The following is a 115,343-nucleotide window of genomic DNA, read 5'->3' as shown; positions in this document are numbered from 1 at the left end:
CTCCTGCTCTAGGTGACGTCGATGGTGATGGTGTGCGTGATATCGTGATAGGAACTTGGCAGGGGCCTCAAGCAGGAAAAATATGGGCCATCAAAGGCAACGGTGCAATGGTGCCTGGTTTTCCACGATCGAGTGCTGGTGGTATAGTGCTAGGACAAGTCAGTTTGGCAGACCTAAATAACGATGGCCGACAGGATATACTCGTGCCAACCGGGGGTGGTGTGTTTGCCTATAGCGGTAACGGCGGTGGACTGCTCTGGGGTATACGACAAGGCGTGGCATCGTATCAGAATAGCCCGTATATAGGTGATATTGATGGCAACGGGAAGCTAGATATAGTGATAGCTGGAACCCGACCAAATGGTACCGGTATAGTTGATCGATATGAGTTTTCTACAGCTGTTGAGGCGCGACTTGGTAACGCTGGTTGGCCGATGTTTCATGGCGACGATAGGCTAACTGGTAACGTAACACCACCACCACTAAGGCAGAATATTCATATTCCACCTGGAGCAAAGGGTCGGGGATATATGATGGCGTCTAAAACCGGTCAAGTCTACTGCTTTGGGTCAGCAGTATGCAAGGGTTCGGTGACTAGCCCGCTTACCCGACCGATTGTTGATATAGCCTCAGTTCCAAACAAGAACGGTTACTGGATGGTAGCAAGCGACGGCGGTATATTCTCCTTCGGTGATGCTGGCTTCCATGGTTCGACGGGAAATATCACACTCAACAAACCAATCGTCGGCATGGCGGCAACGCCAAGTGGTAACGGTTACTGGATGGTAGCAAGCGACGGCGGTATATTCTCCTTCGGTGATGCTGGCTTCCATGGTTCGACGGGAAATATCACACTCAACAAACCAATCGTCGGCATGGCGGCAACGCCAAGTGGTAACGGTTACTGGATGGTAGCAAGCGACGGCGGTATATTCTCCTTCGGTGATGCTGGCTTCCATGGTTCGACGGGAAATATCACACTCAACAAACCAATCGTCGGCATGGCGGCAACGCCAAGTGGTAACGGTTACTGGATGGTAGCAAGCGACGGCGGTATATTCTCCTTCGGTGATGCTGGCTTCCATGGTTCGACTGGGAATATCAAATTAAATAAGCCGATTGTAAGTATTATTAAAACCTCGACCGGTAACGGCTACTGGATGGTAGCAAGCGACGGAGGTATATTCTCCTTCGGTGACGCTGGCTTCCATGGCAGTGTAAATGTAGGTGGTGGTGTTGTCTCGGGTACTGGTCAGGCTGGTGATTAGGTCCTCGATATCGTATAATAGACAGAGATTATGGGAACGAAACTACGAAGTAAATCCTCGCTTAGTCATTCTACTATCCTACTTCGCGAGCTAGTGTTAACCGATTTTAAACTACGTTATCAAGGATCTGTGCTAGGGTATGTGTGGTCGCTGCTCAGGCCACTTGCACTGTTTGTTATTTTGTACTTTATCTTTGTTAAGTTTTTGAAAATTGGTCATGACATTGATCATATGCCGGTTTATCTCTTGCTCGGAATCGTTCTATGGAACTATTTTGCCGAGGTGACCAACGGTGGAGTCGCTGCTATCGTCAGCAAGGGTGATCTGATCCGAAAGATAAACTTTCCGAAATACGTGATCGTGCTGGCTGGTTCGCTCTCGGCGCTAATAAACTTGTTCATAAACCTTTTGGTTGTTGGCTTGTTTATGGTTATCAATAAGGTGCCACTGACTCTACCGATTGTCTGGCTACCTCTTTTGATCATCGAGCTGTTCATTCTCTCGATTGGAGTTGCCTTCCTGTTGAGCGCAGTATTTGTGAGGCTGCGTGATATGAATTATATCTGGGAAGTGTTTATGCAAGGATTCTTTTATGCCACGCCGATTCTGTATCCGATTACACTTTTGCCAGCGGGGGCTGCGAAGATACTACTGCTTAGCCCGGTTGCTCAGATTATTCAGGACATACGCTACGTTATGATAACGCCTCAAACCCAAACTGTAGGGACCGTTTATGGTAATGAATTGATGAGGCTAGTACCGGTTGGTTTGGTGATTGTGATTGCGATTGGTGCGTGGAAGTTCTTTACTGCGCGACAAGATAGGTTTGCGGAGGATATCTAGATGGCTGAGCGAAAAAAGCATGAAAGCACGGCGGTAGTTTCGGTAAAAAATGTCAGTAAATCATTTGTATTGCCTCACGAGAAAAAAACCTCAATCAAACAAGCGTTTACAGGCATGTTGCGCTCACACCGACGAGGCTTTGAGCATCAGCAGGCGCTCAAAAACATATCACTTGAGATAAAAAAAGGTGAGTTTTTCGGGATTTTGGGGCGAAACGGAAGTGGTAAAAGTACTTTGCTCAAAATTCTAGCTGGAATCTACCAGCCAACTAGCGGTAGTGTCAGGATTGAGGGTAAGCTTGTGCCATTTATCGAACTGGGTGTTGGGTTTAATCCAGAGTTGACGGGTCGAGAAAATGTTTATCTAAACGGTGCGCTACTCGGATTTACTAGGGCTGAGATAGCTGATATGTATGACGATATTGTGGCGTTCGCAGAGCTTGAGCGTTTCATGGACCAAAAGCTCAAGAACTACTCAAGCGGTATGCAGGTACGATTGGCGTTTTCGGTGGCAACTCGTGCGCAAGCAGATGTACTTTTGATTGACGAGGTGCTTGCGGTTGGTGACGCCGACTTCCAGAAGAAGTGTTTTGATTATTTCCGCAAACTAAAGGCAAGCAATACGACAGTCGTTTTTGTCACGCATGATATGAATGCGGTACGTGAATACTGTGACCGTGCGGTTTTGATTGAGGATAGCGAAGTTGTCGAGATTGGTCGCGCCTCAAAAATTGCTTCGATGTATACAAAAATGTTCATTAATCAAGACTCTGATGATGAGGAGCAAACCAAAAACTCACGCTGGGGAACCAAAGTGGTTACGATGGACAATATCAAAACAAGTGCCAAGCGCTACACCGACACTCACCCAACGGTTAGCTTCAGTTATACGCTGATTGCTCACGAAGACGTTCCTGATGCAGTGCCGGGTTTTATGATTAAATCTACTGCTGAGCAACACATCCTAGGAACAAATAGCGTCATATTAAAGCATGAGCCACTCAAGATGAAGGCTGGCGACAAGATAACAGTTAGCTTCGAGGTTCCAAATGTATTTAACACTGGTACTTATGTTATTGAGCCAGCTGTTATCTACAAGAATGGTACAGAAGTCGCTGAGTGGTGGGAAGAGGCCAAGACGTTTGATGTGTTTAAGGAGATGAAAACGCCATATCTGATTAACCCGCCTGTTACGTTTTCTGTCAAAGAGTGATTATGAGAAATATACGACCGATTAATGCCTATACCATATCTTATGCTCCCAACAGAGAGGACATAATACTAGACTCTTTGCTGGGGGATAAAAATAACGGAGTTTATGTAGATGTTGGAGCTGGTCATCCAGCATATTCTTCGGCAACACGATTCTTTTACGACCGTGGCTGGAGTGGGATTGATGTTACTCCTAGTGGACGACTTGAGGGGTTGCTGAAAAAATACCGAAGTCGCGACTTAATCATACATGGTTTTTTGAGCGATAAGTCGTCTGGTGAAATTATTTACCGTGAGCGCTTGGGTGAAGGAGACTTAGCTAACTATACTACAGAATATAAAGTTAAGGTTACGACACTCGGTGAGATTATCACATCTCACGACCTAGGCGAAATAGACTTCCTCAAGGTAAATGCAGGCAAAAAAGAACTTGAAGTATTGAGAGGCTGTGATTGGGACAAGATTCGACCACATATTATTTGTGTCGCGACCGACGGTGTGGCTAGTATTGATGACTATGCTAAATCGATTCAGTACGAACTCGTATACTCCGATGGCAAGAACCACTATTATGCTGATAAGAATTATTATGGCGATAAACTACCCCAAGTTGGTCGGGTGGTGTATGGTCCGTATGTAGTGACATTGAATGTCTGGGAAGAGCTTAATTTCTTGCATCAGCGCGTCACCTTTTTGAAAGATAAAATCCGCGATCTTGAGGAGACGCTTGAGGAAAGACCAGCTAACGAGGTTGATTCGATTAGGATGAGACAAATGGCGAAGATAGTTGCAAAAAAGGTTGATTTATTTACACAAGGCAAGCTTCTGCCAGCGACTGACTATGAGAACATCCGTCCTCAGCTAGACGGCGAGGAGGACGAAGGTTACGATTCACGAGTATGGTTTAGTTTGGCACAAAGATACACTAACGCTGGCAAGCTAAACAGATGGCACCCACGCCGGGTTGGTTTTGCTGTATATCGAAGGTTGAAGCGTGTCATAAAGAAAGTGGTAAAACGATGAGCAGTTCGGAACGCGAAGTCTTTATTATTGATTGTCAACTTTTGCAGACAAAGGCGTGGCATCGTGGTATGGGCAAGTATACGGCGCGAACGCTAGAGGCGTGGTGTGGTTCAGATAAGCTCATGACGAATACACCAGATATCAAGCTGTTATTTAATAGCCGGTTACCATATAGCGATGAGTTGAAAGATTTTGTAGAAGGCCTAAAAAGAGTCGAGGCTACTTTTCTTGCTCTTGATGTCCCTAACTATGAAGATTTGAGTTCAATAACCAAGGGTCAGAAGCGGAACCAGGCCATTATCGACGAGTATCTAAACAGAGGATTTCCCGGCGCAAAAGTGTCTTTTATGATTACTTCGCTGTTTCTCGATGAAGCTTGCCCAGTATTTCCGACTACTGCGCACAAGTCGCTGATCTACTATGATCTTATTCCGCTGATGTACGTCAGGAAGTATCTTGGCTATGGAGCGTCGGAACAGTTCTTCACGAGGTTTTCGGTACTATATCAGGCCGATATGGTGTTTGCGATCTCTGAGACAGTGGCAAACGACCTAACTAATTTCCTAGGTTTTTCTGCGGACAAAATAGTCAATATCCTCGGTGCATCTAATCAAAGCGTTGAAACTCGCCATGAGTCAAAACCCACTTTACCGATTGACCGACCGTTTATTATCATGCCGACGGGTGGTGATCCACGAAAGAATAATGAATTTGGTGTTAAAGCATTTAATAAATTTAATGTTGAGCACGATCACGCTTACCAACTGGTAATAACCTCGTATTTTAACGATGAACAAAAGAAGTCCCTGCGCAGTATCTGTGATGACATTATATTTACCGACAATGTCAGCGATGATGAACTGTGGTGGCTATACACCCACTCCGAAGGGGTGCTGTTCCCGAGCGAATATGAGGGATTGGGCATGCCGGTGCTTGAGGCGATGGATGCGGACAAACTTGTTGCCTGCTCTGATATTGCCGTGTTTAGGGAAATATCGGAGGATGCCTACTTCATGTTCTCACCATACTCAATCGATGAGGCGGTAGAGGCAATATATAGTATGGTGCACGCAGACGAAAAGGTCTGTAAGAAAAAGAAGAGTTACTACAAGGCAATCCAGGAGCGCTACACGTGGGAAAATACGGCGACGATTATCCGTGATCATATGCTAAACGGGCAAGTGTCTAGCCAGATTGACGATGAATCTAAGCCAAGCATTGCAATCGTTGCGCCGCACATTTGCGGTACGAGTGAGGCTGGACTATGGGCTACAAACCAGTATCTAAAGCTTGCTGAGAACTATCAGGTAGACTATTACTACGAAATGACCTCCTGGGATAAGATAGTTCGTCCTAGCACGATATCGTTTGTCACGAGGACATACAACATCTTAGAGCTCGATCAAGAGAAATATGATAAATACGATGCGGTTATTTATATTTATGACGGAGCAGATCGTTCACGGCTCACTGTGCTGGCGTCTCTGGGCGCGCCTGGTTTGTTCCTATGTGGAAAAAACGATATCGATGTCGCCCTCGATAAATTAGCCGAAGAGGGTTACATGACGCGCAGTCATCGCAGTAATTTATCAGCTGGTGATGTTGTCGATCGCTCAATTGGCTTTGTCGACATATATAAACACGACTCTAGCTTTTCTACTGATGTTCCACAACTTCCATACCGTCAAAGTCGTCGCATGTCGGCTAGTAGCCGGATAACACTTTCTATGGATGGCAGTGATCGCGACAAAGAAGGCGCCCTATACCTAAAGACGCTAACCAACGAGATTGATATGTCTCGTGTAGAGGTAAAGGTCATTTCAAGAAGCGCTATCAATGAAACAGCAAGATCAATAATTGATGATTGTCCGATTGACATAGCCGAGAAACTAACTGACCACGAGTATGCTTCGGTGCTCATGCGCTCAGACCTATATGTAGATTGTGATGGTCAGGAGTCGCTTGAAAGGTCGTTACGAATAGACACAGTTTCAACATTATCTATTCCGGTGCTATGTATCACTGAGAACTGTAAAACAACCGATGAGTTGCTGGCTGAGACATATCGCTGGTTGGCTGGTGGTTGTCTGGAGTCTGAAAAAGACGATTTATCACAAAAGGATAAAAAGACGCTAGCTGATTTAATTAAGGGAGTTGAAGGAAAGTCCGATAGAAAGGAGAAGTAGCGCGGTGAGGAGAGTGGTAGATGTTACCGACCTGACGGTCTGGCGAGGGAACCTTAGCGGAATTCAGCGGGTTGTGTATGAGATGGCGGTGCGATACGCTGATCGGTCTGATACGGTATTTTGCTATTTTAGTGAACAAGATAGGCGGTTTTATCAGCTGACTAGTATAGGCGACCTGCTTTATCCAGATCATACAGAAGATGGCGAAACCGGCGGTGCTTCTGGTCCTAGAGGGGCATCTCGAGCGCTTCATCATGCAAAGCGGGCAACAAAAGCTCTCGTACCACCGATCGTATCAAAGGTTGCGCGTCACGGGGTTTCACGTCTAAAGGGTATCCGAAGCCAGAGTGAACAGAGCAAGATGCACACATTTCAGCCCGAGGATGTGCCGTTTGATTTTCAATCTGACGATGTTCTGCTGGTTTATGGTGCGCACTGGGATAAGCCACATTACGTAAGCACAGTATCAGAAGCCAAAGAGCGAGTTGGTATCAAGATAGTTCACAACATAAATGATTTTATTCCTGTTTATGATCGTGCACATACCGCAGAAGTTGAGCATGAGCGATTCCCACGCTATGTTCGTGCGATTTGTGAGCTAAGCGATGCTCTATTATTTATATCGGAGGCGACCCGACGAGACTACGAGAGGTTTGTAAAAGACTTTAACATAAAGAATTGCGCCAAGACTGGAGTTATGATTCTCGGCGAGGATATTAATGAAAAAGAACTAGTTAGGCCAGATGGAATTGTCGATGAACCGTACATCCTAAATGTTGGGACGCTCGAGGTACGCAAGAATCCGGTTTTGCTCTACCAGGTGTATTGTCTCGCCCATGAGCGTGGAATTGATTTACCCCATCTATATATTGTCGGACGAATCGGTTGGCTGACTGGAGATATCTATTATCAATTAGTCCATGACGATCGTGTTAACAAAAAAATTACCATTCGAAACGATATAGACGACAAAGGGCTGGCTTGGATGTATAAAAACTGTAAGTTTTTTGTCTTTCCTTCATATTATGAGGGTTGGGGCCTGCCTGTAGCCGAAGCGGCTCATCACTGCAAAGCAACTGTGGCATCGCACTCCTCGTCGATACCTGAGGTGGTTGGTGAGTACGCTGATTATTTCTCGCCATATAGTGCCGACGAGTGTCTCGAGGCAATTGTCAAAATGATGGATGACAAATATCGCACCAGTCGTGAGAAAAAGCTTCATGACCGCACGCCACTTACTTGGGACGACACTTATCGTTCGGCTGAATCAATCGTTGAAAGTATAATCAAATAGTAATCGTTTACTAGCGACCACTAGTATTAGTTGACCATCTAGGTATATTTCCGCTGGCGTACATAACTAGGTTACCGTCCTCCTGAAGCTGGAGCATCGAGTGTTGTCCTGTAACGGTCTGAGAGTTCCAGACTGGTTTTGTGCCGGTTGCATAGAGAACTAGGTTGCCGTCTGACTGCATAACGAGGGTAGGGCCGGCCGCACCTGCTGTGTGAGTGTGCCATATAGGGTTTGAGTTGCTATAAAGAACCATATTGCCGTCGGGCTGAATAATCAGGCGATATTTGAGGTTTTTGCTCATAATTTGTGTTCCGGTTGCGATTGCTTGGCCAGATATCATATTTGAACTGTAGTTTGGTGTTACTTCCATCCTGTATGACATGCTTGTACTTGGCATCCAAGTTATGCCTTCTGCGACCAGAGCAAAAGTCTCGTTGTACCAGCCTGGTGCCGGTGCAGTAAATGAGAAACGCATATGACCGATTTCGGTTGGCTTAACAGACGACTCAATCAAACTGGCGATTCGAGTTGACGATAACCATAATTCGCTTCGAAAGGCGCTTGGTCGGTCGACGGGCGAGAATGTACCGAGCTTAACAACTGAGTTTGTCATGGTTGCGCCACCAGTATTTTGGAATACGAGCTCTCCATAGATTGTCTGGCCAGTTCGAACGCGACCGTCTGCAAAGCCGAGTGGTTTTGTCAGGGCAGGGTCGTGGTATAACTTGTTGGATATGATGCGGGCGTTATATGAATTATCCTTTGGCGTGGTGACTGATATGTCAAAGTAAAGTCCGATATCATTTTCCCAGGCTATGCCTTCGTGAACAATGTTAAAATACTCACGCGACTTAGTGAAGTTGTTTGGGGCAGTTATCGAGAACATAAACGTCCCGGTCTCTCCAGGCTTAACGCGTGGTTCTAGTAACTGGGCTGGTCGATTCGTGCCAGGCCAAGATGTGTTGGCATAGGCGCTCGGTCGATTTTCTGGACGCGACGTCGCAAGGGTCGTGTTGCCGTTATACCAGACTTGGTTTCCAGTGTTCTTCGCCTTGATATATAGCGTGGTAGTGCTTCCAGGTGTCATTGTAATTGTATTTGTCCTGTTATTAGAACCAGAGATAGCCTGTCCTTGATCAAGCATCGACCAGGTGCGCGATGGCGGTGATTGTGTTGAGCCAAACCAATCATTGAAATACAGATAAAAGTTTCTATTGCCATAGGCGCCGCAGGCGTCACCTTGGCCATACTGAGCATTGAGAGCCGATTGATTTGGCTGATATGGCGTGTAGGAATAAAGAGCCGCAGTCGCACCGTTTTGAATAAACACATTGCTTGAGCCACAGCTGGCATTTGGGTTATAGAGAATTGTATTGTTGCCAACAACATAAGGTACGTACCATCCCTGCTGCCGCTCCATATAACCCCTAAAATGTCGCGCAGCTTGGTATAGCTGGTTTGAGAGGCTGTTGTATTTAGGGTCGCACGCTGGCTGTCCAGGCGCGACATGATCGGGACATCCAAATCCCATCGCTTGCTGGTACTGGCGAGGAACAGGGATATTGTCGGTAATCATACCATTTTCTTTTTGGAGAGTGACAATAAGTACTTGAGGGTTGATACCAAACCTGAGTGAGTACATATGAATCAACTCGGCGGCACTCAAGGCTCCTGCTGGTGTGTTAATCTTGCCGTAGTTATTTTGGCTAGTTTCTGGATTTTCTCGATAATCACGCAAACATCGGTAGGGTGGTCCGATCCCGTAGCGCCGTTCTATCCATTGGCGATTAGTCAAAGAGGACGAGCCGCCGCCAGCTTTTTCGACACCGTTGATATCACAGTTGGGCATTTTACTCTCGAGAAACGACTGTATCTGCCCAACGGTCATGGTATTCGTATTAGTAAAGTTCACGTCATCAATAATGTTACCGGGATTGAAAGTACGAGCGTCGATAGCCGTTACAATTGGCACTGCACAAAAAATGCTAGTTATAAATGTAGTGACCAGCAAAGAGGTGATTTTTAAGCCGTGTTTCATGGGAGAGTTACCGTTTTTTCTGCGGAGCCTGATTGACCAGCCGACCCTGTGTATGTAATTGAAACCTTCCATTCACCACGCGCTAGACTGGCTGTTTCGATGTCAAATCCTTGACACACCGAATAGGAGGCTTGAGTTTGTGTCCCGGCTGATAATTCGATTGGTTTTTGACCTGGTTTTGTTAGAGCAAATTTACATGTTCCATTAGCATCTATTGCTTGGATGATTGTCCGCGCTGATAGGCTAGACCCATTCAGATTGAGAGACGATATGAGAACAGACGTATTGGTCTTGGCGGGTTGTTTGGTTTCTGTCCCCGTCGCTTTGGCCTGCTGTTTTGAGGCCTCAGTTTCTTTTTCGAGGAACTGATCCTTGGTCTGGTTTCCAGCTTTTATTTGCTCGGTAGTTGGTTTTTTGTAATCGATCTTCGACTCTGTGTCTTTAGTATCCTGGGTGTTTGAAGTGAGCAGGAATGGCCAATATCCTCGAGCGTAGGCGACTGCGCTATATGCAGCGATTCCGAGCAGTAAAATGACCGCAAAAATTATGATAATGTTACGTTTCTTGTGGTTTGGCTTAGTGATGTTCATGAGTATCTGTGTCAACTATTTAGTTTTCTTATCTATATAAACATAAACGTAATATATAGTCAACGACTATAGTGGTATATTAGCTTTTTTACAAAAATCACGATAAGATTTTTCGAACGTAAACTCCTTACTCCATATCCAGGCGGTTTGGCGGATTTTTTTGTAGGCGGTTTTATCTGCCAAAATATCAACTGTTGCTCGTCCAAGAGCTAATGGGTCGTTATTGGCCGATACTATACCAGTTTTTTTGTGTCTGACGCTATCGCGCAGTCCATCAACGTCATAAACAACAGCAGGGGTTCCTTGACTATTTGCCTCGGTAACGATTAGTCCCCAGCCTTCTTTTATTGACGTGACGAGTATGACGCCAGCCTCACGCATCAACTTTAGTCGCTTTTCAGATGATACGCGACCGAGGATCTCAATATTCGCTTTAGAACGAGATTTTGCAACATAGTCTTTTAGGCTATCGCCGTATCCCCCAGAGATGTCTCCGGCGATAATCATTTTTAGGTCGGGGTTTATGGAGTGCGCCTCTTCAAAGGCCTTTACTGCATCGATCGTGCGTTTCATAGGGCGTACGGCGCCGAGCGATAAGACGACGGGACTGGCTGGTTTTGTTTTTAGAGTTTTTAAGGGTTCAAGTGCCATGCCTATCGAAAAAGTTTTGATATTTTTCAGACCGTATTTTTCCATGTCTCTTTTTGAGCTTAATGATTCGGTGAGAACTGTAGGATAGAGTTTTGCAACTAGTGCTAGATATAGTGGCTCGATAACAAAGCCGATATGGGAGAGAACGGGTAACATCTGATAAAACCAGACTTCGCGAGCTAGCTGGTATGACAGGAGTACTTTTTGAGATGCCTTGACGTATGCGCCAGCAAAAAACGGGATAGTATTCATCTCATCGATAACCAAACTTGGTTTTTCGTGAGTTTTTTGATAGCGCCTATAAGAAAACAGAGCTTTTAGATAAACCGTAAATCGATTTCCAGAGCGATAGATAGAGACGTCTCTCTTTTGCTCGTATTGCGAGGCGCCTGGATACATGGCAGTAAAGAGCGTAATCGTATGACCATCTCTAGCTAGCCGATCCATAATCTCTCCGGACACCGTTTCTGCCCCTCCTGCCTGTGGGTGCCAGCGGTCTTTCCAGGAAAACCACACGATATGCATGGATGAGATCTACCCCTCTTCCTCAATGATATATATAGGACGGTTCTGGGTTTCGTAGTAGACGTTTTCTAAATATAGAGCCAGTAGACCCTGACAAAATAGGACAATTCCTACCATAAAACTTAAGAACACGGCGAGAAGTGAGGTGCCAGTAAACGATAGGTTCAGAGCATCCTTTAGCAGGTATTTTTCGATAACCATAAATATGCCGAGTAGCCCCGCAACTAGAGCGACTAGAAATCCAGCGATACCGATAAATTTTAGTGGCCTTGTCGAGTGTTTAACTATACCGTTAATGGCGAGTTTGGTTAGCTTTCTGAATGAGTATGATGCATCACCGGCGTGGCGTTCGTTGGCTTCAAACTGAATAAGCTTACGAGAGTAGCCTAGCCAGTCGAGGAGGTTTCGGGTTACGCGATCATGTTCGGTAAGCTTGTTGTATTGATCAATAATTTTTCGGTCGATTAATCTGAAATCGGTTAGCCCGTGCTGGCTACTGTTGTCGGCGCCAAGTAGTTGAAGGATAAAGTAAAAACCACGTGAGCCTAGGCTCTTCATAAACCCGGCCCCGCCATCAGTTGTACGAACCCCGATAACAGTTGCGTAGCCAGCTTGCCACTCGCGAATGAATGTTTCAATCATCTCGGCGGGGTGTTGGCCGTCGGCGTCAATCATAATTGCTGCGTCACCTTTTGCTTTGGCGAGTCCAGCTGTAGTTGCTGCCTCTTTGCCAAAGTTGCGTGAGAACGAGATGTAGCGCGCTAGCTTATCTTTTTTCACGATATCTTTTAGTATGGTTAGCGATCCGTCGCTACTGCCGTCGTTAATATAGATAATTTCAAATGATTGAGGGAGTTTCTTTAGATAATCTCTGAGGAGGTCATGATGCCATTTCAGATTAGCCTCCTCGTTGTAGACGGGGATTATGATACTGACGAGAGGTTGTTTGCTCATACTAAGATTGTACCATATTAACAGGGGTGTATGGGGTGGATTTATTGCTTGGCGCAATTACGCTGAATAATATCAACTAGCTGCTGGGCGTGGATTTTCCAAGAATAGTGAGCCTTGACTTCTTTGAGGGCTTTTTTGCCCATCTCGCCAGCCATTTTAGGGTCAGAGATAAGTGTCTGGAGTTTTTTTACTATAGTTTTTGTATCTTTTTCTTTGGTGTAGAAGCCGTGAACGCCGTCGGTGAAGAGGTCGCACACCCCTTGTCCTTTCGGTATGATGAAAGTTGTTCCTTGGGCGGCGGCTTCAAGTGCTGGCATGCCAAAGCCTCGATCATCGTTGGTTTGTAGGACGACGAGAGCCTTGCGGTATAGTCTGGCTAGCTCTTGCTCATCAAGACTACCAAGCACCTCAATAGACGAGGTGACTTTAGCCTCTTTTAGCATGGTTTCAAACCTAGCACGATAATCAGGATCAATCCACTTACCGCCCATTTTAATTTTTAAGTTAGGCAGAGCCTTTGCTAGCTCTATGAGATATTCGGGGTGTTTGCCCTCTTTCCAGGCTGTCATAACAAATACATATTCATCCTTATTGGCGGGGCGTTGCGTAGGGTGAACCGATGGATAGACGACGTCAATTTTTGCATCGGGATCAGCCTGCTTGATGAAACTATTATGGGCCGTCCCGCCAACAAGGACGCTATTCATCGCCCTGATGACGTGCTTATCAAGTGTACGCGCTATCGGTAACAGTAGAGCGTGTATTAGATGTGGAATCTTGGGCCTATAGACGCGTTGCATCAGGTATGACGCAGGATCCCAGACAAAGCCTGAAAATGGAATTTGTCGGCGTTTTTTTAGCTGGATAGCTGTAAATATCGTATAGGTACCGTGAACTATTAAATAGTCAAACTCATTTCTTTTGACCTTGAAGGGAAGTAATAGCGGGTAGGTCAGATGAAATAGCGAAAAGAAAAAGAACAGCGGAAAGCCAAAAGAAAACCTAAAAATAGACGGGAGTCGATCGTCTAGATAGATGACCGGTACGTCTTTTAAGAGGTCAGGAAAGGCGTTTTCGACAACAGCTTTCCTGCGGAGTACCACTAGATAGGCATCGTGTCCGGCTTCTATTAGGGCGCGAACCTCCTCGATAGCGATTTTCTCGACGCCTCCGACATTGAGTCGATCAATCAGTACCCCGATTTTCATGCTTGCTATTTCGCAAAGATATCAAGTATCTTTGATATCTCTTCTCTGGTTAGTTCTGGGTTGTTGCCAAAATAAAGACCCTGCTCGTGGATTAGGCCTGCATTTGAATTCTCGAGTACGGTCGAGCTCTCGTATTTTGCAAAGAAAGGCTGTTTTGTCATGTCGCCGCCAACGATTGGGCGAAGTTCGACGATCCCGTCACATTCCGCGACCAGACGATCTCGGATTTCTTGGGATTTACATATGACTGGAACGGCGAAGTTCGACGCTACATCGAGATGATCATGTTTGATTGGATAGAAAAGGTCGCTCCGTTTATAGATTTCTTCTGCAAAGTGAAGGAATGTTTCTTGCCGGATACGGACAATCTCATCTAGATATGGTATTTGCGTGTTGCCGATGAAGCCATTTATCTCGGTAGGTCGTAGGTTGTAGCCTAGGTCATAGAAAGTGTAACGTGAATAGAATGAACTGTTGACGTTGTGCTTGGTGCGAATTTCTTGCTGGTGTTTTTCGGCAAGGTTTCGGTCCCAGCCATGAGCGCGAACTAGGCGTACCATGGTCGCTAGCTCTTCGTCATCAGTACAAATCGCACCGCCTTCGATCGTCGACATATGGTGGCCTACATAGAAGGAGAAGGTGCTAGCTAGTCCATAGTTACCAAGCTTTTTGCCCTTGTAGACAGTGCCTAGTGACTCACAGTTGTCCTCGACCAAAATAATATTCTTTTCGTCGCAAATACGCTTGATTTCGTCGATATCATCGCAAAACCCGAGTAGGTTGGTGATGAACATCATTTTGATATCGGTTTTTTCGAGAACTTTTTTGAGGGTTGAGCTAGAGACGTTTAGTGTGTTTAATTCGACGTCGACAGGTACTACTTCTAGTCCTAGCTCAATAAGCGGCATAGCGTTTGTTGACCAAGTGAGAGCCGAGAAGCCGACCTTGTCGCCGCGCTTGATACGGCCCAAGTTTAGTAAGGCCTGGATAATAGCGAGGTTAGCAGAGCTTCCGCTATTGACAAACATACAATGCTCTCTGCCTTGCCAGTTAGCAAATGCTTCTTCAAATTTTATACACTCTTGTCCAAAGCTTAGGATCTCTGCTTTTTGTACGAAATCTACCAGCTTGTTTTTGGTGTCCTGCTCGTTGTAGAAAGTTGATTTAATAAGTCTGATCATCAAACATAATTGTATCATAGATTACGACGATAAACGCCGTAGGATCTAGGGGTAATTTGGCAATGTCAGAGAAACCCTCAAGACCTGAGCTATTCCGACAACAGTTGCTACACTAGCGATAAGGTTTAAAATCAGCAGAAGCTGAGCGATAGACGTCGACGAGGGGACTATCCAAGACGCAATAAACAGGCTGGCGCTAACGATAACCGACAGCCACACAGCTGATACGTTTCTGATAACGATAAAATACAAAATAATAACCGTTAAGATAAGTAGTAGTACCTTGTAAATCATAGACAAAAAGACGATTGCACCGACCGAATCAAAGGTGTAGGCAACGCCGAACATAACCTGGGTTAGCGGCTCGCTGGCTACCCAGAGTAGCCCAATCATAGCTATCAGTAGCGAAACAAAAAAAGCAGTGAGTTTAAGTAGGGGCTTGAGATTGGCGTGCAGTTGCTTGATGTTAATACCGCCTAAAAACGGCCACACCAACATCATGCCAGCAAAAAATATCACACGTCCGAGGATGTATAGGTCCGTGTACTGCTTGATATTTACTTCAGCGAGTCGTTGTGCGGTGACTAGGTCGAGTAGTTGCACTAGACTAATCGCTAGGACTGCGACACCAGATGCTACTGTATAGCGAATTAGTCGGTAGGTCTCGGGAGAGCGAATTTTGATGTCGAGAACTGCTTTTGGTGATGTTTTCGGGAGCTGAGAGTTGCGAAATACTAGATGTATGGTGGCGAGGGTAACGATCTGGGCAATTGACATCGACACCATAGTTATAAAACCGTTATGGAAAAGTAGAGCAGCGAATAGAGCAAACCCAAACTGTAGTACAGCCGACAAAGCGGTAACAAAACCTAGCTGAATGATTAGATTCTTGCCGTTAAAATAGCCAGAAATAATCGTTACGGGGATAGAGAATAGCATCATGCTTGTGATCGGGACGGCGAACCATGCAGGTGTATTTGCCCATTGCATCACGAACGGAGACGCCAGCAAAAAACCTGTTGCTAGAAATAAAAACACCTTTAAGATTACCGCCTGTAGCGTAGCAATTCGTCGGTGTGCGGTTGACTCTTTGTCGAATTTTGCTAGGCTTATCGATACGGCAATAACAGATGATAGAAACGTTGACATCTGAGTGAATAATGATAGCGAAACGGTGATGTCAACATATTCTGCTGATGGCAATATTCTGCTTAGGATCGGATAAAGTAAATAATTGATTGCGGCAGCAAGTATGTTGAGGGCAATAAATATCGATGTAGATCGACGCACGGTTAACCTCGTTTAGTGCGGCGTGCTAATAAGTAACCAATTCCACCAAAACCAAATTCACAAGTTTTCATAAACAGCATACCTAGACCTAGTATTGGGTTACGAAATAGCTTTTTCGGGTGTGAGAAAAATAACTTATATCTACCAAAAATACTGGTCTGTTGGCTGACTTTTTTTTGGTCGTTGGAGTTACTTGTGTATGAGGCGAAGCATTTTGCGTAGTAAAGTTTTTTTTGAATTGTTCTCAGGAGGGAAATCTTTCCTTCGTCGTGGTGAATGTAGGCTTTGGTGTGTGTAAACTTGCCTTTTGCTTCAATTCTTTGCGACAGATCCCAGTCCTCGCCGCTCACCATCTTGACGTCATACCCACCGATCTCGTTGAAATCCTTTCGATAAAAGAACCGAGCGGCCTCCATATAAGGTATACCAACATAAAAACTACGCTCTAGTTTTTTGCACTGCGCCCAAAAACCAGTACCAAACGATTCCTCGGGTATGATGACGCCGACAATATCTTTTGCAGATTTGATTTGCTCGACACACTGTTTGATGACGTCTGGCTCTAGGTTCATGTCGCTATCAATAATGCAGACATATTCACCACGCGCCTTTGTCATGGCATAGTTACGCTGATAACTTCGCTCGGGTCCCTTTGTGTATACGTGAGGGGTGTAGTGTCTGGCAATTTCTTTTGTGCCATCAGTTGAATGGTTATCGACTAGAATTATCTCGATATTTTTATAGGTCTGCTTAGACAGGGAGGATAGGCAGTTGTCGAGGGTTCGAGCAGAGTTTTTTGTCGGTACGACGATAGAGACGAGCTTAGAATTCATGGTAACACCAGTATAACATTTACTTTGTCGAGGGGTGTCTATGAACTATAATGATATTGCTAATGAAAAAGACTTGGCAAAAGAAGTTTCGCGAAACACTTACTGGCCACCGCGCATTCTTAAACGGATCTATCCTGGAATACGTCGTGGTTATGGTGTTTTTTACTTTTTTGTCACTATGCTATATGAATTTTAGTGTCATCGGGGGCGACACTAAACTCTTTATATCTGAGCCGGGTGATGCAACGGCTGGCACGACCTGGAATATGGGTGCGGATAAGGATATGAATCCTCTACTTGGACATACTGATGCGGTTAATTATCCAGACGGTGCTAATCTAGGCGATCCATCTCAGATAACTAGCGCGCTGATATCGTTTCCTTTGTGGTTATTGACGAGATTTGTCTCTCCGTTTATGGGGACAAATATCATGCAGATTATCGCATTTTTGCTGGTCAGTATGAGCATTTATGGGCTGGTTAAGCGACTTACGGGTAAGTGGTATATTGCATTGTTTGCAGGCTTCTCGGCGACATTTTTCCCATATCATCTGTTCAAGACGGTGAACCATATCGGCAATATATTTAGCTGGGTGTTTGTGTTTGAGCTAGGGGCATTTTTGTACCTCTGGAAGCGACCGTCTTGGCGATCAAGTCTCGCTGTAGCACTGTCGATCGTTGCCGGATATTTTACGGATGGCTATTACTTGCTTTTGAGTACGGTGTTTGCCACGACACTTGCTATAGGCATAATTATAGCGAGTGCAGTGCTGAGGCAGGGTCAAAGAAAGATCGTCGGCGTAGTTAAGTCTCTTTTGGTCGCTGTGGTGATGTTGGTAGTGCTTGCTGCCCCGATCGGTTATGTACAGTTGACATCTGGTAACCAGATCTCAAAGACGCTCGATCGTTCTACGAGTACCATAAAAACCGAGCTGAAGGTCTACGCGTCTACGAAGCTTGACTTCTTGGCGCCACCTCCATATAATCCATTTTTTCACGGGCAGGAATGGTATTACAGCATGCTTCGCCAAAAAGCTCAGCACTCAAATAAGGTTGAGAGCACGCTTTATATCGGCTATGTTATCCTGGGCTTATCTGTCTTGGGTGTAGTGCTATTTGTCTGGCGAATATTTTGGCATAAGAGCTTTAGGGACAAAATAAAACTCTCGGATCGAAGTGATCGATGGTTTGTTGTGCTGAGCTGTATTGTGCTGGTGTCAATGCCAGTTATGCTTTCGTTTATGGGGCCGGACAAGATTTATAAGTTTGGCCTGACTATCCCAACACTTGCTGGAATCCTGACAGATCATATTGCTCTGTGGCGAGTGTTGGCTCGTTTTATACTACCGATGCATGCGATGCTTGTGCTGTATGCATCGTTTACACTTTATATACTACTAGGTCGTTTTGCCATAAATAGTAAAAAGAACGTTGCTCAGATTGCTATTGTAGCCACGCTAGGTCTAGTGTGTGCGGCTGAATATGCAACGACTATAAATACGCCGCTATTTGATCTAGCAAAAATGCCAAAGCTGTATAGCTATCTCAAACAGAGAGGTGATATTTTGGCTATAGGTGAGCTTCCTCTTCAGGATAGCCCGATTGAGGTAAACGGGTATTATGCGACCGCACAATACGTTCACGGCAAGAAATTAATCAATAATCACGTGAGTAAATATAATATTGGACAGTTTAGTGCGCTTGGTACAGAGGAGAATCCGGAGACGATTGACTTCTTGAGGGCGCGTGGGGCGGATGCGGTGATTACGCGCAACAAACAATGTAATAATCAACCTTGGGGCAAGCTACTTTATTCCGAAAAAATTGACCTAAAGTCAACCTACGAGGCTCCACCATTTAGGCAGGCGTCCACGGATGATCATATTTGTCTATATAAACTAAATAAGCAAGCGCCTATAGACGACAGTTTCATCACGACCTCGGCAAATTACGCGCGCGAAGACACAGGGAGCTACAGCACTAGCCTGGGCCAACCTAGGGTGACGATGAAAATTACTGATAGCCGACAGCGTCCGATAATAGGACGCAGGTCGTCGGTGTCGGTTGAAGCGTTTTCCACTGGTAAGCTAGGCTACGCCTGGGTTGCCCTGCAAAATGGTGAGCAGATTGCTAAGGGCGAGTTAGAAAAGTCTAGTGGTCAGCCGGCGACAATCACGTTTGTTGCAAAAACCGACGATCCGATAACGATTCAATTTACATTGACCGATGGCACTGTCTATGTACCAGAAGATGTTCGCTTAAAGAATTATCGATCAACTCTCATTAGTGATTGATAGGCTGTATTTTTGATTTTGACAATATACCGTTGATAAGGAACGGGTGAAGTATATAATGGGTGTATGATTACCGTGATTATTGCAGGGGGGTCGGGTACACGTTTGTGGCCGCTCTCGACATCAGCCAAACCAAAGCAACTTCTAAAGCTCGTCAACGATTACACGATGGTGCAAAACACCTATAACCGTGCGACGACATTCTCAAAAGAGATCTATGTTGTCCCAGACGAAAGTCTCGTAAAACTACTGAAACAGCAGCTCCCAGTACTTGACGACGAGCATATCATTTCTGAACCTGGTCGACGCGGTACGGCTAACTGTATCATCGCAGCGCTTGCGCACATCGCAAAAAACCACCCAGATCATGATGAGCCTATTGCGTTTATTTCTGCTGATCATCAAGTCCGAGATGTAGAAGGATTTGGGCGCTCATTTATAAAAGCGGGTGAAGCTTCAAAGGCGCTCAAAGAAATTGCCCTCATTGGTATAGAGCCAACATTTCCTGCAACTGGGTTTGGCTATATCGAGCGCGGTGCGGAAACTAGCCAAGAAAGTGTTTACGAAGTAAAGAGCTTTAAGGAAAAGCCAGATTTTGATACGGCACGAAAGTATATGCACGCTGGTAATTACCTCTGGAACTGTGGCTATTTTGTTGGTTCGGTCAATACTTTCCTTCAGGCTATGAAATCTTCGTCTCCAGCTCTTCTCGAGCGTTACGAAGCCCTCATGGGTCTAGACGACGGTACGAAAGAGTATATCGATACATACCAATCATTCGAGAGTGATTCTATCGACTATGCATTGATCGAAAAAGCAAAGAAGCTTGTTGTCACGCCAGCTACGTTTGACTGGATGGATGTCGGTAACTTCAAGGATTTACACGACGTAAATGAGCAAGACGAAATTGGTAACTATATCTGCGGCGACAAAGTTCACACGATTGAAGTCGAAAACGCTTATGTACGAAACGAAGAGGAAAAAGACATCGCGATCATCGGCCTAGACAATGTTGTCGTCGTCAATACACCAGATGGGCTGTTAGTTGCTCGTAAGGACCTGGCTCCAAAAGTTGGTGATATCGCCAAAAAGATTCAGTCTTAGTTTTCCTAAAAAAGACGAAAAGAGATGCTAAAACCTATACGATTCGTTTAGTTTGGCTCGCGCTCGGTCTGTATTGATTCTACTGAGTTTCTCTGTAGGGTATATATAGATATGGTAGGGTCGTAGTCCAGACTGAGGTGCTGGGTCGACGATAATTTGCTTGAGTGGTTGACCAAACTGCGCTACGGCATCTTTGTGCGTGCAGGCTGTACTCATCGGGTCATTGTAGTCATAGTCGTCTCCAACTGGCTGGGTATAGGCGATTACGGCAAAATATGGACCAATATTCTTATAAGACATCCAGCGTGCATCGATAAAATAAGCCTGAAGTGATGCGCATCGCTGAGAGAGTGGTAGTAGGCGCAGGTCTTGGTCTGAATTAGATCTTGCTCGTGCTGAAATAGGATATATATGCCAGTAGTCCCCAGCAATAGTATTTATATTATATTCTTTGAGTCTTTTGGCGATGTTGTCGTGGAGTGAGCCAGTAGTACGTTCGGTAAATGACGCGTAGTGATAGGCTCGTGATATTCCTGAGAGGCTACATACAGTAAAAGCTAGGATAAAAGCCATCATAACAATACCTTTGACTTGAGGTTTCAAAACAGTTAATCCGTAGGAGGCGATAATCGATAGCGAAAACAGTGCTATATGGAAGAAGCGGACATTCCCCCATCTGCGACATGTTGAGTGAGTGTGTAGGGAACGATTGTAGCGATGACAGTGACGATCGCGAGTATCACGTACTGCTCGCGCCAGCTGTAGGTGTCGGTGGACTGTTTAAGGGTTTTTCGTAGCGCTATTATGCCCATAATAGATACGGTAGATACGACCATGATAGCGATAATAGTTTCGGGACGGTAAATCGGTGCTCTGGCGACGTCAATTCCGAGCGATACCAGGATAGATTTTAGCGCATCGACAAAGAATTCAAATGCTCTTGCGACCGATTCTACTGGTTGTTTGATAAACATAGCGCCAGACTCTTTGCCGACAACCACTAAGCCGACAGCAGAGGCTAAGCGCAATAATATCATCCCGAGAGCGCTAGATAGCACACTGATGCCGAATGTATAAATAGAGCGCATTTTAATGGGTCTTGTAACATTTCGAAAGTTAGTGAAAATGGCGACAAGTAAAGATGCGCCGATTGCATACGGTGCAAACATTGGATCAGAGGCGACCAGTAGGACCAGAAATAGCAGGCCAATACATCTGCGAGACCGACGATTGTCTCTGTAGAGCCAATAAAATGCCAAGAAAAACATACCGTACTCGATATTGCGCATACTAGGCATGGTCATATTATTTAGGGTGTAGTGTGGCGGAATGAGCAAAAATAGCATCATTAGACCGGCAAGTAAGAGTGCGGTGTAGCGGTACCGTTTGGTAATTTTGTAGAATATGTAGCCAAAACACCCAAACATCGGAACGGTAAACATCAGCGAAAGGATGGTGTGGCTAATTATAGAGAGGCCGATTTTTTGCTCAATATAAAAGAAGGGTAGCTTGAATAGAAAAGTATGATAATCCATCGCAAAAACACTGTGTAGCTGAAACGGCTCACGAAACATCATCGTTACTGACAGACTGTCGGAGAGGTAAAAGTCATCAATTGTCTGAAAAATAGTGAATACGACTAGTAGGATAGCTAGTGGAATTAGTGATATCAGAAATTTTTTGCCAGCAGATAGATCGTGTAGTTTTTTTACTACCTCATAGATAGACGACATACTCCCTATCATATCGTGCGAGACGTCCAATAGCTAATAGTTGACTTTTTGATTATATAATGATATCATATACATTAGCCCACAAAAGTGGGCGTACCTTTCGTGAGAGGAACCGTAGATGCACCATAATAATAAGCGTGCTTGGATCGTGTCTGCTGCCATAGCAGGCCTTGTAATTGTGGTCGCCGTCGTCGTATTTTTGGCGACTTGGAGACCATTTGCATCGGAGGCGAGAGTCTCCGGCTATAGGCTATCTCTACCCGAAGGAACCCAACTCATGGGCTCCTACAATGGGAGGCACGGAGAGTCTAGGGCCCTCTACAGGGTGCCCGACAAGGGCTACCTTGAGACGGTCGAGCTGTCTGACCACTACGGGTATAGCGACTTCTATCACGAAGTCGCCGAGGGCAACCCAGAAATGATATCAGGTAACCTGCACAGCGGTTTCCGCTGGGCGGGTTCTTCTGCCGGGTATGGCGAAGCATTGTCAAACCTGAGCACTTTCGGTATAGGCGGGAGTAGGTATAAACATTGTTATACCTACCATACAGAAAGTGACTTCGACGGAGTCCTCATCATTAGGTACGGCGAAGTCCACCCAGAAAAATGGCTTATAAGGTCCATTGAATTGGCGGACTGGGAGGAGTGATTCTTTTTCGCCCCTTGCGCTCTACTAGGTAGGGCGTAAGGGGCGTTTTCTTTATGAAATATGATCGTTAACGATTTTTTTAATCTTTGTCAGAAATAGTGACTTATCGAAACGACGTGCAGTTCGATTTAGTTTCGACGGAAAGAACCTGCGGGACTCAGTCTGTTGGATGGCAGTTACGACGTCATCGATTGTCTGACGTTCGAATAACTCACCCACTTCAGGAGAAGTAATGATGTCGAGTGTGCCAGCCCGGCCGTAGCCAATAACTGGTGCGCCAGCTGCGAGTGCCTCGACGCTGACAATCCCAAAATCCTCCTCGGCAGGATAAATAAAACCTTTTGCTGTGTTTAGGGCATTATTTACCGCTTTATCGGACGCGTCGCCAAATCGATCGGTGTGAAAGTGAATAGTTGGTCCAGCAATCGAGACCAGCTTGTCATGAGCTGGTCCGTTGCCAAATACGTGGAGTTCGGCGCCAAGCTTTGTGCAGGCCTTGACTGCGAGGTCGTAGCGCTTATAGGGTAGTTGACGCCCAATGGTTACGTAGTGATTGCCACGCTCGCGTGCAGGAGCAAAACGTGAAACATCAACTGGTGGGTGAACTACCGTACTACTGCGTCCATAAAACTTTTTGATACGCTTTTGGGTTTCGGTTGAATTGGCGATAAATACGTCGACCTGTTTAGCGGCCTCGAGGTCAAGTTTGCGCTGACGTGGAACTAGCAGTGGCATGAGAGTGCGGATGATCGGGTTTAGCTTGCCGTAGCCTGGGTCGCGACGATATTCCTTGTAATGACTCCAGTAGTATCGCGGTGGAGTGTGGCAATAATTTATGATCACTTGATCAGGGCGAGATTTTGTGACTTGATGGCCATGAAGGTATGAGCTGGTCAAGATAATGTCGTAGCCTGAGAGGTCAAGCTGGCGCATTGCTTTTACCGCCATGGTCGGAAATAGCTTGTGATAAGTTCGGAGTTTTTTTGGAAGTCTCTGGAGCTTACTTGTGCGGACGTCGAGCTTGGCAAATGCAGGCATTTTTTCTGGGTTGTATATTGCGGTATATATTGGCGCCTCGGGAAAGGCTTCGTGCATCGCGAGGACGACATTTTCCGCCCCGCCCATAGTGGTCAAAAAATCACAGACAATAGCAATACGTGGATGTCTCATAGGGTCTATTATAGGACATCGTTACGCTTTCGGAATTTATTCTATGTGCTATTGGAGTGTATTTGATTATCGATGTGCTTAAGGCTACAATAAAGATACTATGCCGATACCGAGGATTGCTCTAGTGTCGTCGATAATTGTAGCTAGCATCATATGCATGTTTGTGGGTGCCAACGTGAAGGCAGAGGGAGGCGGTTGGTATAGTGGAGCGGAGGTTTCGGGTGAGCCTATTGATAAGCTTGAAGATAAAAATAACTGTATAGTTCGTAAGGTCAAAATTTATAGCACGATAGAGAGCGCCTGCGTTTATATAGGGAAGACTATTGAAATTGCTAAATATGGCGCATACACCTACGCAGCTAAAAAAGACGAAGGTGTGTTTCGTCGAATAGAGCATAAATTCGAGTCCATAAAATTAGTAGCAGGTACTGATATACTGTTTGGTCAAGATTATCGAGGCTCTTATCTAACCGCCTACACGCTTTTTCGATCAGGTCCGGGTGCACTATTACCAAAGGGGCCAGATGTAGGTCGAATGTACCAGTATTATTTACTTGATAAAACAAAGGGTGTTCAGCTTTTTCCAGATAGTGGTTATCCTGGGGAGCTGCGCGCCATACTAAACGCAGCTGTGTCACCAAATGGTCGGTTTATGTTTGTGTATGTTGATTGGTTTAGTTTTATTAAGGTGGACTTGGAGACGCTCGATACAGTGCTGATTGGCACCAACGCTAGTCAACTATATTCTGGATCTGTTTCGAGTGCTATTGCAATTTCAGATGATGGCAGGTATGTAGCAACGAGCTCACCGATGCGAGTTTATGATACGTTAGGATGTGGTGTTAATTTGGGTACGAATTATAATACAACGAAAGGCTCAGGAGGATACTGTTCGTACGCTGAATTTGACCAGACGATTAGGCAAAAGTTCGGCTCAGCTAAATGGACACGGATGAATGGTCGGTTTATGGACAATAACGAAAGGCTTGTATTTGATCAGGGTTCATATAATATCAAGCATCGTATTACAATAGGTAAAAAACCAACCTATCTTGCTCTCGGCGACTCATACACCAGTGGAGAGGGTGATGTAGAAAGAGAAGGTCATAAGAGCTATTATCTGCCATTTACTGACCACGGACTAGACATGTGCCATATTAGTTCGCGCTCATACCCATTTTTGCTGCGTAGTATTTGGGCTATAAGGGAGGGCGACGTACACTCGGTTGCCTGTTCTGGTGCGCGCATGGTTTATGACTATAATCGTCCGCTTGCTGGATATATGGGACAGGGTGGAAGGCTAAAGGGTCAAAATGAAATATCTCGTATTCAGCAGGATGCGCTAGATCGTTATATTCCTGGACGAGTCCCGCAGCTGGAATTCGTCAAGAAATATAAACCAGATATAATTACTTTTACTGGTGGGGGTAATGATATTGGTTTTGGAGAGATTTTAAAGTACTGTGCCTTGAGTATTGATACTTGCGGTTATGTAAAGGGTGGATACGGGACTATGCACGATGACCTGATGGCGTCTATTGATGACCAGTATGTTCATATAAAGAGTTTTATAAAAAGTGTGAAAACTGCTTCGCCACACTCAAAGATATACGCTATTGGTTACCCGAGCTTTATATACAACGATGGCCTTTGTTATCTCAATGGTGGTCTTTTGAATAGACCCGAACGAGAATTGATTAACGAGGCGGTTGATCGTCTGAATGCTGCTATTGCCCGTGCCGCAAAAGATATGAATATCAAATACCTCAGTATTACTGATGCCCTTGTTGGGGGTCGTATTTGCGAAGGTGGAAAATACATGACAGGCGTTGTGAGAACCATTCTTCGCAAAGATGGCTTTAATAACATGTTTCACCCAAATGCAAAAGGTCATGCAAAAATGGCATATGCTATCGAAAAAGCAAAACATCGAGTAGAAGCGAATACAAGTGAAACTACCTCAAACCTAAGCCCGGTCAATAAACAACATACTCTAATCCGAGAACGTATATTTGACGATATGCTGACAAGAGACTCTAAGGCTACTCTATCCTTGCCTCCAGGTAGATTTGCTCCGGCGACAAAGGTTGAGGTATTGATACACTCCAAGCCGACTCGTATTGCCACACTGATAACAGATCAAACTGGTGGTGCAAGTTGGAGCGGTTTACTGCCTAGAGATATCTCACCGGGTGTACATTTAATTACAGCAACCGGTAGAGGCTTGGATGGACGCCCTGTTCAAGTTCAGCAATTCGTGTCGGTATTTTCATCTCGTGAAGCGCTAGATTCTCGAGACGTGTGTGATGTTGCTGGCGGATGGTATGACGATAGGGGAGCTAATGTATGTGCCCATCCTGGCCCATCATCTGGTCCGATATCGAGTGAATTGACAGTCCAGTACAAGCGCCTGGTATCTCAATGGTTACAAAATATGGGTGTGCATCCGGTTGTATACAGTGATAACAGGGGTGTGTTCTCGGAAGGCGCTATACATATTGAGGCACCGCGTCTGAGTATGGGTGTTCCATCGGAGACGACAGGTGTAGATGATCAGCATGACTCTATTTGGTGGGTTTTTGCTCCGTATGCCTTTGGATGTATTACATTTACGGCAATTGGAGCATTCTATTTCAGGCGTAAAAGGCGCCTTTGTAAATAGGTGATTACGCAGCTAATTGGCTATTTTGCGCCAGTTTTTCGTAGAACTACACCGATTGTTTTGAATAGGATGCGTAGATCGAGCCAGAAACTCCAGTTTTGGGCGTAGTAGAGCTCGAGTTCGATTCGCTCTTCGAAACTAAGTTCAGAGCGGCCGGAGACTTGCCATAGTCCAGTAACGCCCGATTTGACGCTGTGAAGTAGAGCGGTACGTGTACGGTTGAATTTGACCTCTTGGGGTAGGATTGGTCGCGGGCCAACAAGACTTAGGTCGCCACGGAGGACATTTATAAACTGAGGTAATTCATCTAGTGAGGTGTCGCGCAGGAACTTGCCGAAACGAGTGATGCGCGGGTCGTTGTTGACTTTGTGGTTTTTGCGGTACTCATCTGCTAGGTCGGGTCGTCCCATGTCCTCAAACTCTAGACTGGCATCTTTTTTGCCGTATTGTGCGCCCATGCTACGGAACTTAAATAGCTCAATTGGCTTGGAAAATTGACTCAGACGCTTTGAGCGGTAAAAAATTGGTCCTGGATTGAATATTTTTTGCAGCAGGCTGATTAATAGGAGAATTAGACCCCAGAGTGGTAGGGTGATGACGACAAGGACGAAGTCAAATAGACGCTTGATGATGGCGCCCCAACCAACGAGTGGCGTTTGACTGACGGTTATCATTGGGTAGCCAAGAAATACGTCTACGGTATTTTTGCCAGTATAAAACTCTGGCTCACCAGGTATAAAGTTGTATTGAATATGATTGACCTGCGCCGCACCGAGAATTTGATGATTACGATCTTCGCTGTCGTACAGGTCTGTCTGGATAATTGTTGTGATGTGAAGCTTATTGATATCTTTGAGAGCCTGCTCAACCCGGCTGTAGTGAGTAATCCCTAAGTGAGGTGAAATAAGTTTTGACGGCCCAGCAAAGGCGACAACTTGATAACCGGATTTGTGGGTGCTTTGTAGAGCCTCGATGATATCAGCGGTGGCGGGAGAGTTGCCGATAATCAGGACTCGACTAACTCCTCGTCCGTATCGATAAAGCTCATTTCTTACATCGCGGATAATTTCGCGAACTAATATTATAGCAACGGTCGAGCCGATAAAGACATAGAGTGCGACCAAGCGAGCCGGAAAAATATGAATATTAGTGACGTACTCCCAGCCGATAACGAGTAGGATACCGATGAATGTTCCGAGTATCACTCGACTCCACTCGACCAAGCGTCGTCCATATACACCACTCGAATATAGTCCAAGTGACGCAAATATCAGAATCCAAACAGGGGCGATAGCAAGAAAGCCAAAAATATACTCTGAAGCATAGACAGAGTGAAGGAGTGTTCTGGTGTCAATTTGTGTACGCACATAATAAGCAACAGCAAAAACGATCGCAAGCACGATTGCATCGGCGGCCATCAGCATGAGACTGTAGAACTTTGTATTTCGCGACGGCATAATGTGCCATTAGTATATCATTTTCGGTACAATAGGGATAATGAAACGTCTTCGTTTACAGCATATTATCGCTTGGATACTTTTGGTGATAATGGGTTTGGTTGTCTTTCACGCTCCACTAACGGTATTTATAGAGAGTCGGTGGCCATTTGCTGGTGATGGGATAAAGGCTTGGAAAGAGTTGATGCTTGCTGTAGCGCTGATACTGCTGGTTATAGATTACTACCGTCGACGAGCCTTGGCTACACTTCGTAACGATTGGGTTGTATGGTTGGTCGGGGTCTATGCGTTACTTCATATTGCCACCTCCTTACTTTCACCGGTGACGCAGGGTCAGGCTATTGCTGGACTGATGATAGATCTTCGATACGTGGCGTACTTTATAGCTATATACCTGTTTTTGAAGGCCTATCCAGTTTATCGACAGTCATTTTTCAAGGTTTTACTAATTGGCTCAGGTATAGTTTTGGGGTTTGCGGTGTTACAACTCGTATTGCCACATGATTTCTTGAAATATGTTGGATATAGTAGCGAGACAATTCAACCGTACTTAACGGTAGACAACAATCCAGATTATGTTCGTTTGCAGAGCACTTTACGTGGCCCTAATCCACTAGGCGCTTATGCTTTAACGGCTTTGATTGGAGTGGTGGCTTATCTAAATGACAAAGAAAGATTTAAATCTATACTGAGTCACAAGAAAGCCGTATTCATTGGCATAGCGGCAATTATCGCCCTGTGGTTTAGCTATTCACGAAGTGCGATACTTGGCGGCTTGGTGGTACTTGTCGTGGTGGCCTTGATGGTGAGGCGTCGATTCTCATTAAAGAAACAATTAATAACGATTGGCGGGGTTATTTTAGCTGGTATTGTCGCAATTGGTCTCCTGCGAGGTACGTCATTTTGGCACAATGCTGTTGTCCACGATAATCCTTCGACCGGCGCCTCAACCGATTCGAATCGAGGTCACGCCGAGTCTCTGTATGATGGATTTTCTCGCATGATGAATCAGCCATTTGGAGGTGGTGTGGGCAGTACTGGCTCCGCTTCGCTCTATGGAGATAAACCGCTTATTATCGAAAACCAATATCTATTTGTTGCTCATGAGGCGGGTTGGCTGGGCCTTGCACTATTTATCGTCTTGTTTGTAAATGTATTGGTAACTTCATGGCGATCTCGTCATGATTGGCGTCATCTCGCACTTTTGTTAAGCGGGATAGGTCTCGCGGTAATTGGTCTCATGCAACCAGTTTGGGCGGATGATACTGTTGCAATGGTTTGGTGGGGTGTTGCCGGTGTCTTGTATGGTGCGAAAGGAAGTGGGTATGGAAAACCGACCAACAAAAAAACAGCGTGAGCTATTGAATTTTATCGATGGCTTTATCAAGGGTAACGGCTATGGGCCGAGCTACCGAGAGATTATGAGAGCGCTCGACTACAGGAGTGTGTCGACTGTCGCAACTCACGTTAATGGCCTGATCGCGCGTGGCTGGCTCGTCAAAAAAGATAATTCTGCTCGCACTCTAGAGGTGGTTATGAATAAAGAGTCGGGTGGCCTGTCGCAAGAGGGCGCCGTAGTGTCTACGGCTAGTCAGGAGATTGCGAAGAAAATTCAAGCTCTAAAATCTGAAGACAAAGAGGCGAACGCCGATGATATCGCAACCCTTGAGAAGGCGCTTGATATCCTAGGCATAACGTCACCTGGCGATGGTAAATAACCAACCTGTATAATAAATAATATGAAGCGGGCACGGAAGGCGATGTATCGAGTGCTTCGAAGCAAGTTGCGTTGTGGACAGATCAGTAAGCGTCGACTGTCTTGCGTCGTGGGAGGTATTGCTCTTGGATTTGTATTACTGATTCAGCTTTTATATCCTGCTGGTCGTTTATTGCCGTTTGTACAAATTGACGGCATGTCACTTGGTGGCATGGATCGCAGTGAAGCGGCTTCAAAACTCAATGCCGCATACGCTAATCATAAAATCAACATATATATGGGGACGAGCTCTAAGCCAGTGGTCTCGTCGAAGTTATCATCTGCTGACATAAAAGTCGATAACACGGCACGGCTAGAAAAGCTTGATTATCCGTGGTACTTGCGTCTTTTGCCGACGTCAATACTTTGGGCGGGGTCGAAATCAACATCCACCCCCGTCCCCATATATGGATCATCGTTTGATAGTTATGCTGAAAAACACCTAATGCCGAGCTGCCGTCAGGATCCAATTGATGCCACTCTCAAAGCGCAGGGTGATAGGCTTGTCATGGTTTCTGCAAAAAAGGGCGGTCAATGTGAGGCTGGTGATGTGATAAAAAGTGTCAAATCGGCTCGTCCGACCATCCAGAAACAGACAGAAATTCGAGTTGATCGTAAAGAGATTGAGGCTCGTATCAAAGATGATGTGGCAAAGAGGCTTGCTGAGACTCTGAACTCACGTCTCAATAAGGGCATCAATCTTACGGTGGGTGGTGAATCGGTTGTGATTCCAGGAAACGAAGTTATGTCTTGGCTAGATTTTTCATCAAGTAACGACAAGATTATTGCAACAGTAAATACCGAACGGTCGGCAAAGTGGCTAAATAGCGTCGTGGCCTATAGGGTGGCTATAAAGCCAGGAGTCTCGCATATTACAACCAATGACTTCACGGTTGTGTCGCAGACGACGGGTGACAGTGGTCGTGCAATTGATGTCGCGGAAACGGTAAAAAGCCTCCAGTCAGTAGTTGACGGTCAGGCTGCATCTGCGACGGTAATCGCAAAAGTTGTGCCACCGACCGAGCAATACACACGGACTTATAGTGCGAGTGATACTGGGCTTTCAGCATTGATGGCTAATTATGCTAAGGATCATTCGGGTGTGTTTGGCATATCGATGATCGAGCTAGATGGCAAAAAGCGTCGAGCGGATTATCGTGGCAATGAGCAATTTGTAACTGCCAGTACCTATAAATTATTTGTTGCCTACAGTCTTATGAAGCAAATTGATTCGGGGAAGCGAGATTGGTCGAGTAGTGTGGCGTGCTTCAACAAAATGATAAGTCACAGCGACAATGCGTGTGCCGAGAGCTTCCTCGGTTCTATCGGTCTCAAGAATGTTACGGCTGACATTCAGGCGATTGGACTTGCGAATTCAACATTCATGAAAGAGGGTGGACCGTATACGACGGCCAATGACCTGACGCTTTTGCTCGGGATGATCGCAACTAGGCAAAATTTCTCTAGTGAAAATCAACAACGTCTCATTTCTGCGATGACAGGTAATGTTTTCCGGAAAGGAATTCCAGCTGGTGTAGGTGGCAAAGTTGCAAACAAAGTAGGGTTTATGAATGGATTGCTTCATGACGCGGCTATTGTCTATGGATCAAGTGGTACATATGTTTTAGCTATTATGACGGATGGCTCGTCGTGGGAGACAATTGCCGATCTCGCTAAAAACATAGACAAACTCCATGCTCAGTAGTATTTACAGGGGCAGGAAATTGGTATACAATAACTTCTGTATCTGCGCGTTTCGGCGCGCAGAAGCACCTAGATCAATAGTATTCCGGCATAGCTCAGCGGTAGAGCGGTTGGCTGTTAACCAATAGGTCGCTGGTTCGAGCCCAGCTGCCGGAGCCAAGAAAAGACACTTCTAAGGAGGTGTTTTTTCTTTGTTTTAGCTTAAAGTATTTTTATAGACCCCTCATCTATATTTTCCCTCATGAGAGTAGCAACTATAACTCAACCAATTGCCAGAAACCAGCGAGCCATCATGTCTAAAAACCAACCGTCATTTCGGGCGATTGCCCGTCCACTCATTGACATTGTCGTGCCGGTGCTCAATGAGGAAAAGATTCTTCAAAAGAGCATCACGACGCTTGATGAGTATATGGCAATTAAATATTATCAAGCTGTACTTTGGAAAAATTAGTCTATAAACAACTCGTTTGAGGTTGCTCGTAATCTGTTAAAATAGAAAGGTAATTACTTACGCATTGAGGTAAGAGCATGAAATTGAATTTTGACTGGGATAAAGACGGCAAGTACCATCAGTACTGCATAAAGTGTCACTCAGAAACGGTTCATAGGGAGTATATTGATGGAAAAACTTTCTATCGCTGCGAAACATGTAACGCCCTTGAAAAAAGATCTATAGTGATAGACCCAGCTGTAAATTGGTGGATAGCGGATGATGGAGAATACTGGCACGAGAGTGTGGGAGTTTTTGTTAAGGCGCCTGATAATACATATCTCTTCTTCAAAAGAACGATATTCCCATTCGTTCTCACGGTCCCATCGGGACACGTCGATACCGGGGAAAACCCTGAGGTGGCGGCACGCAGAGAACTTTTAGAGGAGGTTGGTCTTATAGCGGACGTCAAACATATTTCGTCCGATGATATAATCGGTGACTCATGTCGAAGAGGGTGCGATGCGCATAAATGGCATGCGTATTTAGTAGAGCTAGATGAAAAGCCTGAAATCAAGGTGAAAGAAGAGGGTGGAAATCCTGTTTGGCTGACATTCGAAGAAGTGTTGTCAAAGGAATTGTCTTTTCCCGTAACATATGTCATAAACAACCATAAAGATGAGTTCGACAAGCGATAGATTTTTTCAACCAAACTGCTCCGTCAGGTCAATCTGACTCAATACCACAAATACCCAACAACGCTTCACCACAAGTAAATTAGCTCGTGGCATATAGCCAAAATAGCGCTTACCTCCTCGGGCGCTATTTTTGGTAAATGTTTGCCAAAAATACCAGAAGTAAACGTATAATAAAGAGGTGAAAAAACGTAAAACAGAAATTAAGCGCTGGCTTTTGGCGGCAACGACGATTTTAGTTTTTGCACTAATAAAGATTTTTGGATATTTTTTGCCCATCGATTTGCCAAAGCAAGTACAAGATTTTATAACCCTAAGCCTGGGTGTCATTATCGAGGCGCTACCTTTCGTTATGCTTGGGTTATTTTTTTCTATCATTGTTCGTTTGTGGCTGCCTCATGACTGGTTGCTAAAGTACTTGCCGAAGCAACCATTCCTGCGCCGTGCTCTCATCTCACTGCTCGGGGTGTTTATGCCGGTTTGTGAGTGCGGCAACGTGCCATTAGCACGTGGGCTGCTTGCCAAAGGTTTAACGCCAGCAGAATCTCTCACATTTCTTTTGGCAGCACCAATACTAAATCCTGTGACTATCATCACAACTCAGCAGGCATTCTCTGACGATAACACTGTACTGATCACCAGAATTCTGGGTGGTTTTTTGATCGCCAATCTCATTGGCTGGATATATAGCTCAACACGGCAAGATGCTATGTTGCGCCCAGAATTTATTGCTATTTGCAAAGAGAAAAAAGACAATTCAAATAAGCTCGTTGACGCGCTACATTTTTTCAAGCATGAAACGCGCAGTATGATGCCCGCGTTGGTGATTGGTGCAATGGTAGCTGGTTTTATCCAGGTTGTAGTACCGCGCGAAACGATATTGCTGCTTGGGAATAGTCCGGCATGGTCTGTTTTGGTTATGGCGGTCCTGGCTTTTGTTGTGTCTATTTGTTCTAGCGTTGATGCGTTTTTTGCTTTGGCATTCCGTGGTTCTTTTACGTCCGGTTCACTGGTTAGTTTCTTGACGTTCGGTCCGATGATTGATGTCAAAATGCTGAGCTTGATGCGTACGACGTATCGTCGAAATATACTTTTACAGGTCTCTGTGTTGGTGTTTTTGATGTCTATGTTGATTGGACTGGTGGTAAATTATGTATTCTAAGTTTATACGGCGACTTAACAAACTGGACGAATGGAGTGGCGTCTTGCTTGTCCTGATTGCTAGCGTTGCTACAATTTGGTTATTTTTTGAAGAAAAGCTCAGATGGTATATTCACCCGAGGTACGAGATCTTTTCACTAATATTAGCAGTAGCTGGGGCTGTACTAGCTGTCATTGCTATAATTGTTATCTCTAGGGATTATCACAAAAAAACCCAAAAAAAGAGTCGAATCTATGTGTCAACGGTAATAGTTGTCACATCGACATTTATTTTGTTAGTGATAAAACCAGCTGCGTTAACCAGCTTGACAGTGGGTCAACGTGTTATGAATAGTGGCGCAAATGCGACAAACGACGCCACGGAGTCTGCAATTCTCAAGGAAAGGGGAGGTTATGCAAACTTCACTGTCAAGGATTGGGCGCTACTATTGTCTCAATCTAGCGATCCGAAACAATACCAAAACAAGCCAGTCAAAGTTAGTGGATTCATTACATCGAGTGGTGATGAAAACGTCTTTTTTGTTTCGCGTTTTGTAGTGACCTGTTGCGTGATGGATGCTCGTCCCGTCGGCGTGCCAGTTTATAGCCCTGGTTGGCGAAAGACACTATCGATAGATCAGTGGGTGGAGGTCAGTGGAGTATTTATCGCCAATCCAGGCAATAGCTCTTCTGATCATACCGTATTGTCGCCTGATTATATTCGTCCGATTGACAAGGAGAAAAACCAATATGTCTATTAATTATTGGCACAAAATTCAACGCTGGCAGTGGTTAGTTTTGTTGGTGACTATACTTGTCGTGTTCATGTTTATTTTAGTCGACAGTCAGGGCCCGAGGTTGCGACGTGTTGAGTATATTCCTGCGGAAAATTCTGGAGATGTTGTGAGATGGCGTTTATATTTCAATCAGCCAGTAAAAGACCCGTCACCAGAAAACATTAGTCTATCTTCTGGTAGTTTACATAAAGTTGTGGCAACAAATGACATGATAACCATTCAGGTATATAAAAATGACCTAAAACCAGCAGAGCAACAAATTGATATTGTCGACCTACAAAGTAAATACAGCAATCGTAAAAGCAACATAACGTATATATCTCGTAGGTCAGAAGCATTATTTTATGACTCTAGAGACTAATAGACTTTTACAGCGTTTTTAAAGATCGTCAGCGTATTATCAAAATATCGCTAAAAGAAAGGGTTATTATGAGCAAAACGCAAGTAAAAGAGATTAACCTAACAACCAACGAAGCGCTGGTATTGCAGCAGGTGTACGAAGATGGTGGCGATGGAGCAGACTCACTGGCGGCGCAGATGGGAATGCCGCGCAGGACGGTGATGAACGTGTTGACAGACTTACGCCGAAAAGGACTGATGGCAATCGACCAAGCCTATGGTGACGCTTGGGTGCGACTAACCATGCGCGGCAAGCGGCTGGTACAGCGAATTTGGCCGGAAGCTCAGGCGATAGCTGTCTAAGTATCACCTATCGGCAACTCATACAGTCATATTGACTACTTCAACCCCCGAAAAGTACTTGATTTGACGTTATCATGCATAGCGTTGTCTCCAAGGAGTTTCTTCATCGTTTTCACATCGTCGGGCTGTCCTGCCACGAGATATTGAGCCTTGTTGCCATATCTATCAATCGCCTGCTTGAAGCGTTCTTGGCTTTGAGAAAGGCTAGCACTGGTCTCATAAGTCATATTGGCTGTTTTGTTTGCTAGCTCTGAGAGTTCCTTGTCAAAGACCTTTACTCCCTTGTCTAGGTGATAGAGAATGACAGGGCGTTTACCGGCCCACTGCCTGACAATTGGTCGTATTGCTGAGATACCGACATCAGACGCGAAGCAAACCAGTGGCTCGTTACCGTCTGTAACTGACAAAGAAGGTTCCAGCCAACTCATCTTGACCTGACTACCTGCTGGTAGGCTAGTCAAAGCTTTTTTATAAGGACTACCGCTATTGTGGGTTAGGATAATAATTTCATTATCCTCAGGACTAGAGGCGATACTCAGCCAACGGCTTGTCTGTTCGCCCTTATGATCACTCTTTCCACCACCAGATGCCGTACTGGGTAGCGTGATCTTGGCATAAGAGCCCGCCTTCCATGTCATAGTATCAGGCTTTGCTAGGCGAATGACATGAAGGTCTCCGCTAGGGTTTTCGATAGATTTGACCGATAACGTTTGGCCTTTCCCTAAGTAGGCGATGACACCCCAAGTGGCAAGGCCTATAACTGTAAGAATAGATATAACGATGATTACCATTTTTTTACTCCTTTTCATGATGTAAAAATACCTTTAACAAAGTTAGTGGCAAGTATTTCCAGCGTCCTACTGATACCTGGAAAATCGCCTTCAGTGATATGTATATCCATGTAGTAAAACAAATTATAAACCTGTAAAATATTCTGAATCTTTTCCTCTGAATATCCTTCTGCTACCATGCGACCAGTAAAGGTCTCGACCAAAAATTGATGGAAGGTGTTCGTAGCTTTACCCTTACCTGAAGAATAATAACCACGTAGTGTGCGAGAGACGGCTGGATTATGCCATTCCGCCAGAATTTTGTTGGACGAAACGAGGCTTCGTGACTGTTCAAAAATCTGCCTCACAAGCTCAACCAAATCCTGCTGCCAATCAATGTCGTCCATCATCGCTTGGCGAATGCGATTGTTTTCTTCAACGTACACATCCAGAAAGATAGTTTCTTTGCCGTCGTAGTAGTTGTAAAAAGAACCGACTGCTAACCCAGCACGTTTAGCAATTTCTGAGATACCGGCCTTCTTATATCCCTTTTTTGAGAAGACATCATAGGCAGCTGTTTTTAATGCTTGTCTTTTGTCCAACGCTGGTGACCTCCTTCATGTTAGTGATATGAATGAATAACTTTTTATATTCATTCATATCGTATCGAATTATGATTATTGTGTCAATAGAAGAGTGGCTGAGTGGCTGTTGGTAGATTCGTGATGTCTAAGGACTGATGGCAATCAACCGGGTGTACGGTGACGCTTGGGTGCGCCTAACTACGCGCGGCGCTAGTGCAGCGCATTTGGCCGGAAGCGCAGGCGATAGTATACTAAAGAGTATGAGATATATCCTGTTGCTCCGGGGTATCAATGTTGGCGGTAAAAATAAAGTCTCGATGAACGACCTTACGGCAAGCCTCGAAGGGTTGGGGTATCAGGATGTTGTTACGTATATCAATAGCGGTAATGTCATATTTGATACTGATGATGGCCTGACGACAATCAAAGAGAATGTTGCTGGCATATTGGAGCGTTTTCCGTTTACCATCAAACACGTCATTTTGACGAAAGAAGAGTATTTAGGTGAAGTGTCTGGTCTACCAGAGTGGTGGTACCAGCCTCTGGCGCGGAAAGATGTATTATTCTATACCGATGATGTTGACCCTGAGAATATGAAAGATAGGATTAGCCAAATGCCGCTTCATGATGAGGTTGTTCATTTTGGCAAAAAGGCAGTCTTTTGGGGTAAGTATACGGAGAAAGAATTTTTGCGTACCTCATACCATAAGTTACTAATGAAAGAAAAGTTTTACCCACTGATCACTATTCGCAATGGGCGAACATTCGACAGATTAGGCGAGATGCTGGGGTAGGTTATGCGAATTTTACAGATTGAACAGCATGAATAAAAATAACACAAAAGCAGTAATTTTTGATGGTGACGGTACGCTTTGGCGGCCTACTGGCGCGGATAAAAATTCCCGGCCAGATAGTATCTATAAAGGTGATCAGGTTGAGAAACATAGCCATAACAACTTAAGCTTAGTCGATGGCGTGTATGATTTCCTGAAAAATCTTCGGGCTTGCGGATATAAAATATTTATTGTTTCAGCCCACCCTGTCCCAGGACCAGAAGCACTTGAAGAGTTGAAAGCCAAGATCGTTAATCTTAATATCAAGAGGTTTGTTGATGGATTTTTCTGTTCGGACGGTAGCGATAGAAATGGCAAAACGTATGTGATACGAGATATCGTACGAGATTTTAATCTTGATGCTAGAAATGTATATATGGTCGGCGACAGCTACTATTATGATTACGAAGCTGGCATTAACGCTGGGGTAAACAGTTTTTTCATAAAAAACGACTATTGCAAGCAGTCTGTACCATTACCAGACGATGTGCAGGTTATTGATAATGTTACGGATCTGTCTTATCGTTAAATTAACTTTGGTATAATATCTTATATGACGAAATTATTTTCACAACATCACCATCATCTCCACGTGTAAGCAGGAGGTGTTTTGTTGCTGTTTTATGCCTCCTGCGGGAGGTTTTTTGATTGATTAATTTTAGGAAAGGAAATGTATGATACCAGATAAATTAAAGCCAGGTGATGAAGTGAGAATAGTTGCGCCGGCGCGTTCGGCGAGTGATATTGACGAAAGAGTTTTAGATCGGGCGAAAGCGGCGTTAGAATCACTTGGACTAAAAGTTTCGTTTAGTAAAAATGCTTTTTCTCGGAGTCAGCGAGGTTGTCCGACGGACGACGAGAAGGTTGAGGATTTGCACGAAGCATTTATGGACGAAAACGTGAAGTGTGTTTTGGCGGCGATTGGCAGATTTAATTCCAACCAGTTGCTTGGTAGAATTGACTGGCAAATTATTAAAGATAATCCGAAGATCTTTGGTGGCTTTTCTGATATTACCGTTCTTAATCACGCGATTTTGGCAAAAACTGGGTTGGTGACTTATGCGATGCCGAATTTCTATTGTTTTGGTTTGCCGTCAGAAGCTAATTATTCGTTGGAATATTTTCGGCGGTGTTTGTTTGCAGATCAGCCGGCAGAGTTTGTCGTTCAGCAATCGGAAACATTTTATGATTTTCCGTGGAATTATGACGAAGTTTCGCCGCGTCAAGCTTTGGAAAATAATGGACCGCGAGTCGTGCAGAGCGGGTCGGCTGAAGGCGTAATGATTGGCGGCAATTTGTGTAGTCTAAACTTGTTGAATGGTACGGAATATTTTCCGAAAATTGAAGGCGATATTATTTTGTGTATTGAAGACGATAGCTATGATTCAATTCCCGAAACGTTTGAGCGTCACGTGCAGGCATTGATGCAGCAGCCATTTTTTTGTCGGGTGAAAGCAATTCTAGTGGGGCGTTTTCAGGGCGAATCTCGGGCGACTGACGATATGGTTAGCGATATCATCCTTTCGAAAAATATCGATCCCACGATTCCAGTGGTGGTCAATCTGGATTTTGGTCACACTGACCCGAAGTTTACGTATCCTGTCGGCGGCAAGTGCCGGGTTGTAGCGGGAGATAACTCTAAAATTATCATTCGTTGTGACGACTAAGCGGCTTTTGATCAGGGTGCTTTTAAGCAATTTTTCAGATGCCTGTGCTAAAGTTGAAAAAAGAGGATAATTAGCTAATGAGAATTTTACTAGTAGAAGATGACGTGGCGATTGCCCAGTCGCTGAAGGAAGGCTTGGAAGATGAAGCCTATGCGGTTGATGTGGCACATGATGGCGACGAGGGGTATCGAACGGCGACGGCGGACGACTATGATGTAATTATTCTTGATGTGATGCTGCCGGAAATGAATGGCTATGAAGTGTGCCGGGTACTGCGTAAAGACGGTAATCAGACGCCGATTTTAATGTTGACAGCACGCGATGCCGAGCGGGATATTGTCGAAGGCTTGGACGTGGGCGCTGATGATTATTTGGCGAAGCCGTTTAGTTTTGAGGTGTTATTGGCGCGTCTTCGTGCGTTGCTGCGCCGTCCAAACGAGAAGTTGGAAGAAATTTTGCGGGTTGGTGATTTGATGCTTGATCCGAGTTTGAAAAAGGTGATGCGTGCCTCAGAGGAAATTAGCCTAACCGCCAAAGAATATGCTGTCTTGGAATATCTGATGCGTAACGCCGGCAAGGTCCTGTCCAAAGAGCAGATTATCTCGCACGTGTGGGATTTTGATGCAGATGTCTTGCCTAACAATGTTGAATTATTCGTTATGTTTTTGCGCCGAAAAATCGATAAACCATTCGGCTCAAAATTGATCCACACCGTCCCAGGCTTTGGCTACAAGCTGGAGGATAAATCATGAAACAGCAGCGCGTCAGACGGTTGGCGTTGAGTTATTTGACGGTGATCATGACGTTGTCGCTGGTGTTTAGTGTGATTATTTATGCTATCACTTCCGTACAATTAGATCGTCCGTTGCCGCCAGGTGAAAATAATCAGCAGTCGTTGATACTTTTTGAGGATCAGTTTACCCATCGTTTAGAGCGACGCAATAGTGAAACACGCTGGTCGGTCATTGTGTCACTCGTAACACTAAATCTTGCGTTATTACTGATCGGCTATTGGTTGAGTCTGCTATTGGCACGGAAAACTCTAGTGCCGATCGAGCGGTCAATCGAGCAGCAAGCACAATTTGTGTCTGATGCTAGTCATGAATTGAGAACTCCACTATCAGCTCTACTGCTCAACAACGAAGTAGCACTTAGAAAGCCAACCCTAACTGACAAAAAAGCACGTCAGGTTTTGGGTCAAAACGTTGCAGAAATAAAGAAGTTGACTGAGCTCAGTAATTCACTGCTTGATTTGGCGAAGTCGGAGAGTGTCACGCAAGACCTAGAGTTTTCCAATCCCTCCGTACTTGTTGAGGAGGTGGTTGCTCGGTTTACGCCTGTTGCACAGGCAAAAAAAGTGAAATTAATATATGATGAACAGCGATCCAGTCAGGAGATTGCGCTTCAGACAGATACGGTTCGCCAAATTCTAGCGATCTTAGTAGACAATGCCGTAAAGTATGTACCATCAAAGGTTGGTAAAATTAACCTCTGCGTGAGGTCTCGCAAAAATACACTTGAATTCATCGTTAAAGATAACGGTCCAGGTATCGCGCCGGCTGATCAAAAGCATATTTTTGAGCGATTTTACCAGGCAGACACGGCGCGGACGCGGACTGGCGTGTCGGGTCACGGTTTGGGGTTGGCGATTGCTAAGTCGTTAGCGGATCGCTGCGGCTACACGATTCACGTCAAAAGCCGCTTGTCGGCTGGTGCGGAGTTTGTGTTGATTGTCCCATTTACTGAAAGTCGCTCATCTTAGAACTGGTAATAAATATTCTGTAACAAATAGCTGATTAGTTTTGGATCGCCTAAATGTGGTGTCGTAGGGCCCTTATTATTCTAAATCTTGTGTATAATCCTATCTTTATTTTTTGATTCTAGGTATTGTCCTTTTGGTATACTTTGATCATGAGGTTGTCTGATCGTCATCCCAACGACCGTCCCCGCGAGAAACTAGCGCGTTATGGCGCGGCGCGGCTGAGCGACTTGGAGCTGTTGATGGCGGTTATTGGCAGCGGCAATGCTCGGGCCGATGTTGGTAAGATTGCGCTCGAAGTGCTGAAAATTGTGCGTCAAAAAGGCGGTGATGTTTTGTATGATGATCTGCGTGGCGTGGTTGGTTTGGGTGAAGCAAAAATCCCAGTGATTTTGGCGAGCTTGGAACTGGCGCGGCGGTATTTGCTGGATAGCGACCAGCCGATCATTGATAGCCCAGAAAAAGCCGTTGAGCTACTGGCCGACATTCGCGACAAAAAGCAGGAATACTTTGTCTGCCTGACGCTGGATGGTGCGAATCGTTTGATCGCCAAGCGGGTGGTGACTATCGGCACGCTGACCGCCAGCCTGGTGCACCCGCGCGAGGTCTTCGCCGACGCCATCGCCGACCGTGCTGCCAACATTGTCGTGGCGCATAATCATCCGAGTGGGAGTTTGGAGGCCAGTCAGGCTGATAAAGATGTTACCAGCAGGCTAATGGAAGCGGGAAAACTGCTTGGCATTACGCTTAATGATCATATTATTGTTACGAAAACTGACTACAAAAGTCTGCTGCACCCAGAGTAGATGACCCCCAAATCTGATATAATCTATCTATGAATACGAGGGAACTTGAAAAGCAGTTGTGGGCTGCGGCAGATAAATTACGGGGTAATATCAACTCGTCGGATTATAAATATGTGGTGCTTGGGCTAATTTTTCTGAAATATGTTTCAGATGCATTTTCGGCGCAGTACCAGGCGGCGGTTGATGACAATTATGATCCAGAAGACCGGGATTGGTATCTGGCGGAGAATGTTTTTTGGATTCCCAAAGAGGCTCGCTGGGAGTACCTCGTGGCGAGTGCCAAGCAGCCAGAAATTGGCGTGCTAGTTGACAGTGCCATGGAGGCAATTGAACGCGACAATCAAAGTTTGAAGGGTGTTTTGCCGAAAAATTATGCTCGCGAAGCTCTGGATAAACGCCGCTTGGGCGAGCTCATCGATTTATTTACAAATATTAAATTTGATACTGCCAGTTCCAAAGATTTACTTGGTCAAGTCTACGAATATTTTATGGGTATGTTTGCTGACAGTGAGGGTAAGCACGGCGGTGAATTCTACACGCCGCGTTCCATCGTGAAGTTGCTGGTAGAAATGCTTGAGCCGTACAGCGGGCGTGTGTATGACCCATGTTGCGGTAGTGGCGGTATGTTCGTCTGGAGCGAGAAATTTGTCGAGGAGCATGCAGGCCGCGTTAGCGATATCGCGGTGTATGGTCAGGAATTGAACGAAACCACTTGGCGACTCGCTAAAATGAACATGGCAATTCGGGGAATTGACGCGAATATCAAACGCGGCGACACTCTGATGGACGATCAGCTTCCCGACTTAAAAGCTGATTATATCTTGGCTAATCCGCCGTTTAATATTAGCGACTGGGGTCAAGAACATTTGCAGGCTGACCCGCGCTGGAAGTATGGTCTGCCGCCAAAGGGTAACGCCAACTTTGCTTGGATTCAACATATGATTCACCATTTGAGCCCGTGCGGTACGGCGGGCTTTGTGCTGGCAAACGGCAGTATGAGCAGCCAAACTGGCGGTGAAGGTGATATCCGCAAGCAGCTAGTACTCAATGATATGGTTGACGCTATCGTCACGCTGCCGAGCCAACTGTTTTTCAACGTAGCCATACCGTGCTGCTTGTGGTTTGTGTCGCGTGATCGTACCAATCGTCACGGCAAAGTGCTGTTCATCGATGGGCGAAATTTGGGCAAAATGGTCACCCGCCGCAACCGCGAGCTGACCGAAGAAGACATTGCTCGGGTGGTGAAGACATATCATGATTATAAAACTGCTAGTGCGGATTACACTGATCAGCCAGGTTTCTGTAAAGTCGCTGATCTAGAAGAAATCAAGCAGCATGATTACGTACTGACACCCGGTCGTTACGTTGGTGTCGAAGAGGCCGAGGAAGACGATGAGCCGTTCGCCGAGAAATTTGCCAGACTGACGGCTGAGCTGGAAGAGCAATTTGCGAAAAGTCGCGAGCTAGAAGTGAAGATAAAAGAAAACCTTACCAAGATAGAGAAAGAAATCAAATGATGAGTGGCGACAACCCGAATGGCGAGATGGTGGTGTATGTTGGCGATGATGGTAAGCCGCAGATTCAAGCTAGATTGCAGGATGAAAATATGTGGCTCACTCAAGTGCAGTTGGCCCAGGTATTTCAGACTACAAGGCAAAATATAGGTCAACATATTAAGAATATCTACGAAGAGAAAGAGCTCGACCCTTCGGCAACTATAAAGAAATTCTTTATAGTTCAAATTGAAGGTGATCGTGAGGTCTCGAGAACTATAGAGCATTATAGTCTAGACATGGTACTTGCGCTTGGTTACCGCGTGAAATCAAATATAGCAACGAATTTTCGTATCTGGGCTACCGAAAGACTGCGTGAATATATTACTAAGGGCTTTGTCATGGACGATGAGCGCCTTAAGGAAAATAGCGGCGGAAACTACTGGAAAGAGCTACTTGAGCGCATTCGAGATATTCGCAGTAGTGAAAAAATATTGTATCGGCAAGTGTTAGATTTATTCGCCACCAGTCAAGATTACAATCCGAGCTCCAAAGAGCAAATAGAGTTTTTCCAGATAGTTCAGAATAAGCTGCACTACGCTGTTAATATGTTGACTGCCGCTGAGGTTATTTATTCCAGGGTTGATTCTGACAAGCCATTCTTAGGGCTCACGACGTTTCGCGGTCAGCAACCTACCAAAAGTGAAGCGCAAATTGCTAAAAACTATTTAATGGCTGATGAACTTGGCATACTCAACCGCCTCGTGAGTGCCTTTTTTGATCTCGCTGAGCTCAAGGCTATCAATCATGAACCAATGCGCATGGCTGATTGGGTGCGTGAAGTTGACAAATTTGCGGCTACCTACGGCAAGGGCGTCCTTGATAACCCGGGCAAAATATCACACAAAGCAATGCTCACTAAGGTCGCCAAAGAGTATGAATCATACAAAGAGCGTATGCGTAATCAAGAGCTGAATAGTATAGAGCAGCAATATCTTGAGGAGTTGAAGGCTGTACAGAAGAATATTGAGAGTAGTAGTGCCAAGAGGACTAATTGATGACTGGTACAAATAAAAACGATAAACAATTGCTTCTGTCTTCTGACAACCCGATAACCTCAGTCGAAGAAGATACTGTAGGTCGGCTTTCTATGGCAGATAGTTTTATTGATTCAATTCTAAACTACGATACGAGCAGAGGGCTAGTTGTAGGACTAATGGGGCCTTGGGGCTCTGGGAAAAGCTCGTTCATAAATCTATCACGGGTTTGTCTTAAAGAACGCTTAATTGATGTGATAGATTTTAACCCTTGGTTTTTTTCTAACACAAACCAGCTTGCTGAATACTTTTTTAAGGAATTATCTTCACAATTACGACTGAAGGGTAAAAATTTTGAAAAAATTGCAGGTATTGTTGAAAAATATAGTGGTCTATTAAGCCCAATAGCTATACTCCCAGGCATGGGATGGTGGGAACGACTGCTGAAGATTACCGGAAAATTTACAAAATTACGCTATGATGGGGTTGAAAAGCGTAGAGCTGAAGTTACAAAAGCCCTCAAAAAATTAAACAGTCCTATAGTAGTTATAGTCGATGATATTGATCGGTTATCTACTACAGAGATTGGGGAAGTTTTTAAGCTGGTTCGTTTAACAGCAAACTTTCCAAACATTATTTACCTGTTAGCTTTCGATAGACAAAGGGTCGAGTGCGCACTGGATGAAAGCGGCGTTCCAGGTAGGGCATATATCGAGAAAATTTTACAGGTAATGTACGATTTACCAGAGATGCCAAAGAGTGTGTCGAGAGATCAAACCTTTAAAGAACTTAATAAGATAATGAATGATATTCCTGAGTCCGCTTTCGATCAGGATCGGTGGGCTGACGTATACTTTGAAATAATTGAGCCAAACATAACAACAATACGAGATGTAAAAAGATATGCTCTTTCAGCAAATATTACCATTAACATGCTGAAATCAGATGTTGATATCGTAGACGTGTTGGCGCTTGAGGCAATTAGAATATTTCAGCCAAGTTTATACTTTAAAATCAAGCAATCTGTGAATGTGTTGGCAGAAAGATCAGGTTCGGTGTTGGATGACGATGATAAGAATCAGAGGATGATAGATAATCTAATAGCTGGTGATGATGAAGAATATATAAAATGTGTCATAAGGAGAATTTTTCCTGTAGCAAGAAAGTATGTTGATAGTACGCGTTATGACTATAGTTATGTCAATGAATGGCGTCGTGGGGGGCGAGTTGCCCACGAAGATAATTTAAATACTTATTTAGAACATTTGCCGACCGAAGGTCTAAGAATAGTTAAAATGGCAAATACTGCATATGACATAATGGATGACTTAACTAAATTTAGTAAATTTGTAGAGGATATTAGTCCAAGTGATTTAGAGGGTTTTATCCAGTCGCTTGAGGCTTATGAAGGAGAATATAAAAAAGAACAAGTTACGCCAGCAAGTATCGTATTGATGAATAATATTTATCGTATACCCGAGAAAAAGCATCGTAGCATGTTTGATATCACTCGGCTAGATATCATAGCTGGGCGCGTAGTACTTCGAATGCTAAGGAGTATAAAAGATGGCGACGAGCGAGAATCTGTAGCGAAAAATATTCTTCCGCAACTTGAGTCGTATTCGACTCAGCTTGATTTTATTGAATTAATTGGCCACAAGGAAGGTCTCGGACATAAGCTCGTAAGCAAGGATTTAGCAGAAAGTTTACATAGTGATCTAATTAAGAAGGTATATTCTCAACGACCGATAAGATTCGAAAAAGAATGGCAACTACTTAGATTATACTATATTGTAGCAAGTGAAAAAGGTGATGAATATATACCCTTTAAAATATCTAAATTATCAGAGGGGCGCAAATTACTCCAAAATGCATACGCCGAAACCAGATCTCAGCCTTCAGGAAGTAGGGTAGTAAAAATTACACCAGAGTTACAGTGGAATGCACTTGTAAAGATTATTGGGTCTGAAAAAGTGCTAAGGACTATCGTGACTAAGCTGAAGAAGAAAGACGGAGATACGCCTCTTATTACTCTTGCTGAAAAATATTTAGACGGTTGGAGGCCAAGTTATGATAACGAATGAAATGATGCGGATAGTTTCACTGAGTGATATATGCAGTTATGTAAATAGCAAAATACCAGTAGAGCAAGTACAACTAGCCAATTACGTATCTACTGAAAACTTATTGCAAAACAAGGGAGGATTATCAGTTGCTAACAAATTGCCCTCTGGAAAAGTAACTGCATTCCAAGCTGGGGATGTGCTGGTATCAAATATTCGTCCTTATTTCAGAAAGATTTGGTTGGCTGATAGATCTGGTGGTGCTTCAAATGATGTGCTGGTTTTTCGAAAACTAAACGATAATGTTTGTGAAAAGTATTTGTACTATATTTTGGCTGATGACAGATTTTTTGCGTTTTCAACGGCATCTGCGAGCGGATCAAAAATGCCACGCGGTGATAAATCTCAGATAATGAATTATCCTGTGAAGCTACCGCCGCTTGAGGTTCAAAAGAAAATTGCCGATATTCTCAGCAGCCTTGATGAAAAAATCGAGCTCAATCGCCGTATGAATGAAACTCTAGAGCAGCTCGGTCAAACTCTCTTTCGCTATTATTTTGTTGATAATCCTGAGGCGAGGAGCTGGGATAAAAAACCACTTGATGAAATAGCTAATTTCTTGAATGGTTTAGCTATGCAAAAATATCCAAAAATCAATGGACAACCAACTCTTCCTGTAATAAAAATTCGAGAGATGTCCAGTGGAATAACGGACTCTACTGATATCGCCAGTGCTAATATTCCGGAATAGTATATCATACGCGATGGTGATTTGTTGTTCTCGTGGTCTGGTACGTTGATGGTTAGGTTTTGGAGTGGTGGAGATGGTGCACTTAATCAACACCTGTTTAAAGTCACCTCAGATAAATATCCTGAATGGCTATATTACTATTGGGCAAAACATCATTTGGACGAGTTTGTGCGCATCGCAAAATCAAAAGCCACCACAATGGGGCATATTCAACGCAGGCACCTAAAAGAGTCGAAAGTTTTGATACCACCGAATATAGATGAATTGACGGGTGTCCTTAAGCCAATCGTTGGTCAGATTAAAAATAATAACAAACAAATTCAAACCCTTGCTACTCTTCGTGACATCCTCCTCTCACAACTGGTGCGGGGGCGTATATTGAAGGAGATATTACTTCAGATAAGATAGATAGATAAAGTTCTTGACAATAAATTTTGGATGAGATATACTAAATACAATAATAAACTAATTACCAAGGGAGGTATAATGTGGCTGATAATCTCGGCAGTGGAACGGCGGCGGGGCTAGTAGAATACCTAGACTCTCTAGTTGCAAAGGGTAGGTCTAGGGATGGCGTAGTTACACCCTTAAAAACGGCAATCGTAAAAGTGTTAGAAAAAACTGAATCGGAAGACTGGGGTGCGGTTGACATCACTCATATAGATGTAGAAGATGTAATGGCTCGGTTCAAAAACTTTACAATGGGCGACTACACCGATGCCAGTTATCGTGCTTATGAATTGCGTATCAAGCGTGCAATCAGCTGGTATAAGAACTTCTTGAGTAATCCTGGGTGGTATCCTAAGGAAAGACAGCGCACTTCAAAGGTTTCTAATGGTGGCAAAACTCCCAATAGTGATAGTAACAGGTTATGTAGGGGTGAAAAAAAGAGGTTGGGTGTTCCTGGGGCTGCCGGGAAAGACTCAATAAGAGTAGAGGAGCAGGGGCACGATACTCCTATAATTGACGCTATTGCATACCCTTTCCCCTTAATGAATGGGAAGACTGCACGTATTTATATGCCCCGGGGTGTTACCAAGTCTGATGTTCAGCGGCTGGCCATATTTCTTGAGGCTCTAGTTATTGAGCAGGATAAGGACCGGTAGCAAGTATGGAGCATCTGCCAACCAAACATTTGATAGCGAAATATCGTAGCGAATATACCAAACTGCGACCTATCTACTCAGAGGCAATTGGCGAAAAGGTGCACTTTAATGTGTCGGGCTTTAAACACCTAATTTTTAAGGGGAAGCATCGTCGTGAGACTAAGGCAATTTTTAATCGTCTAGTACTTGTGCCTCTTATTGCTCCTGTTATTAACAATTGTATTGAAGAGGTCGAAATTCGCACGCGCCGGGAGATGATGAACGGTAAAAAAGTAAAAGTAACGTACTATGCGCTCGAAGCACGCGTCGGAAAGGATAGTGTACGAGTGCGTGTTGTGACGCGGAAGATTGGCGAAAAGGGCAAGCATTACTTTATGAGTATAATGAAGTACTAAAAAACGCCCCTGAGGACGTTCTTTGGTGTGTTCGCTTCCAGACTTAGGAGATTTCACCTTGGTCGGTTCTAGGGCAAGCCCCACGAACACGCTTCCAGTATATCATAAACTAATACAATATGTCAATGTCTATGTCAACACGTGAGAATAATGGTGTTTTTTCTATCTTTTGTCGAGACTAAGTAATAGTTAGACGTATCTCCTAGACTAGACTATGACAAGTGAGTGGGGTGTTTACAATATGAAAGGTGTAATAGTATTAGGGGTCGAGATTGTATCCGTGGTCAAGGTGTTATCATTTTATGATAGAATAACTCCAGGAGATCTGCGTGTTAGCGGCTCAGAACTTTATTCATAACATAGAATTATTTTTGGAAAAGTACCGATGACCGAAGATAAAATCGAACAATACACGCTTGATATCCTGTCTAATCTCGGCTGGCAAATTTTGCATGGGCCGGATATTGGTCCGGATGGTGTTGCGGTTGAGCGTGAGTTACGGCAGGTGGTGTTGCCGGAGCGGTTGCGTAGTGCTTTGGCGCGGCTCAATCCGCATATTCCAGAGCTAGCCTTGAAGGAAGCGATGCGGCGGTTAACGCAGATTAGCAAACCGAGCTTGATCGAGAATAACCACGAGTTTCATCAACTGCTGATGGCTGGTGTGCCAGTAGAGTATCGCGCACCAAGTAGTGAAGTGAAACACGATATCGTGCGGGTGGTTGATTTTACCTCGCCAAAAAACAACGATTTTGCGGCGGTGAATCAGCTGACGGTTCTGCAAGGTGATTATAATCGCCGGCCGGATATTGTGCTGTTTGTAAATGGACTACCCCTGGTGGTGATTGAACTAAAAAATGCGGCCGATACGAAGGCGGATTTAGTAGCGGCGTATCAGCAAATCCAGACGTATAAGCGCGAGATTAGCGACTTGTTTCGGTCCAATGAACTGTGTGTCACCAGTGATGGACTAGAAGCGGAAATGGGCACGATCACCAGCCCACTGGAACGAATGATGCCGTGGAAGACGATTGATGGCGAGAAGGAGGTTGGCAATGTGCCAATGCTGGAAGTGCTGCTGCGTGGTGCGTGCACGCCTGAGCGCTTGCTGGATATGGTGCAGAATTTTATCGTATTTGAGCGTGGTGATGGTGACAAATTGATCAAGAAAGTTGCTGCTTACCATCAATATTGGGTGGTGAATAAGGCATTGGATAGGACTCTAGTAGCCAGCGGTGAACGCGGTGACCAACGGGCTGGTGTGGTTTGGCATACGCAAGGGTCGGGCAAGAGCTTGAGTATGGTGTTTTATACTGGCAAGCTGATGAAGTCGCGCGATTTGCATAACCCAACCATCGTGGTGGTGACGGATCGTAATGATCTTGATGGTCAATTATTCGGTACGTTTAGCGCCTGTCGCGAACTACTGGGGGAAGATCCAAAGCAAGCTGATTCACGCAGTGAGCTCAGGAAGCTGTTGCAGCGCGAAGCAGGCGGAATTATCTTCACGACAATCCAAAAATTCTCGCCTGAGGATGACGAGGATAAATTACCAGTTTTGACCGATCGACGCAATGTCATCGTGATGGCGGATGAGGCGCACCGTAGCCAGTATGGCTTGAAGGCGCATGTCCGAGCCAGTGATGCTCAGCTGGTGTATGGTTACGCCAAGTATATGCGCGATGCCTTGCCGGGCGCGAGCTACATTGGCTTTACGGGTACGCCGATTGAAACGGACGATAAGTCAACGCCAGCAGTGTTTGGCGACTATATCGATATTTATGACGTCGAGCAGGCGGTGAAAGATGGTGCAACGGTGCCGATTTATTATGAGAGTCGGCTGGTTGATTTGAATATGGATGAGGCGACACGGCAGTGGCTAGATAAGGAAGTTGATGATTTGCTGGAAGGCGAAGAATTGAGCCGTCAGGATGCGCTGAAGGCCGAGTATGCACAAAAAGAAGCCATCGTCGGTAATAGTGAGCGGCTGAATACTATCGCCTTGGATATCATTGAGCACTTTGAAGCTCGTCAAGATGTGCTGAGTGGCAAGGGCATGATTGTAACGATGAGTCGCGGTATCGCGGCTGATTTGTATGAAAGAATCGTGGCGTATCGCCCCGATTGGCATAGTGACGATGACGCATGCGGTGTGATAAAGGTGATTATTACCGGTAGTGCTAGCGACCCCGACTACCTGCAGCCGCATATTCGTAACAAGCAGCGAGTAAAGGCGATCGAAAAGCGCATCAAGGACCCGAATGATCCGCTTGAGCTCGTGATTGTGTGCGACATGTGGCTGACGGGATTTGATGTGCCGAATATGCACACCATGTATCTGGATAAACCGCTCAAAGGGCATAATTTGATGCAGGCAATTGCACGAGTCAACCGAGTGTTTCCGGGTAAAACTGGTGGCTTGGTAGTTGACTATCTGGGTGTGGCAGGGGCGCTACGCGATGCTATTTCTGACTATACGCGAAGTGGTGGGCAGGGCGCACCGCAGCTTGATATTGCTGAAGCGGTGGCGCAGATGCAGATGCGTTATGAAGTGGTGTGCGATTTATTTGGTAACTTTGATTATCAGCGATATTTTACCGCACCAACTAGCCATCAACTGCAAATTATTTTGGATGCCGAGGAATATATTTTAGGGTTGGAAGATGGTGAGAAGCGGTTGAAGCAGCACGTTTTGGAACTGAGTAAAGCATTCGCGCTGGCGATGCCGAGGCCTGAGGCGCTGAAAATTCGCGAAGAAGTGGCGCTGTTTCAGGCGGTGAAAGCCCGGCTGGAGAAAGTGTCGAGCTCAGCGGTGGTGACTGATGCTGAGTACCGCAGTGCGCTAAAACAAATTGTTGATAAAGCAATTGCGCCAGTGGGTGTGGTTGATGTATTTGAGGCGGCGGGATTAGAAAAGCCGGAACTGTCAATTTTAAGCGATGAGTTTTTGGCGGAAATTCGTAACATGGAGCGCAAGAATTTGGCGGTGGAAGCCCTGCAAAAGCTGCTCGCTGATGAAATTAAACTACGATTTTCGCGAAACTATGCCAAGGACACCAAGTTCTCTGACTTGCTTAATCAAGCCTTGACCCGCTATAGAAACGGGACGATTGAGGCGGCGCAGGTAATTGAGGAGCTAATCAATATCGGACAGCAAGTGCGCCAAACTGTTGAGAATGGTGTAGTTGATGGCCTAAGCGAGGATGAGGCTATCTTCTATGATGCGCTGGTTGAAAATGGCAGTGCCCGCGAAGTACTGGGTGATGCGCAGCTGCGTGATATTGCAAAAGTATTATTAGAGCAAGTGCGTCGTGATGCTACGATTGACTGGGCGGAGCGTAAAAATGTTCAGGCAAAACTGAAAGTTAACGTCAAAAAGACGTTGGCAAAATATGGCTACCCGCCAGATCAACAGGTATTGGCAACTGACATGGTATTGGAGCAAGCTAAGCGTTATGGTAACGAGTGGAGTCAGAAGCGTGCCGTATATGATGCTGGCGGAGCGAGTTTGCTCGATTAATTTATTACTTTCTCTTTGGGTTTACAACAAACCCGCTTCGCCGATACATATAATCACCAACCACTAATTCTTTGCGAGGGAAGGCCTCGGCTAGTTCACGTCGTTCAATGTATGTCTTTGTAACTTCGACGATCCATGAGCGACCAGATTTTTCAACCAGATAATAGCGTCTGTCGCCTTTAAGTTGTCCAATGGCTTCGCCGGAAAAAGCCACATCAAGCGTTCCAGCTCCTACGAAAAAGTCGATGATTTTTTGCCACCACGTTAGTCGTCTGTGACGATTTAGCGATTCAATTTTGTCGGCGTCGGCAAATTTGTCTGCAACTGCCAGGTCGGATGCTGAATATCCTTTCGTATCTGTCGGGTAGGCGTCAAGATCAAGAGGTTCGCGCATAGCCGAAGCCAGTCCTGCTCGTGTGTAGTCAAGTAGCTCGTCCACACTAGTGTTAAATAATTTTGCTAGCACTTGCACGTTGTCTATATCTGGAAAGCCAGCACCTCGTTCCCATTTAGCAACTGCTTGTCGCGTAACGTTGAGTCGATCGGCTAGTTGCTCTTGTGACCAACCAGCTTGTTGACGTAATTGTTTAAGTTTTTTTGCAAAAATCATTTGGCGCCCTTTCATTTATTTTCTAATAGCATAGCGTAATTTTAGTGTCTTGGCGAGCAACTTTACGTTGCCTATTTGCAATACGTAAGGCTCGGCTTAAGGGGGTATAATAGGTCTAAAGGAAAGGTAATAGATAATTCCTACAGGATATTAATCATGAAAATCTCCGTCCATCTCAAGCCCAACTCCCGCCATCGTGAAGAGGTGATAGCAAACGATGATGGTTCGCTGACGGTATACGCCAAGGCTCCGGCCATTGAAGGGCGAGCGAATGTGGTGGCGGCAAAGCTATTGGCAAAATACTTTGGTGTGGCACCGTCAAAGGTAAAATTGGTGCGCGGCGCGACCTCAAAACATAAAGTATTTGAGGTAGATAATACAATGGTAGCTTCATCGACTGCCTGATGGGGTCTTGTAAGTTCGTCAATATGCTTTATGAGAAGCATGATTTGAATAATGGTAAGGTATAGTTAAGCTATGAGTCTACAATATAAATGTACAAAAACAGATGAGCTTCTCCAGAAGTATCCAATTATTTCTGATCAAGTCGATGCGGGAGAGCTTCGAACCATCCTTTTGCTACTTGAGGAGCAATTGCAAAAAGGCGTTGTTGGATCTGTAGTTGAGCTAGGTTGTTACGTTGGCACGACGTCATTGTTTATTCGACGCCTGCTTGATGCTTATAATGCGGATGTTGAGTTTCATGTATATGACTCGTTTGCTGGTCTTCCGCCAAAAGTGGCTCAAGATGAAAGTCCGCTTGGCGTGCAGTTTGTTGAGGGTGAGTTATGTGCGACAAAAAGACAATTCTATGATAATTTCAAAAAAGCAGGTTTGCCGACGCCGACCGTACATAAGGCTTGGTTTCGTGACTTAACTGTTGACGACATCCCAGAACGGGTGATGTTTGCGTTTTTGGATGGTGATTATTATCAGTCAATTAGAGATTCTCTGCGAGTTATTACGCCACACCTAACCAAAGACGCGATTATCGTCGTTGATGATTACGCCAATGAAGCTTTGCCAGGTACCGCCTGTGCGGTTGATGAGTGGCTAGCCGCTAACTCTCGATCGTTGCGTATACAAAAGAGTCTTGCAGTGATAAGATAAGACTATGAAACGTAATATTACAGCACTTGCAATTATCGCCTTAGGGGTCGCTCTTTTCATCGGTAACACTAATGCGTTTGGCGCCAGGGAGTTGTTAAGCGCTTGGTGGCCAGTAGGACTTATCATCGCAGCCGGACTTATATTGATGAATAATCCTCGTAACTACGTGTGGACCATATTTATAGCTCTGATGGGCGTAGTGATTCTTATGAATAATCTAAACCTGACAGACATAAAGGTAGGTCAGATGATACTCCCTGCGATTGTTGTGGTACTTGGCCTCAGTATGCTCCTGAGCGGGTCGCGAAATAGGAGAAATACAGACAAGTCAGATGAGGACGTTTCGGCTTTTTGGTCTGGTACGTCTATACACAATAATTCCAGTGACTATACCAGCTCTCGAGTTACCTCAGTAATGGGCGGCGTAGAGTTAGATCTATCCCGAGCGACCATCAAAAAAGAGGCATCGATCAATGTATTTGTAATGATGGGCGGCGTAGAGGTACGCGTTCCAGACAATGTGATTGTTAAGAATCGAGCAACATTATTCTTAGGCGGTATCGAAGACAACACACGACCAGAAGAAGGAAAGAATAACCCAATCCTATATATTGATGGCTCTATTGTCATGGGCGGAGTTGAAATTAAACGCTAGCGTTGACTTAGATTTATTTATAAAAGTGCAATAAATGAGGTTAGATAAATATTTATTAACCTCATTTATTTTTGGTGTGTAAAAAAATTAATAAAAAGATCTTGACTTTATATAGTACCTTGTATAACATAGTACTAGATCACATAATAAGGAGTAAATAATACATGAGAAGAATCGATATTATCAAGCGTGCAGGTCGCAACTTGCAGCACGCCAAGGGTCGCACCCTACTAACTGCCCTGGCTATATCGGTCGGTTCGCTGACTATTAGTCTTGCGATGATGGCTGGCGAAGGCGGTCGACTTTATACAAATAGCATGATCGACGCAGCTGGTGATAAAAAAGTGGTTATGGTAAATAAAAAAGTTGAATCAGGAAAGAGCGAGAAGCTACCGGAATACGGCAAGTCGGAAGACACCGCTGACGAAAAGAAAAATGCGAGTACACGAAGTAAGTATTTAATGGGTGACTCTGATCTAGATAAGTTGAGAAAGGTTCCTCACGTAAAAACTGCAACTCCGGCTTATTCGACCGCCGGCGTAGCTTATGCTCAGAGTTCTGGCAATGGTAAGAAATTTGCGCTCGAGATAGCGATAAAGGCCGATAAAACTAGAGCAGAGTTGGCGGCTGGTAAGTTGCAGGATTTTATGCCAAAATCGGGCGAGATTATCATACCAGAAGAGTACGCTACACAACTAGGTTTTAAGGACGCACAGTCGGCAATAGGTCAGACGATAACATTAGGTTTACGCAGTGTCGAGCGAGGCGGAGAGGTCGCCAAGGAGATGCCATTGAAGATCGTGGCGGTTGACAAGCCATCAGATACTATCGTATATTACTCGCCTGCTTTGAGAATTTCGATCGCTGATGCGAAAGAGATTTACGAATTTAGTCACGACAAGAATATGCCAAACGAGTACTACTCGGTCATGCTGACAGTCGATGATGAAAAAAATATTGATGCCGTTAAGGATGAGGTCAACAAGGACTACAGGTCGTACTCGATTCAAGATGTTCGCAAAACGTTGCTCACAATGGTGAATGTCGCACAGACTGCATTAGCAGGTTTTGGTGGACTGGCACTACTAGCTAGTGTGTTTGGAATCATCAATACGATGTATATCTCAGTGCTGGAGCGCACTAGCCAGATAGGGTTGATGAAGGCTCTAGGTATGAGGGCTCGCGATATTGGTAAGATGTTCCGCTATGAGGCGGCGTGGGTTGGTCTATTAGGTGGTCTAATTGGTGTAGGTATAGCAAGTTTGATTACACTACTGAACCCAACAATTGCGTCCTTTCTGAAACTGAGTGCGGGTACAAATATACTCATTATCGATCCGATACAAATTGGGTTATTGATCCTTGGTCTAGTTCTGCTAGCAACACTGTCGGGTTGGCTACCGAGCCGCAAGGCCACTAAACTTGATCCAATTGAAGCATTGAGGACAGAGTAGGAGAAAAATAATGATTGAGATTAAAAATATCACTAAAGTATACGGTAAAAAACATAATATATTTACGGCACTAAAAGACGTGTCTCTGACGATTCCGACGGGAGCAAGCGTAGCGATTCTAGGAAAGTCTGGTAGCGGTAAGTCTACATTAATGCATGCAATATCCGGACTAGATAAGCCCCAAAAAGGACAGGTGCTGATTGATGGAGAGGATATTCTCCAGATGAAGACCAAGGCGGTTGATGAATTCCGCACGCAAAAGATTGGCTTTATCTTTCAGAGCTTTTTTGTCCAGGGTAATGAAGGGGTGATCGAGAATGTTAGCTTGCCGTTAGAGATCGCAAGAGTGCCCCAGCGCCGGCGCGCATCAAAAATCAAGGCAGCTCTGCAGGCAGTTGAGCTATATGATAAGCGCAAAAGTAAGGCAAAAGACTTGAGTGGTGGACAAAAACAACGTCTAGCGATTGCCCGAGCGATTGTTGGCGAGCCAGATATACTGTTTGCCGATGAACCTACGGGAAACTTGGATAGCGAAACTGGCGCCAAGGTTGAAGAGCTACTGTTTGGCTACAATAAAGAACGAGGCACGACGCTGATCGTTGTGACACATGATGCAGATCTCGCAAAGAAATGCGATTATCAGATACTGATTAAAGACGGACGGATCGAAAAATCGACAGTTCCAAAGGAGGCTTAAATGGATGTTAGTTCATATGCCGAGAGTCTGGCGATTCAGCTACGTAAAGGATTCTTGGTATACTGTGTGTTGCTGGTCTGTGCTAAGCGTGCGCAATACACTAGCGATATAGTTAAACAATTGAGCGGATCAGACCTTATGGTTGTTGAAGGTACGATCTACCCGCTACTTAGCCGATTGCAGAAATATGGTTACCTACAGCATGAGTGGCAGGAAAGCGAGCAGGGTCCACCGCGCAAATATTACTCACTGACTGATGATGGGGTGCGGTTAGTTGATGAGCTAAAAGAGCGTATAGAAAAGCTAAATACTTCGCTGAAAAATCTCGAGAAAGGAGCTAAGCGATGAAAGAAATAACTAGAATTCACTTGGCAAAAATGCCGTTTAGCGTTGAGGTTGACGCTAAGAAGTCATTGGATAAGTACCTTAGCTCAATTCAAAAAAATATGAACGCCGAGTCGGAGGCTATGCGAGAAATAGAAGCTCGTATGGTGGAGTTGCTGGAAGAGCGTGGCGTGACTGGTGAGCGAGTTGTTACCGCAGAAGATGTTGACGCACTGAAGCAACAACTTGGTGATCCCACGTCATTTATTGACGAGGATAAGGTGGCTGACGACGAGCAGGGTCCAACAGTCCCGATGCGTGAGCGCAAATTGTTTCGCGATACAAACAATCAGATTATCGGAGGTGTTTGTTCTGGATTGGCAGCATATGTGAACATTGACACTGTGTGGGTCCGTCTCGGGTTTATTGTCCTCACTATTGTCAGTTTTGGTGCAATGATTTTGCTATACATTGCTATGTGGCTAATTACTCCTCCAGCAAGGACTGCCGCTGAGCGAGTGCAGATGAAGGGTGTGCCAGTTACGCTTGAAGCGATCAAAGCGGAGTCTGCAAACACCGCAGTATACCAGAGCCATCGTGATAAAGCAGTTCTTGCAGTCCTGCGTGTTATCGGCGGAATGTTGGCGATCTCAGCTGCCGTACTAGCGACTGTTGGTATGATTGTGGCTGGATATCAGATACTGCTATATTCGGGGGTATTGAACCTATATGAAAAAATCTCTATTGGCGCAATATTTTTTGCGGGAATATGCTTTGTCGTATTTTGTCTAATGGTACTACGGCTAATATTTGCTGGACGAGTCACAAAGCGCTCATGGGCAAAACTAGGGATCATAGTGGCAGTTGGTCTCAGTACGTTTATCGCAGGTGTCACAGGCTATGGAATGAGTTTCCGTCTATTTGGGAACTACGAAAAATCTACGGTCACAACAAAACAAGACGCCTCGCTGGTGAAGGGTGTGACTGATCTGACTGTTAACGGCAAGAACACCAATCTCAATTATATCGTTGCGCCAGGGGAGCCTCGGGCTGAGCTAAAATATAATACTAGCCTGACAAAGGGCGTTCCGCGCGTACAGATAACTCGTAATGGAAACAATCTAAATGTTAATGTATCTGCTGAAAAATCAGAGATGTGTTTTGGCTATTGTCCAGAACAAACAACTCTAACGGTTTACGGCCCAGAGCTACATTCACTAACAGCAGAATCTGGCTCCTTGGTTTATCGCACATTGGGGCAAAAAGCACTTAATATCACAGCCAAGGATCAGTCAGAGGTTTTGCTTGAGGGTAGTCAGGTTATCGAAGACTTGGTGGCCAAGGCGGAGTCAGCTTTTGTCAGGACATCAGAAGCAAACGTAAAAAATGTAGAGTTAACTGCCGATAATCAGTCTAGGGTATCGCTAGGAAAGATTGGTAGGCTAAATCTAACAGCACCAACAACTTGCGCTAACTCTGGTAAGTTGGACGTTTCGGTCGCAGCTGCACAGACGATACTAATTAACGGTGCTGAGTGGAAGGGTGAAAGTCAAAATACACCGTGCATGAACTTTGTCAGAAAATCGTCTGATAACTAAACAAGAAAGTAAAAATATGCGGTCAACCAAAACCGCATATTTTTTGACTCTGAAAATTTATTTCTGTGATGATTTCTGCAGAGACAATCTACTCTCCAGGATGCTGCTTATAATCGCTGTGGCAATAAATATCAGGCCAACCGAACCAGTGAACCACTCAGGTGGCTCTACGTGGTATAACTTTACAAGCATAATAATTCCTAGTGCGAGTATAGCCCAGTGTGCACCGTGTTCTAGGTATTGGTATTTTCCGAGAGTCTTCGCACGAACAAGATAGACGGTTAGAGAGCGTACCCAAAGCGCACCAGCACCCAAGCCGGCCATAATTAGCAATACATTAGTGCTGATTGCAAATGCTCCGATGACGCCATCCAGGGAAAAAGATGCGTCCAGTACATCTAGATATACAAATGACGCAAAAGCTGCCATTCCTACAAGTTGTTTCTTGCCAGATTGCTTACTGCCAAAATATTTACCAAAAAGGTCGAGACTAATATGCAAAATAGCGCCAATAATCGATGCGGCAAGAACTGTAGAGTGATAGCGTTCTTCGACGGTCATGTATAGAATCATCGCAACACATAGCATGACGAGAATTTTGAAACTTTCATACTGTCCAAATTTTGATAACCATCTTTCGAGCCTACCGAGCCAATGGAGGTCTTTTTGCCGATCTAGGAAATAATTAAGCCCAATCATCACTAGAAATGTGCCACCAAAGGCATTTATCATTGGAGCGGCTTTGTGGAGTACTTCAGCGTATGTCTTTGAATCGTTGAGTGCCATGTCTATAACTCCGGTAAAGCCAAGGCCTGAAGATATCATGACGATTACGATTGGCAAAATAAACCGAATGATAAATACTGCAAAAATAATACCAACCGTAAGGAATAGTCTTTGCCAAAATGGCGACATTCTTTCAAGGATTTTGCTGTTGATGACTGCGTTATCGAAGCTGAATGTTACCTCTAGGATAAGCAAAACTATAAACACCCACAACCCGGCTATACCCATCTGATGTGTCGTGTATGCGCCAATTAATATTGTCAGAAGTGCTGATATCCAGAAAATACGAAGTGGATGTGCTGAGTGAATTTTTTTCATACTTCTTATTACTATAGCAAAACATACTTAATTCGAGGTAAGATGTAATTATGATTACGTATTATCGAAGTAGCGAGGATACGCGCAAGATTGAGGAGGTGGCAACCGCGAAAGAGAGTGACTGGGTCCGTTCTGAACGGCCTGGCGCGAGTGATCTCGATGCCTTGCATGCACTTGGGATTGATGCTGGTATTTTGACTGACGCCCTTGACCCGCACGAAGTGCCACGTATCGAGCATGACGATGGTTGGACGTACTTTATTACGCGTGTGCCAGATGTTGGCGACGATTTTAATGACTATACGACGCCTATCATGTTTGCACTTGGGAAAAGTCAAATGGCGACAATTAGTCGTGATCTACTTGGGAGGTTGTGGCAACCGTTTATTGATACGACGACTATACCGACGGCGCGACAATCCCAGCTATTTCTCAGTATGATCGAGATGTTGATGCAGTCATATCAAACACGTGTCGCCGCGATCAATCGTCAGATGCGAGCAGCAACAAGCGATATTAGCGTTCTCAGCCCTCGCGATATAGCGACATTTGTTGAGTATGAGCGGAAGCTAAATGATTATCTCGACGCCCTTATTCCGACCAATGTTGCGCTTGAGAAAACGCTAAATCCACGGACAAAGCTGATTCGGCTAGGTGAAGACGACCAGGAGATAGTTGAGAATCTTTCTGTGGATATAGAGCAGGTGATCGCTAGGTGTAAGTCGCTGCTTCGAACTATCACAAATGTTCGCGATAGCTATCGTGCCGTGATGGACACTCGTCTAAACGAGACTATGCGTATCTTGACAGTTGCAACATTGGCGCTCACGATTCCAACCATGCTTGCAGGGCTATTTGGTATGAATGTTGACTTTCCGTTTAATACGCATGGCACACTGGCGTTTTGGATTGTAGTTGGGACGAGTATCGTTGCGGCAGTCGGCGTTAATTATTATTTTTTGAGAAAACGATAAAAGTATTTGAGCGACTCGGGTATGAAATAGATTAAGTTTGACAGTAGAGTTATACTTGTATAACATATATAACTATGTCATATCATGAAAATATTCAACTCGCAGGTACGGTGACGGTCGGCCCCAAGGGCCAGGTGGTCATCCCGGCGGAGGTTCGCGATTCAATGAAAATTAAGCCTGGCGATAAGCTGGTGGTGCTGTATCTGGAGGAGAAAAAGTCAGTTGCTTTTATCACAGAGCGTCATGCACGAGCGCATATCGTAAAAATGGGTGAGGAATTCACCAGTTTTAAGGTGAAAGAATCGTAAATGTTGCGTCATTTTTCTACACGACAAAAAATTATTGTCATGCTTGCGGTGATGAGCGCGCTGTTTTTGGTGGCGCTTGATCAGACGATCACCTCAACGTCACTCGGTGCAATTGTCAAAGAGTTCAATAGTTTTTCTAGCCTTGGATTTGTTATCACTGCGTATATGCTAACGACAACAGTTACTGTTCCGCTAGCGGGGAAGCTCTCAGATATGTACGGTCGTCGGCCTATCCTAATAACTGGTGTGGCGATTTTTACACTTGGATCGTTGCTGTCGGGAATGTCGCCAACTATCGAGTGGCTTATTGCCTGGCGAGCACTTCAGGGCGTCGGTGGCGGTATTATCACTTCTAATGCCTTCACAATTGTTGGTGATCTATTTTCGCCACGAGAGCGTGGTAAGTGGCAGGGGATAGTTGGAGCTGTTTTTGGTATGAGTTCAGTGGTGGGTCCATTGCTAGGAGGTTGGCTGACCGATGGGCAGTCGATATTTGGCCTAACGACTGATTGGCGTTGGACATTTTTGATCAATGTGCCGATTGGTGTCTTGGCGGCGATTGTTATCATGATGCAACTGCCAAACATCAAGCACGACAAAGAGCATCACCTGGACGTTAAGGGTGCGTTGCTATTGTCGATAGCACTTGCTTCGGTGGTTTTGGCGGTCGATAATACTGAGATATTCTTTGCGGGATTGATTGATGCAGGCATATCCCTTGGATTTATCAAGGGTACACTTTGGGCTATCGCGATGGCTACAACAAGTTTATTCATTGTGGTTGAGCGTCGTGCAAAACAACCTATTTTGTCTCTAAACTTCTTTCGCAATCAAACCTACACCCTCATGCTGATTGTCTCTGTTTTGTTCGGTGCTGGATTTCTCGGGTCTATCCTCTACCTAACGCAATTTAATCAGCAGGTTTATGGTGCAACTGCGTCACAGGCAGGCTTAATGCTTCTGCCTATGATTGGCGGTATGACCATCTCGTCAATTATAGTCGGACAGCTTATATCTAGAGTTGGAAAATACAAGAAATTTATAGTGATAGGTCTTGGAGTCACGACGCTTAGTATTTTGTCGCTGGTTACACTACGTCCTGATACGGTGTACTGGTATGAGGCAGTGATTATGGCCATTTGCGGACTTGGACTTGGGATGGCGATGCCGGTTTTGAGCCTAGCGGTTCAGAACGAATTCGAACAAAAAGATCTCGGGGCGGCTACCTCAAGCGTACAGTTGTTCCGTGGTCTTGGCTCGACAGTTGGCACAGCGCTCCTGAGCGGACTGTTGACTGCTGGAATACTTGTTTCAGTCGGTGATCCACAAAAGATTCCCTACATCCAAACGCTTAAGTCGTCACCAGCCGCTTCGGAGATGTTGAAGAATGGCATTGACGCAGATACTCTACTTCAAATAAACTCCCAAGAGTCCTCAATCAAACAGTCGGCAGAGGGCGGGTTCAAGGGCATTCCAGATCCTCGCGTCCGTAAAGCAGCGACAGAAAAGTTTATAACTCAACAAAGGGATTTTCATAGCGCAATTATCAATGCGTTTACAGATTCGCTTCATAATATATTTATGGTTAGCTCTGGTTTGATGGCGCTGGCGTTTTGTGTCGTGCTCTTTATCAAAGAGCGTCCACTTCGAAAAAATACAAACAGCCGGACGCCAGGTGAATAGCGTAGTTTGCGGGAACGCTATATCGCCCATGCTTGCGTCAAAAAGCTTCGATTTGCTACTCTTGTTCATGGTTCAAAGAAGCGTTACGAGAAATAAACACGCTACGTGAGCTTTAAAAGGTCGACCGACGCTTCCACTAAAGCGAACCAGGAATTAACACATGCCAATAGCAATCAAATTTGCCCCAAGTCGGAGTAAAAAGATCGCGGTGGATGTGGTGCCTGCCAAATGGCAGCTGTATATTGCACACTAAATAGCATATACGCTACAACTCTCGGTTTTAGAGATGATAAAACACCCCAGGCACCCGGGGTGTTTTCGTATATTTTTTGAATACAGACTAAATATTGATACCCGCCTCTTTTAGTGCCGGTATGATAACCAGCTTTTCAAAGGCCTCGGCACTACTCCATACTACAGCAGCGCCTTGGGTATTTTTGCTAACAATTTTACCGTCCTTGAAATATTGATCGCTAACATTTCTACCGTTGATATAGAATCCGGGAGTACCAGTAACCTTATCTTTCTCACCTAGTATCTTGTCAAAATCAATCTTTCGCTTGATATTCGGGTTATCGAGCTCTGACTGGAGCTTGTCTCCATCAATACCGATTGATTTTGCAACAGACACAAAGTACTCGGTCCGTGAAGTGCCAGTTAGTTGATTCCAAGCGCTTTGGTCGCTATACAGCTTATTGTGCATTTCCCAGAATTTACCCTGTAGGCCGGCGGCTTCAGCGGCCGCGGCAGCTGCAAAAGCATTTGGGTGGCTAGTGTAGAGCGGGTAACTGCGAAAGATAAAGCCCATCTTGTCTTTGTACTTATCGACAACTTGTTTGATCGCTAGGTATGAAGATGCGCACCCAGGACACTGGTAATCGCCGTACTCAATGAGAACGACCTTACTTGAGGTGTTGCCGTAGGTGTGGTCTCCTATGTTACCGCTTTGTTCAGAGGCGCTCTGAGCTACTTTGGTGTCAACGTTTGAGACGTCGATACGATTACCTCGTGACGCGTAGATTAGTCCACCCAGCAGCGCGATGCATATTGCCCCAAAAATAAGCCATGTTTTTTTTGTCATACCAAACTCCCTTATTCTAACTAGCTATAGTATACCGCCCATCTCCATAGTGAATCAAGCTATATGGGTTACAATAGAGCTATGCAGACAGTGTGGATTATCTTGTGGAGTATTAGTTCATTTTTGCTAGTCCTTGTTGCCAGTATCACGCCTCGACGTTCGATTTTGTCGCTTTTTGAACTGGAGCGTCGCCGTAAGCAGGGCAATTCATTCGCTGCGGAAGAATTGCGTCGCGAGGTTATGGCAGATGACGTTATTGCCCTTCGGCGCGTAGTCGAAGCGCTGTTGTTGGTAATTTCGGTTGTAACGGCAGTTGGTGGGTTTGGTGTACCAGTTGGTATAGCGATCAGTGTTGTTTTGGCGTTATTTTACGGTAGAGTTGCAAAAGCTGATGTTGTCCATCACGTTGCAGAACGGCTGTTTGAACATTTTGAACCAGCTATTTTACACTTTATCGATAAGAACGATCGGATCATGAAGTTTATTCGGGTGGTTCCGCTCTCAAAAGGGTCTACTGAGGTTTGCTCTCGAGAAGAGCTAGAGCATATTATTGATACGTCGCGGGCAGCTATCACAACCAATGAGCGAAAGTTTATCAAAAACGGTTTACATTTTAATGAAAAAACCGTTGAGAGCGTTATGACGCCGAGGAATGTACTCGAGACGATCGGCAAAGACGAGGTAATCGGCCCGCTGATGCTCGATGAACTACACCGGACCGGACATAGCCGATTTCCGGTGATTGATGGGGATATCGATCATGTGATAGGTGTACTTCATATCAAAGAACTGCTGACGCTCCGAGAAAAAACTACCCAAACAGCTGGTCAAGCTATGGAAAAGAAAGTCTATTATATAAACCAAGACCAGACTCTTGACCACGCTTTAGCTGCATTTCTCAAAACGAGGCACCATCTATTTATCGTCGTCAATGGCTATCGCGAAACGGCAGGGATTGTGACTCTAGAAGACGTGATAGAGGCGTTGTTGGGACGTGAGATTGTTGATGAATTTGATCTACATGACGATCTGAGGGTTGTCGCTGCTCGTAACGCGAAGCACAACAATAATTCAACGCACGGTGCCAATGTCTAAAATAGACAACTTACCGTAATAGTGGTAAAGTATAGCGTAAATGATATACATAGCAGGCGTCAGTAATAGTAATTAACGGGTCGGCATTTTTGCGTAGAGCGACGCAGAAATGTGTATGCGACCCATGACTAGCTAACTAGCGACTAATCTAAACAAGGAATTTTTATGAAACGAACCTACACTAAGCTAACGCCAGCTATGGTCAACCAGCGCGTTATGGTGAGCGGCTGGGTGCACTCCCGGCGAGATCATGGTGGGCTGATTTTTATTGACTTACGTGACCATACTGGTATTGTCCAGCTCGTAGCCAATCCAGATACTCCAGATGCGTTTGCTCACGCCGAGGAACTACGCGATGAATATGTAATCTGTGCCGAAGGTCAGGTGAGGGAGCGCGCTAGTGATCTTCAGAACGACAAGATTCCAACTGGAGCAATTGAGATTGCCGTAGACTCTATTGTAATTTTGAACCGGGCTGAAACTCTGCCAATCCAGCCGTTTGCTGAGGAAAACCAGGCGGGCGAGGACTTGCGCTTTAAGTATCGCTATCTCGACCTGCGCCGTCCGAAGATGCAACAGATGCTGAAAAAACGCGCCGAAATGTACCGACGGATGCATCAGTACATGGATGACCGTGATTTCATTGAGATTCAGACGCCGATTTTGGCAAATTCCAGCCCCGAAGGTGCGCGCGATTTTCTGATCCCAAGTCGTTTGCAGGAAAATAAGTTTTACGCGCTGCCGCAAGCACCGCAGCAGTTCAAGCAATTGCTGATGGTTGGCGGTGTGCCGCGATATTACCAGTTGGCGGCGTGTTTTCGCGATGAAGATCCGCGGGCCGATCGATTGTACGGCGAGTTTTATCAGCTGGATCTCGAGATGAGCTTCGTTGAGGATGGAGAGGAGGTTCGCCGTGAGGTCGAACCGTTGATGCGGCAGCTCGCGACTGAGTTTGCGGGCAAGAAGTTGCTGGACTTGAGCGGTCTCGCGGTCGGTGACGGCAGTCCAATTCCGCGTATTTCCTATCGCGACGCCATGGAGACGTATGGCTCGGACAAGCCGGACCTACGTTTTGGCATGGAGCTGATTGAGCTGACCGATGTATTCGCCAACACTGAATTTGGCGTGTTAAAAAACGCCGAATGTATCAAGGCGATTTGCGTTAAAAATGGCGCCAGTCTCAGCCGTAAGCAAATCGACCAATTCACTGACATTGCTAAGAGTGAAGGGGCAGGCGGCTTAGCTTACATCACCTACCAAGATGGCGAGGCAAAATCACCAATTGCCAAGTTCTTGAGCGAAACAGAGCTCACGGGGATTCAGCAAAAAACTGGTGCGGCTGATGGCGACGCAGTTTTCTTTGGTGCCGACACTCGCCCGGTCGTCAACGCCGTGCTTGGTCGCTTGCGAAACGAATTTGCTACTCATTTCAACCTGAAAGACCCGAGCGTGGTGGCCTTTGCCTGGATTATCGATTTTCCGTTCTACGAATGGGACGACCACGGCAAGAAGCTTGACTTTGGTCACAACCCATTTGGCATGCCAAAGGGTGGGCTGCAAGCACTGGAATCGGCGACGACTGACGCTGACAAGCTCGCTATCGTGGCTGACCAGTTCGACATGGTGATGAATGGCTACGAAATTTGCTCCGGTGGCGTGCGCAACCACAACCCAGCAGTGCTATACAAAGTGTTTGACCTACTTGGCTTTAGCGAAAGCTACGTCGAGGAAAAGTTTGGCGCCATGCTAAACGCCTTCAAATACGGCGCACCACCACACGCTGGCTGTGCCTTTGGTGTTGACCGAATTCTCATGGAACTCATTGACGAAACTAATGTCCGCGAGACCTTGGCCTTTCCAAAGAACGGTTCGGGTGTCGATGTAATGATGGACTCGCCGTCAACAGTCGACCCAATGCAACTTAACGAGCTTGGACTTTAGATACTTAAAGAGTCTCCTAGGTTGGCGCCATGTTTGACCAAGTGGCTTGGCTGAGAGATAATGAAGCAAGATGCTAAAACGTGTATTGATTGCTAGCGCCATACTTACCCTCGTGATTGGGCCTGTTACATATGCCGAGGATCTAGAGAGTGTACTGATGCTTAACGCTAGCCAAATTGCGATGATCCGTACAAATTGCCAGAGCGTACAGGCGACATTGACTGGAATTCACTCGAGCGATGCGCTCTCGCGGGTTCACCTTGGCCAGGAGCATGAAACGATTTCAACTAAGTACATGGCGCCAATGAATAGCCGAGTAGCGTTAGCAAAACTTGACGGTGTTGCACTCACAAAAACTACGGTTGAGTACAATAAGCAGATTGATGAGTTTCGTAGTCTTTATCAGCAATACGAACAGACTATGCTAAGGGCCATGCAGATGAAGTGTAGCGATCAACCAGTTACGTTTTACGATACGATTATCCTTGCACGTTCACAGAGGGCGGCAGTTAGAGAGAAAGTTCTTTCGCTTGCAGGGCTCGTAAAAACGTACCGTGATGGAGTCGAAACGATACGCATGCAGGTTCAAGCAAAGACAGGGAGTTACGCTAGATGACTACAGTTGAATCTCTGAAGCAAGAGGCGGTAACTATGACGCAGTGGCAGCGCCACAGATTTTTTATGCTTATTGCGATGGTTATCATTATTGCGTCTGTATTAGTTGGGGTTGGGCTGAGTCTATATAAACTTAGTGGAGCTGAACAAGTCGATCTCAGTCGTCCAGGCTATCAGTCAATTCGCAAAGATGCCCAGCGTGGCGAGGACGCAAATGATACTTTCCCGGCGACTGGTGCACTTGATGAGTCGGCGTTTAAGTCGTTTTATGGTCGCTACGATAAGCGTGCCACGCGTGTTACTAATGTTGAAAGTTTCGACAAAAAAGCCCTCAGCGATACGTCACTTCAGCTATTGGCTCCCAATGATACTGAAGTAGAGCAATAGTTTAGTTATTTTTTCTTTGGGGTAGTCGGAATTACTGGTATGGTACCGATCTCAATTCCCTCTTGGTCGAATTTCTCTAGGATCCTACGGCGCATTTCTGCGGTAACGCTCCATTGGTCAGAAGGTTGGGTTTTGCCTGAGACGATTAGATTGATGGCGGTTGCAGTAAATTCACCCATCATCACATAACGAGGCGCCTCAAGGACTTTATCTTTCCATTTTTCTTCTGAGGCAAGTTTAAGTCCAATTTTGTCAATAATCTTTGCGACTTTATCGATGTCGGTGTCTGGCGCTACTGCTAGAGTGAATCGCGCCATACTGTAGCCCATGGTTTTGTTAATAATATGCTGTACCATGCCGTTGGGGAAGAAATGAACGTTGCCGTCAACATCACGTATAACTGTCGACCTTACACCTATGCGCTCAACGGTACCGCCAAAACCTTCGATTTCGATAACATCACCGACACGATATTGATTTTCGCTAATTATAAAAATACCCGAGATAAAGTCCTTGACGAGAGACTGAGCGCCAAAACCGAGAGCGACGCCAATGATGCCGGCACTAGCGAACAGTGGCGCAAGAAGCGTGAATGCTTGCTCCTTACCAATGACAGCCTGCAGAATAAAATACAAGGCTATAACTACGACGATGATACGCCAAACATTCGTAAACATACCGCCCAGGGTACGCTGGCGCTTCTCGAGGTCTTTTTTGTGTAAAGTTCGCTGGTAATGAGTAACAAATATGTGGGTCATTAGCCAGTTGATGATAAGTGGCCCAAGCCAATAACAGGCAAGACCGATTAGAATTGTGGTTGCGCATTGGGTTAGTGTTTCAAGCATATGCCTATAGTATACCACTAGTCGCTATAGGTATGATCGTGCTGTTACTTATATGGTTTTTTTCGGTCGATAAGTCACGCTATAATTAAGTGAATGAGTGAATTATTAGACCCAAACGACTTCATAATCACCCGCAAGCGTAAAAAATATAAATTTGCAAAATTTCACAATGCCAAGAACTGTTTTGAGTTTGAGGAGTGGCAACGACAGGCCGTCGATATAGTTGAGGTTGGGGCGGGAACTGGCTTATTTTCGCTAGAGCTTGCAAAACGTCACCCTGAAAAGCGAGTTGTAGCTGTTGACGTAAAGGCGGATAGGCTTCAATTTGGAGCTTATCGGGCACTCGAGGAGGGTGTGGAGAATATTTCGTTTATAAGAGCGCGCGCTGATCAGATCGGTGAGCTGTTTCCTGCCCATCAGGTAAGTAAAATTTGGCTAACGTTTTCTGATCCGTTTCCTCGTCAACGCAGTGCTGGGAGGCGTATGACGCACCCGACATTTCTCCGGCGATATCATGATATTTTGCGACCAGATGGAGGGCTTTATATCAAGCACGACTCCCCGGATTTTTTTGCATGGACGCTAGAACAATTGGTCGGAGAGGGGTGGCTAATTGATGAGTTGGCGTTTAATCTTCATGAGAGTGACCTGTCGGACGACTACAAGATACTGACCAGCTACGAGACACGCTGGCTCGACGACGGTCGAACTACCTCATTCGTACGTGCACGTCCACCGATTGGACAATCTTTAGACCATTTGTCATAATAAAAGTATATACTTTTAACATAAAAATCAATGGAAGATATAGCCTTACTCGTACTGTCGCTTTACGTTGTTGCTCAAGGGGCGGGCTTTGCAACAAAATATTCCGAGAAGGTAGCGGAGGGGTTTCGTGTGCCACGCTATCTTGTCGGGTTTTTTGTGGTGTCGTTTATTTCAATTTTGCCAGAGACATTTATTGCCGTTTCCTCTAGTCTGCAGGGTAATCCGTCGTTTGGTGTGGGTACTTTGCTTGGGTCAAATGTTACTGATTTGACGATTGTTTTTGTAATTTTGGCGTTTGTGGCTGGCAAGTCTGGGCTTCGGATTGAAAAGGGTCTTTATCGAAAAGTTGCCATATATCCATTATTTCTCACAATCCCGATACTACTCGGACTAGACGGAGAGTTCTCGCGCGCAGAGGGGCGGTACTGCTTGTTGTCGGACTGATATTTAGCTTCTTTGTATTTAAGCGTAGTGTTGATGTAAAAACCAGGGAGCGCGGGCTAAAGCACCATGCGCTGAACATGACACTGCTTATTGGTAGTATGGCGATGCTACTGGCGGGGGCACATTTTACAGTCCAGTCCGCCCATCAACTTGCGACTACGCTTGGGATTGCACCAATACTAGTTGGTATCCTGATTGTTAGTCTGGGCACGACCGTTCCAGAGGTGTTTTTTGGTATAAAAGCGATAAAGTCTCATAATCACGGATTAGCAGTTGGTGATGTTCTCGGTTCGGTACTTGCCGATGCGACAACGGTTATAGGTATCGTCGCTCTTATGTCACCATTTACATTCCCACAACGCATCGCCTATGTAGCTGGTGGCTCTATGGTTATAGCGTCAATTATATTGATTATACTGTTTCGGTCAAACTATCGTTTACATCGACGTGAGTCACTAATACTTGTTGGGCTGTGGTTGGCGTATATTATTGCAGAAGTTTTGGTTGCGAATCACTTCTCGGTTTCATAACTACCCATAGCAGGTATCTAGTTTTTCATGTTATCTTTAGTCAAAATATTTTTCGCTATACGACTACTTAATAGGTAGGTGTGTAATATATGATGCAAATTGTAACACCAAGCCTTTTAGTGATAATTTCTTTTTATGGGTCCTTACTAGAAACCATGAGGGTTGAGCATTTTGCGCACCCATCCGTCAATCGTGCCCGCACCCATGCAGAGGACAAGCTTACCGTTGTTGCGTGCTTGCTCGATATGCGACCATAGTTCATCATTCATGTCGGCGTATACAACTATATTTCGATTCGAAAGTTGGCTAGTGAGTTCTTGTGGTTCAAGTGTCGGGAGGTTAGGGTCCTCTCGAGAGCAATAAGTGGGAAGCCAAAATATCTCCTCAGCAAGCTCCATACATGTCGTATAACTCGATCGTACCTGGTGCTGACGAGTGTTTTGGTGTGGTTGGTAGACGAGCACAACGTGATCTGATATCTCGCGAGCCATTTGTAGTGTAGCAGCGATTTCTTTCGGATGATGGCCGTAGTCTGTGTAGAGATTTGGTGCAAGACGCTCGAAACGGCGTGAGGCACCTGGAAATAATTCTAGAGCGGTCCTGGTGCGAGCGGGATTGCCAAGTTTTAGATATTCACATGCTTTTGCTACAAGGGTTGCGTTAGCGCGGTTATGAGCACCTGGCATCTTAAAGTCCATCACCTCTGAATCTTTGAGTTGCCATGTTGTGCGGGGCGGAATAACATTCATGAGCGTATCATGTTTCCACATGATAGCCTGGTTTGACTGGTTGATAAACTCAGTAAATGCATTGACGTAATCTTCCTCAGTCGGATATGTATCAGGGTGATCATAGTCGATCGCAGTAATTAGTGAAAGATGAGGCGTAAAGTGGAGAAAGTTTCGGTCAAATTCATCACACTCGTATATAAAGTACTCTGACTTTGGGTCGAGGTGTCCGCTCGGGGCAAAACTCATGGTTGAGCCAACTGAAAAACTAACAGGAATCCCTAACTGTCGGAATGTCCATACGACCATTGCTGTAGTAGTTGTTTTGCCGTGAGTACCAGCAACGGCGATGAGCTTTAGGTTTTTCTCATTGATAATATAATTAATTAGTTCATCACGCTTGGCGGTGTATATTCCAAGCTCTTTAGCTCGTAGCAATTCTGGGTGGTCTGGAGAGATCGCTGATGTATAGACAAACCAGTCAATCTTTTGCTGACTATGGCAGTAGGCGAGATAGTCGCCAGATTGATCGGTGCTTACACTGATGCCTCGACTCTGTAGTTCTTGGGTCGTCAGACTGTCATGAAGATCGCTGCCACGCACCACGTGACCTGCGTCGCGAGCAATTTCTGCTAGCGGACCAAGACCCACTCCGCCAATTCCACAGAAGTAAATGTTCATGTAAGCTAGTATAGCACGAGCAGGAGTTTATATATGTTTAACCTAAATGCACAAAAATGGCTACTTTTGACCTAGAGATACTATAAGCAAAATGGTATACTGTCTCGACAAGTATTACACATAAGGTAGATATGATAGGGCGAATTATTAGTAGACTTTTGCGACGTCGCCATTATTGGCGGAGTGTTTCATTTGACCAAATAGCAGAACTTTATACGTCGCGCCTAATCACCGTATTTGCCGCTAATATCGTCAATCTTTTTGCAGCTGTTTATCTGTACAAATTAGGTTATAGTCTGATTTTTATTACCCTCTTTTATGCGGTGTGGTACTTGATGAAGATACCGTTTTCGTATCTGGCAGCGAAATATGCGGCCTATTATGGTCCAAAGCACGGTATACTGCTTGCCAACTTACTGCGTATTCCTTCGCTCGTTGCTTTTGCGCTTGTGGGAGTGATAAATGATCATGTGATGATTGCAATAGCTATCTTCGGCCTATTTCAGCAGATGTCGACTACCTTATACAACATGTGTCACATGATCAACTTTAGCAAAGTAAAGCACATTGATCGTGCCGGCAAAGAGATAGGCAGGATGCAGCAGGTTGAAAAAATAGCACGAGTGATTAGTCCGCTTGTAGGTGGAGCGATTGCGTCGATATGGTCTCCAGAGGCGACGATTATTCTTGCATCGATTTTATTTGTATTTTCGGCTGTGCCGTTGTTTCGTACTGTAGAGCCTACAGTAACACGTGCAAAGTTGCGCTTTAGGGGTTTTCCTTGGCGCCTGGCTATTCCGAGTCTCGTGGCAGAAACTGTTGTGGGATTTGATTTTGTAGCTAGCGGTATGGGCTGGGCGCTGTTCGCAACGCTATTTGTGTTTAGTGGACTTGGAGAGGGGTGTATGCGGCGCTCGGTAGTATCGCCTCTCTCGGTGTTTTGGTGTCGATGGTGGCTGCCTGGGTGTTTGGTCGTGTGATAGATAAACGAAAGGGTGATGTGTTGCTAGTCTTTGGTACGGTGGTAAACTCAATACTTCACGTATTTCGACCCTTTGTCCAGACACCTCCGGCAGTGATTGCAACGAACATTACTAGCGAAACAGCGACGAGCGCTTATGCTATGCCGTTTACCAGGGTGTTGTTTGATGTTGCTGATACGTCTGGTTTCCGCATTAGTTATATGATGATGGTTGAGATGATGCTGAATCTCGGTGCAGCGCTCGGTTGTTGTGTGCTTGCTGTCGCGCTGATGACAATTGACCAAAAAAATGCGTTTATGGTGCTATTTTTCGTGGCCGCCGCATACGAGCTGATAATGCTCATAGTCAGTCGCGCGGCACGCTAAAAAAGTGTATACTAAAGACACTAGCAATATGAGGTGGGATTAATTAGTGGCCGATAATCGACAACTTCGAAAAAGCATCAAGCATATTCGAGCTATCAAGACATGGCAACTGATCATTGTCTTAGTATTGATGCTGTTCCTAACAGCGACATTTCTACGCCTCAACAATACTGGCATGATTGCTCGCCGTAACGCTGTTACGTCAGCCGACAAGGCAGGGGATGCACAAGAAACCTCAGCTCGACTTTATGACTTGCAGCGGTTCTCATCTAGCCATATGAACGCTAGCTCGGGTACGCTTTATTTACAGGAACAGTACAATCGAGACGTCAAAAAAGCGATGACAGGCAACAGCCCAGGGGGTGCAGACTCTCCTCAGGCGCGAGCTGATGCCGTCTGTAACCCAAATCTCTCGATTCGGGGCTACAGCAAGGCCTATCAGGACTGTATGTTGGCGGAGCTAACCAAAGAGGGGCAGGTTACTGATCCATCTACTATCAAGCTTCCGAATCCAGCCCTCTATCGCTATGAGTTTAATGCACCCATCTGGTCGCCTGATTTCGCAGGTTGGTCAATCGTTGCTACTTTCTTTGTAATGATAATTACAGTGGTTAGATTGATCGCTCTTGGCGTGTTGAGATTACTGCTTCGGCGTCACTATCGCCAGCTGTAGAGATTGTCTAGCCTTGCTATAGAGGAAGAATAGAGGTGAAAAGTGTTGACAGCCTCAACCCCCTGGGGTAAGCTATCTCTTGTAATAGCTAATAGGAGGTATGACTACAATGGCCTACAAGCACACTAACTCAAAGGGTGTTACCTACTACCTGCACAAGACCGAAGTGACACTTCGTGGCGGTAAACCACAGACTATCTACTTCTTTGCAAAGGTAGAGAAGAACGCAAAAGGTACTCCAGTTGATTTGCCAGCAGATCGCGTTGTCAAAGAAAATCCACGTAATGGATTCCTGACAGTTTCAAAGAAAAAATAATCACTTGAGTGATAGTAAAAAGACCTCCTTTTAGGGGGTCTTTTGGGTGGGAAACTTTATCCTAAAAATAGCTTTACTAGAGATACCGTCTACAGAAACAGTTTTTTGCTAGGCTTGTGGATAACTTTACATATCAAAACGCTTGCGCTCACTATCGATACCATAGTATGCTAAGAATACAAACAAACAGGTGCCAAATTAGCCCCGTCGGATCCCCCGCGACCTCCATATCCGGAGGTTGTCTCCATCGGGGCTTTTTTGATTGGCTGGTTCTCAGATTGACATTAGTTGATACTTATGCTATAATAGAGACATGTTAGAAAAGCTTAACTCTCGCTCCGTACTGATTGACGGCGATGTGCGACCAATTGATGATGCTCCTGAGCTAGCACCGGATACGGCGAGCGCGTCTGAGGACGACAGGTATGAGAGGGCTATGGCTGAGGAGGATCACGAACGAGCGCTTGACGCCCTTCGAGAGATCGGTGAAAAGGCTGGTCCGTCGGTTGATCTTGGTGTACGAGCGCTAGCGCTAGCCCAGGCTCTTGATGAGCATGCGATAGCCAACAAGCTCGAGGGCTACCTTCGCTCAGGTAAACCAATTCAAGATGCAGGGTCGGTCGAGAATTGTCGTCGTAAGCATTTGCAGGCTAGCTCAAGTGCCCTCAGAGAGGCGTTTGGGTATGACCAGATGATTGAGGCGGGGCTTTCGCCGTATGATGTTGATGATGACTATAGAGCCACAAGGATTTTGTTTAAAAAGATATTCCTAGACCCAAAAGACGAACAATCAGCCAAGCGTCGTGCTGAATACAAAAAACGGCTCTCTAAGCAGAGTAACTTAGGGGGTGTAAATAAAAAATCACCGTCTTAGGCGGTGATTTCAGGTGTCGTTTTTTTGGTGGGGGTACCTGGACTTGAACCAGGGACCAACAGGTTATGAGCCCGCTGCTCTGACCACTGAGCTATACCCCCATATTAGAAAATATACTGACACTGATAGGTTCTAAGTCACAACCCGACCTTAAGGCGACTTAGCGGGTGGGCTAGTTGCGACTTAAGTCGCACTAGAGGTATATTATAGCTCATTTATCGCTATTCATCTATAATAAGTTTAGTTATGGCTCTCGTGGGTATCAAAAAAAAGCTTCGTCACCTCTGGAATACGTATGGTACATTAAACAATATAGTGATTGTAGTGGCGCTTCTTATTGCAACGGGTTGGGCGTGGGGATCTATATCGATTATGCAGACAAATTTTGCTGCCCAAAAGATGGTTGATAGCCAGAAGCGAGAGCTTGATCTGATGCAACTTGAGGTTGATACATTGCAGTACCAGCAAAACTACTATAAGAGCGATGAATACAAGGATCTGGCGGCGCGGACAAATCTAGGTCTAGCGGCGCCCGGAGAGAAAGTGTTATTATTGCCAAAAAATAGCCCTGCTGTAGTTATGGCAGACAAAGAAAGTGAAAAAAAATCGCTAGCTCCCTCAACCAGAGCTACGACACCAGCGTCAAGTAATTTTGATCAATGGATAAACTTTTTGCTTGGTAATAACGCCGAAGTCTTGCGCCAATAAGAGGCATGTGATAAGATAGGGTTTGCATCGTTTACGACGTGCAAAAACTTAGTATTGCGGGGTGGAGCAGCCTGGTCAGCTCGCTTGGCTCATAACCAAGAGGTCGCAAGTTCAAATCTTGCCCCCGCGACCAAAGAAAACACCTGTCGGATAGACGGGTGTTTTCTTTTGGACTCACACTGGAGGCTTAGAAAAATCCTACTTTACTAACTTTCCGGCTGCTACACGTACTGCCTCGCTCCAGGAGAGGAAGGCGTGTGGTGTATTTGCAACATCTCGTGCCGTCATGCCGTGTTTAATGGCGAGGGCAAGTTCGTGGATAATCTCGGCGGCGTGAGGGGCGACGACGGTTGCCCCAATCAGAACGCCTCTTTTGTCGGTGATAAGTTTAACAAAGCCATCGCGAAAATCGCTAGTATTGCTGCGGGCAATGATATTTAGTGGGGCTAGCGCTGTATTGACGCGAAGATCGCGTTTAATACAGTCGTCTTCAGTGTAGCCAACGGTTGCAACACCTGGAAAGGTAAAGGTGAGGCGCGGGGTTGCAGTATAATCAGGAGTTATTTGGTTTTTTGCAAATAGATTATGGGCGACAATGCGTGACTCAAGGAGCGCAGTGTGTGTATGGCTAGAATGTCCGAGAACATCGCCAGCGGCATAAATGTGGCGTGCGCTTGTCTGGAGGTGCTCGTTTGTCGTGATGCCAGTTGGATCATAGGCGATAGAGGCATTTTCTAGACCTAAGTCGAGATTTGGTGTGCGACCCGTAGCGACAAGCACTTCGTCGACACGCACTGATTTTTCGACGCCGCCGCGTAGGAAGGTGACTCGATAGCCGAGACCATCTTTGACTGCTGATAGGGTGCGAGTTTGCGTAAGGGCTGTGACTTTTTTGTCTTCACGCAGGATTCGTTCGATTAGTTCACCCACTTCCTCTTCTTCTTTGGGCAAGATTCGAGCGGCTATTTCCGCGAGATATACCTTAGTCCCAAATATTGCGAGTAATTGAGCAATTTCTACGCCAATCGTACCGCCGCCGATAATATAGATACTCTTTGGTGGCCTGGTTGCTTCTAGGATGGTGCGAGGTGTCAGGTAGGGGATTTTATCGAGGCCAGGGATATGGGGTGCGACCCAATGAGAGCCAGTTGCTACCAAAAAGCGTGCGGCTGACAGGTGTTTTCGGTTGACTGACACTTCGTTCGGAGATAGGAAGTGGGCGTAACCCGCAAATGTATCAATATTTTGTGATTCGTAGAACTTGCGATTACCGGCAGCTCCAGTTCGTTTTACGGCGAGATCTTTCCAGGCCAGTACACTTGGGTAGTTGTAGCTGAGAGTCGCCGAGCGGAGGCCAAACCTTGCTCCACGACGGGCTTCATCATATAGTTGGGCGGCATGTAGAAGGGCTTTTGTCGGCACGTCGCTCCAGTTGGGAGAGTCACCGCCAAATGTGTCTGATTCGATAATTGCTACCTTTTTTCCCTCGCGAGCAGCAATTGTTGCGGCGGCAGAACCGCCTGCACCGCTACCGATAACTATCAGATCGTAATCAAAATTGTGTTTTTTTGCCATTTGTGTGGTCTCCTCATATGATGACTTTGTGGTGTTTGTAAAGATATGCGGCATCGGGGTGATAGGTCTCGAGTGCTTTGGCGGCCTGTCGCCGGATATCGGCACTGGTAATCTCAGATTTATTGTCGGTCCAGATTATGACTAGGTCGCACACTTTGCGGGCAGTGTCGTTGGCTAGGCCATCTAGGCTACGGACACTGCGACAGGCGGCATAGACGCTCGCATGTAGTTTGTCTCGGTCAAAACGCTCAGTTGGTCGTTTGCCACCTCTTTTGACCACATCGATAACGTTGCCCACTATCGACCTCCCAGGAGTGATATAGAGTCGGTGACCACTTCATTTGCATATAGGTAAAATCCTAGAATCACTAGTCCACTTCCGGCCGCAAACTGGAGAAAGCGCTTGTTTGTCTCGCGCCATCGTTGAATTCGGCTGATACTATGCCCACTCCCGATGAGTATGGTAACGATAATCATTCCGAGTGAGGCGACGAAAACATAGAGTAGTATACCTAGAAGCTGGAGACGAGGGGGCATAGATACCAGCGAAAAGGCCGTTGCCGTGGTCGGGCCTATAATGAATATAAGTTCTGACAACACACCGCTCATTCCGAGGCTGAAAGCTTCGGTACGCGATCGGGTAGCCTTGATACGATTAGTGAGAAACTGAGCAAATCCACGAGGTATCCATAACGACGTACCACCACCTCGGCGGTAGTAGAAAGTCCAGACTGCAATACCGATTGCAATTATAACACCACAGGCTGCCGACCAAGCAAAAGTTGGAACTTTTTGGTGAAATAGCGAACTACTAACGTAGGATATCATCGAGATAATCAAGCTGGTCATAACTAGCGTGCCGAACAAAAAAGCTCCGATTAATCCTAATGATCGGCCGCGTGGAGCACTTCGTCCAGCTGCATGTCCCGAGAGAAGTGTCACCATACTAATACCAAGCTGGAAGCTGGCATGAATCAGCGCGGCGAGCGCGATGATACTAAAGGTCAAAAGATAATCCATGTTTATTTCGTTCCCTCTTTTGTCATTTATACCATAAGCGTCTCTGTAAAGTCAATTGATGAGGGTTAGTTTTTGGCGTGCTAGAGAGCAGCCATAACCGTACATTACGAGGTGTATATTTCCAGCTTTCAAAGATGGCGGGTGACATAGTCAACCAGGAATCAACTATTTTGTATAAAGGTATTGCTTTTTTTGCAAGTTTGTGCTATATTAGACGTATAAGTCAATAAAAAACAAAAAAGGCAAAAATATGGAAATCACAACTGACACAGAGTTGGTTAATATTCATGATACTCTCGGGCTGGCAACCTGGAATACCCCGCGTTCGCTTAGTGAATTGCGCAATTTCGTATCTATGCATGAAGAAGCATTGGATGTCGAGGACTTTGACTTTTGATACGTGTCTAGCCTCTAGTTAGGGGCGTTAGTTGTTTATCAGGCTCATGCAAGACTGCAGCCAAAAACCGCTTATGGTATACTGCTAAGTATCTAACTATGAGGACAATCATATGAGCGAAGAGCCAAGAGATGAACAGAATGTAAAGACACTTCGAGATGAGTCCCCTGAGGGGCGACCAAAGGAAGGTGCTGAACAAGCGGTTACATCAGAAAAAACCGAGAAAGTAATTAATGATGCCGGGCCAACATCAGAAGCGGGTACTAAAGACACTGAATCCGTCAGTCCTCCTCCAGTTGGCGGAGAAGCCAGCGCTGCTGTAGCCAGTGAGCCATCAGTACCTGTGCGGACGCCAGGCGGTCTGCTTGTCTTGCAGTGGCTTAGTTATGCATTTTGGTTCCTGTACGGCGTGTCAATGAGCTGGTTGGCGGTGTTAGTTGTGAAGTTCTTTACGACACAAAACCATTCTTCAGAGTGGTCTGAGGAGTCTGGGCTAGTTTATCCGCTTGCCGCTGTTATTGTCATGTCGATCAGTGCTTTGGTTGCGGATTGGTTTTACGCCAAGCATGAGGTGGTCCATAAACAGGGTGGAGCTAAAATTATTATGCTACTTCACGCCGTTCCGTTTGTGCTGATGTCAATAGGCAGTTTGATAGCGATGGTGTTCTCGCTTTTGATGATGATGCTAGGCGGTTCGGTTGGCGACAGTAACGAGTCGATTCGGGTTCTCCTAGTGGGGCTAGTTATGGCGATTGTCTACGGTTCGCTTGCATTTCGAGTTGTATTTGGCGGACGCAAGGCAATAATCCGTAGGGTTATCTGGGTGGTTTTGGGCACATTGGCACTTGGGTTTACCGTTGCAGCGTTTGTCGGTCCTGCGCTTGAGACGTCACGTACAAAACAGGATCACTTAGTAGAGTCGGCGCTATCGTCAATTGCAAGCGACATTAGAGCGTATACACGAAAAAACAAAAAGCTTCCAAGTTCACTGAACGACCTAGGGGGCTCTGGCTTATCGCAGTCTAATACTGATAAGCAGGTGATCGACAAAAAACTAGTGGATTATAAGCCAAATACGCATCCAGCTAGTGGTGGTGGTTGGTTAAATAAAGGTGGCCCCGGGTTGGTTGATCCGTTAGCTGGACGATCGAACAACAGTAAGGACCAACGATTTTATTATCAGCTTTGCACGAATTATCGTAGTGAGAAAAAGGCAAGATCTAGCTATGTTTCCGGTATGAAAGCTAACTATATAAAAGATGCTGGGGTAGGAACAATAGCAGATTATTGGAGCGATTATATATACAGCACAGCAAGCCATCCAGCTGGTCAGGTTTGTTATTGTATGCACGCGGATACATCGCGATCTACATCTTATCAATATGATATAGATGACTAGCTAGAGACAAATTAAGTAAACTAAAAGGGTCTCCATCGGCGGCCTTTTTAGTTTGGAAATTTAGGTTAAAAAATATTTGCCAACGTATTGCTGACAAATATTTATAATTTCTGGTAGCACCAGGTAGGCTTGAACTACCGACCTCAGGCTTATGAGTCCTGCGCTCTAACCAGCTGAGCTATGGTGCCAAACTTTGGTTAATTATACCAGAGCTTGCAGAGATTTTCTAGAGGTTCTATACTGAAAGTATTCCAGGCGATACACACTGGCCGGCTGGCTAAGCGTCCCTCGCCTAATGGGTATATCGGTTGTCTTTCGGGCGAATTGCTAGAAACGGGCGAAAGCACGGGCAACATATTTCAATAAGCGTTTCTCTAAAAAGATAAAGATAATCTGCTCAGCCATCACTGTAACAGCTGGTTTATTGTCAGTAGATTTCAATCTAGGTTTTTGGCACTTGCTTGCCGCCTGGATTATCGGAGATAACTTGAAATGATCGATCGATTGACCCATTACACTTTTTGGACTTTTCAAAAATTAAATTACTCTTGCTCGACCGAGGCGGACATTAAACGGTCTGGGCCGACAACTTTTTCGATCTGGTTGTGGCAGATTTGGCGTGAGGGGGTAAAAACGTGAACGAGGAACTGATTCTTAACGAACGGATTGAGGTGATAGCAACCTTTGGCTCAGGCCAAAATCTGTGCGTGCCACGTAGGTTTAGGCGGTTGAGTGGTAGAGAGGTTGATATTACGGAAATTGGTCTATGTCATCCCGTTAAGCACGGGCTACGAACCGTGCATGTATTTGATGTTACCGATGGCATGGCGGATTATCGACTGGAGCTTGATAGTGAGCGATTGGTTTGGCGACTAGTGATGGAGGGAGATAGGGTAGAATGAGGGTGCTATATGAGGTGGGCTGATGAATTGTAATTGGGGATTTAATACCAGTCGGCCCTTAGTAATGCACGTCGACCTCAATAGTTGCTTTGCTACGATAGAACAACAGGCGCGACCAATGTTACGTGGAAGGCCAGTAGCGATAGTCAATCGTCGAGCTGAACATGCAACAATCGTAACAGCTAGTTACGAGGCGAGGGCAAGCGGTGTATCGCTTGGCATGAGTCTTTCACAGGCGAAGCAACTTTGTCCTGATTTGGTAGGGGTAGAGAGTGACCCGCCAAAATATCGCCATGTCTATCACAAGTTGATTAGCATTATGAGCGACTATAGTCCACACATCCAGATGAAGTCGATCGATGAGGGGGTGATTGATTTTACTAGATCAACTGACCTAATAAAGAGGCGTGATCTCGTGGAGGTGGGGTATGAAATCAAGAGACGACTTAAGGAGGAGATAGGCTGTCATATGCGCTGTAATATTGGGATTGCGCCTAATCGCTTCCTCGCTAAGATGGCAGCGAGTTTACATAAGCCTGATGGACTTGATGTGATTAACCACGAGAATTTGCGAGAGGTTATGTCTGAGCTGACCCTAAAAGACCTCACCGGTATCGCGTCTCGTAACGAGCGTCGACTAAATGCTGTCGGTATTTATACGCCACTTGATATGCTTGATGCGACGCCAGAGATGCTGCATGAAGCTTTTCATAGCGTTTGTGGTGAACGGTGGCATCAGAGATTGCGTGGATGGGAAGTTGACGACGTGGATTATGACCTAAAAAGTTGTGGTAGGCAGTATGTTATGGAGGTGCAGGGAGCGTCGCGAGAGGTCGTGATGGCGCGGATGCATAACCTCGTAGAGTCAGTTGGCGCAAAGCTACGCAAGGCGGGTAAGTCGGCGCGAGGGGTCGGGGTGTATGTGCGCATGTCTGACGGCGATTCTCTGGGATCGAGCAACGGTCGTTGGGGTAAAAAGGGTGGATATTGGCACGAAAAATATTTAGCACCCCTGCCCTTTTATAGCGATCAGGCTATTTGGCGGATTACTAAGCGCTTGATGGCGCACGCACCGACGGGTGATGTTCGAGAAATTGGAGTTCATTGTTATCATCTCCATGATGGACTTGGCGATCAACTAAGTCTTTTCGGTGATGAATTAGCACGTGAACAGCGAGTGGTGTGGGCGATTGACGAAATCAATGCACGCTACGGCGATAGGACTATTCATTCAGGCAGCACACTCGGGACCGACGACCTGGTTAAGCAAAAGATTCCATTTGGTAGTACCAGGTACTTATAAATAGTCTAAGCTGACTTATATGTACGTTGGTATAATAAACGCATGAGCCAAAAGACGATAGTGATGATTTTGATGGGTATTGGCGTGGCGATTGGTGCGATACTACCTTTTTTGTGGGGTGCGGGAGATGTTCTCGGTGGTATGCCAATTCTTAGCGGTTTTGTTGGCGGTATTGTTGGGATTTGGTTGGGCGCTAAGGTGGTAAAACGAATTCGCTGATGAATTATATTGTTGCTGTCAGTGGCGGTGTTGATTCAGTGGTGCTACTGGATATGCTCACAAAAACTGACCATCGACTGATTGTCGCTCATGTCGATCATGGCATTCGTGGCGACGACAGCCAGGCTGATGCACGTTTTGTGCGCGTACTTGCCGGGCTATATGGACTACCATTTATTTCGACGTCGCTTCATCTTGGATGTCGAGCAAGCGAAGAGTCTGCTCGTAAGGCTCGGTATGGTTTCTTGTTTGAGCAAGCAAAAAAATACAATGCTAAGGTCGTCACTGCGCATCATCGTGATGATTTGGTCGAGACAATTGCCCTCAACCTCTGCCGTGGTACAGGCTGGCGAGGGCTAGCGGTACTCGGTCGCTCTGATGTCGTTCGTCCGCTAATTTCGCTTTCTAAGGATCAGATTTATGACTATGCTATTCGAAATAAGCTCGAATGGGTGGAAGACTCAACAAATAGTAGTGAGGTGTATTTACGAAATCGATTGCGTCGGCGAATCGGTCGTTTATTATCGGCGACGGACTCAATAAAGTTGGCGAAGTTGAGAGCGCGACAATTACAGCTGAGACATGATATCGATCGAGAGGTGGGGCGACTTGGTATATACGCTAGAGGTAGTCGGTATTTTATTGGGCAGATTGACGAGACGTGTGCTGTTGAATTGATAGGAGCTGAGATAGAGTTGCTACGAGGGAATAGATTGCTGCGCCAGCAACTAATTCGTGCGCTCTATGCGATAAAAGTTGGACGGCCAGGTACGAATTATGATGTTGGCGATAGCGTTAGACTCCATCTGACCTCTCGAAAATATGAGGTAACGGTGATATAATTGCGAGAGTTATTTCTTGAATTTTATTTGTGCAGGGAAAGGACAATAATTTGATGCCGAAACGACCAAAAGCAAACCTGAGTAATACGATTCGTCTGGGGCTGTTCTGGGCAATTCTGATTTTGGCGACCCTAGCCGTTTGGGCGTACACGACGACACGCGAGACGCTCAAAGATGTCGCGATATCTCAGGTGATTAGTGATGCTAACGCAGGAAAGCTGAAAAGCATCAAGGGTGAGGGCAGTAACCTCACGATTACCCGTAAAGATCAAGACAAGCCGTCTGAGAAGTCATACATTCACGGTGGCGTCTCGGCACTTCTAAAGGACAACATCCTCAACGATACAGGCAAAAAGGTTGTGTCAGATAGCGCACCATCAGAGGCTGGAACGACGTTTTGGAATATTGCGACGATTATAGTCCCCGCCCTACTAATTATCGGGCTATTCTTGTTGATGATGCGTCAGGCTCAGGGCCAGAGTAGTCAGGCGATCAACTTCGGCAAGTCAAAGGCGAAGTTGTACGGACTCGATAAAGAGCGAGTTGTGTTTGATGATATCGCTGGTAACGACAGCGCAAAGCAGGACCTGGAGGAGGTGGTTGATTTCCTCAAGCACCCTAAAAAATACGAGACACTTGGCGCTAAGATTCCAAAGGGCGTGTTGCTTGTCGGCAATCCTGGCACCGGTAAGACGATGTTGGCTCGTGCTGTCGCGGGCGAGGCTAGTGTCCCGTTCTTTAGTATTTCTGGCTCAGAGTTTGTCGAGATGTTTGTTGGCGTTGGCGCCAGCCGTGTCCGAGACCTGTTCCAAAAAGCCAAGAAAAATGCACCAGCAATCATATTTATTGACGAAATTGATGCGGTGGGTCGTAAACGCGGTAGCGGTATGGGTGGTGGCCACGATGAGCGTGAGCAGACGCTTAACCAGATTCTAGTTGAGATGGATGGGTTTGAGGCTGGTACAAATATAATTGTTCTGGCGGCAACCAACCGAGCCGATGTACTTGACCCTGCTCTTCTCAGGCCGGGTCGGTTTGATCGTCATACGACAATTAGTCTACCAGAGCGAAAAGACCGCGAAGCAATTCTAAAAGTTCATTTCAAAAATAAACCAGTTGACGATACTGTAAACCTAGATAAATTAGCCGCCAAGACTGCCGGTTCAAGTGGAGCTGATCTTGCAAATATTGCTAATGAGGCAGCAATTGTTGCCGCTCGTCGAAATGCGAAGCGGATTTCAAACGACGATTTGACAGAAGCGTTTGAAAAAGTCGCAATTGGTCCTGAGCGCAAGACAAAAGTGATGAACGAACAAGAAAAAGAGATGACGGCGTATCATGAGGCCGGTCATGCGATCGTTGGCCATGTGTTGCCAGATAGCGATCCTGTTCATAAGATTACGATTATCCCTCGTGGTGGGACTGGTGGTGTGACATGGTTTTTGCCTCCTGAAGACAAGAGCTACACGAATGTCTATGAGTTCAAAGATATTTTGGCGCGGGCAATGGGTGGACGTATAGCGGAGAAGTTGATCTACGGCGATGATGGTATCACAACTGGTGCCGGGTCGGATCTACGCAAAGCGACAGAGATTGCGCGCGATATGATTATTGAGCAGGGCATGGGGAGTAAACTTCGCGACCAGGTGTTTCATGAAGACAGCGGTGGCATGGTGTTTGATAAGATCACACACGAGCGACCGTATAGTGACGCAACGGCGCAAGAGATTGACAAGGAGGTCGAGGCGCTAATCAAAGAGGCGGCTCGTCGTGCTGAAGTGGTGTTAAAGGCTAATCGTCCATTGCTTGATAAGTTAAAGGCCGCGCTGATTGAGCACGAAACTCTCGAAGAGGAAGAGGTCACAGATATTATGGTTGGAGCGAAGCTTCCTGTGGAGGCAAAGCTCCACTAGGAGCCTTGACAGACTTATGGCCAAGCATAGTCGAGTTCGATCGGTCGTCGCTCTCGCTAATAGCAAGCTGTCTGTTCAGTGGGCAGCCTTGCTATTGTCTGGCTCAACAATGATTTCGAGCTTGCTTGGTATATACCGCGATCGTCTGCTCAATGGACTTTATCTTGATAACTACCCTGCTGGGATTGATGCCTATACGGCGGCATTTATGATACCTGATTTCATGTACTTTATTTTGGTTTCGGGTGCGTTGAGTGTGTCGTTTATACCAGTCTTTAATCAACGACTGGCGAGTGGCAACAAAAAGTCAGCCTGGGAGTTGAGCTCAAGTTTAGTTAATTTTATGGCGATTGTCACGTTGATCGCCAGTGTTTTAATTATTATTTTTGCCGACCCGTTAGTGCGCTGTATTGTTGGTCCAGGGCTTGATGAGCAGGGTCGCAGTCTGGCGATTAGTATGATGAGAATTATCGCCGTTAATCCGTTCTTGTTTGCGGTCGCGACGGTAATTTCTAGTATGCAACAGGCGGTAGGTAGGTTTACATTTTTGGCACTCGCACCGACGATTTATAATGTCGGCATTATTATTGGTGCAAAGTTTTTTACGGGCGGTATTAACATCTGTGGATGGCAAGTGTTTGACGGCGGCATCATGGGCGTTGCGCTTGGCGTGGTGTTGGGAGCGATGCTTCAGTTGATTGTTAGTTCGATTGGGCTTGTCGGCCTTGGGTTTGACTATCAGATGAAGATAAACTGGAAGAACAAAGGTTTTCGGGCGGTGCTACGACTGCTACCTCCACGCTCACTTGACCAGGGGATTGATTATATTAACGGTATCGTTGAGATGAACTTGGCATCTCGTATGGGTGATGGTGTGATGCGCGCTTATCAGCAGGCGTCATCTCTCAGTCTTATGCCAGTTAGTCTTGTTGGCGTTGCGATCAGTAATGCTGCATTCCCGCGTATGACTGAACGTTTGGCTGATGGTCGAGTAGATTTATTCAAACAAGAACTTCGCCAGGTTCTTCGTTGGATTATATGGCTTGCGGTGCCAATCGGAGTTGTTACATTTTTTGCGCGTGGTTATATCGTCAACTTTATTAAAAATGGTGGTAATGCACTTATTGCTGGTTTGTTGGGTGCTTTGGTGCTGTCTATCTTGTTTCGTACGATATACCACATTGCGGCGCGGACTTTTTATGCTCAGCAAGACACCAAGACACCGCTATATATATCATTGTTCACCATCACACTTAATATTATTTTAGCACTGGTATTTACAAATATATTCCATTGGGGTGTTTATGGAATTGCTTGGGCCCAATCACTTGTGTCGGTCGTTGAGGTGGTAGTTCTGTTTAGCATTTTGAGCCATCGAACGCCCGGGTTGTTTACGCGGCAGTTTGCGAGCGCGGTAACAAGGATGCTTTTAGCGGGAGTGATTACTGGTGTCGTAACTTATGGTATGCTACAGCTGTTCCAGCTTCAAAATAACGACCAAAGCTTCATAGCGACATTCCCGAAGTTCCTAGCGATCACGATTGTGAGTTTTGGTACGTATGTACTTTTGTCACGCCAGTTTAGGCTTGTTGAGGCTAGCCCAATCCTCCAAAAAATAAATGATTTGTTATTTGGAAGGAGACATTGAGATGAAAAGTCAGCAAATGATCCGTAATTTTTGTATCATTGCTCATATCGACCACGGTAAATCGACTTTGGCTGATCGTATGATGGAGCTGACTGGTACGGTCGATAAGCGTGAGATGAAGTCGCAGTTGCTTGACAGTATGGACCTCGAGCGCGAGAAAGGTATCACCATTAAGCTTGCGCCGGTGCGAATGAAATATAAAGATGTCGATCTCAATCTCATCGATACGCCCGGTCACGTTGATTTTAGTTATGAGGTGTCGCGTAGTTTGCAGGCCTGCGAGGGCGCGGTGTTGGTGGTTGACGCCAGCCAAGGCATTCAGGCGCAGACGCTGGCGAATGTGTACTTGGCAATGGAACAGGACCTCACGATCATCCCGGTGCTGAACAAGGTTGATCTGCCAGCTGCTGATGTGCCGCGGGTGTCCAGGCAGGTGATTAATTTGCTCGGTTGCGATGAGAGTAACATAATTCATATTTCTGCTAAAACCGGACAGAATGTTGATCAGGTTTTGGAGGCGATCGTTGAGCGAATTCCAGCACCAACTGGTCAGCCAGATGACCCGACGCGGGCGCTGATTTTCGATAGTTATTACGACGATTACCGTGGTGTGATTTTGTATGTGCGGGTGGTTGACGGCCAGATCAAAAAAGGTGAATCGATTCACATGATAGCGACTGGCGCTAATGGCTTGGCACTAGAAGTCGGCCATCTCAGCCCTGGCATGATCCCCGACCCGTCGCTCGGTACCGGTGAAATTGGTTATATCGTCACCAACCTCAAAACCACGCGTGAAGCACGAGTGGGTGATACGGTAACGTTGAAGAAGTATATGACGAAGGAGTGAGATGGTGGTAAATCAAAGTAATCGACGTATTTCGTATATTGGTGGCGTTGTATGGCTGATGGGTTTTGGTTTACTTGCCGCGGCTAGCATTATTATCGCAATGTCACTGCCGATACCTTCGGCAGACGTTTCGGGTGTGATGGCGTGGGCGCAACAGCATCAGACTCTTCTTCAGTTGGCAGATGAAATGCTGGCATGTGGAGCATCGATATTGTTAGTGATCGTTGTAGTGCTGTACGGTAAGCTTAGGAAGCGACATCCTGTGGGAGTGAGCGTCTTGCTTGCTCTAGGTATTGTTGTGGCAATTGGCGCATTTTACGCGATGATGGCGCTTGGTCGACTCGTTTATTCGGTGAATGGACTGCCGATTAACTCAGCAACAAGTGTATTATCCGCGAGTCAACTGTTTGCTGGGTTGCATTGGATGGCGTTGGCATTGGCTGCATGTATTATTGCGGTGGCAGTCATTACGAAATCTCGGCTGATTATCCTAACGAGCGCGTGTGTTGCACTACTAAAGGTCGTCGGCACATACTATGCGGGCAAAGTCTCGGTGCCATTAATGGTGATATCGGAAGTGGCATTACTTGGTTGGTCTATTATGATAATGGCTTGGATGTCTAGTAAGAAATTTAAAATACAGACGACTCTATGATAGATATAAAACTATACTATACGAAGGTCGTTATTACTTAGGAGATAAGACACATTTTGGCTGCTGCCTGCAGAGAATGGACAGCTTAAATCTGTAAGTTATGTAGTTTTTATAAAACTATCATTTCACACTATAAAAATATAAGTAATCAAAGACCTAGGCCTTATGTTATTGATTGACCCCGCTCTCACAGAGTGAGTATACTTGATTATAGTAAGTAGCTAACGAGATAGGAAGGCTCGCGTATTGGGTAGGATTATGACAAGAGTGTCTCGCAGTAACAATATGTCACCAGCTGACTTTGAGTTTTTGGTTTCTAAGGCTGTCAAAGCGCCGTCAGGACACAATACTCAGCCTTGGAGGTTTCGTCAGAACGGGTCGGTGGTGGAAATTCACCCTGATTTTGACAGAAGACTGCCGGTAGTTGATCCTGATGACGGGGAGCTATTTGTGAGCCTAGGTTGTGCGGCTGAGAATTTGTGTTTGGCGGCACAAAACATAGGTTATGAGTCTTCTGTTGCGGTTGGAGATACGGGAGTTATTGCAGTTGCGCTCACAGAAGGGGTGGACGTCAAGTCCAGTCCACTGTTTGAGCAGATAGATTTACGGCAGACCAATCGTAGTATTTATACTGGCGAGGAAATCGCGCTAGATGCGCTAAAGAGGCTACAGGCGATTCGCAGTGAAGATGGAGTGTCGGTTCATTATTATGCGCGTCAAACTAAACAGTTTAATGATATTGAGCAATACGTTCTTCAGGGGAATACGCATCAAATGCAAAATGAGGCGTTTAAGGCTGAATTAAAAAGCTGGATGCGATTTAATAAGAAGCATCAAGATCAAACACTTGATGGGCTGAGCTATGCCGTGTTTGGCGCGCCTAATTTGCCGCGCTGGATGGCTAAGCTGATCATGTCGATGGCTATCAATGCTAAGACGCAGAATAAGGCCGATCGCGAAAAGATAGCATCGGCTTCTCATCTGGTTCTCTTTACAACAAGAGAAAATAGTCGGCACGAATGGGTGAACTTGGGTCGGACGCTGCAGCGTTTCTTGCTGACTGCCACGGAGCTTGGGATCGCTCATGCCTATCTGAATCAACCAAACGAGCAGCCAGAAATCGCCGCAGAAATGGCAAAAACTCTTGATCTTGATGGGGAATATCCAACTGTTTTGTTACGCGTTGGTTATGGTGAACGGCAGGCTTATTCCAAGCGTCGGCCTATTGGAGACGTTATTGCGGCGGATTGAGTACTTTAAATTTGCATATTGTACGCGATACATCAATTAGCGTGGTTTTTTATGAAGCGTGTTATTTAATCGATGTCTTCGGACAAAAATGTTATAATACACTTTACTAATATGTCTCATATCACCATCCAGCCCCTCCCTGGCTACAAAGAAGTCAAGCCCTTTGTTTATGCGGGCTTTTTCCCGGTGAGCAACGAGGATTATAATGACTTGAAAGAGGCGATCGAGAAGCTGAGCCTCAGCGATTCGGCGCTGCAGTTTGAGCCGGAAAATTCGCCAGTGCTGGGCTACGGTGTTCGGATTGGCTTCCTCGGCTTGCTGCACATGGACATTATTCGTGAGCGTTTAGAGCGCGAGTATAATTTGGACCTCATCGTCACCAATCCGAGCACGGATTATCAAGTCAGTTTGACGAACGGCCAGGAGTTGGATATCAAATCGGCTAGCGAATTGCCCGACCCAGCACAGATCAAAGAAATTCGCGAGCCGTGGATTGATGGTGAAATTGTGGTGCCGCAGGACTACATCGGTGCGGTGATTCAGCTGATTGTCGCCAAGCGCGGCCGGCAGAAAAATCTCAGCTATATCGACGAGCGGGCACTGATTTCGTTTACGGCGCCGCTAGCTAATTTGCTGACGGATTTTTATGATCAATTGAAGTCGGTGACCAGTGGTTATGGTTCGTTTAACTATGAGCTGGCGGGCTACCAGCCGGAAGATTTGGTGCGGGTGGATTTTTATGTAGCGGGCGAAATGGTCGATGCACTTAGCGTGATGTGCCACCGCTCGGAGGCATCAGGCTTGGGTCGCGAGATTGTCAAAAAACTCAAAGAAGTGGTGCCGCGCCAGAGTTTTGAAGTGGCAATTCAAGCGGCGATTGGCGGTAAATTCATTGCCCGAGAAAACATTGGCGCTTACCGTAAAGACGTTACTGGCTATCTATACGGTGGCGACGTCAGTCGCAAAAAGAAGCTCCTCGCCAAACAAGCTCGCGGTAAAAAGCGTATGAAGCGCTTCGGCAAGGTTGACATTCCGTCAGAAGCGTTTACGGTGATGTTAAAGAGGGATTGATACGCATAGGGTTCTTAGCTGCCTTAACGACGTCCTGATGTACTGTGTCAAACTCATTAATCACATCTATCTGAATTCAAGTGACGATCTGGCAACTTTGATTCTATATATTTTTCTTATATAATACAAATATGGAATTGAAAAAAATTCAAGAAAATGGAATAGAGGCTACTAGATATCTAGAGCGATACGTAAATAATATTAAAGGTGATCATGAAATATATTCAGATACGTTATCAATATATAGTCCTCATGAAGGTGTGGATAGTTTTCCAGCACCAGTATTCAATTTACCTCGAGAAGTTGTAAATATTATTCAAGCGGATCCGGATCCTAGATTATTGCGCGAGATTATAGGTGCTGATGTAAAATTTGTTATACATCCTAATATGCTTGAAGACCAGGAGTATTTAGATCGTACGGGATTAAGTGAGTATACTTCAGAGCAAAGCTACATTGTATCACCTACATCATCAACAAGAACTCTTCTAACATACGATCAACCATATACTTTTATGGTAAAAACAGATCTTGAGAAGAGACATTATAAATTTATTCGTAGACTGAAAGGTACTTCTGTTGAGCATAGTATTGCCATGTCATCGGAACTAGGCTCTATTTGTAAAGACGAAGCGCTGTCTGAGTTTGCATACCTGCCAGAGTCAATAGGGATAATTTTTGGTGATGAGAAAACGGGCGCCGGAGTGCTGTTTAGAGAGATTGTCCCGCGACCTTTAGTAGACGATACTCGCACGTTAGTTCCTTACTTCTCTTTATACGCTAATGACATAAGGAATCCAGAAGATCGAGCGCTATTAAGCCAATTAATTGATTTACACTCTACCAAAGGTCAGGAGCTTGCATATTTTACAGAGGTTATTTTAGGAAAGATTATTAGAAACTGGACCACTTTGGCGCGTGATTATGGTATCTTGCCGGAGCTTCATGGACAGAATACGCTACTAGAGCTTAACGACAATTTGGAGCCGGAGCGGATAGTGTATAGAGATTTTCAAGGCACATATGTGGACGCTAAGATTAGAGAAGAAAAAGGTCTCAAACTACCGTTTACCAAGCATCTTGCTGGCGAAGAATCAGGTACAGATAGGGCTAAGCAATTTAGTCATATCTACGATCATAATGTAGGGCACTTGCTTTTGGAGCGACTTACAAATACTTTTATTAGAGACTATCCTCAATACAAATATGAGCAGGTTACGTCTGAAGTGGCGACTATGTTCAACAGTCTTTTTCCGGAAGCTAAAGATATTTTTCCGAAGGAAACTTATAAGGTTGGTAAAGTTGTCAATAACGAGGTTGTGATGGAGAAAACTCATGATAACCCAATGTTTAGGTAGGCAATATGGAGAGAATAGCTCCTATAACATCTCGCGATTCCATTGATAGCATAGAGCCCCATAGTAGCGTGGAAGCTGATCTTATTGAGCGAGAGATTAGAGATTTCGTGCATAGCTACAATTTTGACACATTCTCTTTTATGTTTGAGTTGTTGGATTACGCAAAGGATGATAGGGGTTGTATTGAGGATTTGTATAGAGATTTTTCTGTTGATTCCATTGCATTAGCTGAGAAATACAAAGGCTCGAATTGCGCAGGACTTTCGTTGTTATTTCAAAATAATACAAATGATTATGCTGAGAGTGTTTTAATACCGAGCTTTGGTCATTATATGCCTACTCAAGAGGCTAGCGATTATGTAGGGGTGAGAACTGTAGGGCTTATCTTAAAAAACAAAGAAGATGGATACAGTGCATTATTTCCCGGACTAACTATTGATAAGTTGGTGCCTATTGACAATGGATATGACTTTGAGAGTATGGGTACAGCATATCGGATCAGTGGTGTAACAGAGTCTACTTTTGAACTTCATGCGGCAAAAACTAACGGGGAATTAATTCAGAGAAAGTTTTACATTACGGAGCTGACAAACCCTGATCAGTCTATGCAAAAAAACTTATTCAAAGTTAGAACAAAATACCAGGTATCACATGTAGATAATAATGTTAGAAACAAGCTTTCTTACTATATTTTTGGAGATACTTTTAGATTGCGAGTACCATCTGAAAATCTATCATTAGATATGGACAGTACTCAGTTTCTAAAATTTATATCATCTGAAGATTCTTTAGTTGTTGAAGCTTTTAATAGCCCAAATTTAGTCGAGAATTTAGATATTTTTATAGAGAATCGCAGTCTAGTTCAAACGTTGATATTACCATCACTAAAAAAATATATGGAGGCACGATGATATTTCACACCCCAGGAAATTATCGTAAAAATCACAGCATCATTAAGTTTGCGAAGAGTGCAATTGAGACGGATTTGACGGTCGTGTTCATTCACGGTCTTTACGGCACGGCGGGCGATAGGGGCTCGAAGTCGTACATTTTGGGCGAGAAAATTCGCCGTTTGGGCGTAGCGAATGTGGCTTATCTTAATTCGTCGCGGGATTGGAAAATTTATAAATCGGGCGATGAAAAGAAGGCTTTTTGCGAGAAAACTTTCGACGAGGAGCGCCGCGATATTTTGGATATATTTCGCGTTTTAAGTGAGCGCGCGCCGGAAGTTTTTGGCGCGCGGCAAAAGCGTTATCAAATCGTGGCGAATTCTATGGGCGGCACTATGGCGAGCACGCTGCGCGAGGTTTTCTCACACGTCGAGAAAATTGTCTTGTGCGGTTCGGGCACCGGCTCTAGTTCGGCGACGAAACCGATTCTTTCGACTTATCCGTCCAAGCGTTACGTCACCAGCGCGGCGGCGACTTTCACGGGCGATGTGCTGCTGCTTCAGGGCGAAAAGGACGCGGTCGTGCCGCTTGCGTCGCAGGACGAATTGCTGGCGGCGTACAGCTCGGCGAGGCTTGCTGTCAAAAAGATAGTCCCCGGCGCAAATCATAATTTTTCGAAAATTGATGGCGGTAATCAGCCATTGGCGTACGAGTTGTACGTTAGTGTGATTTTTAGTTTTTTGATGGGCGTTGAGTAAGCTTGGGCGAGCGAAGGTGTTGCGGCTGCGGCTTTAGACCGGCGCGAATTTTTCATCGCGTCTGCCGGGTGTTATAATTAAGTATGCTTGAAAATAACCTAAAAAATCTGATCAAAAACTACCAACCGAACCAAGCAGCCAGTGATGTGGTGCAGCGAACTAAAATCGTGCTGTTGGTCGGTATTTCTGGCGCGGGCAAGGACACTGTGAAGCGCCGTTTGCTTGAGAAGATAACGAGTTTGCTGACATCGTGTCCTACACCACGCGGCAGCCGCGGCAAAACGCTGGCGTATTGGAAACACCGGGTGTTGATTATCATTTTATTGATGAGGCGGCGGCGGTGAATATGCTGGAAAATCACGAGTTTATCGAGGCGAAATTCGTGCACGGCACGGTTTATGGCACCGGCGCGAAGGAAATTCAGGCGATCGCCGAGGCGGGCAAAATCGCCGTGACCGACATCAATGTGCAGGGCGTGAGCGAATATAAAAAGCTGTCCGGGGACGTGGCGGGCGAAATGGTCGATGCGCTGAGCGTGATGTGTCACCGTTCAGAATCGCAGGCGCTTGGTCGCGAGATCGTCAAAAAACTCAAAGACGTGGTGCCGCGCCAGAGCTTTGAGGTGGCGTTGCAGGCAGCAATTGGCGGCAGGTTTATCGCTCGCGAAAATATAGGCGCTTACCGCAAAGATGTCACCGGCTACCTCTATGGCGGCGATGTTAGTCGCAAGAAAAAGCTTTTGGCAAAACAGGCTAGGGGAAAGAAGCGCATGAAACGCTTTGGCAAGGTAGATATTCCGTCAGAAGCCTTTACGGTGATGTTAAAGAGGGATTAAAATAGTCCGCAGACGTCGGACTATTTATGATTGCATGTTGCGTTTATATAATTTAATTAGAACCCAGTAATTTCTTTGAACCGTACCGTCTCAATATTTTGACCTGAACACGCTGCTTCAAATTTCCACTTGCCATTGGCATCAACAGTATTAGCGTTAGCAAGACAATCTCCGACATTAGCGCCGCTGGCATCGAGTCCTGAAAAAGTAATTTGAATATAACCATTAATTGCCTGGTTAGAATTATTTGAAACCGTGCCGACAACCTTTGTGAGATATTGATTGCTTTTATCAATTTTCCAGCCATCATCCAGTGTCAAGCGTGCTTTGTTTTCACTGGTTTTCTGCTCCGGTTGTGATTGGCTTGTTGAGTTATTGGTTGATTTGGTTGTTTCATTGGCTTGATTCTTTGTGCCGTTCATGCCAGCGTAAATTGCGCCTATGATGACAGCAGCTAACACCCAAAGCCAAGCCTTTTTGTAAATTGGCTTTTTCTCTTTTGTACTCATGACTTCTCCTTTAGGAATACTGCCCAACAAAAAGGACAGCCGTTAGATTTGGCTGTCTACACCTAGAACGTAAATTAACACGTCCGATAACGGCTGCCCATTATGCGTGTTAATCCAACGTCCAATTTGGGCCTGTTCTAGATGTAGACGTCTTTATTGTACTACAAAAGTGCTATAATTGGTGAGGTATTTATGAAGTCGAGTAACAAGCCAATTATTTACATCGATATGGACGGCGTACTAGTAGATTTCATGTCTGCTCTTACGAAGGTTTCGCCCGAGATGATAGAGAAATTTGCGGGTGAGTATGATAATATTCCGGGTGTTTTTGCGTTGATGGATCCGATGCCAGGCGCTCTCGAAGCCGTTGATAAGCTGAAAGATAAGTATGATCTATATATTCTCTCGTCGTCACCTTGGGAAAACCCGACGGCGTTGGGTGATAAATTGGCTTGGGTAAAGCAGTATTTTGGTGGTGATGGCCCAGAAAATATTTTCTTTCGCAAAGTGATTTTTTCGTCGGTCAAGCAGTTAAGCCGTGGTGATATCTTGATCGATGATCGAACGGCTAGGGGCGCTGGTGAGTTTGTCGGTCGGCACATTCATTTTGGCACCCAACAGTTTCCTGATTGGCAAGCAGTGTTAGATGAGTTATTGTAAATAGATATTATGCCGAAAATTGAAGAACTTATAAAAGAGTATCAGCCTAGCGAAGAGGCTCGCCAGCTTGTTATTCAAACCAAGATTGTGCTATTGGTGGGCATATCAGGTGCCGGCAAAGATACGGCCAAACAGCGGCTAATGCAGTCACCAGAGTTTGCCGATATCGTGTCTTATACAACTCGCCTACCACGTCAAAACAAAGGCATATGGGAGCGCGAAGGCGTTGACTATCACTATATCGATGAAACAACAGCTACTAAGATGCTGGAAAACCACGCTTTTGTCGAGGCAAAATTTGTTCATGGTACGGTTTATGGCACTGGGGTCAAGCAGATTCAGGATATCCATGATGCTGATAGGGTTGCCGTTACCGATATCGACGTTCAGGGGTAGATGAATACAAAAAGTTGTCGCCGGGTGTTGTAGCGATATTTTTATTGCCGCCAAATTATCAAGAATGGCGTCGTCGCCTCAGTGTGCGTTACGCTTCGCAAGAGGAATTTGATCGCGAATGGCCGAAACGATATGCTAGCGCTATCAAAGAAATTACTCATGCGCTTGAAGTGCCGTACTATCACTTTGTTATAAATGATGATATCGACGAAACCGCGCGTATCGTCCGTGAAATCGCCTCGAAACCAGATGTCTATAATCGTAAAGACGATGAAGCCAGATTGGCGGCGCGCGATCTACTAGAACAATTGAAAATAGCTGATTAGCACTCGGCTTGCTTGAGTGCTAGTTATAGGGTATACTGTACATATGACAGACCGCCAAAAGGCGATACTCGCCGCCATAATCGAACAATATGCAGAAATTGCTGTGCCAGTAGGAAGCGTGACGCTTGCAAAACTGTTTGGGGTTTCAAGTGCAACAATTCGCAGTGAAATGGCGCGGCTCGAGGATATGGGCTATATCACGGCGCCACACACAAGTGCTGGCCGCATCCCAACCGACAAGGGGTATCGTGTGTATGTTAATAGCATTACTGAGGCACAGATGTCTGAGATGCCGAGTGGAGTTGATCGGAGCGTACGCGCGATAGAGGCCTATGTCAACTCGCATATCGATCGGTCGGATCGTGCGATTCGTAGTGCAGTAGATAGTCTAGTAGAGCTTACCGGTAATATGGGTTTTGCGACGATTGGTAGCGAATTGTATATGAACGGTATGGCGAGTTTATTCAGCCACCCGGAGTTTCGCGAAGGCGACCACGTGCGCGCCATTGCCGCGTTAATCGACAACATCGAGCCGTGGCTGAACGAGGCGCGCCCAAACGAGCCACTCAATGTTTTTATCGGCAGCGAAAATCCGATTGGTAAAGCCAGCGGCGCAACATTGATCATCAGTAAATTTCGTTCATCGTTTAGTGACCGCAGTTATATCGGCGTGATTGGTCCGACTCGGCAGAATTACCGTCGAACGATGGAGCTGGTTAGGCGAACGGGTGCGGTGTTAGAGGAGGTATTGTAATGGCTGAATGGATCGGCGGACTGCTGAGCGGCTTGCCAACGTGGCTAGTAGTGATTATTTTGATTATTATTTTCATGGCTACGGTAGTGCTTTTTCCCTGTACGTATGGCGACAAGCCGTTTTGGCCGTTTAGAAGGAGGAAAAAATGACGAAGAGTAAGGCTGAAAAAGCTGAAGATTTGGAGCAGCAGTTGGGCGAGCTAACGCTGGATTTGCAGCGGACGCGGGCGGATTTCGAAAATTACCGCAAGCGTGTCGATGCCGAAAAACAGGCTGCCCAGCAGACGGGCGAGACCAAGGCAATTTTGAAACTGCTCGCCGTCGTCGATACGATTGAGCGCGCTGTGGCGAATGTGCCGGCGGATTTGGTGGACAATGCCTGGGCGAAAGGCGTGGTTGGTATCGATAAGCAGCTGACCAAGCAGCTGGCTGGTCTCGGCGTGCAAAAAATTAGCGCCGTACCGGGCACAATGTTTAACCCCGAACTTCACCAAGCGGTGCAATTCGACGAAGAATCCGAGGGCGAACACGAAGTTATCGCCGAGGAAATGCAAGCCGGCTATACACTGAATGGCGCAGTAATTCGCCACGCCATGGTTCGAGTGAAGCGCGCCTGAAATGAGGAGATTTTTCGGTTTCTGTAATTAAATCAAGCACTGTGGTACGCTTTCAAATTCCACGTAAATATTCAGCACCGTCACTTTGAAGAAGGATTTTTGAATGAATCGTACAATTGTAGCGCCGCGAGCAGCGTTACATTGTCAATTTCGCCGGTCGCGACCATGTGTTTAACTTTTGTAAAGTCTACCCATATGCTTTCGATAAATTCTTCGTCGTCCGGCGGGAGTGTTTTTCTCCGTAAATTACTACACACTACGACAAATTGCTTGCGGTCGGTGCGGCGATTGTTTAAGTAGTAACTGCCAATTATAGAGCAGTCGTCTGCAGTAAAACCCGACTCTTCTGCGAGCTCGCGTCTAGCGGCGTCTATGGTATCTTCGTCTAGCTCGACCGCGCCGCCAGGAAGCTGCCAGAGCGTTTTGTTTGGTGGATAGCTGTATTCTTTTTGTAGTAATATTTGTCCATTGGCGTTAACGGCGATGATAGCGACGCTGTGTGTTTTTGCTGGTTCTTCACGCAAGTAGGCTATTTCTTTGCCGCTCGGCAAGACAACGGTGTCTTCGGTAAGCTGCAAACGCGGATGCCGAAAAACCTGCTTTTGACTGATACACTCCCAAGACTTTTCATTCTTCATGGTTAAATTATAATATGAGCGTAAGACTGAGTCGATAAGTTATTCCGGTTTCGATTTGTTGTTATGGTGTTTTTTTGAGTTAACGTTTAGAGTATTTATGTATTTGATTCTAATGCAACCAGGTAACTATCGACGCAGAATATTTTCGCATAATTACGTAGGCGCAAAGCCGGTTGCTATGATACTATTAGAAACTATGAATCTCTGTATAGTTACTGCAAGGTTTTTCCGCAATTGGTGGGTAGTGGAACGTCTGCATTTATTCTAGCCAGGGAGCTTCAGTTAAGAGGACATTCGGTTACTGTTCTGACAGACGCTTCTCTCCGCGGAAACCCCGAACATAAAAGTTTAGCCTTTGATGTTAGGTATATTAATGATTTTGAGGCGTTTGCCACAGGAAAAGCGGGTTTTGCTGCAGCACTAGATGATCTATATAAAAACATAGTAACTATAAAACCAGACATAATACACGCGTGTAACTTTATGCCTATGTTTTTGTTGTCGATTATAAAGCCGCTACTATGTGAGTTCCCGATAGTATTTACTTTTTTTAACACGCCCGTACTAAAAAAGCGGGTTGCGGGATATTTTTCTAATCATTTATTAGATGTGCAGTTAGGAAGGTTTGTTATTGAGCAAGACGCATACGATAAGATGATACTCGGGAGCAAATATTATGTTGCCGCTGCTCAAAGTCTTGGCGCTAATCCTGACAAAATAAGGTTTTCCTACCTACCTCCAGACATACAGCCATTTTTAAGTAACAACTCCGTAAAAACTGACAAGGCTATAGTAGGAGAGATATCGCCTAAAGCCTTGGAGCGTCCTTACATTATACTTCCGTCTCGCATAACAGCACAAAAAGGCATAATTGAAGCCGTAAGAGCTTTGGATATTGTGAATCGCAAATCGACACAACGTGACGGATATAACCTTCTGTTAACTGGAATGGCGTGCCCATTCGACCAGAAATATGCTGATAGAGTTTGGGATGAGATAAGAGCGTTGAATCTTCAGGATAGGATTATTGTTCCTGCGTCGCGTATAAAGAGAGAGCATTTAGCGTCGTTTTATAGGGAGTCTAAAATGGTTATTATTCCGTCTTGGTATGAAGGATTGGGGCTGTCCGCCATAGAAGCCCAGGTTTTAGGGGTCGTATTGGCTGCATCTGATACAGTAGGACTCAACGAGGTTGTGAGGGATGGTTTTAATGGGCTAACTTTTAGTCCGCGCGACAGTAAATCTTTGGCAGATTGCATTTTACGCATAGATCAAGGAGAGGTTGACATTGATGAGTTGACTCGTAACGCAAAGTTGAGCGCTAAACGATTTTCAACTGACCGCCACCTTGCGGATATAGAAGCTTGTTATAGGGAAGTATTAGCTAACAAAAGGTAGACTATGGAAGGTTTGATTTCTTTCATACCAGCTGGTGGTCTTGGGACGAGAATGCGACCCTACACACTAAACACCCCAAAACCACTACTGCTCATGGGTCGTCCAGACAGAAGGGTGATAGACGCTTCTCTTGAGCTTAGTGCACGAGTTAGCGAGCACGTTTGGGTTAGTGTGGATTATTTAGGTGAACAAGTTGTTGACTATGTAGGTAGTAAAGATGTTGGCTCTATAGGTACACTGACAGATACTAGGACTAGTGGTAGTGCCGGTTCATTAGTTGAGCATCAGGATAGAATGTCGATAGGAGACAGTAAAGACCTGCTCGTGTTGCCAAGCGATCATATCTATGACGGTAATTTTTCTATTGAAAATTACATTAAAACCCACAGGGAGCTAGATGCCGACATCACTCTCATGACAGTTCCGCATAAAGAGTATGGTCAGTATGCCACCATTGACGAGCAGGGTTTTGTGCAATCAATAGACACATCGCCAAGTCCGAATAACGTAAGTACGACAGGAACATATATATTTAAAGGAAGTTTTGTAGCGAACTTTCTACATAGTGTACGTAGGGCTGGGTCAGAGGAGTTAAACATTTATAAAGATATAGTCTGTTCTAGTATTGGTAAAGCTGTTGTTGCAACTTATTTTGTTGACTATAATCAAGGATATTGGGAGGATACAGGAACGTTACGTAGATTTTTCTCCAGTAACATGAGGCTTAGCAGTGGAGATAATGTCGTTGACGCACGAGCAAATATTGGTTCTGAGGTTATATTAAAAAGATGCGTTGTCTTGGGTGATGTTGCCTTGCAGGGAGCGGCATACTATTCAGACGCGATTATAGGTACAGTATTTAATCATGGTCCTACAATTGTCACACGCTTTGGTGACTTTAAAAGTTAGTGGTAGGGTAAAAAACTGTTCCATTTTAGGTTAGTACCCCCTCTAGCACTCTATTGACACGAGTGCTAATTTTATATACAATGAAATAGTTGGCACTCGCAGGCGAAGAGTGCTAGAATAGAATCAAGATCATTTGACCTAGAATTAAACGAAAGGGGAAACCAAATGGGTAAAATCATCGGCATCGACCTCGGTACCACCAACAGTGCGTTTGCGTATCTAGTGGCTGGTAAGCCAGAGGTGATTACAAATGCAGAGGGTAACCGCACGACGCCAAGTGTCGTGGCGGTCAATAAATCAGGCGAACGTCTAGTCGGCCAGGTTGCACAGCGTCAGCGTGTAACAAACGCAAAAAATACGATTTACGGAATTAAACGCCTCATCGGTCGTAAGTTTAGCGACAAAGAGGTCCAAAAAGACATCGATATTATGCCGTTTGAGATCGTCAAACACCAGAGTGGTGTTGCGGTAAAGATGGGCGACAAGGAGTATACGCCAGAAGAAGTCTCGGCAATGATCCTCAGCAAGATCAAGGCGGACGCAGAGGCTTTTCTGGGCGAGAAAGTTACCGAAGCAGTTATTACTGTACCTGCCTACTTTGACGATTCTCAGCGCCAAGCCACAAAAGACGCTGGTAAGATTGCTGGACTTGAAGTGAAGCGCATTATCAATGAGCCAACCGCTGCCGCGCTTGCTTATGGTCTAGATAAGGGTAAAGAAGAAAAAATCGTTGTCTTTGACCTAGGTGGTGGTACGTTTGACGTATCAGTACTTGAGCTTGGTGATGGTGTGTTTGAGGTTAAATCAACTAACGGCGACACCCATCTCGGCGGTGAGGACTTTGACAATGCTATCGTGAACTACTTTATCGATGAGTTCAAGAAATCTGACGGTATCGATCTTCGCAAAGATAATGCGGCGATGCAGCGTCTCAAGGACGAAGCTGAAAAGGCTAAAAAAGAGCTTTCAACTGTCACGGAATACGAAGTCAACATTCCGTTTATCACAGCGGATGCTGATGGTCCAAAGCATTTTGAGCTTAAGCTATCACGAGCGAAGCTAGAGGAGCTGGTTGCTTCATTGCTTGATCGCCTCGATAGCCCAGTTGAAAAAGCCCTCAAGGACGCCAAGCTTACAAAGGCAGATATCAACGAAATCGTGATGGTCGGCGGGATGACTCGTATGCCGGCAGTGGTTGAGCGTGTCAAGAAGCTGTTTGGCAAAGATCCGATGCAGGGTGTTAACCCAGATGAAGTTGTGGCAGTTGGCGCGTCTATTCAGGGTGGTGTGTTGGCTGGTGATGTCAAAGACGTTCTCCTGCTTGACGTGACGCCATTGACTCTCGGTATCGAGACTGCTGGCGGTGTGCGTACACCAATGATTGACCGCAACACGACTGTTCCAACCAGTAAGAGCCAGGTGTTCTCAACATTTGCCGACAATCAGCCACAGGTTGAGATTCATGTCCTCCAGGGTGAGCGTGAATTTGCAAGCGACAACAAGTCGCTCGGTGTCTTTACGCTTGATGGTATTGCGCCAGCGCCACGAGGTGTTCCGCAGATCGAAGTGACATTTAACATCGACGCTAACGGATTGCTGAATGTCTCTGCAAAAGACAAGGGCACTGGTAAAGAGCAGTCGATCACCATATCAAACTCTGGCAACATGAGTAAAGAAGATATCGAAAAGGCACAAAAAGAAGCCGAGCTTCACGCTGACGAAGACAAGAAGCGTCGTGAGGCAGTTGACGCAAAAAACCAGCTGGAAAATGCGATCTACCAGGCAAAGAAGATGCCAGATGAGTTCAAGGACAAGATCTCAGATGATGATAAAAAAGCTATTGAAGATGCGGTAGCAGAGGCTGAGAAGCACAAAGAAGCAACCGATAAAGATGAGCTTGAGTCTGCTCTAAAAGCTCTGAATGATGCGATTATGCCTATCGGTGCCAAGCTTTATCAGCAGGCAAGTGAAGCAGAGTCAGCTCAAGGTGACTCTACGGACAAAAAGTCTGACAAAGATGAGCCAGTTGAAGGCGAAGTTGTCGACAAAAAGAAGTAGTCCTACTCTACTAACTAAAATAGACCAGCCAGTGAGCTGGTCTATTTTTGCAATAATTTTTATTTCTTACGCGATTTTCTGACAGCTTTTATAGGTGTTTCTGCGTCAAGTAGCGAAAATCCGATACAGCACATGCCTATACCGAGTAGTGCCACGCCCATTGTCGGATCGATTTTTTTGAGTACAGAGAGGATAACGACAGTGACGCCTATCATAAGTGCGACTGCACATAGAGTAAAGCCAGCCAAATTATTATTTGTCTTCATAGGATGCTCCTTATGTATTACCAATAGCTCCACTATAGCAAAAAACATTACGACCACGTATACTTAGAACGATAATGGAATACCTGTTTACTTTTGTTACAACCGCTCTACTAGTTGGAATGGCAGCTATTTTTTCTGGCTTAAATATAGGCATAATGTCTTTGTCAATCAACGATCTTAAGCGAAAAGCGCGATTAGGCAACAAAGACGCAAAGCGTGTCCTACCGCTGAGGCAGAATGCATATCTAACGCTAGCAAGTATCTTATTTGCTAATGTTGCAGTCGTATCGATGAGCACGTTGACGCTTGAGTCGGCTTTTAACGGGATAGTTGCTGGCGTGGCGACAACTATTTTGATGGTGGTATTTGGTGAGGTGATTCCTCAAGCTATATTTGTGAAATCAGCCCTAAAGTTCTGTTCGCTGTTTACGCCCTTGATACGACTGGTGATATTTTTATCTTATCCACTGTCAAAACCTTTGGCGATTGCTCTCGAAAAAATGATTGGGCGCGAGCCAGCCAAGCTACACACACGAGCTGAGCTTGGTCTATTGATTAGTGAACACAAGATTGCCGACGAGAGCGAGCTTGATGAGGACGAGGTCGAGATTATCCAGGGTGCATTGCAATTAAGTGAAAAAACCGTCAAAGAGATTATGCGCCCGATCGAAGAAGTGTATTGGCTGACAAATGACGCAGTTCTGGATGCAAAAACAGTTGATGATATAACAGCGCATGGATACAGTCGCGTACCGATTTTTGACAAAAGCTTAACACGGTGTGACGGAGTGCTTCTTATGAAGGACATGGTAGATGTTGATTTTGATGACAATCCTGTTCCTATTACTCATTTTCACCTACATAAGACTCGGGTTACTGGATCGCGAACGGCGCTTGATACGATGTTTCGTAAGTTTGCAGTGATTAAATCTCACCTGGTGCCGATTGAGCAGGGTGGCAAGATTATTGGTATTATTACGGCTGAGGATCTGATCGAGGAGATTATCGGTCATGAGATCGCCGATGAGACTGATCACGAACTACACCGCCCGTAAAAACTAAATTTGCTGTTTACCCTGTTACCCAGTCGCAAGATCAGTTTCTGTAGATATCTTATAGGCTGAGAGTCCCTATTTATATGGTGATACTGACAAGAATGGGCTAGTTGAAGGTGACCCTGGTTGATGGGGAAAGCTAGCTATTTGCTCATAGACAAGCGAAGGGTCCCTGATCACTAGTAGGAGATTATCGAAAGGCTAGGTTATTGACATAATGTATATATTATGATAAAATTAAATAATATGGAAACTCCAAAACTCCCTTTCTCTTTAGAGCCTTACTCAAGCCAGGGGGATGACCTTAGTGCCTTAGATGAAAAAATTGTATCTGGTATGTTTAACGTTGCTAGCAGTCCATACGGTAGCATAGATTTAGCTAAGCCGAACCTGACTTCAGAGGCTAGTGAGGCAGTATATGAAGTTCCTCTAGGGCCACAGTTTGCGTTTGCGGATGATCGATTACGTATGCCGTCCTTCTATGAAATTGAAAGTGAAGCTGGGACGAAATTGATTGACATGGACGATTATGGCAGTGTCGATGTTCATTCTGGTGATACGGCGAAAATTGCGACGTTTGGACTTTGTGGCTGTACTGCTGTTGCGGTTGTTTCTGAATATCTCGATGGCAATAAATCTGCGCATGTTCAACATTTTTCTCCGATCTGTCAAGAATTGAGCGAATCTGTATTTCGATCAGTTATGACAAAGAATCAGGGTGTAGTTTCGCGCAAAGTGGTAGTTATGGTGCCGGGACAATGGGTTCAGAGCGGCGATGGCAATACAATAATTGTGCCGAAAGATCAGGCCTCGTTGAATAGCTTGCTTCAAGCTGGTAATTTAAGTGACGACAACAGCGTAAAGGTGTATCCGTATCGTGTGACGTCAGGACACAGGTACGGGCAAGGTACGCTTATGGTTGAGTTGGGCGATGAGCCAGTTATTTATACTGAAATGTGCCCAGTTGAATTTGAATAAAACTACCTCTTTAGGGCGTAAGTCTGTTCGTCGTTGATGTGTTTTTGGTGGAGCCAGAGTATGTTGTGACTTGTGCTGGGCCGCCATCTTGGCGTGCATCATAGGGTGCTATATAGATAAAGTTATTGGATTTAGCACTCTTGCATTTAGAGTGCTAAATTTATATAATGGGACTAATGGCAGACAAACGTGATTATTATGAAGTCCTCGGTGTCAACAAGAGCGCGAGTGATGACGAGATAAAAAAGGCTTTCCGTAAAGCGGCCGTCAAGTATCATCCTGACAAGGAGGGTGGTGATGAGGCTAAGTTCAAAGAAGTCAATGAGGCTTATGAGGTCCTAAAAGACAAGCAGAAACGTCAACGTTATGACCAATTTGGTCACGCTGGTGTTGGCGGAGCTGGTGGCGGCAGTGGTGGCAATCCGTTCGAAGGATTTAACTTTAACGGCCAAGATGTACATTTTGACTTTGGCGGTATGGGCGGTTTTGGTGACATCTTTAGCCAATTCTTTGGAGGTGCGGGTCAGCAAGCTCACGAGCCTGCACGCGGTCGAGATGTTGAGACTAGGGTCACTCTGAGCTTTGAAGAGGCGGTATTTGGCAAAGATGTAAAACTTGACCTCAACCTGGATAACGAGTGTACCCATTGTAAGGGACAGGCAGTCGAGCCAGGGTATGAGCTAAAAACTTGTCAGTCGTGTAAGGGTGCTGGTCAAAAGGTTCGGGTGATGAATACGATGTTTGGTCCGATCCAGCAGGCGGTGCCTTGCGATATGTGCCACGGCAAGGGCAAGGTTCCAGAGAAGGTTTGTACCCAATGTCGCGGTACTGGCGTCGAGCGGCGTCAGCAAACTATCACCGTGAAGATTCCAGCTGGGATTGATGATGGGGCAACTATCCGTCTGCGTGGTCGCGGTGAAGCGGTTGGCGGAGGTGCAAAGGGTGATCTATACGTTGGTATTCGTGTCAAAGCACACAAAAAGTTCACACGCGAAGGCGATCTGATTCTATCTGAAGAGCATGTCAGTATGGTGGATGCGGCCTTGGGGTGTGAAATTGACGTCGACACAGTTGACGGGACAGTTCGGATGAAGATACCAGCTGGTACTCAGAGTGGTACAGACTTCAAGCTGTCTGGGCACGGTGTACCACACCTTAGGAATGATTCGCGCGGTCCGCATATCGTCAGCGTTATAGTCGATACACCAACCAAGCTTACTAAGAAGCAACGAGAGTTATTGGAGCAGTTCGATAGCGCAAAAAAGCGAGGCATATTCGGATAAGCGTATCCGGTGTGTGGTATTGCAAAATATATAGTTTTATGCTATAATTAGGGGTATGAACAGCAAAGAGATAGCCCCAGTATCTTTTGATCAGGAAAAATTTAATACTGACTACAGTCGACTAACAAAAATAACCCCAGGTATCATCAAATATACAGTGCCCGATAAAGAGAGCAAAGAACGTGCTATAAATGCTCTTATTCGTGGCGAGGCTAGCTCTTTTCACCAAGAATATCCAATGATTAAAGCGCTTAGCCGAGAGGGCGAACAGAAATGCTACGCGCTAGCTAGCTCGCTACTAGAATCTACTAGACTGATGCCAGGAATAGAAGGGCCGGTATATAAGGGCGCTATTGAAACCAAGATCTTGTCTATGGAGCTGGTGTCGGCGATGCACGATTATAACGAGGCAAAAGACGGCTCGGCTGAAAAAGAAGATGCTACCGAACGATTTATGGGGGCAAATATTAAGTTGTACGGTGAGCCAGACCGGGGGACCTATCAGTCGTTGCTCAGCGAAAAAATTGCTAAAATTTCTCAGAAAAATCGTAGTTTTGAGGCAGAAGAGATCTTTTCTGAGCTGAAAGATATTTTACCAGCTGAAGCGTTTGATGCATCCCTAGCAGAGAGTCGCTTTCGTCCATCTGATGAGACGGTCCAGTGGATGAACAGGGTGGTTCATAGCTTGTGCGACGATATGCTCAGACACGTACCTGAAACCGATGACTTGATTAGCCCTGAGCAGTTGCGTGATATTTTTCAGGCGATTGTTGATGAGGAATTTGAAGACGAAGAGTGGATAGTAGAGCTAGGAAAGGCAACTGCAATCAAGGTTGCACCGGCCTCTAAAAGAATTGTTATTCCATTTGATCGTCAGCCAGTCACTGCGGCTGAAGCTCGTCGTTTGGTGGTGCATGAACTCGGTATCCATGTCCTAACCGCGATGACTGGTAGCTCTACGACACTCAAGCCACTTGGTCGTGGACTAGCTGGTTATGCAGACACTCAAGAGGGGCTCGGTAAGGTAGCCGAACAGGCACTAGAGGGTGAGTTCAAGGAAGCTGGTGTAGACCATTATATTACAGCTGGTTTGGCGTATTTTGACGGTAGAGGTTTTGTAGACGCTTACGAGGCAAAATGGCGTATGAAACTGCTTGAAGAGCTAGCAGACGGCGAAGTACCGACCAGCGAACAGGTTGAAAAATGCAAGCGACAAGCTATTGACGGCCCTGGCATCGCAACGATACGTATTTTTCGAGGCACGGATGAGCTGCCTTTGTTTAAGGATTTGAGCTATTACAACGGCTCGGTACAAGTGTGGAAATATCTCGAGTCTATTTGTGGTGATGATTTGCAGCTAAACTTGTTGTTAGCGGGTAAGATTAGTACCTCGAAAGAACATCAGAGAATTATACTTGAATCGGCGAGCCTAAACCCGACAGAAAACGAGGTGGTGTAAATGAAAGTACGTTATGATGAAAATCTCAAGATAGCTGGCATTGGTATTCACCCATCTATGCGGTGGGGGCCTCAGATGTGGTTCAAGAACTATCAGGTTGCTTCACTTATTGATGATCCAGACTGGAGCTCCTGCTCGCTTGAGGAGTATGCCGGAAGGGGATATTACCAGGACAAGCATAATACGCGAGCTCTTCTGCGTGACCCTATGTTTCAGGAGATGCTGAAGCGGTATTTTGAGGGCTACTACATAATGACCTATAAGCCTGTTATTGTACCCGAGCAGTTGTCTGATAGTGGAATAAGCTTTGTGCCAGGTGCGCTAATGCGTGAGATCTCGAGCCAATTTGAGAACAAGGCAATGTTTCGAAAGATGTTTGCCGATAAGTCTATCAACTTGCCACCGCATGAAATTTCTAGCTGGGGCAAGCTGGCGACAAGAACACCGTCAGAGGTGTTTGCTGGTCGTGAGAAAATTGTTCTCCAGGACGCTACTTCTAGTGGTGGTAGGGGGACGTATATAGTTGGTGATGCTGAATCGCTGGAAAAAGTCATCGAGCTGATGGTCTCGTTAGATAAGCAGGACGACCAGGTGGTTGTTTCGGACTTCATCAATAGTGCGGCTGAAAGGTCGGTGCAGGGTGTAGTGACGCGGTATGGTGTGTTTGTTGGACCAGTGCAGAGACAAATTGTGGCTCATCCACAGTTAGTAGATACGGTTTCATTTGGTCAGAAGCAGTTCTGTGGAGTAGAGATACTCCAGGCAGACCAGCAAGGCTGGTTGTCTGAAAAAATGACGGCAAATGCTCGTATTATTGGCGAAAGGTTGCAAAAAAGTGGCTATCGGGGAATATTTGGCGTTGATTCTCTAGTGACTGATGACGATATATATACTCTGGAGGTAAATGCACGTATTACAGGTGCGACGCCACTCTTGACGGTCAATTATCGTCCCGAAAAGGGGCATATACCTTTTTATTTGTTGCATATACTGGAGATAACAGGTGTAGACTATACTATTGAAGACCCTCAATACACCAACGACTATGACGATTGTGCGTTAATTATTCCACACCTGTTGGCAAATGAGCCCATGACATCAAGGGAGGGCTTGAGGATGGGGTTGTACGATCTTGACCTAGGCTTTATTCGGTCTGGTTTTATGTTTGACCAAAGTACTGATAGATCAAAAAGAGCTATTATCCAAGACTATAGTATGGGTAGTAGGCTGGTGGACCCTGGGGGCGATTGGCAACGATATTCCTGGGCCGACCAGCTATCGCTTCGGATGGAAGGTTAGATGATAAGGTCGAGGCTCTAGTCAATAAAGCTATGGAGCACTGGCGTGAGTAGTATGGTGGGGTTCAGTGTCAACCTTTTTGTGAATGAAAGTTACTAATAAGTTAGATTATAATATAGCTATGTCTCGTCAACTTGATACGATTGGTCGAAGTGTTTATATCAATTTTGGTAGGCGTGCTACTGATGTGCCGGCCAAAATTGATACAGGCGCTGATAGCTCGTCAGTGTGGGCGAGTAATATTCGTGTCGACAAGGACGGCGTCTTGAAGTTCTCGCTATTTGGCAAAGGTTCGCCGTATTATAATGGCAAGGTGTTTCGGCGAACAGACTACTCAGTGGCGGCGGTAAAGAGTGCCTCTGGGCATGAAACCATTAAGTATAGGACACATTTTACGATTGCAGTTGCTGGTAAAAAGGTCAGGGCTTTATTTGGTTTATCAGATAGGGCGATGCATAATTTTCCAGTTTTGATTGGTCGGCGGACGCTGAATGGGAAGTTTTTGGTTGATGTTAGTATAAGCGAAGTGAAAAGCCCAAAGAAGATTCGGACGATCAGGCTAAATAAAGAGCTAACCAAAGATCCTCACAAATTTTATAAAAAATATCACCAGAAAAGGGCGAAGTGATGCGGATTGCAATCTTGTCTAATGGAAATATCAACTATTCGACCTTACGCCTCAAGGAAGAGGCCGAAAGGCGCGGTCATAAAGTCAAGATAATCAAATATAAGAATTGCTACGTGGCGATTGATGAAAAAAACCCAAAAGTGATATATCGAGGTGGAGAAATCGGTGAATTTGACGCTGTCATACCACGTATTGCAAGCTATATGACACGTTATGGCACATCGGTGGTGCGTCAGCTTGAGATGGCGTACCCAAACACCTTCTTTGCTAATCGATCGATTGCTATAAATCGTTCGCGCGATAAATTACGCTCAGTGCAACTGCTGGCGCGTGCTGGGGTGGCGATCCCAAAGACGGTGTTTTCGCGCAATGAGACAGATATCGAAGTGCTTTTAGACGAGATTGGTGGCACGCCAGTGATTATCAAGCTAGCACGCGGGACTCACGGCAACGGGGTAGTGCTAGCAGAAACCAAAAAAGCGGCAAAATCTGTACTGCAAGCGTTTTACCTGACTAATTCTGACGGCACTAACGTACTGCTGCAGGAGTTTATCAAAGAATCGGCCGGTACGGATATTCGTGCTTTTGTGGTCGGCTCTCAGGTGGTGGCGAGTATGAAGAGGCGGAGTTTGGACGATGATTTCCGTAGCAATATTCACAAAGGGGGTCTCGGTAAATCGGTCAAACTGACCGATGCGGAGCGTAAAATGTGTGTTAAGGCTACCAGGGCTATGGGTCTGACGGTCGCTGGGGTTGATTTCATGCGTTCAGATCGCGGTGCATTGGTGCTGGAGGTGAACGCCAGCCCAGGATTTGGGATCGAAAAGGTCACTGGACGCAATGTCGCTAGGGCGATAATTGAATATATCGAACAAAACGCAAAAAGACACCGCAAAAAAGATAAAGTTGGTGCTTAAAAAAAGCGACCTGTTAGTCTGTTGACGATTGGTTAATCTGCTAATGATATACTTAATGCATGACGTATATCATCATACTAGTGATATATCTGGCGCTACTTTATCTCGTGGCGTGGTTAAGCCGTCGGAGTATGGGCGGGTCGACTTTGGCTCTCGCGGCTGGTGCATTGTTGGCTAGCCTCTGGACAGATAGTTTGACGCCAATTGTTGCACAGTCGGGGATAGTGATCGTTCAACCGCCGTTAACTAGTATCGTTTCAGTTACACTGACTCTAATTCCGGCCTTTCTCGTGATGATTCGCGCTAACAGGGCGCCAACCCGTTATCACGGCTTGATCGGTAGTTTGGTGTTTGCGCTTTTGGCGGTAGCGCTCACCTATGGTGCATTTAGTAATGCGGTGGTGCTAGATGAGCAGAGTAAGCGGTATGTTGTTGAGTTTGTGAAATATCAAAATATCATAATTACGGCCTGTGTCGCGTGTGCTTTGATTGATGTGCTGATTTACAAAAAACCGGCCAGCCCAGAAAAGAAAAAATCACACTAAATAGTAATTTTTCCAAAGAAAATACCCCAACCAGCTGGCTTTTGAAAAAGCTTATACTGGTTGGGGTGTCTCTTGATTCTACTTTGATTTAATCAAAGTATTGGCTCGAGAGGGCCATCCATATTAACAGTTGTTCCATTTCTCCTGTAGTGCCCGGAGGGCCTCGGCCATGTCGACGACCGGCGGCTCTTCCTGATGACTATCAGGTTCAACAGTGGGGGTGGCTGTGTCCAGAACTTGCGATGGCGCCGGAGGCGTCTCGAAGTTACCCAGACCCCAGCCACGACCAACGGCTGGGCTTGGGCGGTTTGAGGACAGGCCGCGACGGCCAGCCCACATGGCCTCCAGCTCCTGTTGGATCTCGGCAGTACGTTCGAGCTGTGCCTCAGTCACCAGCTCTGGCAAGTATACTACCTCAAAATGGTGTTCCCCTGCTGTAGTGGCCTTGCTCCAAGACAGTACGAGTTCACCTGGGAGAACTTGTCTCCAGAAGAGGTAACCCTCGTCCAAGCGTTCGGCTCTTCTTGGGTTACTGTTCTCGATCCCGTCGCGCTCGCGGTCGGAACCGTCAGGTTTGATTACCCAGCCCATACCGCAATTGGTTGCGCCACCAGTGCGCTTCCAGATACGGATATTCTGGGGCAGCCCGAGCTTGGCGGCTTCTGCCTCGGCTGAAGCCTTGGCGATCGCAGCTGCCCTCTCTCGCGCCTCCTTTGCGGCCTCCTCCTCCTCCTTGCGGATGAGGTCAGCCACGAAGGATTCAATGCCATCTTGGGTATAGGGGTAGCCACCGTGGTAGCTCCCGCGACCCGTCCAATGCACTTTCTCCTCGCTGAAGTTCAGAGCTAGTCCGAGCTTCTCTACGCGCTGAGAAAGTGCCTCGTATTGAGGCTGGAACTTAGTGCGAGCCACCAGTTGTCGTAGTTCCTCGACGGCCTGCTCCTCCCAGTGCACGATTTTTCGCTCGACCTCAGTCACGTTCTCCTCGGTGTAGAGCTTATCGCTCCAGCCGAACTTGAACGTTGTCTCGCCTGGCTCTAGCGTGGGATAGCTGGTGTCGGGGTTGCCCGATTTCAGCTCATCCAGGCGAGCCTGGGCTCTTGCCAAGCGAGGCAGCAGCTCAGGTCTGGCCTTGCGGCTGGCGGCCTCGGCTTTGGCCTTGGCCTCAGCTTCGGCTCTTTTTCGTGCGGCGATCATCTCGTCGTACTCCTTGTACGACTGTCTGACTTCCGCTGCACGTTTAGCGAAGTCTACCGTGACGGCTGTGTTTCCGTCCAGCTCCTCGTCGCGAACAACGAGGTAGTAGCCAATGGGTACGACGTAGTAGTCGTACCCAGCGCCACCAGTGTTTGAGCTGGCCCTACGGAAATACGTGACCCCATCGGGGGCCGACCACGCACCACGCGTGCGTGGCTGGCCGCATCCACCCCAGCCGACTTTGACGATGACGTGGGTCGCCGTCTGTGGCGACTTCGGGCGGAAGTGTGGTTTGCCATACCTCGAGAGCCAAAAGTCTCCGAAGAGCACGGACACGCCCGACTCTGGCGCACCAAAGCTTATCCCCATGTTGGCGACCATCTTTTTTGTCGGGGGGTCCTGTCGGTACTCTAGCGGATCTCCGCCAAAGCCCTTACGCAGAACGAAAGAGATACCCGGAAGGTATTTTCCGTACGCGATGATGACAAAAGATCTTGCCGTCTCGACGACCTTATCTCCATACAGTGCCTTGACGTTAGCAAGGGTGCGAATGTTGGACATTGTTGCTACTCCTAAGGGTAACGTAGTGCGAGGGACGATCCCTTTAAGTCGTCGTTGGCTATCTGAGCCGTGTGACACGCACTGTACAACTGTTAAGTTGCTGAGCTTTTACACTAGACAGAATAAAAGCTCATATCGACCCGCTTGATTAGGGTAAGTAGGCTGGATATCAGCTTTTATTACGGTAATTAACTAAATGACCCAGTAGTCACTCCTTAATATGATATCATAAAATCTAAAATCAGTCAATGGATTGACGGTGTTATTTGAGCTATAAATAAGGTTGAGGGCTTTGCCAGACAAGCAAAAAACCCACCAATGGTGGATTCTTGACTTGGAGGGCCCAGTGAGGCTTGAACTCACGACACCCTGCTTAAAAGGCAGGTGCTCTAACCGACTGAGCTATGGGCCCGTAATGAAATGGTTTGGTGCGACCGGCGTGAGGGTTGGAGCGAGAGCGAATCTAGCCGGCCAGAATTCTCTCGGTTACACACTGACCGATCACATCAATTTGGTTGGTTTGGTAAGTAAAATCTGGTGATGGTCAAAAATAACTCCATAAATATATCACTTTGCAACAGAGGCTGTCAAGGTGTAGTATCGAGCTATGCACTGGCTAAAAGAGCGGATTCATCCGACTTGGCATTTCACTGCGGTGATGTTGGGTTTTGTGATGGGGGTGATTTTTGCTCAGTGGTATAGTGTCGAGCCTATAGTCAGTGGGTTGTTGGGCGTGGGGTGTTTGGCGGTAGCATTTTGGAGGCGTCGTCGAATGTTGTTGGTGATAGCTTGCTGTGGTGGGCTGTTACTTGGGAGCGCTCGAGGAGCTGTCGATATGTCGTCTAGAGAGGTGTATCGAGGGCTAGTCGGTGAAAGCAGGCTAGAGATCGACGCCAAGATAACTGACGACGTAGACGCCACGACGCGTGGTCGGGTTCATCTGAAGCTGGATGACGTGACGATAGGAGACCGGAAGTTGCCAGGGCGTATATTTGCGACCGTAAGCAACGCCGATGGCGCGAGGCGAAGTGACCGTGTGAAAATTATCGGGCGCGTTGATCAGGGGTTTGGCAATTTTGTGGCAACAATTACTGGAGTGGTCGCTGCGAATGATCGAGCCAGTCAATCGGATATGGCGTTAAATATACGTGATGGATTTGCCGGGCATGTGCAGACGGCGGTACATGATCCAGCGGCGAGCTTGGGAACTGGTTATTTGCTAGGTAAAAAGAGCGCTCTACCAGATGACCTGGCGACGGCACTTCAGGTGACTGGATTGACGCATATTGTTGTTGCGAGTGGTTATAATCTGACGGTTCTTGTGAGAGCGGGGCGACGACTCTTTGCCAGGGTTTCGAAATACCTGGCGATGATTAGCGGTGTGGGATTGGTGGCGGGCTTTGTACTGATGACTGGTACAAGTGCGACGATGACGCGAGCTGGAATAGTCGCATTACTTGGACTTTGGGCGTGGTACTATGGACGGACGTTTCACCCTGTCACGCTTTTGGCTACAGTGGCTGGGATAACTTTGATGATTGATCCAAGTTTTGGTTGGGGAGACCTCGGCTGGTCGCTGAGTTTTGCGGCGTTTGCTGGTGTGATGATTGTTGCGCCGATCGTGACGTGCTACTTCTTTGGGAAGGACAAGGCGCCGTTTGTTGGCCAGTTATTTATAGAGACAATTAGCGCCCAGTTGGCGACTTTGCCAATTATGGTGTTGGCATTTCATCAGATGAGTATTGTTGCGCCATTTGCTAATTTGTTAATTTTGCCGTTTATTCCGCTGGCGATGGTTTTGGTTGCAGTAGCTGGGTTAGGGGCTTGGCTAATGCCGGGATTGGCGGGAGTTATCGGTTGGCCGGCAGAGCAACTATTGAACGCGCAGATCGCAATTGTCAACTGGTTTTCTGAAGTACCGGGTGCGCTACTGAAGCCGTCGTGGACACCAGTTGTAGTGGCGCTATATATAGCGGTCGTCGTCGTGGTGGTTGTATATATGAAATGGCGCACAAAATTTGTACTAAGGACATCATCAATCGTAGAGTAACAGAGATATTATGCTATAATGATTAGCAAATTACGAATTATCTAACGACGGAGTGAGTCAATGGCGGGACACAATAAATGGTCAAAAATTAAGCGTGACAAGGGTGTTAACGACGCAAAACGTGGCGCAATATTCACGAAAATTGGTAACCAGATTGCGATTGCTGCACGCGGTGGCACTGACCCCAGCATGAACTCGGCGCTAGCGCTCGCTATCGAAAAAGCTAAAAGTGCTAATA

At 45.7% G+C, this 115,343-nt stretch carries 117 protein-coding genes and 5 tRNA genes (2 of these 122 cut by a window edge); 92 read left to right on the top strand and 30 right to left on the bottom strand.

The annotated features are described in order from the left end of the window. The 6 genes in view from GWK75_04610 to GWK75_04585 are tightly spaced (at most 30 nt apart) and all read left to right on the top strand, a layout consistent with a single transcriptional unit that may run on beyond the window. A protein-coding gene (locus tag GWK75_04610; protein ID QHU91683.1) for a hypothetical protein crosses the window boundary here: on the top strand, positions 1-1,268 show its 3' portion. Its footprint begins 934 nt before the window's first position; the window shows 1,268 of its 2,202 coding nt (coding positions 935-2,202); the start codon falls outside the window, past its left edge; it ends in the stop codon at positions 1,266-1,268. 30 nt (positions 1,269-1,298) lie between these two features. Then, the gene (locus GWK75_04605) at positions 1,299-2,111 is read left to right on the top strand and encodes an ABC transporter permease (protein QHU91682.1); all 813 of its coding nucleotides are present in this window, start codon (positions 1,299-1,301) and stop codon (positions 2,109-2,111) included. Beyond that, positions 2,112-3,323, top strand: a complete 1,212-nt coding sequence (locus GWK75_04600; GenBank protein QHU91681.1) for an ATP-binding cassette domain-containing protein — start codon at positions 2,112-2,114, stop codon at positions 3,321-3,323. Between the two features lie 2 nt (positions 3,324-3,325). Further along, positions 3,326-4,345, top strand: coding sequence for a hypothetical protein (locus GWK75_04595; protein ID QHU91680.1), 1,020 nt, complete (start codon positions 3,326-3,328; stop codon positions 4,343-4,345). Continuing rightward, positions 4,342-6,531, top strand: a complete 2,190-nt coding sequence (locus GWK75_04590; protein ID QHU91679.1) for a glycosyltransferase — start codon at positions 4,342-4,344, stop codon at positions 6,529-6,531. The genes GWK75_04595 and GWK75_04590 overlap by 4 nt, the downstream gene beginning before the upstream one ends. A 4-nt stretch (positions 6,532-6,535) precedes the next feature. Next, the gene (locus GWK75_04585; GenBank protein ID QHU91678.1) at positions 6,536-7,825 is read left to right on the top strand and encodes a glycosyltransferase; all 1,290 of its coding nucleotides are present in this window, start codon (positions 6,536-6,538) and stop codon (positions 7,823-7,825) included. A gap of 10 nt (positions 7,826-7,835) precedes the next feature. Here GWK75_04585 and GWK75_04580 read toward each other — a convergent pair whose 3' ends face one another. The 8 genes from GWK75_04580 to GWK75_04545 form a co-directional block, all read right to left on the bottom strand. After that, a complete protein-coding gene (locus GWK75_04580; GenBank protein ID QHU91677.1) occupies positions 7,836-9,863 on the bottom strand; it encodes a hypothetical protein in 2,028 nt (675 codons plus the stop codon). Further along, positions 9,860-10,453, bottom strand: a complete 594-nt coding sequence (locus GWK75_04575) for a hypothetical protein (protein ID QHU91676.1) — start codon at positions 10,451-10,453, stop codon at positions 9,860-9,862. The genes GWK75_04580 and GWK75_04575 overlap by 4 nt, the downstream gene beginning before the upstream one ends. Before the next feature lie 66 nt (positions 10,454-10,519). Then, on the bottom strand, positions 10,520-11,629 hold the full coding sequence (locus GWK75_04570) for a glycosyltransferase (protein QHU91675.1): 1,110 nt from the start codon (positions 11,627-11,629) through the stop codon (positions 10,520-10,522). Positions 11,630-11,638: 9 nt separating this feature from the next. Then, on the bottom strand, positions 11,639-12,583 hold the full coding sequence (locus tag GWK75_04565; protein ID QHU91674.1) for a glycosyltransferase: 945 nt from the start codon (positions 12,581-12,583) through the stop codon (positions 11,639-11,641). Positions 12,584-12,624: 41 nt separating this feature from the next. Continuing rightward, on the bottom strand, positions 12,625-13,791 hold the full coding sequence (locus GWK75_04560) for a glycosyltransferase (GenBank protein QHU91673.1): 1,167 nt from the start codon (positions 13,789-13,791) through the stop codon (positions 12,625-12,627). Positions 13,792-13,796: 5 nt separating this feature from the next. Further along, positions 13,797-14,972 carry an aminotransferase class V-fold PLP-dependent enzyme gene (locus tag GWK75_04555; GenBank protein QHU91672.1) on the bottom strand — a complete coding sequence of 392 codons (1,176 nt, stop codon included), beginning with the start codon at positions 14,970-14,972 and terminating at the stop codon, positions 13,797-13,799. A 45-nt stretch (positions 14,973-15,017) separates the two neighbouring features. Then, positions 15,018-16,121 carry a hypothetical protein gene (locus GWK75_04550; protein ID QHU91671.1) on the bottom strand — a complete coding sequence of 368 codons (1,104 nt, stop codon included), beginning with the start codon at positions 16,119-16,121 and terminating at the stop codon, positions 15,018-15,020. Between the two features lie 143 nt (positions 16,122-16,264). Then, positions 16,265-17,095: a glycosyltransferase gene (locus GWK75_04545; GenBank protein QHU91670.1), complete on the bottom strand. Its 831-nt coding sequence runs from the start codon at positions 17,093-17,095 to the stop codon at positions 16,265-16,267. 62 nt (positions 17,096-17,157) lie between these two features. On the opposite strand from GWK75_04545, the gene GWK75_04540 reads away from it, so the two are divergent. Then, positions 17,158-19,389, top strand: coding sequence for a hypothetical protein (locus tag GWK75_04540; GenBank protein QHU91669.1), 2,232 nt, complete (start codon positions 17,158-17,160; stop codon positions 19,387-19,389). Positions 19,390-19,455: 66 nt separating this feature from the next. Continuing rightward, positions 19,456-20,493 (top strand): NTP transferase domain-containing protein, encoded by a 1,038-nt coding sequence (locus tag GWK75_04535; GenBank protein ID QHU91668.1) that lies wholly within the window; start codon positions 19,456-19,458, stop codon positions 20,491-20,493. Positions 20,494-20,520: 27 nt separating this feature from the next. Here GWK75_04535 and GWK75_04530 read toward each other — a convergent pair whose 3' ends face one another. Together GWK75_04530 and GWK75_04525 are read right to left on the bottom strand one after the other, a co-directional pair. Beyond that, positions 20,521-21,069 carry a hypothetical protein gene (locus GWK75_04530; protein QHU91667.1) on the bottom strand — a complete coding sequence of 183 codons (549 nt, stop codon included), beginning with the start codon at positions 21,067-21,069 and terminating at the stop codon, positions 20,521-20,523. Between the two features lie 71 nt (positions 21,070-21,140). Further along, positions 21,141-22,226, bottom strand: a complete 1,086-nt coding sequence (locus tag GWK75_04525; protein ID QHU91666.1) for a hypothetical protein — start codon at positions 22,224-22,226, stop codon at positions 21,141-21,143. 118 nt (positions 22,227-22,344) lie between these two features. On the opposite strand from GWK75_04525, the gene GWK75_04520 reads away from it, so the two are divergent. Beyond that, positions 22,345-22,875 (top strand): hypothetical protein, encoded by a 531-nt coding sequence (locus GWK75_04520; protein ID QHU91665.1) that lies wholly within the window; start codon positions 22,345-22,347, stop codon positions 22,873-22,875. Positions 22,876-22,926: 51 nt separating this feature from the next. Here GWK75_04520 and GWK75_04515 read toward each other — a convergent pair whose 3' ends face one another. Continuing rightward, the gene (locus tag GWK75_04515; protein QHU91664.1) at positions 22,927-24,045 is read right to left on the bottom strand and encodes a glycosyltransferase; all 1,119 of its coding nucleotides are present in this window, start codon (positions 24,043-24,045) and stop codon (positions 22,927-22,929) included. 100 nt (positions 24,046-24,145) lie between these two features. On the opposite strand from GWK75_04515, the gene GWK75_04510 reads away from it, so the two are divergent. After that, entirely contained in the window at positions 24,146-26,707 is a 2,562-nt protein-coding gene (locus GWK75_04510) for a hypothetical protein (protein QHU91663.1), read from the top strand. Between the two features lie 20 nt (positions 26,708-26,727). Here the strand turns inward: GWK75_04510 and GWK75_04505 are convergent, their stop codons facing one another. Then, positions 26,728-28,164: an exopolysaccharide biosynthesis polyprenyl glycosylphosphotransferase gene (locus tag GWK75_04505; GenBank protein QHU91662.1), complete on the bottom strand. Its 1,437-nt coding sequence runs from the start codon at positions 28,162-28,164 to the stop codon at positions 26,728-26,730. A 40-nt stretch (positions 28,165-28,204) separates the two neighbouring features. Here GWK75_04505 and GWK75_04500 point away from each other — a divergent pair, with 40 nt between their 5' ends. The 10 genes from GWK75_04500 to GWK75_04455 all read left to right on the top strand — a co-directional run bounded on the left by GWK75_04500 (position 28,205) and on the right by GWK75_04455 (position 35,388). Beyond that, complete coding sequence (locus tag GWK75_04500) at positions 28,205-29,521, top strand: hypothetical protein (protein ID QHU91661.1); 1,317 nt, start codon at positions 28,205-28,207, stop codon at positions 29,519-29,521. After that, positions 29,490-29,882, top strand: a complete 393-nt coding sequence (locus tag GWK75_04495) for a hypothetical protein (GenBank protein ID QHU91660.1) — start codon at positions 29,490-29,492, stop codon at positions 29,880-29,882. The genes GWK75_04500 and GWK75_04495 overlap by 32 nt, the downstream gene beginning before the upstream one ends. A gap of 21 nt (positions 29,883-29,903) precedes the next feature. Next, on the top strand, positions 29,904-31,625 hold the full coding sequence (locus GWK75_04490; GenBank protein QHU91659.1) for a hypothetical protein: 1,722 nt from the start codon (positions 29,904-29,906) through the stop codon (positions 31,623-31,625). Positions 31,626-31,708: 83 nt separating this feature from the next. Further along, a tRNA-Asn gene (locus tag GWK75_04485) sits at positions 31,709-31,783 on the top strand. 82 nt (positions 31,784-31,865) lie between these two features. Next, the gene (locus GWK75_04480) at positions 31,866-32,075 is read left to right on the top strand and encodes a hypothetical protein (protein QHU91658.1); all 210 of its coding nucleotides are present in this window, start codon (positions 31,866-31,868) and stop codon (positions 32,073-32,075) included. Positions 32,076-32,152: 77 nt separating this feature from the next. After that, complete coding sequence (locus tag GWK75_04475; GenBank protein ID QHU91657.1) at positions 32,153-32,752, top strand: NUDIX domain-containing protein; 600 nt, start codon at positions 32,153-32,155, stop codon at positions 32,750-32,752. A 280-nt stretch (positions 32,753-33,032) separates the two neighbouring features. Continuing rightward, complete coding sequence (locus tag GWK75_04470; protein ID QHU91731.1) at positions 33,033-33,911, top strand: permease; 879 nt, start codon at positions 33,033-33,035, stop codon at positions 33,909-33,911. Beyond that, positions 33,901-34,650: a TIGR03943 family protein gene (locus tag GWK75_04465; GenBank protein QHU91656.1), complete on the top strand. Its 750-nt coding sequence runs from the start codon at positions 33,901-33,903 to the stop codon at positions 34,648-34,650. The genes GWK75_04470 and GWK75_04465 overlap by 11 nt, the downstream gene beginning before the upstream one ends. Next, a complete protein-coding gene (locus tag GWK75_04460; GenBank protein ID QHU91655.1) occupies positions 34,640-35,047 on the top strand; it encodes a hypothetical protein in 408 nt (135 codons plus the stop codon). Before GWK75_04465 ends, GWK75_04460 begins: the two co-directional genes overlap by 11 nt. Positions 35,048-35,115: 68 nt before the next feature. Next, positions 35,116-35,388 carry a hypothetical protein gene (locus GWK75_04455; GenBank protein ID QHU91654.1) on the top strand — a complete coding sequence of 91 codons (273 nt, stop codon included), beginning with the start codon at positions 35,116-35,118 and terminating at the stop codon, positions 35,386-35,388. A gap of 35 nt (positions 35,389-35,423) precedes the next feature. Here the strand turns inward: GWK75_04455 and GWK75_04450 are convergent, their stop codons facing one another. Together GWK75_04450 and GWK75_04445 are read right to left on the bottom strand one after the other, a co-directional pair. Next, positions 35,424-36,197, bottom strand: coding sequence for a ferredoxin reductase (locus tag GWK75_04450; protein QHU91653.1), 774 nt, complete (start codon positions 36,195-36,197; stop codon positions 35,424-35,426). Further along, positions 36,194-36,760 carry a TetR family transcriptional regulator gene (locus tag GWK75_04445; protein QHU91652.1) on the bottom strand — a complete coding sequence of 189 codons (567 nt, stop codon included), beginning with the start codon at positions 36,758-36,760 and terminating at the stop codon, positions 36,194-36,196. The genes GWK75_04450 and GWK75_04445 overlap by 4 nt, the downstream gene beginning before the upstream one ends. A 242-nt stretch (positions 36,761-37,002) precedes the next feature. On the opposite strand from GWK75_04445, the gene GWK75_04440 reads away from it, so the two are divergent. The 14 genes from GWK75_04440 (at position 37,003) to GWK75_04375 (ending at position 52,169) form a co-directional block, all read left to right on the top strand. After that, positions 37,003-37,536, top strand: a complete 534-nt coding sequence (locus GWK75_04440) for a DUF1697 domain-containing protein (protein QHU91730.1) — start codon at positions 37,003-37,005, stop codon at positions 37,534-37,536. Positions 37,537-37,564: 28 nt separating this feature from the next. Beyond that, positions 37,565-38,104, top strand: a complete 540-nt coding sequence (locus GWK75_04435; protein QHU91651.1) for an HAD-IIIA family hydrolase — start codon at positions 37,565-37,567, stop codon at positions 38,102-38,104. Between the two features lie 145 nt (positions 38,105-38,249). Continuing rightward, the gene (locus GWK75_04430) at positions 38,250-39,242 is read left to right on the top strand and encodes an LD-carboxypeptidase (GenBank protein QHU91650.1); all 993 of its coding nucleotides are present in this window, start codon (positions 38,250-38,252) and stop codon (positions 39,240-39,242) included. Positions 39,243-39,319: 77 nt separating this feature from the next. Then, positions 39,320-39,994 (top strand): response regulator, encoded by a 675-nt coding sequence (locus GWK75_04425; protein QHU91649.1) that lies wholly within the window; start codon positions 39,320-39,322, stop codon positions 39,992-39,994. Then, the gene (locus GWK75_04420; GenBank protein QHU91648.1) at positions 39,991-41,004 is read left to right on the top strand and encodes a hypothetical protein; all 1,014 of its coding nucleotides are present in this window, start codon (positions 39,991-39,993) and stop codon (positions 41,002-41,004) included. The genes GWK75_04425 and GWK75_04420 overlap by 4 nt, the downstream gene beginning before the upstream one ends. A 149-nt stretch (positions 41,005-41,153) precedes the next feature. Next, positions 41,154-41,807 carry a DNA repair protein RadC gene (gene radC / locus GWK75_04415; protein QHU91647.1) on the top strand — a complete coding sequence of 218 codons (654 nt, stop codon included), beginning with the start codon at positions 41,154-41,156 and terminating at the stop codon, positions 41,805-41,807. A gap of 29 nt (positions 41,808-41,836) precedes the next feature. Then, positions 41,837-43,324, top strand: a complete 1,488-nt coding sequence (locus tag GWK75_04410) for an N-6 DNA methylase (GenBank protein QHU91646.1) — start codon at positions 41,837-41,839, stop codon at positions 43,322-43,324. Beyond that, complete coding sequence (locus GWK75_04405) at positions 43,324-44,358, top strand: cell filamentation protein Fic (GenBank protein QHU91729.1); 1,035 nt, start codon at positions 43,324-43,326, stop codon at positions 44,356-44,358. The genes GWK75_04410 and GWK75_04405 overlap by 1 nt, the downstream gene beginning before the upstream one ends. Then, positions 44,358-46,421 carry an NTPase KAP gene (locus GWK75_04400; GenBank protein ID QHU91645.1) on the top strand — a complete coding sequence of 688 codons (2,064 nt, stop codon included), beginning with the start codon at positions 44,358-44,360 and terminating at the stop codon, positions 46,419-46,421. The genes GWK75_04405 and GWK75_04400 overlap by 1 nt, the downstream gene beginning before the upstream one ends. A 1-nt stretch (position 46,422) precedes the next feature. Continuing rightward, entirely contained in the window at positions 46,423-47,151 is a 729-nt protein-coding gene (locus GWK75_04395; protein QHU91728.1) for a hypothetical protein, read from the top strand. Between the two features lie 48 nt (positions 47,152-47,199). Continuing rightward, complete coding sequence (locus GWK75_04390) at positions 47,200-47,559, top strand: hypothetical protein (GenBank protein QHU91644.1); 360 nt, start codon at positions 47,200-47,202, stop codon at positions 47,557-47,559. A gap of 80 nt (positions 47,560-47,639) precedes the next feature. Further along, positions 47,640-48,257, top strand: coding sequence for a hypothetical protein (locus tag GWK75_04385; GenBank protein ID QHU91643.1), 618 nt, complete (start codon positions 47,640-47,642; stop codon positions 48,255-48,257). A gap of 5 nt (positions 48,258-48,262) precedes the next feature. Beyond that, positions 48,263-48,652, top strand: a complete 390-nt coding sequence (locus GWK75_04380; GenBank protein ID QHU91642.1) for a hypothetical protein — start codon at positions 48,263-48,265, stop codon at positions 48,650-48,652. A gap of 385 nt (positions 48,653-49,037) precedes the next feature. After that, complete coding sequence (locus GWK75_04375) at positions 49,038-52,169, top strand: HsdR family type I site-specific deoxyribonuclease (GenBank protein ID QHU91641.1); 3,132 nt, start codon at positions 49,038-49,040, stop codon at positions 52,167-52,169. A 4-nt stretch (positions 52,170-52,173) separates the two neighbouring features. On the opposite strand, the gene GWK75_04370 is transcribed toward GWK75_04375, so the two are convergent. Continuing rightward, positions 52,174-52,779: a helix-turn-helix domain-containing protein gene (locus GWK75_04370; protein QHU91727.1), complete on the bottom strand. Its 606-nt coding sequence runs from the start codon at positions 52,777-52,779 to the stop codon at positions 52,174-52,176. 156 nt (positions 52,780-52,935) lie between these two features. On the opposite strand from GWK75_04370, the gene GWK75_04365 reads away from it, so the two are divergent. From GWK75_04365 to GWK75_04335, 7 genes are all read left to right on the top strand, one after another. After that, a complete protein-coding gene (locus tag GWK75_04365) occupies positions 52,936-53,184 on the top strand; it encodes a DUF167 domain-containing protein (protein ID QHU91640.1) in 249 nt (82 codons plus the stop codon). Positions 53,185-53,256: 72 nt separating this feature from the next. Beyond that, positions 53,257-53,889, top strand: coding sequence for a hypothetical protein (locus GWK75_04360; GenBank protein ID QHU91639.1), 633 nt, complete (start codon positions 53,257-53,259; stop codon positions 53,887-53,889). Between the two features lie 4 nt (positions 53,890-53,893). Continuing rightward, positions 53,894-54,544 carry a hypothetical protein gene (locus tag GWK75_04355; protein QHU91638.1) on the top strand — a complete coding sequence of 217 codons (651 nt, stop codon included), beginning with the start codon at positions 53,894-53,896 and terminating at the stop codon, positions 54,542-54,544. 164 nt (positions 54,545-54,708) lie between these two features. Next, a complete protein-coding gene (locus tag GWK75_04350; protein QHU91637.1) occupies positions 54,709-55,998 on the top strand; it encodes an FtsX-like permease family protein in 1,290 nt (429 codons plus the stop codon). A 10-nt stretch (positions 55,999-56,008) separates the two neighbouring features. Next, complete coding sequence (locus GWK75_04345; protein ID QHU91636.1) at positions 56,009-56,695, top strand: ATP-binding cassette domain-containing protein; 687 nt, start codon at positions 56,009-56,011, stop codon at positions 56,693-56,695. After that, entirely contained in the window at positions 56,696-57,043 is a 348-nt protein-coding gene (locus GWK75_04340) for a PadR family transcriptional regulator (GenBank protein ID QHU91635.1), read from the top strand. After that, entirely contained in the window at positions 57,040-58,617 is a 1,578-nt protein-coding gene (locus GWK75_04335) for a PspC domain-containing protein (GenBank protein ID QHU91634.1), read from the top strand. The genes GWK75_04340 and GWK75_04335 overlap by 4 nt, the downstream gene beginning before the upstream one ends. Before the next feature lie 57 nt (positions 58,618-58,674). On the opposite strand, the gene GWK75_04330 is transcribed toward GWK75_04335, so the two are convergent. After that, entirely contained in the window at positions 58,675-59,712 is a 1,038-nt protein-coding gene (locus tag GWK75_04330; GenBank protein QHU91726.1) for a DUF475 domain-containing protein, read from the bottom strand. A gap of 59 nt (positions 59,713-59,771) precedes the next feature. Between GWK75_04330 and GWK75_04325 the strand changes: the two genes are divergently transcribed. The 3 genes from GWK75_04325 to GWK75_04315 all read left to right on the top strand — a co-directional run bounded on the left by GWK75_04325 (position 59,772) and on the right by GWK75_04315 (position 62,686). Continuing rightward, a complete protein-coding gene (locus GWK75_04325; GenBank protein ID QHU91633.1) occupies positions 59,772-60,695 on the top strand; it encodes a hypothetical protein in 924 nt (307 codons plus the stop codon). Between the two features lie 74 nt (positions 60,696-60,769). Next, the gene (locus tag GWK75_04320) at positions 60,770-61,003 is read left to right on the top strand and encodes an AbrB/MazE/SpoVT family DNA-binding domain-containing protein (GenBank protein ID QHU91632.1); all 234 of its coding nucleotides are present in this window, start codon (positions 60,770-60,772) and stop codon (positions 61,001-61,003) included. Then, positions 61,004-62,686, top strand: a complete 1,683-nt coding sequence (locus GWK75_04315) for a DHA2 family efflux MFS transporter permease subunit (GenBank protein ID QHU91631.1) — start codon at positions 61,004-61,006, stop codon at positions 62,684-62,686. Between the two features lie 340 nt (positions 62,687-63,026). Here the strand turns inward: GWK75_04315 and GWK75_04310 are convergent, their stop codons facing one another. Continuing rightward, on the bottom strand, positions 63,027-63,767 hold the full coding sequence (locus GWK75_04310; protein ID QHU91630.1) for a thioredoxin domain-containing protein: 741 nt from the start codon (positions 63,765-63,767) through the stop codon (positions 63,027-63,029). Positions 63,768-63,848: 81 nt separating this feature from the next. Here GWK75_04310 and GWK75_04305 point away from each other — a divergent pair, with 81 nt between their 5' ends. The 4 genes from GWK75_04305 to GWK75_04290 all read left to right on the top strand — a co-directional run bounded on the left by GWK75_04305 (position 63,849) and on the right by GWK75_04290 (position 67,805). Then, on the top strand, positions 63,849-64,862 hold the full coding sequence (locus tag GWK75_04305) for a CBS domain-containing protein (GenBank protein QHU91629.1): 1,014 nt from the start codon (positions 63,849-63,851) through the stop codon (positions 64,860-64,862). Positions 64,863-65,027: 165 nt separating this feature from the next. After that, complete coding sequence (aspS, locus tag GWK75_04300) at positions 65,028-66,803, top strand: aspartate--tRNA ligase (protein ID QHU91628.1); 1,776 nt, start codon at positions 65,028-65,030, stop codon at positions 66,801-66,803. A gap of 70 nt (positions 66,804-66,873) precedes the next feature. Continuing rightward, positions 66,874-67,419: a hypothetical protein gene (locus GWK75_04295; protein ID QHU91627.1), complete on the top strand. Its 546-nt coding sequence runs from the start codon at positions 66,874-66,876 to the stop codon at positions 67,417-67,419. After that, entirely contained in the window at positions 67,416-67,805 is a 390-nt protein-coding gene (locus tag GWK75_04290) for a hypothetical protein (GenBank protein QHU91626.1), read from the top strand. Before GWK75_04295 ends, GWK75_04290 begins: the two co-directional genes overlap by 4 nt. A 5-nt stretch (positions 67,806-67,810) precedes the next feature. Here the strand turns inward: GWK75_04290 and GWK75_04285 are convergent, their stop codons facing one another. Next, positions 67,811-68,650, bottom strand: coding sequence for a mechanosensitive ion channel (locus tag GWK75_04285; protein ID QHU91625.1), 840 nt, complete (start codon positions 68,648-68,650; stop codon positions 67,811-67,813). 93 nt (positions 68,651-68,743) lie between these two features. Between GWK75_04285 and trmB the strand changes: the two genes are divergently transcribed. The 3 genes from trmB to GWK75_04270 all read left to right on the top strand — a co-directional run bounded on the left by trmB (position 68,744) and on the right by GWK75_04270 (position 70,392). Next, positions 68,744-69,418: a tRNA (guanosine(46)-N7)-methyltransferase TrmB gene (gene trmB, locus GWK75_04280; GenBank protein ID QHU91624.1), complete on the top strand. Its 675-nt coding sequence runs from the start codon at positions 68,744-68,746 to the stop codon at positions 69,416-69,418. A 30-nt stretch (positions 69,419-69,448) separates the two neighbouring features. Next, on the top strand, positions 69,449-69,862 hold the full coding sequence (locus GWK75_04275; protein QHU91623.1) for a hypothetical protein: 414 nt from the start codon (positions 69,449-69,451) through the stop codon (positions 69,860-69,862). A 77-nt stretch (positions 69,863-69,939) separates the two neighbouring features. Next, positions 69,940-70,392, top strand: coding sequence for a hypothetical protein (locus GWK75_04270; protein QHU91622.1), 453 nt, complete (start codon positions 69,940-69,942; stop codon positions 70,390-70,392). A gap of 146 nt (positions 70,393-70,538) precedes the next feature. Here the strand turns inward: GWK75_04270 and GWK75_04265 are convergent, their stop codons facing one another. Next, complete coding sequence (locus GWK75_04265; protein QHU91621.1) at positions 70,539-71,801, bottom strand: hypothetical protein; 1,263 nt, start codon at positions 71,799-71,801, stop codon at positions 70,539-70,541. Between the two features lie 131 nt (positions 71,802-71,932). On the opposite strand from GWK75_04265, the gene GWK75_04260 reads away from it, so the two are divergent. The 5 genes from GWK75_04260 (at position 71,933) to GWK75_04240 (ending at position 75,012) form a co-directional block, all read left to right on the top strand. Beyond that, on the top strand, positions 71,933-72,781 hold the full coding sequence (locus GWK75_04260; protein QHU91620.1) for a hypothetical protein: 849 nt from the start codon (positions 71,933-71,935) through the stop codon (positions 72,779-72,781). Beyond that, positions 72,778-73,149 carry a hypothetical protein gene (locus GWK75_04255; protein ID QHU91619.1) on the top strand — a complete coding sequence of 124 codons (372 nt, stop codon included), beginning with the start codon at positions 72,778-72,780 and terminating at the stop codon, positions 73,147-73,149. The genes GWK75_04260 and GWK75_04255 overlap by 4 nt, the downstream gene beginning before the upstream one ends. A 46-nt stretch (positions 73,150-73,195) precedes the next feature. Continuing rightward, positions 73,196-73,822, top strand: a complete 627-nt coding sequence (locus GWK75_04250; GenBank protein QHU91618.1) for a hypothetical protein — start codon at positions 73,196-73,198, stop codon at positions 73,820-73,822. Positions 73,823-73,931: 109 nt separating this feature from the next. Next, positions 73,932-74,138, top strand: coding sequence for a hypothetical protein (locus GWK75_04245; protein QHU91617.1), 207 nt, complete (start codon positions 73,932-73,934; stop codon positions 74,136-74,138). A gap of 313 nt (positions 74,139-74,451) precedes the next feature. Next, on the top strand, positions 74,452-75,012 hold the full coding sequence (locus GWK75_04240; protein ID QHU91616.1) for a hypothetical protein: 561 nt from the start codon (positions 74,452-74,454) through the stop codon (positions 75,010-75,012). 25 nt (positions 75,013-75,037) lie between these two features. On the opposite strand, the gene GWK75_04235 is transcribed toward GWK75_04240, so the two are convergent. Next, positions 75,038-75,113 (bottom strand) — tRNA-Ile (locus tag GWK75_04235). Between the two features lie 145 nt (positions 75,114-75,258). On the opposite strand from GWK75_04235, the gene GWK75_04230 reads away from it, so the two are divergent. Both GWK75_04230 and GWK75_04225 read left to right on the top strand, forming a co-directional pair. Then, entirely contained in the window at positions 75,259-75,720 is a 462-nt protein-coding gene (locus GWK75_04230; GenBank protein QHU91615.1) for a hypothetical protein, read from the top strand. A 55-nt stretch (positions 75,721-75,775) separates the two neighbouring features. Next, positions 75,776-75,853: transfer RNA gene (locus GWK75_04225), tRNA-Met, on the top strand. Positions 75,854-75,918: 65 nt separating this feature from the next. On the opposite strand, the gene GWK75_04220 is transcribed toward GWK75_04225, so the two are convergent. The 3 genes from GWK75_04220 to GWK75_04210 are packed head-to-tail and all read right to left on the bottom strand — an operon-like array spanning position 75,919 to position 78,315. After that, the gene (locus tag GWK75_04220) at positions 75,919-77,295 is read right to left on the bottom strand and encodes an FAD-dependent oxidoreductase (protein QHU91614.1); all 1,377 of its coding nucleotides are present in this window, start codon (positions 77,293-77,295) and stop codon (positions 75,919-75,921) included. 13 nt (positions 77,296-77,308) lie between these two features. After that, positions 77,309-77,593, bottom strand: coding sequence for a hypothetical protein (locus GWK75_04215; protein QHU91613.1), 285 nt, complete (start codon positions 77,591-77,593; stop codon positions 77,309-77,311). Continuing rightward, the gene (locus GWK75_04210) at positions 77,593-78,315 is read right to left on the bottom strand and encodes a hypothetical protein (protein ID QHU91612.1); all 723 of its coding nucleotides are present in this window, start codon (positions 78,313-78,315) and stop codon (positions 77,593-77,595) included. The genes GWK75_04215 and GWK75_04210 overlap by 1 nt, the downstream gene beginning before the upstream one ends. A gap of 250 nt (positions 78,316-78,565) precedes the next feature. Between GWK75_04210 and GWK75_04205 the strand changes: the two genes are divergently transcribed. Further along, a complete protein-coding gene (locus GWK75_04205; GenBank protein QHU91611.1) occupies positions 78,566-78,712 on the top strand; it encodes a hypothetical protein in 147 nt (48 codons plus the stop codon). Positions 78,713-78,824: 112 nt separating this feature from the next. After that, a complete protein-coding gene (locus GWK75_04200) occupies positions 78,825-80,111 on the top strand; it encodes a hypothetical protein (protein ID QHU91610.1) in 1,287 nt (428 codons plus the stop codon). Between the two features lie 111 nt (positions 80,112-80,222). Here the strand turns inward: GWK75_04200 and GWK75_04195 are convergent. Further along, a tRNA-Met gene (locus GWK75_04195) sits at positions 80,223-80,299 on the bottom strand. Positions 80,300-80,438: 139 nt separating this feature from the next. Continuing rightward, positions 80,439-80,624, bottom strand: a complete 186-nt coding sequence (locus tag GWK75_04190) for a hypothetical protein (GenBank protein QHU91609.1) — start codon at positions 80,622-80,624, stop codon at positions 80,439-80,441. A gap of 122 nt (positions 80,625-80,746) precedes the next feature. Here GWK75_04190 and GWK75_04185 point away from each other — a divergent pair, with 122 nt between their 5' ends. The 14 genes from GWK75_04185 to GWK75_04120 all read left to right on the top strand — a co-directional run bounded on the left by GWK75_04185 (position 80,747) and on the right by GWK75_04120 (position 94,603). Then, the gene (locus GWK75_04185; GenBank protein QHU91608.1) at positions 80,747-81,013 is read left to right on the top strand and encodes a hypothetical protein; all 267 of its coding nucleotides are present in this window, start codon (positions 80,747-80,749) and stop codon (positions 81,011-81,013) included. Between the two features lie 22 nt (positions 81,014-81,035). Then, positions 81,036-82,316: a hypothetical protein gene (locus GWK75_04180; GenBank protein QHU91607.1), complete on the top strand. Its 1,281-nt coding sequence runs from the start codon at positions 81,036-81,038 to the stop codon at positions 82,314-82,316. Between the two features lie 42 nt (positions 82,317-82,358). Next, the gene (locus tag GWK75_04175) at positions 82,359-82,535 is read left to right on the top strand and encodes a hypothetical protein (protein QHU91606.1); all 177 of its coding nucleotides are present in this window, start codon (positions 82,359-82,361) and stop codon (positions 82,533-82,535) included. After that, positions 82,535-83,377: a tRNA lysidine(34) synthetase TilS gene (gene tilS, locus GWK75_04170; GenBank protein ID QHU91605.1), complete on the top strand. Its 843-nt coding sequence runs from the start codon at positions 82,535-82,537 to the stop codon at positions 83,375-83,377. Before GWK75_04175 ends, tilS begins: the two co-directional genes overlap by 1 nt. Before the next feature lie 53 nt (positions 83,378-83,430). Beyond that, on the top strand, positions 83,431-85,290 hold the full coding sequence (gene hflB / locus GWK75_04165) for an ATP-dependent zinc metalloprotease FtsH (protein ID QHU91604.1): 1,860 nt from the start codon (positions 83,431-83,433) through the stop codon (positions 85,288-85,290). Positions 85,291-85,306: 16 nt separating this feature from the next. Beyond that, a complete protein-coding gene (gene murJ, locus GWK75_04160) occupies positions 85,307-86,938 on the top strand; it encodes a murein biosynthesis integral membrane protein MurJ (GenBank protein QHU91603.1) in 1,632 nt (543 codons plus the stop codon). 16 nt (positions 86,939-86,954) lie between these two features. Next, entirely contained in the window at positions 86,955-87,785 is an 831-nt protein-coding gene (locus GWK75_04155) for a GTP-binding protein (GenBank protein ID QHU91725.1), read from the top strand. Position 87,786: 1 nt separating this feature from the next. Then, a complete protein-coding gene (locus GWK75_04150) occupies positions 87,787-88,440 on the top strand; it encodes a hypothetical protein (protein QHU91602.1) in 654 nt (217 codons plus the stop codon). 285 nt (positions 88,441-88,725) lie between these two features. Beyond that, on the top strand, positions 88,726-89,691 hold the full coding sequence (locus GWK75_04145; GenBank protein ID QHU91724.1) for a nitroreductase: 966 nt from the start codon (positions 88,726-88,728) through the stop codon (positions 89,689-89,691). A gap of 111 nt (positions 89,692-89,802) precedes the next feature. Next, positions 89,803-90,762 (top strand): GTP-binding protein LepA, encoded by a 960-nt coding sequence (locus GWK75_04140; GenBank protein ID QHU91601.1) that lies wholly within the window; start codon positions 89,803-89,805, stop codon positions 90,760-90,762. 131 nt (positions 90,763-90,893) lie between these two features. Next, positions 90,894-92,120, top strand: coding sequence for a hypothetical protein (locus GWK75_04135; protein ID QHU91600.1), 1,227 nt, complete (start codon positions 90,894-90,896; stop codon positions 92,118-92,120). Positions 92,121-92,125: 5 nt separating this feature from the next. Beyond that, on the top strand, positions 92,126-93,031 hold the full coding sequence (locus GWK75_04130; protein ID QHU91599.1) for a hypothetical protein: 906 nt from the start codon (positions 92,126-92,128) through the stop codon (positions 93,029-93,031). Continuing rightward, on the top strand, positions 93,028-93,768 hold the full coding sequence (locus tag GWK75_04125; GenBank protein ID QHU91598.1) for a hypothetical protein: 741 nt from the start codon (positions 93,028-93,030) through the stop codon (positions 93,766-93,768). Before GWK75_04130 ends, GWK75_04125 begins: the two co-directional genes overlap by 4 nt. 250 nt (positions 93,769-94,018) lie before the next feature. Then, complete coding sequence (locus tag GWK75_04120; GenBank protein QHU91597.1) at positions 94,019-94,603, top strand: hypothetical protein; 585 nt, start codon at positions 94,019-94,021, stop codon at positions 94,601-94,603. Between the two features lie 56 nt (positions 94,604-94,659). Here GWK75_04120 and GWK75_04115 read toward each other — a convergent pair whose 3' ends face one another. Next, positions 94,660-95,112 (bottom strand): hypothetical protein, encoded by a 453-nt coding sequence (locus GWK75_04115; GenBank protein QHU91596.1) that lies wholly within the window; start codon positions 95,110-95,112, stop codon positions 94,660-94,662. A 192-nt stretch (positions 95,113-95,304) separates the two neighbouring features. Here GWK75_04115 and GWK75_04110 point away from each other — a divergent pair, with 192 nt between their 5' ends. From GWK75_04110 to grpE, 5 genes are all read left to right on the top strand, one after another. Beyond that, the gene (locus GWK75_04110) at positions 95,305-95,772 is read left to right on the top strand and encodes a hypothetical protein (GenBank protein ID QHU91595.1); all 468 of its coding nucleotides are present in this window, start codon (positions 95,305-95,307) and stop codon (positions 95,770-95,772) included. A 9-nt stretch (positions 95,773-95,781) separates the two neighbouring features. Continuing rightward, positions 95,782-96,168, top strand: a complete 387-nt coding sequence (locus GWK75_04105; GenBank protein QHU91594.1) for a hypothetical protein — start codon at positions 95,782-95,784, stop codon at positions 96,166-96,168. Positions 96,169-96,182: 14 nt separating this feature from the next. Then, positions 96,183-96,494 carry a hypothetical protein gene (locus GWK75_04100; GenBank protein ID QHU91593.1) on the top strand — a complete coding sequence of 104 codons (312 nt, stop codon included), beginning with the start codon at positions 96,183-96,185 and terminating at the stop codon, positions 96,492-96,494. A 43-nt stretch (positions 96,495-96,537) separates the two neighbouring features. Then, positions 96,538-97,248, top strand: coding sequence for a transcriptional regulator (locus GWK75_04095; GenBank protein QHU91592.1), 711 nt, complete (start codon positions 96,538-96,540; stop codon positions 97,246-97,248). 145 nt (positions 97,249-97,393) lie between these two features. After that, entirely contained in the window at positions 97,394-97,864 is a 471-nt protein-coding gene (gene grpE, locus GWK75_04090; protein ID QHU91591.1) for a nucleotide exchange factor GrpE, read from the top strand. 80 nt (positions 97,865-97,944) lie between these two features. Here grpE and GWK75_04085 read toward each other — a convergent pair whose 3' ends face one another. After that, complete coding sequence (locus GWK75_04085) at positions 97,945-98,502, bottom strand: NUDIX domain-containing protein (protein ID QHU91590.1); 558 nt, start codon at positions 98,500-98,502, stop codon at positions 97,945-97,947. 237 nt (positions 98,503-98,739) lie between these two features. Between GWK75_04085 and GWK75_04080 the strand changes: the two genes are divergently transcribed. The 3 genes from GWK75_04080 to dnaK all read left to right on the top strand — a co-directional run bounded on the left by GWK75_04080 (position 98,740) and on the right by dnaK (position 102,867). Further along, on the top strand, positions 98,740-99,900 hold the full coding sequence (locus tag GWK75_04080; protein ID QHU91589.1) for a glycosyltransferase: 1,161 nt from the start codon (positions 98,740-98,742) through the stop codon (positions 99,898-99,900). Between the two features lie 3 nt (positions 99,901-99,903). After that, positions 99,904-100,809 carry a hypothetical protein gene (locus tag GWK75_04075; GenBank protein QHU91588.1) on the top strand — a complete coding sequence of 302 codons (906 nt, stop codon included), beginning with the start codon at positions 99,904-99,906 and terminating at the stop codon, positions 100,807-100,809. A 165-nt stretch (positions 100,810-100,974) separates the two neighbouring features. After that, the gene (gene dnaK / locus GWK75_04070) at positions 100,975-102,867 is read left to right on the top strand and encodes a molecular chaperone DnaK (GenBank protein QHU91587.1); all 1,893 of its coding nucleotides are present in this window, start codon (positions 100,975-100,977) and stop codon (positions 102,865-102,867) included. Positions 102,868-102,926: 59 nt separating this feature from the next. Here the strand turns inward: dnaK and GWK75_04065 are convergent, their stop codons facing one another. Beyond that, positions 102,927-103,133, bottom strand: a complete 207-nt coding sequence (locus GWK75_04065; GenBank protein QHU91586.1) for a hypothetical protein — start codon at positions 103,131-103,133, stop codon at positions 102,927-102,929. A gap of 74 nt (positions 103,134-103,207) precedes the next feature. On the opposite strand from GWK75_04065, the gene GWK75_04060 reads away from it, so the two are divergent. From GWK75_04060 to GWK75_04025, 8 genes are all read left to right on the top strand, one after another. Next, complete coding sequence (locus tag GWK75_04060) at positions 103,208-104,188, top strand: DUF21 domain-containing protein (protein QHU91585.1); 981 nt, start codon at positions 103,208-103,210, stop codon at positions 104,186-104,188. A 336-nt stretch (positions 104,189-104,524) separates the two neighbouring features. Then, positions 104,525-105,166 carry a hypothetical protein gene (locus GWK75_04055; GenBank protein QHU91584.1) on the top strand — a complete coding sequence of 214 codons (642 nt, stop codon included), beginning with the start codon at positions 104,525-104,527 and terminating at the stop codon, positions 105,164-105,166. Between the two features lie 176 nt (positions 105,167-105,342). Next, entirely contained in the window at positions 105,343-106,449 is a 1,107-nt protein-coding gene (dnaJ, locus tag GWK75_04050) for a molecular chaperone DnaJ (protein ID QHU91583.1), read from the top strand. A 55-nt stretch (positions 106,450-106,504) separates the two neighbouring features. Beyond that, positions 106,505-107,908 (top strand): DUF1704 domain-containing protein, encoded by a 1,404-nt coding sequence (locus tag GWK75_04045; protein ID QHU91582.1) that lies wholly within the window; start codon positions 106,505-106,507, stop codon positions 107,906-107,908. Further along, positions 107,909-109,207: an ATP-grasp domain-containing protein gene (locus tag GWK75_04040; protein QHU91581.1), complete on the top strand. Its 1,299-nt coding sequence runs from the start codon at positions 107,909-107,911 to the stop codon at positions 109,205-109,207. Between the two features lie 121 nt (positions 109,208-109,328). Next, positions 109,329-109,835 carry a hypothetical protein gene (locus GWK75_04035; GenBank protein ID QHU91580.1) on the top strand — a complete coding sequence of 169 codons (507 nt, stop codon included), beginning with the start codon at positions 109,329-109,331 and terminating at the stop codon, positions 109,833-109,835. Then, positions 109,835-110,752 (top strand): RimK family alpha-L-glutamate ligase, encoded by a 918-nt coding sequence (locus GWK75_04030; GenBank protein QHU91579.1) that lies wholly within the window; start codon positions 109,835-109,837, stop codon positions 110,750-110,752. The genes GWK75_04035 and GWK75_04030 overlap by 1 nt, the downstream gene beginning before the upstream one ends. Positions 110,753-110,811: 59 nt before the next feature. Beyond that, the gene (locus GWK75_04025; GenBank protein QHU91578.1) at positions 110,812-111,297 is read left to right on the top strand and encodes a hypothetical protein; all 486 of its coding nucleotides are present in this window, start codon (positions 110,812-110,814) and stop codon (positions 111,295-111,297) included. 123 nt (positions 111,298-111,420) lie between these two features. On the opposite strand, the gene GWK75_04020 is transcribed toward GWK75_04025, so the two are convergent. Together GWK75_04020 and GWK75_04015 are read right to left on the bottom strand one after the other, a co-directional pair. Next, a complete protein-coding gene (locus GWK75_04020) occupies positions 111,421-113,055 on the bottom strand; it encodes a hypothetical protein (GenBank protein QHU91577.1) in 1,635 nt (544 codons plus the stop codon). A gap of 335 nt (positions 113,056-113,390) precedes the next feature. Next, positions 113,391-113,467, bottom strand: a tRNA-Lys gene (locus GWK75_04015). Between the two features lie 195 nt (positions 113,468-113,662). On the opposite strand from GWK75_04015, the gene GWK75_04010 reads away from it, so the two are divergent. Both GWK75_04010 and GWK75_04005 read left to right on the top strand, forming a co-directional pair. Continuing rightward, positions 113,663-115,105: a hypothetical protein gene (locus GWK75_04010; GenBank protein QHU91576.1), complete on the top strand. Its 1,443-nt coding sequence runs from the start codon at positions 113,663-113,665 to the stop codon at positions 115,103-115,105. Between the two features lie 60 nt (positions 115,106-115,165). Next, positions 115,166-115,343: the beginning of a YebC/PmpR family DNA-binding transcriptional regulator gene (locus GWK75_04005; GenBank protein QHU91575.1), read on the top strand. It continues 548 nt past the right edge of the window; 178 of the gene's 726 nt are visible here — the first part of the coding sequence; its start codon is at positions 115,166-115,168; the stop codon falls past the right edge of the window.

The sequence above is a fragment of the Candidatus Saccharibacteria bacterium oral taxon 955 genome, assembly GCA_010202265.1.
GTDB lineage: Bacteria > Patescibacteriota > Saccharimonadia > Saccharimonadales > Saccharimonadaceae > Saccharimonas.
This window is presented reverse-complemented; position numbering and strand designations above follow the sequence as displayed.

What these genes read in the sequence shown, in the direction of transcription:
- GWK75_04230 (QHU91615.1), top strand. Translation starts at nt 75,259, where the DNA reads ATGGCTCTCGTGGGTATCAAAAAAAAGCTTCGTCACCTCTGGAATACG.
- dnaJ (QHU91583.1), top strand. Translation starts at nt 105,343, where the DNA reads ATGGCAGACAAACGTGATTATTATGAAGTCCTCGGTGTCAACAAGAGC.
- GWK75_04325 (QHU91633.1), top strand. Translation starts at nt 59,772, where the DNA reads ATGATTACGTATTATCGAAGTAGCGAGGATACGCGCAAGATTGAGGAG.
- GWK75_04285 (QHU91625.1), bottom strand. Translation starts at nt 68,650, where the DNA reads ATGCTTGAAACACTAACCCAATGCGCAACCACAATTCTAATCGGTCTT.
- GWK75_04560 (QHU91673.1), bottom strand. Translation starts at nt 13,791, where the DNA reads ATGAAAATCGGGGTACTGATTGATCGACTCAATGTCGGAGGCGTCGAG.
- GWK75_04265 (QHU91621.1), bottom strand. Translation starts at nt 71,801, where the DNA reads ATGAACATTTACTTCTGTGGAATTGGCGGAGTGGGTCTTGGTCCGCTA.
- GWK75_04315 (QHU91631.1), top strand. Translation starts at nt 61,004, where the DNA reads ATGTTGCGTCATTTTTCTACACGACAAAAAATTATTGTCATGCTTGCG.
- tilS (QHU91605.1), top strand. Translation starts at nt 82,535, where the DNA reads ATGAATTATATTGTTGCTGTCAGTGGCGGTGTTGATTCAGTGGTGCTA.
- GWK75_04395 (QHU91728.1), top strand. Translation starts at nt 46,423, where the DNA reads ATGATGCGGATAGTTTCACTGAGTGATATATGCAGTTATGTAAATAGC.
- hflB (QHU91604.1), top strand. Translation starts at nt 83,431, where the DNA reads ATGCCGAAACGACCAAAAGCAAACCTGAGTAATACGATTCGTCTGGGG.
- GWK75_04035 (QHU91580.1), top strand. Translation starts at nt 109,329, where the DNA reads ATGTCTCGTCAACTTGATACGATTGGTCGAAGTGTTTATATCAATTTT.
- GWK75_04495 (QHU91660.1), top strand. Translation starts at nt 29,490, where the DNA reads ATGGAAAACCGACCAACAAAAAAACAGCGTGAGCTATTGAATTTTATC.
- GWK75_04540 (QHU91669.1), top strand. Translation starts at nt 17,158, where the DNA reads ATGAAAAAGACTTGGCAAAAGAAGTTTCGCGAAACACTTACTGGCCAC.
- GWK75_04025 (QHU91578.1), top strand. Translation starts at nt 110,812, where the DNA reads ATGACGTATATCATCATACTAGTGATATATCTGGCGCTACTTTATCTC.
- GWK75_04275 (QHU91623.1), top strand. Translation starts at nt 69,449, where the DNA reads ATGGAAGATATAGCCTTACTCGTACTGTCGCTTTACGTTGTTGCTCAA.
- GWK75_04260 (QHU91620.1), top strand. Translation starts at nt 71,933, where the DNA reads ATGATAGGGCGAATTATTAGTAGACTTTTGCGACGTCGCCATTATTGG.
- GWK75_04430 (QHU91650.1), top strand. Translation starts at nt 38,250, where the DNA reads ATGATACCAGATAAATTAAAGCCAGGTGATGAAGTGAGAATAGTTGCG.
- GWK75_04500 (QHU91661.1), top strand. Translation starts at nt 28,205, where the DNA reads ATGAAACGTCTTCGTTTACAGCATATTATCGCTTGGATACTTTTGGTG.
- GWK75_04365 (QHU91640.1), top strand. Translation starts at nt 52,936, where the DNA reads ATGAAAATCTCCGTCCATCTCAAGCCCAACTCCCGCCATCGTGAAGAG.
- GWK75_04060 (QHU91585.1), top strand. Translation starts at nt 103,208, where the DNA reads ATGGAATACCTGTTTACTTTTGTTACAACCGCTCTACTAGTTGGAATG.
- GWK75_04220 (QHU91614.1), bottom strand. Translation starts at nt 77,295, where the DNA reads ATGGCAAAAAAACACAATTTTGATTACGATCTGATAGTTATCGGTAGC.
- GWK75_04435 (QHU91651.1), top strand. Translation starts at nt 37,565, where the DNA reads ATGAATAAAAATAACACAAAAGCAGTAATTTTTGATGGTGACGGTACG.
- aspS (QHU91628.1), top strand. Translation starts at nt 65,028, where the DNA reads ATGAAACGAACCTACACTAAGCTAACGCCAGCTATGGTCAACCAGCGC.
- GWK75_04555 (QHU91672.1), bottom strand. Translation starts at nt 14,972, where the DNA reads ATGATCAGACTTATTAAATCAACTTTCTACAACGAGCAGGACACCAAA.
- grpE (QHU91591.1), top strand. Translation starts at nt 97,394, where the DNA reads ATGACGAAGAGTAAGGCTGAAAAAGCTGAAGATTTGGAGCAGCAGTTG.
- GWK75_04400 (QHU91645.1), top strand. Translation starts at nt 44,358, where the DNA reads ATGACTGGTACAAATAAAAACGATAAACAATTGCTTCTGTCTTCTGAC.
- GWK75_04515 (QHU91664.1), bottom strand. Translation starts at nt 24,045, where the DNA reads ATGAGACATCCACGTATTGCTATTGTCTGTGATTTTTTGACCACTATG.
- GWK75_04545 (QHU91670.1), bottom strand. Translation starts at nt 17,095, where the DNA reads ATGAATTCTAAGCTCGTCTCTATCGTCGTACCGACAAAAAACTCTGCT.
- GWK75_04550 (QHU91671.1), bottom strand. Translation starts at nt 16,121, where the DNA reads ATGTCAACGTTTCTATCATCTGTTATTGCCGTATCGATAAGCCTAGCA.
- GWK75_04360 (QHU91639.1), top strand. Translation starts at nt 53,257, where the DNA reads ATGAGTCTACAATATAAATGTACAAAAACAGATGAGCTTCTCCAGAAG.
- GWK75_04390 (QHU91644.1), top strand. Translation starts at nt 47,200, where the DNA reads ATGGTTAGGTTTTGGAGTGGTGGAGATGGTGCACTTAATCAACACCTG.
- GWK75_04600 (QHU91681.1), top strand. Translation starts at nt 2,112, where the DNA reads ATGGCTGAGCGAAAAAAGCATGAAAGCACGGCGGTAGTTTCGGTAAAA.
- GWK75_04420 (QHU91648.1), top strand. Translation starts at nt 39,991, where the DNA reads ATGAAACAGCAGCGCGTCAGACGGTTGGCGTTGAGTTATTTGACGGTG.
- GWK75_04140 (QHU91601.1), top strand. Translation starts at nt 89,803, where the DNA reads ATGTCTCATATCACCATCCAGCCCCTCCCTGGCTACAAAGAAGTCAAG.
- GWK75_04570 (QHU91675.1), bottom strand. Translation starts at nt 11,629, where the DNA reads ATGCATATCGTGTGGTTTTCCTGGAAAGACCGCTGGCACCCACAGGCA.
- radC (QHU91647.1), top strand. Translation starts at nt 41,154, where the DNA reads ATGAGGTTGTCTGATCGTCATCCCAACGACCGTCCCCGCGAGAAACTA.
- GWK75_04115 (QHU91596.1), bottom strand. Translation starts at nt 95,112, where the DNA reads ATGAGTACAAAAGAGAAAAAGCCAATTTACAAAAAGGCTTGGCTTTGG.
- GWK75_04410 (QHU91646.1), top strand. Translation starts at nt 41,837, where the DNA reads ATGAATACGAGGGAACTTGAAAAGCAGTTGTGGGCTGCGGCAGATAAA.
- GWK75_04590 (QHU91679.1), top strand. Translation starts at nt 4,342, where the DNA reads ATGAGCAGTTCGGAACGCGAAGTCTTTATTATTGATTGTCAACTTTTG.
- GWK75_04370 (QHU91727.1), bottom strand. Translation starts at nt 52,779, where the DNA reads ATGATTTTTGCAAAAAAACTTAAACAATTACGTCAACAAGCTGGTTGG.
- GWK75_04335 (QHU91634.1), top strand. Translation starts at nt 57,040, where the DNA reads ATGAAAGAAATAACTAGAATTCACTTGGCAAAAATGCCGTTTAGCGTT.
- GWK75_04290 (QHU91626.1), top strand. Translation starts at nt 67,416, where the DNA reads ATGACTACAGTTGAATCTCTGAAGCAAGAGGCGGTAACTATGACGCAG.
- GWK75_04295 (QHU91627.1), top strand. Translation starts at nt 66,874, where the DNA reads ATGCTAAAACGTGTATTGATTGCTAGCGCCATACTTACCCTCGTGATT.
- GWK75_04110 (QHU91595.1), top strand. Translation starts at nt 95,305, where the DNA reads ATGAAGTCGAGTAACAAGCCAATTATTTACATCGATATGGACGGCGTA.
- GWK75_04155 (QHU91725.1), top strand. Translation starts at nt 86,955, where the DNA reads ATGATCCGTAATTTTTGTATCATTGCTCATATCGACCACGGTAAATCG.
- GWK75_04305 (QHU91629.1), top strand. Translation starts at nt 63,849, where the DNA reads ATGCAGACAGTGTGGATTATCTTGTGGAGTATTAGTTCATTTTTGCTA.
- GWK75_04190 (QHU91609.1), bottom strand. Translation starts at nt 80,624, where the DNA reads ATGGGTCAATCGATCGATCATTTCAAGTTATCTCCGATAATCCAGGCG.
- GWK75_04380 (QHU91642.1), top strand. Translation starts at nt 48,263, where the DNA reads ATGGAGCATCTGCCAACCAAACATTTGATAGCGAAATATCGTAGCGAA.
- GWK75_04465 (QHU91656.1), top strand. Translation starts at nt 33,901, where the DNA reads ATGTATTCTAAGTTTATACGGCGACTTAACAAACTGGACGAATGGAGT.
- GWK75_04510 (QHU91663.1), top strand. Translation starts at nt 24,146, where the DNA reads ATGCCGATACCGAGGATTGCTCTAGTGTCGTCGATAATTGTAGCTAGC.
- GWK75_04530 (QHU91667.1), bottom strand. Translation starts at nt 21,069, where the DNA reads ATGATGGCTTTTATCCTAGCTTTTACTGTATGTAGCCTCTCAGGAATA.
- GWK75_04535 (QHU91668.1), top strand. Translation starts at nt 19,456, where the DNA reads ATGATTACCGTGATTATTGCAGGGGGGTCGGGTACACGTTTGTGGCCG.
- GWK75_04355 (QHU91638.1), top strand. Translation starts at nt 53,894, where the DNA reads ATGAAACGTAATATTACAGCACTTGCAATTATCGCCTTAGGGGTCGCT.
- GWK75_04030 (QHU91579.1), top strand. Translation starts at nt 109,835, where the DNA reads ATGCGGATTGCAATCTTGTCTAATGGAAATATCAACTATTCGACCTTA.
- GWK75_04150 (QHU91602.1), top strand. Translation starts at nt 87,787, where the DNA reads ATGGTGGTAAATCAAAGTAATCGACGTATTTCGTATATTGGTGGCGTT.
- GWK75_04345 (QHU91636.1), top strand. Translation starts at nt 56,009, where the DNA reads ATGATTGAGATTAAAAATATCACTAAAGTATACGGTAAAAAACATAAT.
- GWK75_04010 (QHU91576.1), top strand. Translation starts at nt 113,663, where the DNA reads ATGCACTGGCTAAAAGAGCGGATTCATCCGACTTGGCATTTCACTGCG.
- GWK75_04205 (QHU91611.1), top strand. Translation starts at nt 78,566, where the DNA reads ATGGAAATCACAACTGACACAGAGTTGGTTAATATTCATGATACTCTC.
- GWK75_04450 (QHU91653.1), bottom strand. Translation starts at nt 36,197, where the DNA reads ATGAAAAGGAGTAAAAAAATGGTAATCATCGTTATATCTATTCTTACA.
- GWK75_04270 (QHU91622.1), top strand. Translation starts at nt 69,940, where the DNA reads ATGACACTGCTTATTGGTAGTATGGCGATGCTACTGGCGGGGGCACAT.
- dnaK (QHU91587.1), top strand. Translation starts at nt 100,975, where the DNA reads ATGGGTAAAATCATCGGCATCGACCTCGGTACCACCAACAGTGCGTTT.
- GWK75_04580 (QHU91677.1), bottom strand. Translation starts at nt 9,863, where the DNA reads ATGAAACACGGCTTAAAAATCACCTCTTTGCTGGTCACTACATTTATA.
- GWK75_04340 (QHU91635.1), top strand. Translation starts at nt 56,696, where the DNA reads ATGGATGTTAGTTCATATGCCGAGAGTCTGGCGATTCAGCTACGTAAA.
- GWK75_04240 (QHU91616.1), top strand. Translation starts at nt 74,452, where the DNA reads ATGTTAGAAAAGCTTAACTCTCGCTCCGTACTGATTGACGGCGATGTG.
- GWK75_04375 (QHU91641.1), top strand. Translation starts at nt 49,038, where the DNA reads ATGACCGAAGATAAAATCGAACAATACACGCTTGATATCCTGTCTAAT.
- GWK75_04475 (QHU91657.1), top strand. Translation starts at nt 32,153, where the DNA reads ATGAAATTGAATTTTGACTGGGATAAAGACGGCAAGTACCATCAGTAC.
- GWK75_04490 (QHU91659.1), top strand. Translation starts at nt 29,904, where the DNA reads ATGAAGCGGGCACGGAAGGCGATGTATCGAGTGCTTCGAAGCAAGTTG.
- murJ (QHU91603.1), top strand. Translation starts at nt 85,307, where the DNA reads ATGGCCAAGCATAGTCGAGTTCGATCGGTCGTCGCTCTCGCTAATAGC.
- GWK75_04310 (QHU91630.1), bottom strand. Translation starts at nt 63,767, where the DNA reads ATGACAAAAAAAACATGGCTTATTTTTGGGGCAATATGCATCGCGCTG.
- GWK75_04125 (QHU91598.1), top strand. Translation starts at nt 93,028, where the DNA reads ATGATATTTCACACCCCAGGAAATTATCGTAAAAATCACAGCATCATT.
- GWK75_04245 (QHU91617.1), top strand. Translation starts at nt 73,932, where the DNA reads ATGGCCTACAAGCACACTAACTCAAAGGGTGTTACCTACTACCTGCAC.
- GWK75_04145 (QHU91724.1), top strand. Translation starts at nt 88,726, where the DNA reads ATGTCACCAGCTGACTTTGAGTTTTTGGTTTCTAAGGCTGTCAAAGCG.
- GWK75_04565 (QHU91674.1), bottom strand. Translation starts at nt 12,583, where the DNA reads ATGAGCAAACAACCTCTCGTCAGTATCATAATCCCCGTCTACAACGAG.
- GWK75_04350 (QHU91637.1), top strand. Translation starts at nt 54,709, where the DNA reads ATGAGAAGAATCGATATTATCAAGCGTGCAGGTCGCAACTTGCAGCAC.
- trmB (QHU91624.1), top strand. Translation starts at nt 68,744, where the DNA reads ATGAGTGAATTATTAGACCCAAACGACTTCATAATCACCCGCAAGCGT.
- GWK75_04320 (QHU91632.1), top strand. Translation starts at nt 60,770, where the DNA reads ATGTCATATCATGAAAATATTCAACTCGCAGGTACGGTGACGGTCGGC.
- GWK75_04020 (QHU91577.1), bottom strand. Translation starts at nt 113,055, where the DNA reads ATGTCCAACATTCGCACCCTTGCTAACGTCAAGGCACTGTATGGAGAT.
- GWK75_04505 (QHU91662.1), bottom strand. Translation starts at nt 28,164, where the DNA reads ATGCCGTCGCGAAATACAAAGTTCTACAGTCTCATGCTGATGGCCGCC.
- GWK75_04425 (QHU91649.1), top strand. Translation starts at nt 39,320, where the DNA reads ATGAGAATTTTACTAGTAGAAGATGACGTGGCGATTGCCCAGTCGCTG.
- GWK75_04440 (QHU91730.1), top strand. Translation starts at nt 37,003, where the DNA reads ATGAGATATATCCTGTTGCTCCGGGGTATCAATGTTGGCGGTAAAAAT.
- GWK75_04085 (QHU91590.1), bottom strand. Translation starts at nt 98,502, where the DNA reads ATGAAGAATGAAAAGTCTTGGGAGTGTATCAGTCAAAAGCAGGTTTTT.
- GWK75_04480 (QHU91658.1), top strand. Translation starts at nt 31,866, where the DNA reads ATGAGAGTAGCAACTATAACTCAACCAATTGCCAGAAACCAGCGAGCC.
- GWK75_04095 (QHU91592.1), top strand. Translation starts at nt 96,538, where the DNA reads ATGACAGACCGCCAAAAGGCGATACTCGCCGCCATAATCGAACAATAT.
- GWK75_04175 (QHU91606.1), top strand. Translation starts at nt 82,359, where the DNA reads ATGAGCCAAAAGACGATAGTGATGATTTTGATGGGTATTGGCGTGGCG.
- GWK75_04200 (QHU91610.1), top strand. Translation starts at nt 78,825, where the DNA reads ATGAGCGAAGAGCCAAGAGATGAACAGAATGTAAAGACACTTCGAGAT.
- GWK75_04455 (QHU91654.1), top strand. Translation starts at nt 35,116, where the DNA reads ATGAGCAAAACGCAAGTAAAAGAGATTAACCTAACAACCAACGAAGCG.
- GWK75_04595 (QHU91680.1), top strand. Translation starts at nt 3,326, where the DNA reads ATGAGAAATATACGACCGATTAATGCCTATACCATATCTTATGCTCCC.
- GWK75_04105 (QHU91594.1), top strand. Translation starts at nt 95,782, where the DNA reads ATGCCGAAAATTGAAGAACTTATAAAAGAGTATCAGCCTAGCGAAGAG.
- GWK75_04055 (QHU91584.1), top strand. Translation starts at nt 104,525, where the DNA reads ATGTTTAACGTTGCTAGCAGTCCATACGGTAGCATAGATTTAGCTAAG.
- GWK75_04065 (QHU91586.1), bottom strand. Translation starts at nt 103,133, where the DNA reads ATGAAGACAAATAATAATTTGGCTGGCTTTACTCTATGTGCAGTCGCA.
- GWK75_04180 (QHU91607.1), top strand. Translation starts at nt 81,036, where the DNA reads ATGAATTGTAATTGGGGATTTAATACCAGTCGGCCCTTAGTAATGCAC.
- GWK75_04525 (QHU91666.1), bottom strand. Translation starts at nt 22,226, where the DNA reads ATGTCGTCTATCTATGAGGTAGTAAAAAAACTACACGATCTATCTGCT.
- GWK75_04135 (QHU91600.1), top strand. Translation starts at nt 90,894, where the DNA reads ATGGAATTGAAAAAAATTCAAGAAAATGGAATAGAGGCTACTAGATAT.
- GWK75_04040 (QHU91581.1), top strand. Translation starts at nt 107,909, where the DNA reads ATGAAAGTACGTTATGATGAAAATCTCAAGATAGCTGGCATTGGTATT.
- GWK75_04460 (QHU91655.1), top strand. Translation starts at nt 34,640, where the DNA reads ATGTCTATTAATTATTGGCACAAAATTCAACGCTGGCAGTGGTTAGTT.
- GWK75_04405 (QHU91729.1), top strand. Translation starts at nt 43,324, where the DNA reads ATGAGTGGCGACAACCCGAATGGCGAGATGGTGGTGTATGTTGGCGAT.
- GWK75_04520 (QHU91665.1), top strand. Translation starts at nt 22,345, where the DNA reads ATGCACCATAATAATAAGCGTGCTTGGATCGTGTCTGCTGCCATAGCA.
- GWK75_04210 (QHU91612.1), bottom strand. Translation starts at nt 78,315, where the DNA reads ATGGATTATCTTTTGACCTTTAGTATCATCGCGCTCGCCGCGCTGATT.
- GWK75_04575 (QHU91676.1), bottom strand. Translation starts at nt 10,453, where the DNA reads ATGAACATCACTAAGCCAAACCACAAGAAACGTAACATTATCATAATT.
- GWK75_04130 (QHU91599.1), top strand. Translation starts at nt 92,126, where the DNA reads ATGGAGAGAATAGCTCCTATAACATCTCGCGATTCCATTGATAGCATA.
- GWK75_04075 (QHU91588.1), top strand. Translation starts at nt 99,904, where the DNA reads ATGGAAGGTTTGATTTCTTTCATACCAGCTGGTGGTCTTGGGACGAGA.
- GWK75_04605 (QHU91682.1), top strand. Translation starts at nt 1,299, where the DNA reads ATGGGAACGAAACTACGAAGTAAATCCTCGCTTAGTCATTCTACTATC.
- GWK75_04045 (QHU91582.1), top strand. Translation starts at nt 106,505, where the DNA reads ATGAACAGCAAAGAGATAGCCCCAGTATCTTTTGATCAGGAAAAATTT.